Consider the following 105,885-nt stretch of genomic DNA (forward strand, 5'->3'; position numbering starts at 1 on the left):
GCGTTAGCCTGTCCTTAAGGTGGGGCTGGCCAATTCGGCCGCCAACAACCCACCGGATTGCTGACACGATGCCTGTTTCGCGGCGCGCTCTTTCCTGTCGTCTGGCGGCGCTCGCCGCGGTGCTGGCCTTTGGCCTCTCGGCCTGCGCTCAGACGGAAACCGTCGTCTCGCCGTTCTCGGAACCGACGCGCGCCGACGCCTCGGCGATCGGCAAGGAGCCGGAACTGCTCGTCGTCACGACCCGCAAGGCGATCGGCCCGCGCCAGCCCTTCTTCGGCTCGGATCGCGGCGCACTGACCTTTGCCGAGGCACGCCTCTCGCCGCCCGGCGACGGGATTTCCGGGCGCGTCTCCTCCGCCGTCAGCGGGGACTGGGCGGTGCTGGGCATCGACAGCCAGACCTCGGCCGATGCGGGCCGTGCCTTTGCACAGGCGGCGACCGGGCGCGACGTGCTGCTCTATGTCCACGGCTTCAACGAGACCTTCGAATCGGCGGCACGCAGCGCCGGCCAGCTCTCGCATTCGCTGGAATTCCAGGGTCGTACCGCGATCTTCACCTGGCCCTCGGGCGGCAAGCTCTTCGACTATGCCTATGACCGCGAGAGCGCGCTGTGGTCGCGCGACGGCTTCGTTCGGGCGCTGCAGGCGCTCGTGGCCAATCCCACCGTCGGCCGCATCCATATCGTCGCCCATTCCATGGGCACATTCCTGACGCTGGAAGGCCTGCGCGAGCTGCGCGATTCGGCCGATGTCTATGCCCGGATCGGATCGGTCGTGCTGGCCTCGCCCGACATCGATATCGACGCCTTCGAGCAGACCGTCGGCAAGCTCGGCCCGCTGGCCCGCCGCATGACGCTGATCATCGATCCCGGCGACAGGGCGCTGGCGATCTCCTCGCGCATCGCTGGCGGCGTCGCGCGCGCCGGTGCGGCCGACCGGTCACGGCTCGAGGCGCTGGGCGTGCGTGTGGCCGATACGCAAGGTCGGGGCTGGAGCATGCTGCGGCATGATCTCTTCCTGTCGGACAGCGAGGTCACGCAGGTGGTGCGCCGGGCGATGGATCGCGGCAAGGGCGCCTGACATCGTTGGCCCGAAATGGGTGGTGGCGCGGATAGCGGACCCGCGACTTGCCGTGCCGTAGGGTCAGCCATAGTGTCGCTGGATGTGGCCTCGCATCATCCTCGCCCTCGGCGTTGTCATTATCGTACTCGCCCTCGCGACCTGGTACCTCCTGAGCGGCTTCGGATGCGAGATGAATACCTCGGGATGCAAGACCGTCAGGCTCGACTGGTCCCGGGATGCCCTCAGTATCTTCATGCCGATGCTCGGCGTCGGTGCGTTGCTGGTCGTCCTCGGCCTGAGGAAGATGCGTTAGACCGGTTGCCGTCCGTCAGAGCGGCGGCAGGCCGATGCGCCTCTTGACGGTGGCCAGGGCGAAGTTGGATTCCACCGACTGGATGCATTTCAGCCGCGTCATCTTCTGCTTCAGGAAGCGCTCATAGCCCTCGATGCCGTCGGTCAGCACACGCAGATGGTAGTCCTGCGAGCCCGTCATCAGGTAGCATTCGGTGACTTCGTGCCAGCCTTCGACGGCCCTTTCGAACTCGGCGATATTCTCCTGCGTCTGCTGCGACAGCCTGACCGCCACGAAGACGCTGAAGGGCAGGCCGTAGGCCTTTGGATCGACGATCGCCGAATAGCCCTGGATCACGCCGGTGTCCTCAAGGCGCTTCAGCCGGCGCAGGCAGGGCGTCGGCGACAGGCCGATCCGCTGCGACAGATCCTGGTTGGTGATGCGGCCATCCTCCTGCAGCAGCGAGAGCATTCGGCGATCGGTCGCGTCGAGCATGAAATGCTCCATCGTGAGAGAATGGTGGCAGGAAGATGCGGATGAGACTGTCACCGCATCGATGATCGGTCAAGCAATGCCAGTCCGATTGGCTTATCCTTGGCGCAACGCGGCGGCAGGCCCTGTACACCTGCGCCGCGAGCGGAAACCGAGGAGGCGGCCATGAGCGACGACAGCTACCACAAGGATCGGATCGCCAATCGCAGGCTCCATCCCGAGACCCTGATGATGGGCTTCGGCTATTCGCCTGCGATGTCGGAAGGCTCGCTGAAGCCGCCGATCTTCCTGACCTCCACCTTCGTCTTCGCCAACGCACAGCAGGGCAAGGATTTCTTCGATTTCACCTCCGGCCGGCGCCAGCCCAAGCCCGGCGAGAAGCCCGGCCTGGTCTATTCGCGCTTCAACCATCCCAATATGGAAATCCTCGAGGATCGCCTGGCGATCTGGGACGAGGCGGAGAAATGCGCCGTCTTCGCCAGCGGCATGGCGGCCATCGCCACGACCTGCTTCGCCTTCCTGCGGCCAGGCGACACGATCATCCACTCCCGCCCGCTCTATGGCGGCACCGAGACCTTGCTGAAAAACCAGATGGGCGCCTTCGGCGTGACGCCCTTCGGTTTCACCGACGGTCTCGACATCGCCCAGATGCGTGAGACCGCGAAGGCCGCAGCCGCCAAGGGGCGCGTCGGCATGATCCTGGTCGAGACGCCGGCGAACCCCACCAACGGGCTGGTCGATCTCGCAGCCTGCAAGATGATCGCCGACGAGCTGGAAGCCTCGCAGGGCCATCGCCCGCCGGTCGTCGTCGACAACACTATGCTCGGCCCGAAATACCAGAAGCCGCTGAAGCAGGGCGCCGACCTCTCGCTGCTCTCGCTAACCAAATATGTCGGTGGCCACAGCGACCTCGTCGGCGGCTCGATCAGCGGCTCGGAAGCGCTGGTGCGGCAGGTCAAGAGCTGGCGCGGATCGCTCGGCACGCAGCTCGACCCCAACTCCTGCTGGATGCTGATGCGCTCGCTGGAGACGCTCGATATCCGCATGAGCCGCGCCAACGAGAATGCCCGGCTGGTCGCGGACTATCTCTCCGCCCATCCGAAGGTCGCCAAGGTGCATTATCTGGGCGATCTCAGGGACGGCGACCCGCGCAAGGCGGTGTTCGACCGGCAATGCACCGCCGCCGGCTCGACCTTCGCCTTCGACGTGGTCGGCGGCGAGAAGGAGGCTTTCGCCTTGCTCGACAATCTCCAGATCATGAAGCTCGCGGTCTCGCTCGGCGGCACCGAGACGCTGGTCTCGCACCCCGCCGCGATGACGCATTCCGGTGTCGCGCGCGAACTGCGCGAGGAGATCGGCCTGACAGACGCGCTGATCCGCATCTCTGTCGGCATCGAGAACATCGAGGATTTGATCTCGGACCTGGCGCAGGCGCTGGAAGCTGTGTGAGGGCCAGCGCGCGTCAAGCTCGGGCGAAGACCCGAGCATCTCCCGCAAGCTTATCCTGTACCAGATTCTCGGGTCTGCGCTTCGCTACGCCCGAGAATGACGGGACGGGTCAAACCCCAATCCGCCCCCAGCCGGGCAGCTTCAGCGCCGGGCTGCGCAGGTCGAAGCCCGCGACCAGCCCCAGCAGGTTGACCTCGACGCCCTCGACCCAGCCGATCGTGACGCCGGCGAGCCCATAGAGCGAGGCCTGCACGCCGGTGCGGCTCGGCGTCAGGCCAGCGAACAGACCATCCTCGCGAAAATCCTTGCCGATCGCGGTCGGCGGCAGCGCCCGCGCGAGTTCCGGCACCTCGGCCATGACATGCTGGACGAAGCTGTTGGAGTTGGGGCCCGGCCAGGCCTGGTAGCTGCCGGGCGTCACATAGGCGTAACTCTGCACCGCCGCGCGGATGCGCGGGATCAGTGCTGCCGCCGCCTCGCCGCGGATCTCGGTGACGAGTTCCGGCAGGTTGCCGTACCACCGGCCGTCCGCCTCGCGATGGTTGACGCGCACCGGGGTACCCCAGCCGACCACGTCGAAGCGGGTATAGGCGCTGGCGCCGGCCTCCTTCACCACCACCCAGGAGTGATGCGCGAAGACGCCGCGCCAGCGGCCGACACGGGCGGCGAAGACATGGACTGTCGCCTCGGGCTCGATCGAAGCCGCCGGTAGCAGCTTGGCGCTCGACCAATCGGCGCGCCGCCAGTCATCCGCCATGCCTCGCGTCGACCACCAGGCCGCATGCGTCAGCAGGGGGACGATGAACAGCAGCAGGAAGAGCAGGGGGACGAGGCGGGCGGCGCGCATGGCAATGGATATGTGGCAGCCCTATTGCATCGCAAGGTCCGGGGGCGGGCGACCGGATCACAACGGCTTGAGGCCCGCCGCCAAGCTGCTAGCTTCGCTGCCGTCTGGCTTAGGGGAATCGATTGATCATGACCATGCGCGGCTGGCTGAAGAGGGTGGTATCGGGCGCGGCGCTGGGGTTCTCGCTTCTGGCTGCGGGTGCCGCCGGAGCCCAGACCAAGGAACTGCGCATCTACAACTGGTCGGATTATGTCGACCCCGAGGTGCTCGACGCCTTCAAGAAGGAAACCGGGATCACCGTCGTCTACGACACCTTCGACCAGATGGAGACGGTCGAGACCAAGCTGCTCGCCGGCAAGACCGGCTACGACCTGATCGTGGTCACTGCCTCGTTCCTACCGCGCCATATCCCGCTCGGGCTCTACACCCCGATCGACGCCGCCAAGGTGCCCAACCTCAAGAACACCTGGCCCGAGATCCAGGGACGGCTGGCCAAATACGATCCCGGCAACAAATTCGCCGTGAACTACATGTGGGGCACCACCGGCATCGGCTACAACGTCGCCAAGGTCCGGGAGCGGCTCGGGCCCGATGCGGTCATCGACAGCTGGAAAATCCTATTCGAGCCCGACCAGTTGAAGAAGCTCTCGAACTGCGGCGTGCATGTGCTGGATGCCGTCGAGGAGATGTTTCCCGCCGCCCTGCGCTATCTCGGACTCAACCCGGATTCGAAGGCCGAGGCCGATCTGAACAAGGCCGGCGAGCTCTTGCGCAAGATCCGCCCGCATATCCAGAAATTCCATTCGTCGGAATACATCAACGCGCTCGCCAACGGCGATATCTGCCTTGCCGTCGGCTATTCCGGCGATGTGCTGCAGGCGAGGAAGCGCGCCGAAGAGGCCAAGAACAAGGTCGAGATCGCCTATGCGATCCCCAAGGAGGGCGCGCTGATGTGGTTCGATTCCTTCGTGATCCCGAAGGACGCCGGCAATCCCGACGCCGCGCTCAAGTTCATCGACTTCGTCAACCGCCCGGCTATGGCGGCGAAGAATTCGGATTTTATCCAGTACGCCAACGGCAATCTCGCCTCGCAGCCGCTGCTGTCGGCCGCGGTGCGCGGCAATCCCGGCATCTACCCGCCCGAGGCCGTGATGGGCCGGCTCTACACGATCACGCCCTACGACCAGAAGTCGCAAAGACTGGTCAACCGGCTCTGGACCCGGGTGAAGACGGGCAAGTGACAGGGGCAGGACTGGGCCGATCAGGAGAGGGCACGGCGACGATGCGCAAGGCATCGCCTGGCAGCCTGCGCCGCGCCTTCCAGCCATGGAACGACCCGGCTGCGAAACCGCTCATCGAGTTCCGCCACGTCACAAAGCGCTTCGGCGGCGTCACGGCCGTCGCCGAAGTCTCGCTCTCACTCTACCCGCGCGAGTTCTTCGCGCTGCTTGGCCCCTCCGGCTGCGGCAAGACCACGCTGATGCGGATGCTGGCGGGGTTCGAGACGCCCGATGCCGGGCAAATCCTGCTTGGCGGCACCGACATCACCGAAATGCCGCCGCATCTGCGGCCGGTCAACATGATGTTCCAGTCCTACGCGCTGTTCCCCCATCTCAGCGTCGCCGACAACATCGCCTATGGGCTGAAGCGCGAGAGGCTGCCTCGTGCCGAGATCGCGCAGCGGGTCGCGGAGATGCTGGCGCTGGTCAAGCTCGACGGCCTGGGCAAGCGCAGGCCCGACCAGCTTTCCGGCGGCCAGCGCCAGCGCGTCGCGCTCGCCCGTGCGCTCGCCAAGCGCCCCAAGCTGCTGCTGCTCGACGAGCCGATGGCGGCGCTCGACCGCAAGCTGCGCGAGGCGACGCAGTTCGAGCTGATGGATCTGCAGAGCGAACTCGGCACCACCTTCATGGTCGTGACCCATGACCAGGACGAGGCCATGACCATGGCCGACCGCATGGCGGTGATGGATCATGGCAGGCTGGTCCAGATCGGCCCGCCCGACGTGATCTACGAAGCACCGGTCAACGCCTACGTCGCCAGCTTCGTCGGCGACATCAATGTGCTGGAGGGCCATGTCGTCGCGGTCGAGGGCGATCTCGTCCGGGTCGAGACCGGGATCACCGGCATGGTCGAACTCGACGAGGAGGCGCCGGCGCTGGCGATCGGAGCTTCCGTGCTCGTCGGTCTGCGGCCGGAGAAGCTCGACCTCAGCCATGACGAGCCGCCGCAGCCCTTCAACAAGGTCGCGGGCGAGATCTGGGATATCGGCTATCTCGGCGACGTCACCATGGTCCAGGTCATGGTGGGAGGCGAGGGCGGCTGGCTGGTCAAGGTGGCGCTGACCAACCGCAGGCGCCGGGCCGCGCGCCCCTTCGCCTGGGAGGACAAGGTCTGGCTCTCCTGGGACGTCGAGGCCGGGTTGGTGCTGAAGCCGTGAGAGGCGCGAGGAACGCGACTTATCCCCTTCCCCCCGCTTGCGGTGGGGAAGGGTTAGGGATGGGGGGCCGCAAAGCCGGAACTCTATCCTCGGTCGTCGCACCGAGCGGCACTGCCCCCCACCCTGACCCTCCCCACCGCAAGCGGGGGGAGGGGATGCGCGTTGCAGTCGCGCCGAGCCTTTTCGGCCGCCGATCATGAGCGGAAGGTCTCACGCAGCCTCCCGTCTCGTCGTGGCCGCGCCTTATCTCTGGCTGCTGCTGTTCTTCCTCGCGCCCTTCGCGATCGTGCTGCGCATGGCGCTGTCGGACGCCGACACCGCGCTGCCGCCCTACGCACCGCATTTCGAGGGTTTCGCGACGCTCCGGGAGTTCCTCGGCAAACTCGATCTCGAGAATTTCCGCCTGCTTGCCGACGATGCGCTCTACTGGGACAGCTATCTCCAATCCCTGCGACTCGCTGGCCTGACGACGCTGATCGCGCTCGCGATCGGCTATCCGCTCGCCTATGCGATGGCCGCGGCCCCCCGGCATTGGCGGCCTGTCCTGCTGGTGCTCGTGGTGCTGCCGTTCTGGACCTCGTTCCTGATCCGGGTCTACGCCTGGATCGGCATCCTGCGCCCCGACGGCCTGCTTGACATCGTGCTCGGCGGCCTCGGCCTGACCGACGAGCCGCTGCGGCTTTTGAACACGGAAGCCGCGGTGCTGATCGGCATGGTCTATTCCTATCTGCCCTTCATGGTGCTGCCGCTTTATGCGATGCTGGAGAAGCTCGACCGCAGCCTGCTGGAGGCCGCAGCCGATCTCGGCGCGACGCCGGTGACGGCTTTTCTGACCGTGACGCTGCCGCTGTCGCTGCCGGGCATTCTGGCCGGCGCGGCGCTCGTCTTCATCCCCTCGGTCGGCGAGTTCGTCATCCCCGATCTGCTCGGCGGGCCTGATACCGTGATGATCGGCAAGGTCCTCTGGAACGAGTTCTTCTCGAACCGCGACTGGCCGCTGGCGTCTGCCGTGGCGATCGTGCTCCTGGTCGTGCTCGTCCTGCCGCTGGCGCTGCTGCAGCGGGCAAGGCAGGGCAGGGAGGCACAGCCATGAGGCGGCTCGGCCCCGGCCTCATCCTCGCTCTGGTCGCGGGATTCGCCTTCCTCTATCTGCCGATCCTGGCGCTCGTCGCCTATTCCTTCAATGCCTCGCGGCTGGTCACGGTCTGGGGCGGGTTCTCGACGCATTGGTACGGCGCCTTGCTGTCGAACCAGCCCTTGCTCGACGCCGCCTGGCTGAGCATCCGGCTCGCCTTCGTCTCGGCGACGCTGGCGACGGCGCTGGGCACGATGGCGGCGTTGGCGCTCGCCCGGCATGGCCGGTTTCGCGGCCGCATGCTGTTCTCCGGCATGGTCTTGGCGCCGCTGGTGATGCCGGAGGTGATCACGGGCCTGTCGCTGCTGCTGCTGTTCGTCGCCGTCGATGTCGAGCGCGGCTTCTGGACGGTGACGATCGCCCACGCGACCTTCGGCCTCGGCTTCGCCTGCATCGTCGTGCAGGCGCGGCTTGCCGGCTTCGACAGCTCGCTCGAGGAAGCGGCCCGCGATCTCGGCGCGACCCCGTTGGTGACATTCGCGACGGTGACGCTGCCGTTGATCTGGCCGGCGGTCGCCGCCGCCTGGATGCTCGCCTTCACGCTCTCGCTCGACGATCTCGTCATCGCCAGCTTCACCACCGGGCCGGGCGCGACCACCTTGCCGATGCGGCTCTATTCCGCGATCAGGCTCGGTGTATCCCCGGAGATCAACGCCGCCTGCACATTGATGATCGGCGCTGTCGCACTGGCCGTGATCGCAGCCTCGCTGCTGCTGAAGCGGCGGCAGGCTGTGGGCGGCTAAACGGCGGGTGAACGCTGGCCTCAAGCGCCGTTCAGACGCGATCTGCGAATGTCCGTGTCAGGCAAGGGGATGTCCCGGGCCACCAGACAGGACGAGGACCATGTTCCGCAAGTTCGCCGCGACCAGACTAGCCAGCCTTGCCATCGGTGCAGCGGCCCTGGCCGCCGCCAGCGTGATGACCGTCAGCCCTGCCGCGGCCTTCGGCGAGGGCTACGGGCCGCGCTACGACACGCCGGCCTATGGCTGGCGCCCGGCGCCGCCGGCGGTTCACGGCTATTGGGGCCGCCGCCGCTGGCAGCACTACAATGACGGCTATGGCGTCCGGCCGCCCCCGCCGCGCTACGGCTATGGTTACGGCTGGCGCTAGTGTCGCGCAGCGACGACCGTGATCATGGGACAGGCGCGGCCCGCCGGCCGCGCCTGTCTGCTATTCGGCAGCCGTGCGCTGGACGTATCCGAGCCGGCTGTTGAGGTCTTCCAGCAGCTTTTCTGCGGCGTCGGCGATGACAGTGCCCGGCGGGAAGATCGCCGAGGCTCCGGCCTGATAGAGCGCGTCGAAATCCTGGGGCGGAATCACGCCGCCGACGACGATCATGATGTCGGGTCGTCCTGCGGCGGCCAGCGCCGCCTTGAGCTCCGGCACCAGCGTCAGATGGCCCGCCGCGAGCGACGAGACGCCGATGATGTGGACGTCGTTCTCGACGCCCTGGCGCGCGGCCTCCTCGGGCGTGGCGAAGAGCGGCCCGATATCGACGTCGAAGCCGAGATCCGCGAAGGCCGAGGCGATGACCTTCTGCCCGCGATCATGCCCGTCCTGCCCCATTTTGGCGACGAGGATGCGCGGGCGGCGGCCATCGGCCTCCTCGAACGCCTGCGTCATCATCTGCACGCGCGTGACCGCAGGATTCATGGTGCCGACCTCCCGCTTGTAGACCCCCGAGATCGACTTGATCTCGGCCCGGTGGCGCCCGAACACCTGCTCCATCGCCAGTGAGATTTCGCCGACGGTCGCCTTGGCCCGCGCCGCCTTCACGGCGAGGTCGAGCAGATTGGCCTCGCCCTTCGCGCCTTCGGTCAGGGCTGTCAGCGCCGCCTGGACATCGGCTTCGTTGCGCTCGGCCTTGAGCCTCCGCAGCTTTTCGAGCTGCTGGGTCCGCACCGAGGCGTTGTCGACCTTGAGGACGTCGATCGAGGCCTCGTTGTCGGGCTTGAACATGTTGACGCCGATGATCGCCTGCTGGCCACCATCGATGCGCGCCTGCGTCTTGGCGGCGGCCTCCTCGATGCGAAGTTTCGGGATGCCGGCTTCGATCGCCTTGGCCATGCCGCCCAGCGCCTCGACCTCGGTGATGTGGCCCCAAGCCTTCGTCGCCAGTTCCGCCGTCAGCCGCTCGACATAGTAGGAGCCGCCCCAGGGATCGATGATGCGGCTTGTGCCGCTCTCCTGCTGCAGCACGATCTGAGTGTTGCGGGCGATGCGGGCGGAGAAATCGGTCGGCAGCGCCAGCGCCTCGTCGAGCGCATTGGTGTGCAGTGACTGGGTATGGCCTTGCGTCGCCGCCATCGCCTCGATCATCGTGCGCGGCACATTGTTGAACACGTCCTGCGCCGTCAGCGACCAGCCGCTCGTCTGGCAATGGGTGCGAAGCGGGAAGGATTTCTCGTTGGTCGCGCCGAAATCCTTGACGAGCTTGGCCCAGATCAGCCGTCCGGCCCTGAGCTTCGCCACCTCCATGAAGAAGTTCATGCCGATCGCCCAGAAGAAGGACAGGCGCGGCGCGAAGGCATCGACGCCGAGCCCCGCCCGCTGGCCGGCGCGGATGTATTCGACGCCGTCGGCCAGCGTATAGGCGAGCTCGAGGTCCTGCGTCGCACCGGCTTCCTGCATGTGGTAGCCGGAGATCGAGATCGAGTTGAACTTCGGCATGTTGGCCGAGGTGTAGGAGAAGATGTCGCCGATGATCCGCATCGAGGGGGCTGGCGGATAGATATAGGTGTTGCGGACCATGAACTCCTTGAGGATGTCGTTCTGGACGGTCCCCGAAAGCTTGGCCGCCGGAACGCCCTGTTCCTCCGCCGCGACGATATAGAGCGCCAGAACGGGGAGCACCGCACCGTTCATCGTCATCGAGACGCTCATCTGGTCGAGCGGGATGCCGGAGAACAGCGTGCGCATGTCGTAGATCGAGTCGATCGCGACACCGGCCATGCCGACATCGCCGCCAACGCGCGGATGGTCGGAATCATAGCCGCGATGCGTCGCCAGATCGAAGGCGACGGAGAGGCCCTTCTGCCCGGCGGCGAGGTTACGTCGATAGAAGGCGTTGGAATCCTCGGCCGTGGAGAAACCGGCATATTGCCGGATCGTCCAGGGCTGGTTGACATACATCGTCGGGTAGGGCCCGCGCAGATAGGGCGCGATGCCCGGCAGTGTATCGACGAAAGGCAGGCCGTCGCGATCGTCAGCCGTGTAGAGCGGCTTGACCGGGATGCCCTCGGGCGTCAGCCATTCCTCGCCGACCGGCAGCATGGCCGGGGAGGGCATCCGGCCTTCGAAGCCGAGCTTTGTGAAATCCGGGATGGCTGTCATGGCTGTCTCCCGCCCGTTCGATCCCACCAGTGGTGGAAATGATGCACCGGTCCGTGGCCATGGCCAACCGGAACCTCGTCGGCCGCGGCGATGGCCGCGGTAATATAGGTCTTGGCGTGGCCGACAGCCTCCGGCAGGGCCAGCCCCTTCGCCAGTCCGGATGCGATGGCCGAGGACAGCGTGCAGCCCGTGCCATGGGTGTTGCGCGTCGCGATCCGCGGGGCGTCAAAACGGTGGCGGGCGCCGCCGGCGAGCAGGAGCAGGTCGCTGCTGGTCTCGCCGCTTCCATGCCCGCCCTTGATCAGCACATTGGCGGCGCCGAGCGCTGCAAGCCTGTCGGCCTGTTCGTCGATGGCGGCTTCTGTCTCGGCGACGCTGCTGCCGAGGAGGGCTGCCGCCTCCGGCAGGTTGGGCGTGCTCAATGTCGCCAGCGGGAGGATGTGGCGCCGGATTGCATCGACCGCGTCGTTTTCAAGCAGGCGTGCGCCCGATGCCGCGATCATGACGGGGTCGAGCACGATGTTGCGCGCCTTGTGCCGCCTGAGCCCGGCGGCGACCGTCTCGATCAGCTCCGCCGTCGCGAGCATGCCGATCTTGACGGCGGCGACGTCGAGATCCTCGAAGACGGCGTCGATCTGCTTGGAGACGAAATCGGCCGGCACGGCGTGGATGGCGCTCACGCCCTTCGTGTTCTGCGCCGTCAGCGCCACGATGACGCTGGCGCCATAGACCTGATGGGCCGCGAAGGTCTTCAGGTCGGCCTGGATGCCGGCGCCGCCGCTGGAATCCGAGCCGGCGATGGTCAGGGCGATGGGATGGGGTCCGCTCACTCGGCTGCTTCCAATGTGATCCGAAGCTTCGTGCCGGTCGCCTTGGCATAGCGCTCCAGCGTTCGGGTCGAAGGCTTGCCGCGGCCGCTTTCGAGCCTGGCGATGACCGACTGCGTCGTGCCCATGCGCTGGGCGAGTTCTTCCTGGGTGAGGCCCGCCCGTGTCCGTGCGCGGGTCAGCGAGGTCAGAAGGGCAAACTCCTCCTCCAGCGCGTCATATTCGCGCTTGAAATCGGGATCCTTCATCTGCGCGAGGCCCCATTCGCGAACGCTTTTCATCAAACCTCCTTGGCGCGCATTCGCGCTATGCGAAGTTCCTTGGGTGGAGTCTTCTCTGTCTTCTTGACGAAAACGCGGACGATCACGACCCGCTTTCCCGTTGCCGTGACATAGATGGCGCGAGCGATTCCATCTCTGCCGGTCAGGCGCAATTCCCAGAGCTTGTCGCCCAGCGGCTTAACCCAGCCGTAAGGCAGAACATCCAAACCCTCATCCTCGATGATTTCGGCATAGCGAAACAGCTTGGCGCGGATGTCGTCTGACAGGGCATCGGCTTCGGCTTTGACGACAGCGTTCAGGAATTCGAAGCTCCAACCGGACGTCGTCGACATAGCAAAAAAGCGTTAATCAGACAAGGCTTGCGAAGCGATCGCGAGCGCCTTGCCGAGAACCGCAACCGAATCGCAGCCCGTGAAGATAAATTCCCCGACCCCCGCCTTGCTGAGCTCCACTTCCAGTTCGCCTGGCCGGCCGGCGAGCCAGACCGTCGCTCCGGCCGCCGTCAGCGCCTGAGCTGAGGCCACGCCCTCGGCAGCGTAGCCGGCGTCCGAGCCGCACAGGCAGGCGAGCCGCGCGCCCGAGGCCCTGAAGGCCGCAACCAGCGCGGCGGCGATGTCGGTGACGCCGTCCTTTGCAAACCCCTCGCCGCTGGGCGCCGAGAGCCCGCCAGCCTCGAACAGATTGCGGGCGAAGCCGGCCCGCGCGGCGAAGTCCGCGATCGGCCCCAGCGTCGCCAGAAAGACCATGGGTCGCTCGGCTGCGGCGTCCGCCCTGTCACGCAGGGCCTCGAACGGCTCGGCCAGCCTCTGCGACGGCAGGGCCTGGGCGCGCAGGCCGTCCTCCGGAGCGCTCAGGGCCATGTCGCGCCCTGCGCCCTTGGCCAGCCGGTCGATCAGGTCGCCCTGATCCTGCTCGGAGGCCTTGCCGGGAGCGGTCTCGGATTTCGCCCGCGCGACTGGCGCGACAGGGAGAACCGAGACGGCCGCCTCCCTCAGATTGGGGAACTCGCTCGTGCCGGTGATCGGCTCGCGGCGCGTGGCGATGGCCTTGGCGCGCACGTCGCGCTGTTTGGCGAGGTCGGCTTGCAGCGTGCCACCGGCCAGCGCCGCGACGATGCCCGGGAGGCCGTTGCCGGCCTGGCGCTCCAGTCCTTGCAACTCGGTCCAGGCCTGTTCGCACAGCGCCTGCGTCAGCGCCTCGAAGCCGCCGGCTCCCGCTGCCGGATCGGCGACGCGCCAGAGATTGGCCTCCTCCAGCAGGACGAGTTGGGTGTTGCGCGCGATGCGCCGCGCGAAGACATCCGGCAGCCCCAGCGCAGCGGTGAAGGGTTGCACGGCCACGCTATCTGCTCCGCCGACGCCGGCCGCGAAGGTCGCGATCGTGCCGCGCAGCAGATTCACCCAAGGGTCGCGCCGGGTCAGCGAGCGCCACGCCGTCTCGGCATGCAGCACCATCGGCGTCGGTGTCAGGCCGCAGGCTTCCTGCACGCGCGCCCAGAGCAGGCGCGCCGCCCGGAACTTGGCGATGGTCAGGAATTCGTCGGTGTCTGCGACCAGGACGAAGGAGATCGCGTCGCGCGCCTCCGCGAGCGAAAAGCCTTCCGCTTCCAGCGCGCGCAGATAGGCGATGGCCGTTGCCAGCATCGCGCCGAGCTCCAGCGCCTCGCTGGCGCCCGCCTCGTGCCAGGGCCGGGCGTCGGCGGTGATGAAGGGCCCCGCGAATCCGCGAGCCTTCAAGGCGCGGATGGTCTGCGTCAGCCTGCGGCCGATCTCGGGCCAGGGCGCCGCGAGGCTACCCGTGCTGGCGAGCTGCCCGACCGGGTCGAGTCCGAAGTCGATCGCGGTCGTGTCGGGTGCGATGGTGCGCCGTTCGACGAGAGCCGCCAGCATCAGCGCGTTGACACGGCCATGCGGAGCGGGATCGAGCCGCAGACGGATCAGGTCGAGCATGACGCCGTCGAGGCTGGCATCGAGTGCCGCGACATCATCGGCAACAAGGCCGTAGCCGCGTGCCGCGGGGGCGCCGGCAAAGGCGAGCGTCAGTGAGTCCGCGCCGCCTTCCAGATCGGCCAGCGCGAGCCTTTGCGCCTCGCCGGGTTCGGGATGGTCGAGGCGAGCGGCGACATGCCAGCGGCCGGTCTCGCCGCGCAAAGGTCGCAGCGCGGGAGATGCGCTGTCGTAGAGCGGCTCGATCCGGATGCCGTCTGCCGTGCGGCCGACCAGCCGCTTCTCGAAATCGGCGCCTTTGAGCACCTTGTCGACCGCCGCACGCCAAGTCTCACGCGAGGGCGCCGGAAAGGCATCCATGAAGGGCAGGTCGTCGGGGAGGTCGGATGCAGGGGCCGAGTTCATGCGCGCCGGTCCTCGTCTTTACGCATCTGTGCGGTCGCGAGGTGGTGATTGCCATGGGCGACGACGCATCGCCATTCCTACTTCGTCGCAAGGCGCCTGCGCAAACCCGCGCCGACGGGCGCAGGGGCAGGCAAACGACAACGCCGCCTCGCGGCGGCGTTGGACGCTCTCGATGGCGCTTTGGATCAGACGAACTGGCCGAGCCCCGGAATGGCGCCGACGATGGCGCCCATCGCATCCTCGCCCGCCTTCTCGCGACCGACCGCGAACATCTCCTTGGAGACCGACTGGATTTGGCCCATCGACAGGCCCGCGCCCATCAACTGGCCGCCCAGCGCCATCACGCCGCCGCCGCCGCCCATCAGGCCGCCGACCATGCCCATCAGCCCACCCTTGGCGCCGCCTTCGGCCGTCGCGAGTTCCTGCGCGCCCGGCAGCGCCGCCATCAGCTCGCCGATCTCGGCCGCCGGTCCTTCCTTCTGCAGGAAGGCGAGGATGATGCCGATCGCCTTGCGGGCGAGCTCTTCGTTGAGGCCCGAGGCCGCGATCACGCGGGAGATCAGTTCATCCATGGTCTTCGTCCTGTCGTTGGGTGTGGCGCGAGATAGTTCACATATCAACGTTTCGATCAAGTCGGCAGAGCAGCCTGCGATCGCACTTCCGCCAGCGGGCGCGTTTCGCTACACCCTTGCCCTGACGTTTCGATAACGCAACAGGCGGGGCCATGGCTGAAGACGGCGCGATTCTGATCGGCAAGAGCTGGAAAGCCGAAAACCTCCTGCTCAAGCTCGCCAACCGCCACGGCCTCGTCACCGGCGCGACCGGAACCGGCAAGACCGTGACCCTGCAGGTGATGGCGGAAGGCTTTGCGAGGGCCGGCGTTCCTGTCTTCGCCGCCGACATCAAGGGCGATCTGTCGGGCATCGCCGCGCCCGGCGATTCCAAGCCGCCCTTCGTCAAGCGCGCGCAGGAGATTGGCATCCCCTACGAGGCGGACCAGTTCACCACCGTGTTCTGGGACGTGTTCGGCGAGCAGGGCCACCCGGTCCGCGCCACCATCTCCGAGATGGGGCCGCTCCTGCTGGCGCGCCTGCTCGATCTCAACGAGACGCAGGAAGGCGTGCTCAACATCGCCTTCCACATCGCCGACGAGCAGAAACTGCTGCTGCTCGACCTCAAGGATCTGCGCGCGATTCTGGCCCACATCGCCGAGAACGCCAAGGACCTGACCACCAAATACGGCAACGTCACCTCGCAGACGGTCGGCACGATCCAGCGCGCGCTGCTGGTGCTGGAAAACCAGAAGGGCGACATGTTCTTCGGCGAGCCGGCGCTGGAAATCTCCGATCTGATGCGGACGGACCGCTACGGTCGCGGCATCGTCAACATCATGGCCGCCGACAAGCTGATGGCGAATCCACGGCTGTATTCGACCTTCCTGCTCTGGCTGCTCTCGGAGCTGTTCGAGCAGCTTCCCGAGGTCGGCGATCTCGACAAGCCCAAGCTCGTCTTCTTCTTCGACGAGGCGCATCTTCTGTTCAACGGCGCGCCCAAGGCGCTGCTGACGGCGGTCGAGCAGGTGGTGCGCCTGATCCGCTCCAAGGGCGTCGGCGTCTATTTCGTCACGCAGAACCCGCTCGATATCCCTGACACCGTGCTGGCCCAGCTCGGCAACCGCGTCCAGCACGCACTGCGCGCCTTCACGCCGCGCGACCAGAAGGCGGTTAAGGCCGCAGCCGAAACCTTCCGCCAGAACCCCAAGATCAACACATCTGAAGCGATCATGCAGCTCGCCGTCGGCGAGGCGCTGACCTCGACGCTCGAGGGCAAGGGCACGCCCACCATCGTCGAGCGCACGCTGATCGCGCCGCCGATGGCGCAGGTCGGCCCCTGCTCGGTCCAGATCCGCCAGCAGGCGCTCAGCGAGTCCGGCTTCAAGGGCAAGTACGACACCATGATCGACCGCGAGTCGGCCTATGAGGAGCTGATGAGCCGCAAAAACCTGGCTCCGGAAGGCGAGCCGGTCGAGGCCTCGACGACGGGTGGCGGCGGCATCCTCGACACGATCGGCGGCTGGCTCGGCGGCGGCGCGCCGCAGCAGCGCCCCAAGACCGGCCCCGGCAGCCGGGGCGGTGCCCTGCCGCAGAGCATGGCCGAGAAGGTGCTGACCTCGGCCGCCCGCTCGGCCGCGACCACGATCGGCCGCCAGGTCGGCAGCGCGATCCTGCGCGGCGTGCTCGGGAGCATGATGGGCGGGAAGCGGTAGCGCCTGTCATTCCGGGTTCTTCGCTGACGCGAAGCCCCGGAAAGACAGGTTCACGACGGCCATGAACCAATCCTGCTGACGCAGCCCCCAAGGCTTGGCATGATGGCGCCACCTGAATCGGCTCCCGTCTCACCGTGAGCCCAGCCTAGCCGAGTGCCATGTCCAAGCTCCCCGCGATCCTCTCCCGCCTCGATGCCGATCTCGACGCCTCGCTGGCGCGGCTGTCCTCCTGGCTCGAAATCCCCTCGATCTCGACCGATTCGGCTTACGCCGCCGACAGCCGCCGCGCAGCGGAGTGGCTGGCGAAGGATCTGGAATCGCTCGGCTTCACCGCCGGCCTGCGCGAGACGCCCGGCCATCCGATCGTGCTCGCCCATCGGCCTAAGCCCGGCGCGCCGCATGTGCTGTTCTACGGCCACTATGACGTCCAGCCGGTCGATCCGCTGGAGCTTTGGGACACCAAGCCCTTCGAGCCGGTGATCAAGGAGATCGAGCCCGGCCGCAAGGTCATCGTCGCGCGCGGCGCCTGCGACGACAAGGGCCAGGTCATGACCTTCGTCGAGGCGCTGCGGGCGACGATCGCCGAGACCGGCGACCTGCCGATCGGTGTCACCGTCATGGTCGAGGGCGAGGAGGAATCGGGCTCGGTCAACCTGCCGGCCTTCGTGCGGGAGAATGCCGAGGAGCTTAAGGCCGATTTCGCGCTGGTCTGCGACACCGGCATGTGGGACCGCCACACCCCGGCGATCACCGCCTCGCTGCGCGGCATGGTCTATCAGGAGGTGACGATCACCTGCGCCGACCGCGACCTGCATTCCGGCCTGTTCGGCGGCGCCGCCGCCAACCCCGTCCATGTTCTCGCGAAGATCGTGGCCGCGCTGCATGACGAGACCGGGCGCATCACGCTGCCCGGTTTCTATGACGGCATCGAGGAGCCGACCAACCAGCAGAAGGCGGACTGGGCCGATCTCAACCTCACCGAGGACGAGTTCCTGGGCCAGATCGGCCTGAAGCACTCGGTCGGCGAGACCGGCCGCATGCTGATCGAGCAGATCCAGTCGCGCCCGACCTGCGACGTCAACGGCATCTGGGGCGGCTATACCGGGGAGGGCACCAAGACGGTGATCGCCGGCAAAGCCTCGGCAAAGGTTTCCTTCCGCCTCGTCGGAAAGCAGGATCCCGAGACCATCGCCGCCGCCTTCCAGGCCTTCGTGCGCGAGCGGCTGCCTGCCGATGTCAGCGCTAAATTCGTCGCCCATGGCGCCTCGCCCGCCGTCGCCGTGCCCGTCGAGTCGCCGGCCCTGCGCAAGGCGCAAGCGGCGCTGACCGAGGAATGGGGCCGCAAGGCCGTGACCATCGGCTCGGGCGGCTCGATTCCCGTCGTCGGCGACTTCAAGCGCCTGCTCGGCATCGACACGCTGCTCGTCGGCTTCGGCCTCGATGACGACCGCGTGCATTCGCCCAACGAGAAATACGACCTCTCCTCCTTCCACAAGGGCCAGCGCTCCTGGGCACGCATCCTGCAGGCGCTGGCGACGGAAGGGGCTTGAGCCGATGAAATCCGTCTGTGTGTTCTGCGGGTCCAACCCCGGCAATGATCCCGTTTATGCCGAAGGCGCGCGCGCCATGGGCGCCGAGATCGCACGGCGCGGCATGGTGCTGGTCTATGGCGGCGGCGCGGTCGGGCTGATGGGCATCGTCGCCGATGCCGCGCTGGCGGCCGGCGGCGAGGTCCATGGCGTCATCCCCCGCGCGCTGCGCGAAAAGGAGGTCGGCCATCACCATTTGACCCGGCTCGAGATCGTCGAGACCATGCATATCCGCAAGGCCCGCATGGCCGAGCTGTCGGAGGGCTTCATCGCCATGCCCGGCGGCATCGGCACCTTCGAGGAGCTGTTCGAGATCTGGACCTGGGGCCAGCTCGGCATCCACGACAAGCCGCTCGCCTTCCTCAACGTCGCCGGCTTCTACGATCCCTTGGCGACCTTCCTCGACAACACGGTGGAGGCCGGCTTCCTGAAGCAGACCCACCGCGCCATGACGATCACCGACACTGAGCCGGCGACGCTGCTCGATCGAATGGAGCAGTATGTGCCGGCGGTGACGTATAAATGGGTCGAGAAGGAGGAGGTGTAGAGAGAGCTTTGTGCTGCATGATCTGATGATTTGATGTTAAATGTCACGCGATGTCGCGGTGAGGCTAAAGAATGGCCCAGAGTTTGAGGCGGACTGACTGCCAGGCGGTTGCGTCGGCGAAATGCGATGACGCCGTCCTCTTGCTCGCCAACAAGCGCTATTCCAACGCATACTATCTGGCTGGGTACGCCATTGAGATCGCCTTGAAGGCTTGCATCGCAAGGCAGATTTCTGCGGAGGCAATTCCAGATAAGAATTTTATCCTGGATACCTTCAAGCACGATTTTCGTACTCTGGTTGGCGTTGCTGGCTTATCAAGGGTTCTCAAAGAGGCGCAGCAGGCCGATCCCGATTTTGCTGCGAACTGGGCTCTTGTATCGGAGTGGAAGCCGGATGTGCGCTACGAACTGGTGGACCCCGTTTCTGCTCAGTATATTGTACAGGCGATCACCGACCCCAATTCGGGAGTCCTAAAATGGATAAAAGCCTACTGGTAAAGAGTGGCCATGCACTGGTCGACCTATTGGAAGCCAATGGCGTTCGTCCTTCCGCTGCCATGTGGGTTAGGGGAGCCGACATCGATGCTTGGCGACTCTGGATCGTTCCTCCTGAAAATTTCCAGGATAAGCGAGATTTCTACCGCCGTGTTTCAGAAATTGTTTCCAATAATCCAGATCGGTTTCAAGGTTTTGATGCAAGTTATGTGGAAATGGTCTCGTCTGGCCACCCGGCAGTATCGGCACTGCGTCGGATGTTCCGTGTGGAAGGGCAAGGTGACGTTTCAATACAAAGCAATATGCTGAACGGATTTTATCTGCCCGACGGGATAATCTTGCGAATGGATTTTGAGCAAGTTAAGAGGGTCGGTTGACGGTCGTAGGAAATTAGTCCTTGACAGCGTCACGATGATCCGCTAGACATCAGGAACGCTCACGAAGTGTGACTGACACGAAGCCGCCGCGCTGTAGCGCGAACTTTCAGATGGCAATAAGCGAACAATCAAATGGCAACAAAGCTGGATTCTGCGCTTTGCTATTCCCAGGTCTCGGGAGGCTCCGGAGGTAGCTGGAGCGCGCGTCCAAAAGCCTTGATCGCGTTCTCTCGGTCTGCCCGGATCATCATCTCTGCAAGCTGCTCGATTGCGTCGCCGCTGAGCTCCACCCGAACGTCTGTCACGCCGCCGCCTTTAGACGGCATCTTGAACGTCATCAGGACATACCCTGGCTTCTCGCCAATCGGGCCGTGGAAATCGAGCTTTCGACCGTACGGATCGGATGACCATGCTTTGGCCGTCTCACCCGCGCGCATGACTCTAATTGGCATCCTGTCTCTCCCTCTCCCGAGCTGGCCCCAGCCTCGCTGTCGATTTAGATGCATCATTGCCTGAGGGCCGACCCGCCAATTGGTCACGGGGCTTCAGGCAAAGGTTCCAGAAGTCGCATGAAGCTGGCTTGCAGCTCCTCGATCGGCTCCAGCGCCTTTGTCACTTTGCGATACGCCCGGTTCATGATCTTCGGAGCCTCGGCATGGTCGGTGGCATGGATCATGTGGAACATCACGGTGCCCTTAGACCCCCGATCGTAGATCGGCCACGCGTAAGCAAAGCGATATCCCAGCTCCTGTTTGAACCGCTCGGACATCATCTGCGCTCGGTTCGCGCTGTTCATACCTTGGAGTGTCCGCCAGTCTGAGCGGCCCCACCACTTCAAGATCCGCCCCTGCCCAGCCTCTGTTGAGCTAGAAGCCAGCGACCGGTCTAGCCAGCCCGAGGCCAGAAAATAGAATATCTCGATCTTGTTTTCGGTCTTTTTTGCCGCGATCTTTTGGACGGTCGCCCAATCGCATTCGAAAGCGCGTTGATCGAGCAGGCAGAAAGTTGCCACCTTTGGTTTGATGCGCTCGGAGGCGAGGATCAGATCAACTCGTTCGTTGAAGTCGCCTTGGACCACTTCAACTCGTCGGTGACGACTGCGGTGGTCGGCGGCCAACGCCTCAAGCGCTTCGCAGCCCACCTTGCTGAGGTCGCACAACCAAAAGTCCCGCAGGAAGGCTGGCTTCGATTCCAAAACGAGCTTCGCGGCCCAGCTATCGGCGACGTCAGGCTCCTGGGGCGCTGAGAATCCATCGATATAGGCGCCGTGGCGCGTGATCAGCACGAAATAGTAGAGATACCGATGAATCAGCCTGGCCTTGTTTTCCGTCCAAACCGGCTGGCGAAGCGAGGCGAACACAAGGCTTTTGCCCAGAGCCTTCGGCAGATCAGGGAAAAGCTCTTCCTGCGTCATCGCACGATCTGGATGCGATGGCTGATGCGAGTCAACAACCCTAGGCTGCTACGCTTACTTTTGGGCGAGGTTGCGGAAAACGCCTGTGAATTGCCCCATCGAGAAGGCCCCCGCCCTTCCCATGAGGGTCAGCGATTTTTGCCTCAGCGAGCGGTATCCCTGATTCGCAGACCAGTGGGTTGTTCCCGTACGTGCCCCATTGCTTGAAAAAGTGGGCGACACCGCCTGCAGCGCAGTCAGCATCAATCTGACGAATCCAGTCAGCTTCGACGATCCGTGCGCCGTTACCACTTTCCCCGCCGGATATAAGCCAATCAGGTTGGACTGGGGCATCGACGATCCGCAGAGGGCCGATCGCCGGTTCGTAGGAGATGAACCGCACACTGGCAGGGATTGCGCTGAGGTGTTTCCAGCGCTGGTCGAAGCGCACTTGATCTTCAGCTGTCAGGCCCAACCACACGTTCGAATAACCGTCCTTCCAATCGGACGGCAGCATTTTTTTGACGTTTTGGGGCCGCTTCGTGAGCAGAAGCCAGTCGAGACTGGGGGTCGCGGCAATGAGCGCGAACAGATCGCTTCTCCAGCCCGGCTCGGCCTGGTTGTCGAACACATCAGCAAGGGATGCGCAGAACACCCGCTGACGTCTGCCTTTTAACTTATAGAAGGCCGTCGCGTTGGCCTCCCACACAGCCGGCACCTTCCAGTATTGAGCGGTCGTCCGCTTGCGCGGATTATTGCCCCACTTCACATGGCCCGAGCGCTTCGACCACGATTCAGCGTAGCAATGATCGCAGCCAGGACTGACGTTTGTGCAACCTGTCCACGGGTTAAAGGTGTGATCGGTCCACTCGATCGCAGAGTTTTCAGCCATCACCGCGCTCCAGTTTGTTGGACATTGATCCAATGACATGAATAATCCGTCAAATCGGCGGGCATATGATGACCTCCCTCACGCGCTTCGTGTGCTCTGCACCGCCCGCCTGATAGCTCAGCTCGACAGCCTCGATCGTGGCCCAGTCGAAGAGCTTGTGCACCTCCGGCACGTCGTTCAGCGACAGGATGAAGCGGCCTTGAAGGCCTCTTAAACAGGCGTTCAGGCGCTCGAAGTCAGCTCGGACGAACAGGTCGCGACCATAGTAGTGCTCCGTGCCCCAATAGGGCGGGTCGAGGTAGAACAGCGTCGTCGGCCGGTCCCAGCGCTGGATGAATGCTTCCCAGCCCAGGCAGTCGATCCAGACGCCAGCGAGGCGCTCGTGAACGGCTTCCAGCGTCGGAACGAGGCGGGTGATGTCGAAGCGCGCCGGCGAGTGCGTGTCGATGCCGAAGCTGCGGCTAGCGACCTTGCCGCCGAAAGACAGGCGCTGGAGATAGAGGAAGCGGGCCGAGCGCTCCAGGTCGGTCAGCGTCGCGGGATCCTGAGCGGCCAGGCGGGCGAACTCGGCCCGGCTGGTCACCTGCCATTTCAGCATGTCCAGGAAGGCCTGGTAGTGGCGCTGGAGCACGCGAAAGAAGGTGGCGACGTCTTGCGAGGCATCGTTGATCGCCTCGACCTTTGGCCTGGCCGGCCGGCGCAGGAAGACGCCGCCCATGCCGACGAAGGGCTCGGCGTAGAGTTCATGGTCGATCGCACCGATGCGGGCGATGATGGTGCGGGCGAGCTGCTTCTTGCCGCCGACATAGCCGGCGACCGGGTTAACCGGGATCACGGAATCCATTTGTGCTGCAGTCCAGAATCGTCGCCCAGTCAGGCGCGGCCTCGGCCGCCGTGATGGGCGATGTGATTCTGCTCTCGTCGGGCGGCTCTCCCTGCCAAGTTTGGGCCGCCGGAGCCTTCGGGCTCCCCTGTCACGTCACCAGTCGTTTCAAAGCCCAAGCGCAGTCAGCTTCGACTGAACGGTGGTTTTGACGATCTCGTAGCCCGCGTCGTTGAGATGCACCGCATCCGAGCGATTGGCCGCCGCGATCGTCCCGTTAGGCTCTGTCGCGAGTGCAGCGAACAGGTCGATGGCGTTGGGAAAGGCTGCCTTGATCGCGACATTGGCGGCCAGGATCGCCGTGTGGTTGGCGCTTCCCGAGACCTCGGCCGAGGACGGCGTAATCGTGCCTGGCAGGTAAGACGCCCCCGGCGCCAGGTTGGCGACGGCGCGCGCGTGCTGGGCCATGACCGTGGCCGTCAGGTCGGCCACGACACCGACGTCGTTTCGCCCGATCCAACCGATGACAATGCCGTTGCGGCCCATCACGCGGTCGGCCAGCATTCGCTCGACGATCTGCAGCGACGTCTGCCCCCCGATCCCGAAGTTGCTTACGCCGCGGCCCGCCAGCGCCTGCCTCAGCCGGCTGGGCCAGCCGCCTGCGGGCGTCGTCGAGCCGGAGCCTGCAGTCAGGCTGTCGCCCCAGCACGAGATCGCGTTCAGCGGCAGCAGCGCGGCGGGCCCGCCCGGCATGCTGCGCTGGGTCAGGCAGAGGCCAACGAGTCGGCAGATGTCCCCGTTCACCGGCTTGGCCTGGACGCGGATCGTCGCCTGGGCCGTGAGATCGACCACGGATGCGGCCGCCTGTGCCGCGTGGCTGGAAAACGGCGCCCCTTGGCCGGCTGCCGGCGATACAACGTCGTTGAAATTGACAGCATAGGCGAGCAGCGACTTGCCGTCGTTCGAGACCCAGGCGGGGAGCTTGATGCTGGTGGAGCCGATGGCGGCGACAGGGAAGGATTGGCCGATCGTCACGCCGTTGATGGTGATCTGGATCGAGCGTCCGGCGATGGCGGGTGCCAAAAACTCGATCAGGAGGTCGAGCTCAAGCGCCGCGCCTGGCCGGAAGACTCCCGCTGGCAGCACCGCAGGACGCATCAGATCGAAGAAGGTGGCATTGGCCGCTGGGCCGTACACCGGCGCTCCGGGGCCGCACGCCAGCAGAACGTTCGGAACACCGCCCTGCGCCTTCACATAAGCCGCGACCTGGGCCGCCGTCGGCCGGGTTGGCAGGCCGGCCCGGCGCAGCTCGAAGGTGTCGCTGTCCACCACCGGCTCGGGCTCGACCGGCGTTCCTCCCGGCTGCCCGGTGGCGGTGATGGTGCCCTGCGACAGCTCATAGCCCGCCTGCTCGGGCGTCAGCTCGATCTGCGTCTGGCCAGGCAGCCGCTTGAACCCGGCGACATAGCGCCCGGCCTTGTTCGTGATGTCGTAGATCTCGACCGCCATGGACTATTTCTCCTTTTTCTTCCCGGAAGAGCCGTCTTCCTTGGCTTTGATCTCGACCTTGGTCATGAAGCCGTTCTCGTCGAAGGTGTGCTCGACCGCGTCGGCGCGATGCGTGCCGGCGATCCCGTCGCGGAACGACGGACCGGCGATGACGTCGGCCTCGGCCTGGGCGTCGGGCCGGCCCAGCGCCAGGCTGAAATGCCCGGAGCTGGTGTTGCGGGTCAGCCGCTTGGCCTCGGCTTGCGCCTTGGCCTTGGCCAGCTCCTGAGTGGGGAGAGGATCGCGGACGGTGAAGTCCGGGCCTTTGAGCCCGGTCTCGGCCTCTTCCGTCTTCCGCTTGCCGGTTTTCTGGTCGATCCAGGAGGCTTTGGCCTTGCCGTATTGGGAGCGGCCCTCAGGCGCGATCTCCCAGTCCTCGCAATCGCTTTTCTCGATCTTGATCGGCGGCAGCGCCTTGCCCGCGGCCGATTTACCGGAGCCGCGCTTGGTGACGACGAGCTTGTCGCCCATCGGCTTGACGACGGCGTCGTGCTCGTCGGCGAGCGTGGTCAGGAAGTCGATCTCGCTGGAATCGACGCGGGCGCGATACGGGATCTTGATCTTGCCCAGCTCGGCGTCGACGACGGCCGTCATGCCGTTGCGCTTGGCGATCGCGTCGGCGATCTCCTTGACCGTCTTCTCCTCGAAATGCTCCCGGCCCTTGCCCTTGAGCTTCGATTTGAGGTCGGCAGCGCTCGCCTGGATCGTGATGAACTCGCCGGCCGACGTGCTGCCCTTCAGCGTGGGCTGCTGCATCTCATAGGTGCCGATGAGGACAATGCCGGTCTCCTTCCAGCCCATCCAAACCTCGATCGTCGCCTTCTCCGGCGGCAGCTCGATCGCGTTGTCGGCGTCGTCCAGCTCGATCGTGAGTTGGTCCGAGGTCTGGCCGCCTTCGTCGCGAATCGTCGCCTTGATCAGTCGGCCGTAGAAGCCGGCCGCGACCTCCCGGCCGTTGACCTCGACGGAGATCCGGGGCGTGAAGCCGAGCTGGGGCGTTTCGAGATCGAACGGCATCAGCTCCACAGCCTCACGCTGTTGCGGCGGATGGGCTGGCGGGCCTGCGGTTCGGGCAGGATCACGGTGGTGCCGATCGGCAGGATGGTGCCGAGCGCGGCGAGGCCCGGATTGAGGACGAGCGTCTGCTCGACCAGGCTGCCGTCCTGACGGCCGAAGGCGCGCCAGACCAGGAGGTCGAGCGTCATTTCGTCCTGGACCACCTGAACCGCCGCCATCAGAGCAGCCCTCCGAAGGCGCTGTCGCCGCCGAAGGGGGCGAGCTTGACCGTGAAGGCGACCTTCCGGCCGATGCCGCTGAAATCGATATGCTCGTGGGTGGCGCCGACCTCCAGGATGACGACGGTGCCGAAGATGGAGGCGCCGAAGCCCCCAGTGGCCGCGCCGAGCAGCTCGACCGGCTCGCCGGCCCTCTGCGTCACCTTCAAAGCGAGGTATTCGGCATGGCCGCCCCACTCCTGGTCGAAATACAGTCCCTCGATCTCGAACTCGTCCTCGCCCAGGCCGGTGAACTGGCGGGCAGGCCCGATGCCGAAACGCGCGGCCGCAGGCCAGTTGACCTTGGTCTTTTCGGTGATCTTCTGAAGCGAAAGCGGCAGCGAGGCGAAGATGTGCGGGCCGATCGCCAGGATGGGAACGCCTGCCATCACTCGACCCCGTCGTGAAGCGCGCCGGACAGCGGCCAGGACTTGCCCCCGGACGCGATGCCTGCAGCAGCCGCGGCCCGCGCCTGGGCGGCAACGTCGCGGGCTGCAGCGACCGCCTGGGCGCCGCCGGCGCGGATGCCCGTCGCCAGCGACGCCATCAGCGCGCTGCCCGCGGCCGACATATCCGCGCCGTCGAAGGCACCGGTGATGCCGCTGCGGATCCCGGTCGCCGCCGCCTCGGCCGAGGCTCCGCCGGTGCGCAGCCCCTGCGCCAGGCTCTCGGCGATCGTGATGCCCGCGCCGCCGAGATCGATATCGCCCGCGCCGATGACGCTCTTGGCCCAATCCTTCACCGACAGGCCAAACGACGCGCCGCCGGGCCCAGCTCCACGCGGCCCCGCCGATGCCGGCGCCCCGCCGGGACCGAAGCCGAAGCGGCTGGCTGCCGTGAGGTTCGGTGCGATGCGATTGCGGAGCTGCTCGTCGGCCTGGTTGCGGCGGCGCGTATAGGGTTCGGCATCGGCGCCATAGCCCAGCCGATCGTCACGATTGCGGGAGGTCCGGCGCAGTTCATCCAGGGTGGCGAGACGCGACTCGAGCTGGAGCACGCGCTCGCGCAGGGCGACGACGTCGCTTCGGTCGGGACGGCCGCGCTCGTCCTGGTCGGCCGGCCGGCGCGCGTCGAGCGGCGAAGCGCGCTTGTCGAACGGGCTGGTGGGGATGTCGGCCAGCTGCTTGCGCAGGCTGGCCAGGCGCTGGGTTTTCTTCCGGTCGCCGAAGCCGTCCGGCGCCAGCTTCAACTGGGTTTCAAGCGTCTCGATCTGGCGTTGCAACTGGCGGCGCAGCAGCTGGGCGCGCTCCGATAGCGCGGCGGGCGTATCGGCGCCGTCCATGCGCGCGGCGGTCTCCTGGTAGTCCTTCCGGGCAGAGATCGCGTTGCCTTGGCCTGTCACACGCGCCGCCATCTCGCGGTCGTTGGCGAGCTTGGCGCGCTCCTCGGGCGTCAGCGGCAGGCCGGCAGAGACCTTTTCGGCCAGGCTGGCTTCGGCCTTCTTGTCGGCAGCGCGCTTCTCCAGCGCGTCCATGCCGGCGATAATCTTCTCGATGCCCTCGTTGATCGCCGGCAGCGCCCAGCGGCCGAGACGATCGCCGACTTCGGAGGCCTGCGCGGACAACCTCTTCAAATGGTTGTCCGTCGTCGCGAGCTGAATGTTGAGGTTGTTCTGGGCCGAGCCCTTCCACTTCTTCGGGTCGTTGACGATGTCGAGGTTCTTGCGGATCTCCGGCAGCGCCTGGCCGGTACGGGCGACTTCGTCCCACCACTGCTCGCCGAAAATTTTAATCGCGGCCTTCGCCTTGTCGGCGTTCTTTTCGAGACGCTCCAGCACGTCGATCATCGTCGCCGTGGCATTGGTCTTCATGCCCTTCTCGACACCCTTGGCCGAGAGACCGAGCATCTTCAGGCCTTCCGCGACGCGCTTCGGCTTTTCGGTCGCGGTGCGCAGGGTGGCGGAGAATGCTGCAAACCCGCGCGAGGCGATTTCGGGCGCGATGGCGACGTTGTTCATCGCGGTCAGGAAGGCGAGCGATGCATCGAATTCAACGCCTGCTGACTTAGCCGCAGCGCCAGCGCGCTGGAACATCTCGACGACGTCCATTTCTTTTGCGGCGCCAGCATCCGATAGCGCATTCACCTTGTCTGCGAAGTCTTCGAGCTGCGGATTGGTCCACTGCGTCGCGGCCCGGATCTTGGCAAGAGCACTGCCGGTCTTGTCGGCCGTCGCGTCCCAAGCGGTCGCGGCCGCGAGGTTGATCCGAACGAACTCCGGCATGTCCTTCAGAGTTACGCCGCCGGCGCCGGCCTCCGCCACCAGCGAGGCCACTTCCTCGAAAGCCCGGCCATAGGCGATTGCCCATTTCGAGACCGCCTGTTCCATCTTCGCGAACTCGGCGGGATCGTCCATCCCGTCGACCTTTTTGCGGACCTCGGCCATGGCCTTCTCACGCGAGACCGACTGGCCGACTGTTCCGCGGGCGGCCAAACGCGCGCCCTGGATGCCGAGATAGCCGCCGACCAGTGAGCGCGTGCCGGCGAAGAGGGACGTTCCGCCGCCCCCTTCCGTCTCAGCGTTCTTTCGCGCGTTGCGTGCCTGGGCCTGCAGGCGGGCTGCGGCCTTGCCCTCGGCCGTACCGAGCTGGGCGATCTCCCTCCGCGCCTTCGCGGCACGCGACGCGACCGTGTCGAGATCGCGCCCGAGCTTCGCTGCCCCGGAATTCCTGCCCAGGGCGGTCGAGGCAGTCGAAGTCTCTTTGATGTTGCGCGTGGCGGCCTTGGAGTTGCTCGACAGGTTCAGGAAGTCGCGGCTGAGTTTCTGGCCGCCGGATGCCCTGTCGAGATCCTTCGCCGCATCCTTGACCCCCTTCAGGTCGCGCTGCGCCTGCCGCGCGCCACCCTTGGTGTTCGCGATCAGGTCGAGGATCATTTTGACGCGCATGTTCACGCGGGGCGGCTCCTACGCGCCGGCGAGGGTCGAGACCTCGCCATGCCAGAAAACGATTCTGCCGAGGTGCCAGGCCAGCACCTCCGGCAAAGGTGTCCCGGTGCCTCGCGCAACCTCGATCGCGAGCAGCGGGATCGAGCCGAGCGCGGTGCGCTGGATCAGGCGGGTTCGTCCTCCGCCGGCTCCCGATCGGGATGGCCGGACGGCAAGAAAGGGCTGCTGGCTTCGGCCACCCGCTCCGCATCGTCGATCCACAGCGCGGCGAGCACGGCCGGGTGGACGCCGCAGATGCGCGCCCGCAGCCGCTTGGGCAGCGTGTCCTCGTCCGGATCTTCTTCGAGCAGCCCGGCGAGATCCGCACCGGTCGGACGCCGCAAGGTCAGGGCCGCGACGATCTCGCCGTCGACCGTGAGCGGGAACTCCAGCGGCACGGTCCTGACCCAATCCTCCGGGCCGGCCGGCTCGATCACGGGCCCCTTCCGCATGGTCGGCGCGGCCGCCGTTGCCGTCTCGAAACCCGGATAGGGCTTTACCGGCGTCAGGTCGGGCTGGCTCATGAGGAGAGCCCGATCATGTTGGCGATGCGCTGCTGCTGGCCCTCGGAGTCGACCCAGCCGCCCAGCTCGATGTTGAAGCGGGCGATCTCCGCCGTGCCGATCGTCAAAAGATAAGACGAGATCGACTTGATCTCGTATTGCGTGCCGGTGAGCGAACCGCCCTCGATGTCGTCGGTTTCGACGTTCAGCCGGCCGTACATGGTCGCGACGACCTGGGTCTCCCGATCGGCAGCCGAGGTGGCGTATTCGTTGACCAGGGCGCCGAGCACCGTGAACTTGCGCCTTGCACCGAACGGTGTCCGAAACAGCGTCAGCACCTCGGGCTGCATGCCCTTCATGTCGAACCCGGCCATGCAGGGCTCGCGCGTCGTCGCAACCTCGATCGAGCCGTTGTTCGCGGCTGGAGAGAACTCGTCGTATTTCTCGCGCTGCATCGGCAGCTTGATCTTGGACAGCGCCAGATGGCCGTTGAGCGTCTGGCCGTTGGCATCTTCGGCCAGCATGTTCGCGCCGCGAACCACGAGAAAGGGGATACGGGCCATGGCTGTCTCCAGGAGGGCGGGCGGGACCGGCTTCGGGCAGGGAAAACGTCAGGCGACGTTGCGATCGAGCGACTGCAGGATGCCGTTGGCGAGGTCGGCGTAGTAGGTGAGGTTGCGGCGGGCGCCGAACTGCAGATCCTGCAGCGGCGCGGCTGGCTCGCGGTCGTATTCGACGCGCAGGATGCCGGTTGCCAGCTCCTCGTTGCCGTTGAGCGAGCGGTCGAACCAGGCGCGGCCGCCGAGGATGGCGCCCTTGGCCTTCAGGCTGTCGAGGAAGCTCTCCAGCGACTGGATGACGGCGACGGCGAGCGGCACCGACAGATTGCGGTCCATCGCCCAGTAGAAGGCGTTGATCACCGCCTCGTCGATCGTATCGATGGTCCGCACGACATTGACGAAGCGGTCCAGCGGATCCTCGGCGCAGGTTTCATTGCCCCACAGGATCGAGCCGTTGCGCACGGTCGCGATGCGGATCTCGTTGAGGTAGTTCGCCTCGCTGTCGGGCTCGCCGGTGTAGTAGGTGATCGGCCGCGACGGGCCGAGGATGCCGCCAATCGCCTGGTTGGACGGCGACTCGTAGGGGCCGCCGATCTCGCGATCGCGCTTGACGAACAGCCCGGCGATGCGGCCCGAGCCCGGCTGTGTGATGACAGAGGCGCCGGAAAAGACGCGACAGGACGGGTGGAAGAGATAGGCCCGCTTGTCGTTGGGAAAGTCGTCGCGATAGGTCTCGGCCGCTTCTTTCGAGGCATCGGGCGTGTCGCCGATCTTGATGGCGCGCAGGCGGTTGCAGATGCCGTCGAGCTCCGCCATCACCGGGTTCTTGGCGTTGCTGATGCGCTGGCTGGTGTAGCCGGGCGCGATCATCAGCCGGGCGGGCTTTGAAGCCTCCTTGAAGGCGTGGACGCCGGAGTTGTTGGCGCCCGAGCCGACCATGTTGGCGATGGTCTGCTCCAGCTTCGTCTGCGGCACGGTCGAGACGCCTTCGGCGACGCGCACCACCTGGATCTCGGCGGTGACATCCTGGTCGTCGATCGCGTCGAAGATGGCGTCGACATTGCCCCCAGTGCCCAGGGCGGCGCGCGCGGCCGTGTCGTTGCTGAAGATGGTCGTGACGGTGTCGAGCGGGAAAATGTCGGGGTCGGCCGCCGGCGCGACCGCCACGGCGCCGACCGTGGAGTATTCGCCGACCGAGATCGGGCGGGTGGTCTGGCCGGCCTGGAAGACGCGCGTGCCGTGGAAATATTCAGCGGTGGCCATGGATGCGCTCCGGATCCCGACAATGTGGCGCGCCGGTTGACAGCGCGAAGGTCGGGGCCGAAGCTAGGGTTCGAAGCAGAGCAAAAGGCCCCGGACGCGCGTCCGGGGCCTTTGTCGTTGGGCTTTAGGCCGGCGCGAAGGCGGCGTCGATCTCGGCGTAACTGGTGATGGCGCCGGCCTCGATGTCGGCCTTGATGCCGGCGAAGGTGGCGAAGGTCGCGTTCACATGCGCCTCGACCGCGTTGCTGATCGCGATCATGCCGGCGGCATTGAGCGGATAGGTCTGCCCGTCCGAGCCGTGCCAGACGGTCTCCCAGCCTGCATCGGCCGTTGCCGCGACGCGGGCGCCCATGATCATGATCTTGCTGCGGTCGTCGGTCGCGACCGGAACGCTGCCGATGACGATGCCACCGACCTCGCGTTGCCAGCGCGTATCCGCAGCATAGGCGATCAGAGCGGCGGCGCCGATAACGGCCGGATCATGCGCAGCCACGACAGCCTCGATCGCGGCGCGCTGCGGCGGCGTCAGGTCGTCGCCATAGGTGACGCCCTCTGCCGACCAGGCGAAGGGCAGGCCCATCAGCCCGGCCGCCTGGATCTCTGCCGCAAAATTCGGCCCAATGACGATATCGGTCATGATCAACCCCTGATGACGGCGACGGCAGCGCCGGAGAACGTGCCGGTGCCACCGGCGCCGACCGTGCCCATCGGCGTGATGTAATGGAGCCCTTCGGAGAGGGTGTTGGCGCTGAAACCGGAGGTGAAAGAGCTCTGACCGCCGGTGCCGGCGTAGGAGCCGCCCGAAATGCCCTGGAAGACACCGTCGACGCCGACGCCCAACGAGACCGAGAAGCCAGTCGTGTTGTTGTAGCCCTGGCCCGCGACCTTCATGTCGACGGCTTCATCCGCCCAGGTCAGGAAGTAGATGCGCGAGGGGCCGTGCAGCTCGACATACCCGACGGAGGAGGTCGTGGAGAATGGCGTCGTCGCCCCAAGCAGGTCGATGCTGCGTCGATTGAACCAGGAGATAACGCCGCGGAACGCGGCACTGTTCGCGAATTGCGAGCTGGCATTGGTCGCGACCATGCCGACCAGCGTCTTGTCGGCGTGGCCCGCAATGACCTCGACGCCGATGTTTCCAGCGGTAGTGTCGCGGGTGTGCCCGGTCGCCTTCGTCCAGAATTCGAGCGCCCCGGCCAAGCCCAGTGCGACCAGATATTCGGTGTTCGCCGCCAGGTTCTGGGCAGCGACGCCGTTGACTGTCACTGCGGTGTTGGCGGCGGCGACGCCGGCGGCCGGCAGCGCGACCGCCTTGCCGGCGACGCGGACGATGTCGCCGCCTTCAAGATAGAGCCGGATTTCCGTCGCACCGACATAGCGCAGCTGGCATTGGCCGTGGGCGCGCTGCGCGACCTTCATCGTCGCGGGGGACATCGCCGCCCCCGCCTCAGAGCCGCCGATCGCCTCTGTCTCCGTTGCCATTCGGATGACGCCCATGGCGGCATCGGAAGCCGCCGCCGAAACCCAGCCGCCGGCCGTGCGCCGCAGATAGCGGGCGGTAGCGCCTTCCGCCTGGCTGTTGTCGACGACGAGGTGCCCGGTCGGCACGGTCGACAACGCCCAGACGCCGACCCACTGGGCCAGGCGATGGGCGAAGCCGGCCCAGGCGCCGGTCGGCGCCGTGCCGATGACATAGGTGGCGCCGGCGGCAGGAGCGCCCGGCGGGGCGTTGAGCACCCCGTCGACCACCATGAAGAACGGCCGCACCTGGCGCCCGACCGCGATCTGCGCCTGGGGGTCGATCACGACCGTGATGGCCGAGGGATTGGCGACGGCGAGCTTGAAGCGGAAGGTCGCGATCGAGGCCTGGCCGGTGCTGGGAGGCGGCTTGTAGCCGTTGCTCATCTGCGCCACGCCGATCAGCGTGCCGGCGGCGCTGTAGATCCCTGCCTCGGCGACGTTGAAGCCGTGCGAGGGCCGGGCCGATCCATCCGGCGTGTCGGCAGGGATGATCGCGTCGATGACGATGGCGCCGGCGACCACGGCGACGCTGGCGATCGCCGCCCGGTAGCGCTCGTTGACCAGCGCGACCTGCGCTTCGTTGGGAAGATAGGGCACGCCGCCGGCATCGCCGAAGGCGACATGGCTGAGGACTAGGTCGGCGCCGCCGGCGAGATCGGCCGCGATCGCCGCCTGGCCGGCGGTGGTGATGAGCAAGCCCGTGGTCATGCGTATGCCTCGATCGTGGTCAGGGTTTCTTCGAGAAGGCCGGCACCGATCCGCATGAGCCCGTCGATCTCCTCGCCGGGATAGGCGTAGGGCTCGATCGTGGTCAGGCTCTCGTCCAGGACGCCGCCGCCGATGACGATGAAGCCGACCGTCAGCTCGCCGGCACCGAAGGCCACCGCGCGCGTCTTCGGTTTCGAGGCCAGGACGAGCGGCCGGATCGCGCGCAGCACGCGCGGAATGTCGTCGAGCGTGGTCTCGACATGGATGCGCGCCGTGCCGCGGCGTGCCCGCGGGATGGCGTCGAACCATTCCGTCAGCTCGAAGGGGCGGCCCGCCAAGGCGAGCGCCGAAAGCACGGCGCGGACGCTGCCCTTGATGCGGTGGTAATAAGGGCTGTCGGCGATCGCCTGGCGCTTGACGGGTTCGGCCCAGGCATCGTCCCAGACGTCGACCGACAGCGCCCAGGCGAGCCAGGGCAGCAGCGCCGCCGGGCAACGCCAGGCATCCCAGATCGTCTCGATCGCGCTCGGGTCGATCGCCTCGAGGAAGCGAGAGGTCGCGGCGAGATCGCGCAGGAAGGCAGGCGCGTTGTCCGGCAGAAGGTGCGGCTGTTCGCTCACGACCAGTTCCCCGAGACGATCTCGTGCTCGATGGTGACGGTGCCGATCAGCGGAACCTTGAACAGATGTGCGGTCACCTCGTCGGGCAGCGGCTCGAAGTCGAAGGAGCCGACGCCGGCGAGTGCCTCGTCCGTGTAGTCCTCATGCGCCTGGTTGATGTCGTCGGCCGGCTCGGGCACCTCGACTTCCATGACGTTCGGATCGGCGCCGAAGGCCGCGGCCGCGACCGTGGCGTTGCGGATCCGGCGGCCGATCAACCAGACCGGCCCGGTCTCGCCGTCGCCGATCCAGCGCAGCCGGCCCGAGCAGTAGTTCAACACGCGCTGGCGGGCGGCGGCCTTGACGATCTCAGGCGAGGAGCCTTCGCGCAGGCGCAGGATGACCGTCATGTCGAAGGGCAGGACAGTCGCGATCTCGACCGTGACCAGGTCGCCCATCGGGCGGATATCGACCCTGCTCAGCGCCTGGCGCACCGTCGCGATCAGCAGGGCCTCGTCGGCGCCTGGGCGCGCATAGAGGACGACGCGGATGCGCGGCGCCAGCGTGACGCCCTCGTCCTCGGAATAGGCTGCGACATCGAGCACGTCGCCCGAGGCCGAGAGCGCCCAGAACAGATAGGCCCCGACCGGACCGGCCGTCGACCAGCTCTCGGGCGCGATCGCGAGGCGATGCCGATAGGTCTCGTCATCCTCCAGAACCGCCGGCACGGTCTCAGTCGCCGGCGTGATCACCCGGCGGGGCGTTCGGTAATAGGTGATGCCGATATGGTCGAGCGCCCGGCCGAGTGCGCCGGCAAGCGTCAACGCGCGAATGCGGTCGTTGACATGGCCGCGCAGCAGCAGCTCACGCCCGGCGCCGACTTGGAGGTTGATCGCCGATGGCTCGGATTCGAGCAGCAACGTATCCGCCGCCGGCAGGCTCGGATTGAGCAGGCGCCGGGCTTCCCACCTCGTGGTGAAGTCGGCGCGATCGCGTGCCAGATAGCTTTCGAAGTCGAGGGCCTCGACGACGTCGGAGATCGGATAAAGCGACAGGTCGATCGGGGTGAAGCGGCTCATGCGACCACCTTCAGACCGTAGCCGTTGTCATTGGCGGCGAGCACCGCGCTGCGCTGTTCGCTGACCGAATAGTCGCCGAGATGTCCGGCCGGGAAGAACACGCCGGCGATCTCGAAGGCGAAGATGCCGTCGCCTCCGGCTTGCGTCAGCTTGATCGACTGCAGGCGAAAGCCCGGCTCCCAGCGCTTCAGGGCGGCGGCGATCGCGACATAGATCTGCATGATCCGCTGCGGCGTCGCATTGCGGTCCTGCAGATCGAGGGCGGCCGAGCCGAAGGCCCGGCGCATCAGGCGCGTGCCGATGCGGGTCGTCAGAATGATCGCGATCGACTGGACGCAATGGTCCCAGCCGGTCAGCAACCGTCCCGTCTGCGCATCCATGCCCGCGCGCATCGGCTTAAGGACCCTTGGTCTTTTTGGCCGGCTTGGCGGGAGGCGCCAGCGGCGCCTGCTCGGCCGGCTCGTCCGCCAGCTCGATCGAGCCGGACAACAGCTCGTATTTCGCCTCGTCCTCGGTCAGCCGCAGGACATGGCCGACGATCGGCACGAGGTTGCCGTCCTCGTCCCGCGTCGCCGGCACCTTGACGCCGGCGACGAAGAACCCGGCCATGTTTGTCACGCGGTAGGGCTTCTTTTCGGTGCTCATGTTCGCTCCTTCAAGCGCTGTTGAAACGGGGTTCAATCGACCACCTGGACCCAGTCGCGGCCGGTGGTGGCATGGCCGCAGGAGGCGGCGTGGCCGGCCCTGCAGACGGGAATGCCGTTGATGGTGAGCCAGGCGCTGCCTTGCGCCATGACCGGCGTCGGCGAATGCGGCGGCGGCCCATGCGGCTCGACGGGATCGCCCAGGACGACCACGAGGGCGCCGGCGACGGTGACGAAGCCCTGGCCGCCGGCGATCTGGGCGCCGCCGGCCGCATCGAGCCCTTTGACCGCGATCCCCGGCATCAGCCCTGCACCAATCGGATCGCTGCGGCCTTCAGCTCGATCGCCCCAGCCGTGATGGTGAAGCTGGAGCCGCCGACGCTGCCCTTGATCTCGCCGTCCTTGATCGAGAACGTGGCATTGCCGACCGAGGTCACGTCGCCATCGGCCTCCGAGGCGCCGGGCGAAGGATGATCCCCGACCGGCCCGGCCGACATCACCCGCGAATGCTGTCCGATCTCGCCGCCCGGGTTGAGGACGATGACGGATTCGCCGGTGCCGATCTTGGTGAACTTGGAGACGCCGGAGCCATTCTTGCCGGAGGCGGATGCCTGAGACAGGTAGGGCGAGCTGAAGGGCTCGCCGGCGGCGCCGGCATCGTCGAAGCGGACTTTCGTCTTCGCGCCCTGATTCTGCTCTGCCGTGCCCAGCATCAGCAGCGTCGCCATACGGCGCTCCAGCGCAGCCAGTCGCTTGCGGACATCGCGCTCGCCGCTCATGGCGTCACCGGCGGAACAGAGCCGACCGGCGGCAGGACGGGGTCATTGCCGTTGATCGCGAGCTGGTCGGGCTGGGCCTCGTCGGAGGTGCCGATTACCGAGCGGATCGCGGCGCGTGCCGTCTTCACCTGGAGCAGGCGCCATTTCACCTCCTGCAGGGCGATGGCGATTCCATTGGCATTCGACTGCTCGGACAGCGCGACGAGCTGGTCGCCCAGCTCGGCGGCCTGGAGCTGGCCGAGGCCGACATAAGGGTCGCGCATCAGCACGTCGGTGCAGATATCGAGAAGCTGAAGCGCGGCCATGTCGGCCGAGGAGAACTCGGGATTGGCGCGCCCGGAGCGGGCGGCCACCACGACGATCGCGACTGAGACGTCCAGGTCGCGGTTGCCGTCGATGCCGGGCACCGGCTTGGCGCGCATCAGGCAGACGCGGGCGGTCGGAGCCCGCGTCGAATCCTTCAGCAGATCGGCCAGGTCGAACCGATCCAGCTCGGCCTTGACCTCGGTGAACACCCGCTGGTCGGCATCGTCGCGTTCGGCGCGGAACGCCGCGCTCGCGGCGATGAGGAGATCGGCCAGCCGGCTCATCCGAACAACCTCCGGATGTAGAGGACGGCCGCCTGGATCAGCTCGGCGCGATCATCGCCGGAGAGGCCGATATACGGCCGCGCCGGCATGGTGACGCTCTTGACGACCGCAAAATTGACGAAGCCCCCGGACTGCCACCAGAACTTCAGGGCGCTGCCATTCTTGGGCTTGATGACGCCGCCATATTGATGGATCGCCGCATAGTGCAGACCCGACCCCACGACGATCTGGTTGCCACTGACGGCATAGTCGATCGAGCGGGCTAGTGCGCCGCTACGGTGGAGGATCGGTGTGCGCCCTTCGAAATTGGGCTTCCAAGCCGATCCGTCAGGCGCGGGTCCGCCGCCGAACACGCGCTCGCGTGCCGATTCTCGAATGAGCCGCGCCATGCCCTCCAGCAGCGTGTCGAACTGAGCGCCAGCCAGCCGCGCGAGAGCGGCCTCGATCCCGTCCAGGCCGGAGATATCGACCCTGACTTCGAGCGTGCTCACAGGATATCCCCGCTCCAGCGCCTGGCTTCAGCCGAGAAGAACGCGCCGCTGCCCGAGCTGGTCTCGCCGCCCGCGCCGGAGCCGGGCACGGGCTGCAGCTCGACGATCTCTGCGAGCCCAGTGGCGACGTCCTTCAGGAATTTGAGCCGCAGGTTCGCCCGCTTCTCGATCTCCTCGGACATCCGGTCGGCGGCCGGCGCGAGCTGCCAGCAGGCGATGTCGATCGCGCACTGCTTCAGGATCGGCGGGACGGCGACCGCGATCGGCAAGACGTAGCGCTTGCGCAGATAGGGATCGATCATCGCCTGGGCCGAGATGATCGCGTTGCCGACCGCGACGTCCATATCGACGTCGGCCGGCACCAACGTCTCCAGGTGCCGCGCGCCGTAGATCGCCTCGATGTCTGCGCGGGTCGCGTAGGTCATGATCAGTCGATCGCGACGCGGGCCGGCCGGAAGATCGAACGATTGACCGCCATGAAGCCCTGTTCGATCGAGGAGCGCCCAAGCGCGAGCCAGCGCTTATCGACGTCCTCGCGCTCGGCAAGCTCGTCCAGGACGCGCAGCACCGCCTCCTCGACCCGCTTGCAGGCGTTGACACGAGCGACCGCGCCCTCGGACTGCGGCTGATAACCGGCGACGGGCAGTCCCGAATGGGTCGTCATGGCTTCCTCCCAACTGAAAAAACGACGGGCATCGCACCCGCCAGGGCGGTCTTGCCCGCCTGCACCCGGATCCGCCGGGACGATCGAACTGTGTGGGCGGCGAACTGGGTCCTACGGTCGAACCGTCCCCATCGGGTGCTGGAGGCCTCGCGAGCCGTGCCAGACCGCCCTGGGCCAGACCGGCCCTAGGTATTCCGTCAGGCGTTCTGCTCGGCCTGCGTCTTGGCGTAGGCCTCGCCGGCCGCTTTGATCTCGTCGTCGCCCGGCACGAAGCCGAGGGCGGCGGCGAGCCGCTTGCGCGCCTCGGCGCGAAGCAAGCCAGCATTCGTGAAATCGCCGACCGCGAGCGACGGAACGAGGGCGAGGATGGCCGCGGCGCGTTCCGCCTCGGAGGCCTCGGGGGCATCCTCGACGGCGTCGGGCTCGATCGCACCGAGCAAAGCGAGCGACAGCGCCGCATCCGTGTCGAGCTTCGCCAGGCCGCCGGGCGCGACGATGCCGCCGGCATCCTGCACGTTCCAGATCGCGCGGTAGAGCTTCATGGGAGACCTCCTGTGCTGACCAGAGCCCCGGCACGGACCGGGGCTCGACGTCAGGACAGCGATCAGGTCAGCGTGATCAGGCAGCCGGCGCGCTTGGCCACGACGAGCTCCTTCAGGCTCTCGCCGGCGCGCACCATCTCGCCGCCGGTCAGGCCCATATCGACCTTGCGGGTGCCGGCGACGCGGCTGCCATAGACCGCCGTCATGCCGAAGGTGATGCCGCCGGCCTCGGGTGTGACCGTGCGGTCAATGAACTGGCCGCTGATCGTCTGCCCCCAAGTGCGCGCCAAACTCGGCGCCAGGCCCGGCCGGGAGATGTTGACGCGGCCGGAGCCGACCAGGATGCGGTTGACTTCGAATGCGTCGGCCACTTCCTGACGGGTCAGGCGCCCAGCTGCCGTGGTTGTGCCCTTCACCGCCTGGACGACTTTGGGATGCTTGCGGAAGGCGCGCCAGGCGGGGTGGCCGAAGGTGAGCTGGTTGGGGCGCATCCAACAGGCGTCGAGGAGGGCGTCGACCGCCTCGAAGGGATCGGCGGCCGCGTCGAAAAAGGCGGCGACGGTCGCCGCCAGCTTCTGCTCGGCATCGTAGAGCGCCGCGTTAGTGACGACGTTGGCGACGCGGATCTCGCGATCAAGCATGACGATGTTGGTCGCCATCTCGGTCGCGCGGTTGCGCGGATTGTAGCCTGCGGCCTCTGCGATCGCGATCGAGGGATTGTCGAGCGGGATGTCGATCCCGAAGTCGGCAACGCCGGCGCTATTCTTGGTGCCGGACAGCTCGACCTGGTTAGGCGCCGAACGCGGGCCGACGCGGGTGTCGGGCACGCCGAACATCTCGACCTCCGGATACTCGATCCAGTCGAAATTGCGGCCACCCACCGGCACGCGGGGCAGCACGTCGTCGGCGATCATGACGACGTCGGGATTGCGATACGCGATGGCGATCGCCGTCATCGACGGGTTCGCCTCGAACTGCTGGTTGTCGAGCTTCGCCATGTGGGCCTCGCGTCAGAAAAGGGTCGGGTTGATGGATCAGGCGTTCGCGGCGTTGCTCAGCGCGGCCTGGAGGATGCGGACGGGCACGATCTCGCCAAGCGCCGTGGCCGGCCCGAGCGCGAGGCCGATGGTGTGGACCGTGGCCGTCGCCGCCGGAGCGGCCGCCACGACGCGCCCCTCGGCATCGACAGTGAGCCTGGCGCCCTGGGCGAAGGCCGCCCCGGCTTCGACCGGCTGCACGTCGCCGAGATAAACGTCGATGCGCTCTCCGGCACCGGCCGTGCCGATGACACCGGAAACCCCGATCAGCGGCTTGGCCGAAGCCGAGACGGCCGTTTCGACCTGCCCCTCGGCCGCTGCGAAGGCGACGACGCGGCGGGGCTTGATGGCGCCCGCGGAGGTGAAATTCTTCACTAGCCCGAATTCATTGCGGTTCACTTCGCGGCTCCCTGGACATGAGCGACCGCGTCGGCGGCGCTGACGGTGATGCCCTTCGCCAGCTGCTCGTCCATGTAGGAGCGGGCCTTGGCGCCGAGCGCGACGGCATCGCAGGACGCGCCGCCCGGCGCGGCCCGGATGGCAGGATCCTCGCCGGCCCTGAGCACGACGGGCATGGCGTCGATTGCGGCCTTGGTGTCGTCGAAGTTGCCCTTGGCGAGAGCAAGGTACTGTTCGCGCGCGGCCGGAGCGACCTTGCCGCCCTTGATCGCGTCATCGACCAGCGTCGAACACTTGACCGCCTGCGCCGCGTCCTCGCCGGCCTTCAGCGTCGCCTGGGCGGCGGCGAGCGCGACGAGCGTCTCGTCGTGCTGTGCCTTGGGCACGAACTTCGTGGGGTCGCCCGCCTTCAGCGTGGCGATCGCGCTGGCCGCCTCGGTGGCCGTCGCCGTCTCGGGAAGCCCCAGCAGGGCAAGGATTTCTTTGTTCATGGGTCTTTCCTGCGTTGAGGCGGAAGCCACGGCCGGCATGCCGAGCGCGGGCGAGGTGACGAGCGCCGCACCCTTGAGCAGGCGGGCCGTCTTGCCGTCGGCCTGCAGCCAGAGCGTCGGCGAGATGTAGCGATAGGCGCGGGCCGCGAGCGCCGTAACGGCGTCAGCAAGCCACTCGATCCTGCCGAAGGTGCCCTCGGGGCGCGCCTGCAGTTCGGCGATCCAGCCCCGCGCCGGCCGGGCGCCGAGCGTCAGGGTGAATTCGCTCTCATGCTCGAAATCGATCGGGAGATTGAGGCCGCCGGCAACGAAGGCTGCGACGAGCGTCTCGGGGTTGAAGGAGAAGACGCGGCCGTCGCGCGCCGTGACCTCGCCGCGCGGCGTCAGTTGCACCCAGTCGGGCGGCGTCGGTGCGGCTCCGGCCTGGCCGGCCGCCATGACGACCTCGAACACCATCGGCCCGGCCTGAAGGCCGGTGGGCAGTGCGTCGCAGAGGGCGAGACGAGATCCGAACATGGCCCGACCATGCCGGACGCCTCAAACACAAAGGCCCCGGACGCGCGTCCGGGGCCGGTTGTTGGCATTGAAGCAAGCTTGACCTATATTCGCCCGGCGGTCGAGCCATGGACCACCGGCCCTGTGCCGAGGAGGAGTGCCACCCTCCCGACCGCTACTTCCCTTCCTCGCGTTTCATCAGGGCGGCCAGCAGCCGATCGCGGCCGCGATGCACGCTGTTGACGAAGATTTCGCCCGTCTCGCTCGCCTTCAGGATGACGCGCCAGGCGATGCCGTCGATCCGCTTCCACAGCGCGAGCTTCGATCCCGGCACGACCGCATCGGGTTCGTCCAGGATGTCCTGCAGCCTGGGCCAGAACCCGGCCGAGACCTCTGGGTGCTGCGCCTGGATCTTCGCGGCGTCGGCGACCGACAGCGTGGCGACCCGGCTGGTCGTGCCGAGCTGGCCGGCGAGCTGCGGATTGATCACGGCGGCCGGCCAGCGCAGGCGCCCGGCAGCCGCCTGCTCTGGCGCCAGGCGCTTCTGGTAATCGAAGCCCGCCCCGTTCTCGGTGACATAGGTGAAGACGGGATCGGCGCGCATCTGCTTCACCGCCTGGCGCCTCGCCTCGCTGCCCATCGCATCGAGGCGCTCGACGAGACGGGTGCTCGCCATCTGCTCGCGGGCGCGGCCGGGATTGTGATCCCAGCCCGGATCGATGCCGGCCGGCACCAGGCGCGTCTCGCCGGTCGCGCCGTTCGTCCAGGGGCGCGCATTGAATGGCGGGCGCACGGTGGCGGCGCCCTCGCGCGGCGCGGCCCGCGACCGGACCCGGCATTTGCAGCGCCAGCCATTGGGCGGGTAGTGCGTCGACCACCAGCTGTCGGAGGACAGCAGCGTGGTGCCGACCCATGACAGGTGCAGCGGCCGCTTCCGCTCCGAGGTCGAGGTCAGATATTCGAGGAAGGGCAGTACGTCCTTGACGCGCTGGATCCGCTCCCAGTCGCCGGCGGCCTGCGCCGAGCGGATATTGGCGTCGTAGATCAGGTCGAGGCGGCGTAAGGATCCGAGCTGCACCTTGGCGATCTCGCCGGTGCGCGGATCCGCGACCTCCTTGCGGCCCCACCATCCCTTCGCCTTCAGGATCGGGACCAGCTCGTCGCGGAACTGCTCGAAGGGCACGCGATCGACGACGCCTGCGCGTGCCGCCTTGCGGATGTCATCGAGCACGTCGAAGCCAGCCGTGCGCGCCACGGTGAACTGCAGCGCATGCTCGCGCGGCGCGACCTCGTCCCACCGAAAGGACGGCTTGCTCGGACGCCGGTCGAAATAGTCGACGACCTCGCGCGGCGCCGTCTTGAAAAGCTCCTCGACCGCCATTCAGCCCGAGCCCCACAGAAGCCCCAGGACGGCAGCAAGCCTGCCGCCGCCCCCGTGGCCCGGAAAAAAAGCTCTCGGGGATTTTAGCCGTTTGAATACCGCTTCAACGGACGACATGGCGCCGTCACTCCAGCCCCGCATCGCCCAGGCCCTTGCCGATCATGCCGAGCTTGGCCAGGCGGCGCGCCAGGCGCGCCACAGGGAGATCCGGGGCGATGCGCTCCAGCGCCGCCTGGAAGCCCTCATAGCTTGTCGCCTGGTCGGCCGCCGCACGGATCGCGGCGACGGTCGGCGTCATGTCGGGCCGCCAGGACTCCAGCGCCTCGGCGACCAGCTCGTCGACCTCGTCCATCTCGGCGTTGGGATCGTCCGCCGCCAGCATCGCGGGGCCACAAGCCGGGCAGATGCGCGGATCGATCCGATAGGCCGAGGCCTTCTCGACCGGCGTGACCTGGGCGGGCTTCGGCTGCGGGCCACCGGCGTCGGGCGTCCTGAGCAACTTGGCCCCTGCCGCCGGCTCCTTCAAACCGAGCTGGTCGTAGATCTGGCTCGCCTCGACCTCGAGTCCGCGATCGACGAACTTTCCGACCGCATCCGACCAGACCTGCAGATCCTTTCGCTCGGGGATCGGAAAATGCAGGTTCGGATAAGCCTTCTGCGGCCCGAAGTTCAGGTCGACCACGGGACGGATCAGCTGATCCATAAGGGTCAGCGCGAGATCGCGGGCATCCGACTTCTTGATGTCGGCGCGGACCTTGTCGAGCACCTCCTCGCCGGCCTTGGACGAACCGACGCCATCGCCAGGCTTGCCGATGACGAGTTTCGAGAGCTGCTCGTCCAGGAAGCGGACGTTGCCCTCGAAGGGCTTGTCGGAGAAGCCCTTGGCCTCGACGAGATCGATGGTCATGCCGACCGGCACGATCGCCGCCGCATCGCGGCCGAGGCTGCGCACCGCCTGCAGCAGCACGGCGCGATCGTCGGCCGAGGAGCCGGGGCCGTATTTTCCCAGCCGCATCGGCATGCCGTAGATCTCGAGGAATTGCGCCCAGTCGCGCATCGAGAACGATTTGAACATGAACGACCAGGCTGCGACACGGGCGAGCCCGTTTCGGGCCGGCAGACCCATCTTCAGCAGCGGGACATGGGTCAGGTATTTGAGCGGCTCCAGCGGCACACCATCGGCGACGCCCTGCACGCGCAGCCTGAACTGGGTGCGCGTCGCCAGGTCGAACTGGAAGAGCCGGGGATCGCGCCAGACATAGCGCCTTGGCACCCAGCCTGAGCTCAAGTCCCAGATGATCTCGACATTCGAGTAGCCCTTCGAGAGGCCGTCGACGAGCATGTCGGGCAAAGTCTTGAACGCAGGCGTCTCGACGATGGCGTTGCGGAGGAAGTCGGCGATCTCGACATCGCGGGCGCTCTCGCTCGCAGGGTCGACCTGGGCGTTCAGCGAGGTGACCGCGTTCTTCCGCGTCTCCAGCACATAGCGATAGTGCGGCTCGCGCTCTTCGATCTCCTCGGCGAGCGTCAGGAAGTTGAACATGTCGCCGGTGCCGGCCTCGCGCAGGGTGCGCGCGAGGCGGCCCGGCTGCAGCCCTGTCGCCACCGTCTCCTCGAACGGATGCTGGATGCCGGTGACGCTCGGCACCGCGCGCTCCTGCGCGAGCAGCGTGCGGTCGATCGGGCGGCCGAACTGGTCGAGGATCTTGGGAGCCATCGCTTACCTCACCAGAGACCGTCGCTGCGCGACGGCATCATCACGTCATGGGCATCCTGGACCGGCCGGATGCCGCCACGACGGGCGTCCTCCGGGCTCGGACGTGCGCTCTGGTAGCCGTAGGCCTCGACGGTCATCCGGGTCGCGGAATAGGCGAGCGCCAGCCCGACCGCATAGTCGCCATGACGCTTCTCGCCGGTTGCAGAGGTGGTGCGCAGGCTTGGGATTTGGGCGACACCACGGATGATCCTGACCAGGCGGAGATCGCCGACATGATCGGCGTCCGCCGGCAGGCTGATGTTGTCTTGTTCGAAGGCGTCCTTCAGCGGCGGCATCTCGGTGCGATACCACTCGGTCGACAGCTTCACCTCGACGAAGGACGGGCCGAACGTCAGCATGGCGCTCTCGGCCATCTGCGCGCCCAGCCCCGTCGCGTCGGTGCATCCTCCGATCAGGCGCGGCAACCTTTTCAGCATCGCGTCGCGGATCTGCTCCTGATGGACGAAGGGAACGCGGTGCAGCTCGACGACGAAGGGAACGATACGGCGCAGGGTGCGCCCGATCTGCATGGGCACCATGACCGATGCGTCGCGATGACGGGCGACGTCGTGACCGAAGGCGCTCATCAATGCCGGATCGACCGTCTCCTCCATGACCGGCATCAGCACGTCGTCGATCCATGCCTGGATCTCGGAATTGCGGAAAGGCTCGGGTCGGAAGACGAAGGCGGCGGGCAATGACAGGCGCAGCACATGCTTGCGTCCGGGCAGCGGTTGCACCATGCGCGCCTCGATCAAGGCGCTCGTCAGCCAGGCGCCGGAGCCCTGCGACGGGATGCAATACAGCTCCTCGTCCGCCGCATCGCGATAATCGCGGATCAGCTTCTCGCGCCAGTCGGCCTCTTTCTCCGCAGTCCATTCGCCATGCTTGTGGGCGTTGATCAGGCACATGCGCTCGAACAGGCCGTCGCGCAGCGCGTCGTCCAGGTCGAACCGCACGAGGCCATAGGCAGCGCGGCCGGCGCGGATATCGGTGATGACCTGGTTGAAGGCGTTGTCCGCGCCGTTATGCGTCGAGATCACCAGCACCTTGCCGCCCCACATCAGGAACGCCATCGCGGCCTTGAGCAGCTCGGGCAGGTTGTCGACGAAGGCGGCCTCGTCGAGGATCGCGAAGCCCTGGCGGCCGCGAAGCGAGCGCGGCTTCGACGACAGCGCAACGATCGAGAAGCCCGAAGCGAAGTCGATCTTAAGCGCCTTGATTCCCGCGTCGGACCCGTCGTCGAACAGGGTCTCGCCGATGCCGCTGCAGACATGCTCCAGCAGCTGCGCCCAGTTGGCGGCGGCGTCGATGAACTCCTTCGCCATATCGTGGCTGGTGCCCATGTAGAGCGTGTCCATGCCGCCGCTGCTGCGGGCCGCGGCCGAGCGCAGCACGGCGTCGGCGGCCGCGCCCCAGGTGGCGCCGGTGCGCCGGGACTTCTCGACGAAGACGACGTCGTATTGTTCGCAGGCGATGGCGATCGCGCGCTGGTAGCCGAGCAGCGGCGCGGCCTGGCGCCAGTCGGCCGGGGTGGCGCGTCCCTGCTCGGTTCGGATCTCCAGCCATTCGTCCCGGCCCGGCCGGGCGGCGATATCGGTCGCGGCGGCGCTCAGCGCCATCGCCGCACTGAGGCCACCCGCGATGCCCTTGCGGATGGCTTTCCCGGCTGCCTTCAGGATCTCGGCGTCAGCCATCGCGCTGACCAAACAGCATCGCCTTGAAGGCCTGTTGAAGCTCCGGCGTCAGCGCGCCCGATCCGCCATGCTTGACGACGGCGGCCTCGGCCTCCTTCAGCGCGGCCGCGCGGGCCTTGTCCGCCGCCCGCTTCTCGATCGTGATGGTGCGCGCAACATCGTCCTTCGAGGCCTTGCCGAGATGGTCCATGGCCTTCGACAGCAGCATGATCTGCATCGGGTCGAGCGCGATCGGCTCGCCATCCTCCGGGTTCATCATGTCGAACAGGGCCTGATGCATCAGCTCGATGTTGAGCCTCGTGACCTTGTCCGGCTCGGATTCCCCGAGCTTCCTGACGACGACTTCCGCCACGGTACGCGACCGTCGCAACTTATCGGCCACCGCCTCGGCACGTTGCAGATGCTTGTGTAGCCCCGCCCGCGACGGCAGCGACGCCGCGGCGATATCGAGCTCGCCCAGCTTCGCCATGATCTCGTCCAGCGTACGGCCCTGGTCACGAAGGCGCCCGACGAGGTCGCGCACGTCCGGGCCGAGGCGATCGATCTTGGAAGGGCGCTTGGCCATCGTCAGAACTTCGGCGAGGGCTGGTCGACGATCGGGTGCGGCCGGCCATTGGCGACATCGAGGCCGAGCCGCGTCAGCGTCGCGAAAACGAGCGTCTTGCCGTTGTGGGGCTCCTCCTCGCGCCTGACGAGGCCATGCTGCTCCAGCATGACGATGTCGGCGGCGATCGTGTCGTCATAGACCGCGTGCCGCATGCGGCTCACGGCCTTGGTCAGCATCGATGCCGACAGGGAGTAATTCGTGGCCGGCACCTCGGACAGCAGGCGCAGGATGACCAGGCGGCGATCCTTGGCAAAATCTTCGGTCAGCGAGCTCATGTCGCCTTCTCCAGCATGTGCTTGAGGATCAGCCCCAGTGTGTGGTCGATCTTGGTCACCGTCTTTTCGACGCCAATGATCTTCTCGACGGAGGTCGCGACCTCCTTCTCGACGCGTCCGATCCGATCGCCCAGCGCCTGGACCTCCTGTCGGTTCGGCAGGCGCTCCAGATCGCCCTCGATCTTGGCGACGCGCGTCTCGATGCGATGCTCGTTGGCGACCACGCGATCCGACAGGGTGGCGATCGACGCCTGCAGCAGCTTGGTCTGTTCGTCATGCTGCTGCTTCGTCGGGAACTGGCTGCGCAGGAACAGCATGCCGACGCCAGCGGCGAAGGCGAGCGGCAGCGAGGCGATCCACCAGATGTCCTTGATGACCCCGATCACAGAAGACCAATCGAACATCACGGCATCGCTCCATCGATGGCGGCGACGGCTGCGGCGCGGCGGCTCTCGCACTGGCGCAGGGCCGAGCGGTCGCGGAGCCACTCGGCAGTGGCTTCGGACTCGGTCGCATCGCGGTCAGGCAACGCCACCGGCTCGGCGCAACGCTGGCGCGCGATCGCGGGCACCGCCGGGCGGAGGAACTCCGTCTTCACGGTCGGGGGCTCAGCGGGCGCCGTTGAGCAGCCGGACGCGATCGCGCCCGATGCCAACACGATCGCCATGGGGAAGCTCCGCATTCCGGCCCTCCAGATCCTTCAACTTGGTTTCAAAGTCGGCGGCCGCATCGCGAAGCTTCGCGTCGGCGGCCATCGCGGCGAGCGCCTGGTCGGCGCGGGCCTTCTCGACGAGTGCGTTCGAGGTCGCGATCTCGGCGCGCCAAAGGGCGTCGCGCTCGGCCCTGGCCGTGGCCGCGGCGCGCAGCTCCATGGCGTCGATCGCGGCCATGCCCTGCCAGAAGCCGAGGCCGGCAAGAGCCAGCAGGACCAGGACGGCGACGACGCCGGCGATGACGCGCCAGTTGCGCAGGGCGAAGGCGGCCAGCATCAAAGGCCCTCCCGGCAGAGTTCGAACTCGCCGATGCGGGCGGCGTCACCGTTCTCGCGCCGCTTCACGAGCCCGATCATCACCCTGCCGGCGGCCCGATTGAACGCCGTGGCAGCCTTGCAGCTTTCGGCATAGCGCCCGGCCATCCCGAGGCGCGCGGCCGTTGAGCGGCAGGCCGCGCCGGTGCCGATATTGTAGGAGAGCGAGTTCATCATGGCGCGCCAGCTCAAAGGCGCGCGCTCGAAATTCGTGATGCAGCCGACGAGCTGCTTGCGGAATTGCACCATGCGGCGCGACAGGCGCGCATCGCAGCCGGCCGGCGTCTCGACCAGGCCCGGCTTCACGCCGAAGGTATCGCCGTCGCAGATCGTCCAGGGCACGCCGCCCGTCGCCGGGTCAGGGTAGGCGCGAAGCTCCCGGCCTTCCCAGGGCGAGACGAGATAGGTGGCCGCGAGGGCCACATCATCCGGCACGCGATCGCCGCTCGACATCACCACCAGGCCGCCGCCGGCGGCCGCGAGGGCGACAATCGAGGCGATGGCCGCCTTTGCGCGCCTACTCGCCATCGCCGCCTCCCGAGACGCTCTCCTGCGCGACCAGGCGCGCGACGAAGGCCCCGGCCGTGGCGACGAAGGACAGCCCGGCGAAGACGCCCTTGGGCACCGGCAGCAGGCCGTCGAGCAGCGGCAGCGCGATCTCGGCGCCCGAAAGCAGGCCGGCGAGGATGATCAGGCGGATCGACCAGGCGTGCTTCAGCACGCGCTTCCAGTTCGCGACGAGGGTCCAGCGCTTCATGATCAGGAGCCCACATGCGCGGAGGGCCAAACCGACATGACCGGTTGCGCCGTCACCGGCGTCCCGGTGCAGGACGCCAAGATGGTGATGCAGGCAGCAGCGACGATGCGGATCATGCGGCGGCTCCGGGGGAAGCGGGCGCGCGCACGTGCCCTAGGTTCTCCCGGCAGATGACCCTGACATGCGTCCGGATATGACCCGGACGCGCGTCCGGTCAGAGTAGCTTGAACTGGCTGCTGTTGTGGTGCCGCTGCTTGGAGCGGAAACGCCGGGCCGAGCGGTTCGTCACGCCTGCGGCTTTCGCCATCTGGTTCGCCGACGCGCCGCTGGATTGCGCCTCGGCCAGGGCGCGCGCGACCCGCCGACGTTCGGCAAGGTAGCTGCCCTTGGGACCAAAGGGAATATCGAGCTTCTGGCGATATCGACCCGAGCAGAAATGGTCGCTTATGGTTTGCGCCTTCTGCTGGCCGACCGCTTTGACCAGCCAGTTGTCGGGCCGCAACCGCGACACGACGAAGACCTCTTGCCCACCCTTGGCCTCGGCTATCGCCAGCGCGGCATCGATGCCCGCGACCTCGGCGATCTCGGCCAGCAACGCCGGCAGCTCGGGCCAGCTCGCCTTGCTCATCGGCGCCGGCGCCTCCGGCCCTGGACCATGTCGGCATCGAGCACGGTGATCAGCGCATCGTCCTTGACGACGTAGCGCAGGCCATCGGCCACGATGACATAGTCGGCTATGCCGGCGCGCTGCGCGCCCAGCCGCGCCCGCTCCAGCGAATGCGCCAGGGTCAGCCGCAGAGCCTCGATCTCGGCTGCACCGGAACGGTCGAGGAAGCGCACGAGCGCATGATCGGTGACCTTCAGCATCAGCGGGTTTCCTTCATGCGGCGCTGCCAGGCCTTGAGCTGCTCGATCGCCTCGCGCGCGGCCTCGGGCTTCAGGAACTCGGGCGCAGAGACCTCGAAGCGGCGCTTCACCCAGGCGCGCAGCGCGTCGCGATCGAGCGGGCCGGAATGGAGCGCACCCCAGAGCGCGTATATCTTGCGGGTATCGGCGCGCTCAGCTGGCGCCCGCTTCGATTCCTTCGCCACCCAGCCGAGCTGCTTGAACTCGGCGATGACGGCCGCGGCCGCCTTGTCGCTGAGATCCTTCGCGCTCTCGACCTTGCCGACGCGCAGCAGGAGGGCGCGGTACTCCGCTTCCTCGAGGCGAAGTTCCTTCTTGGCGATGTGGATCTTGGCGAGCATGGCGGGGTGGCTCATCGGCTGGCCCTCGCGATCCCTGCGAGCAGCTCGATGCGTCGCCGCGTAAGCCGCTTCAATTCGCCTTCAACGATGGTTGAACGGCGCGGCGCGATGCTGGCGATGACGCCCTTCAGGCGCTCCCGCTCCTCATCCACACGGCGCAGATCCTCCCGCGCCAGCAGCGCCATCAGCGGGGCGGTATCGGAGGGAGCGCGACGGGGCGAGAGGAAGCGGGCCATGGTCACGCCCCCGTCTCGAACAGCGGGGCGGCGACGGGCGCGCCGAAGCGCATGGCGTCGTCGGGCTTCGTCAGCGCCTGGCGCTGGCCGGGCGGGATCCAGAGCGGCGCCCGCGGCTCCGCACCGTGCTTCCAGCAAACCCAGCAGTAATCGGTCGCGGTCGAACCCTCGGGCTCCCAGCGGCCGCGATGCATCGGCACGCGCTCGACATAGTAAGCGATGACGAAGGGCGGGAATTCCCGGAACAGCTCGTAGCGCTCGATCGTGTGCAGCCACTGCGTCCGGACGAGGAGCGCGACGCCGCGATAGGCGAAGCGCAGCGCCTGGCGCGCGAAGGCGACAGCCTGGTTGAAGGGCGGGTTCGTAGCGATCAAGTCGGCGACGTTCTGGGCATCGACCGACTGCATCGCAAGAAAATCGGCGACGCGGCCATAGCCGTAAGGATGGATGTCAGAGGCCAGAACCGTGCGGAAAGTCTCCCTAAGCGGCTTGGCCATGTGGCCCTCGCCGCAGGCTGGCTCCCAGACGATGTCAGTCCGCAGTATGCCCAGCTCCGGCGCGACATGCCGCACGAAGGCGCGCGTCGCCCAGGGCGGCGTCGGGAAGAAGTCAAGCGAGTCCAGCGGCTCGGAGCGCTGGGCCATGACGGCAGGCGAGAACGCGAAGCTGTGCTGGCTCACTGCTGCACCTCGCGCGCCACGAAGTCCTCGACGGCGCGCCGCACCAGCTCGGCCCGGCTGCAGCCCATGCGTTCCTGGAGGCGGGAAAGCCCCGCTTCGGCCTTGGCACTGAACTCGCCGGCGAGCGCCAGGCCACGGGCAAGATGGGGCATGCGGCGCAGATGGCCGCGCTCGACCAGCGCATCGACCAGCCGGGCGACGGTGCTCTTCGAGGCGACGCCGAGCTGCAGGCAGATCTCGTCATAGGTCGGGGGCACGCCCGACTGCGCCAGGCGCTCGCGGATGACGCGGAGGCAGTCGGCCTGGCGCTGCGTCAGGCCCATCATGGCGCGGGCTCCCCTGATGCAGCGGCAAGCTGGGCCTGCGCCCATTCCAGCGCGGCCTGGCGCAGCTCGGCGGGGAGCTTCAGGAAGGCGCGGATCTCGGCGGCGTTCTTGCCCAGCGTCTCCAGCGATCGAACCGCGGTTTCGAGCCGTGCCAGCCCATGCTCGGCGATCGCCGGCGGCCGCAGCTCGCGGATCTTCGCGCCGGTCATCAGGCTGCGCTGCCGCACCACGGCGAAGCGCACCTCTTCGATCTGCTGGACGATCGGGATGGTGGGGGCGGTCACGGGCGCGGCTCCCAGCTGATCAGCACACCTTCGAAGACGAGATCTGGATCGGATGCCTGTGGGTGCGCCGCCTGCCAGAAGGCCTGCATGTCGGCCCAGTGAAGGAAGCCGTCGCCGCGCGCGAACTTGTCCAGCATCGTGTCGGTGCCGAAATCCTCGCCCGTGCCGGTGAAACACACATAGCCACGAGCGATCCAGAGCCGCACCGGCCTCACCGCCGTGCAGACCTGGTCGGCGATGATCTTGCGGCAGTGCTTCGTCCGCATTCCCTGGTAGAGCTGCAGCAGCTCGCCCGGCCGGGCATGGCGCTTGCGCGGGACGCGGATCGTCTGGCGCTTGACGATGCCGGTGGCCGGATGGCCGCTGGCGATCGGCTCGGCGAAGCGCTTGTTGAAGGAATAGGCGACCATCAGCGTGCGCCTTCGAACAAATCGGGCGCCTTGCCCAAGTCGGTCGAATTGATATCCCTGTGAGGGATGATCCTAGGGAAAGCGGTATGAGCCAGGAACGACTCGACATTCAGGAAGCAGCCGAGGCAGCCTTTGTCGGCCTGACTTATGGTTTGGCAGGGCTTGCGATGCAGGTCTTCAAACTCAGCAATACCGTGCCGATCGAAGACGACGACATCCGCCGTTTGCTGAAGCGTCTCGCGCCTTTTGCCTCCGGACATGTAATCGACGGCGCCTTCATGGCTGTTAAGGCCGCGCTCGACGAAGTCGTCGTGCTGGAGAAAAAGGTCGGCGGCAGCCATTAGCTGTGTCATCCGAAGATCTCCGTCAGCTCGGGTTGGGTTTCGGGGTCGGGCGCGCGGCGCTGGATGGTGAAGTCCTGCGGCGGCGCGGAGGCGAGCGGGGTGCGCTCGTAGACGACCAGGCGGTGGCCGAGGCAGTAGCTGGTCGGCCAGGAAACGACGGCGCCGCAGACGCGGCGACCGTCGAAGGCGTCGCGCTTGTCGCCGGCCGCTTCGCAGACGAGCCAGCGGCACTGCCCGGCAAGGGCGCGGGAGAGGAGGATGCTCACGGGCGCCTCTCCTCGATCAGCGTGCAGTCGGCGGCCGGGACGGCGAAGATCAGGCCGTCATCGGTGCGGATGCGCAGGTGGCTTTCGGAGCTGGCGCGCACGACGCGGGCGGTGAAGCGCAGCTCGCCCTGCTCGTGGTCGAAGGTCTCGACCTGGACGAGCGCTTCGCGCGGGAAGTCGGCCGGCGACCGCGCCTGGCGGTCGAAGGCGTCCATGACGAGGCGGGCGTAAGGATCGCGCGCCTCGGTCGGCTTGAGCGTGCGGAGGGCCATGTCAGGCAGCCTCCGCGAGCGCGCTGGCGAGCTGGCGGAGCAGTGTGCGACCGCCTTCGTCCAGGTTCTGGCAGAAGAACGTCATCTCGTGCTCGGAGAGGAGGTATGCGTTCGGCTCCCGCACGCTCGCGACCTCGTTGATGAGGTCGGCGAAGTCGCTGCCGGCGCCGGCCAGCTCGACGGCGATAATAGCCGTCTCGATATCGACCATGAGGGTGCTTGCCATGGCGCCCTCACGCGGCCGCGAGGTCGATGGCGACGGTCGACCAGGAAGCCTGCGGATCGGGGCGCATCCGGAAGCGCAGATAGGCCTTGGTACCGGTGACGTGGATCGAGTCGCGGATGGCGCCCATGGCGCGCTGCCAGCGCTCGTCCTCGACCTCCATGGCGAGCAGCGAGAAGATCTCGCCGCGGTTGATCTGGCCTTCCTTCTCGACGCTGAAAACGCGGTTCACCAGCGCCCGCAGCGCCTCGTGGCTGTCGGCGCCCCATTCGACCAGGCATTCGTCGACCAGCTTCTTGGCGACCTGCAGCTCGGCGCCGAAGGTCAGGATGTCGGCGATCTTGACCTCGATGCGCATGGTGTCGTCGAAGGTCGAGAAGGTGACGTTTCCCTTCTCGCCGCCCTGCTTGGCGCCATAGTGCTGCTCCAGCAGCGTCTGGAAGCTGTTGAGATCGGCGAAGGTGTGGCCCTTGAAGCGGGCGACCTGGGCGGAGAGATCCAGCGCGAAGCGGAAGACCTTGCGGACCATCTCGTCTTCGAGCAGCCGCTGCGGCTTGATCATCCCGAGCGGGATCAGCCGGCCCTTGGAATCGCGCAGGTGCTTGTGGCCGCCGGCCTCGACGATGCCGGCATGGGCGGCGGCGGCTTCGGCGACGACGTCGTCGGCCATGACGACGAGCCCTGCCGCGATCATCGGCGCCTGCGCCACCGCGATCCAGCCGGCACGATCATCCTGGCCCAGATCGGTCCAATCCACATCCGACTGGCCGATGAAGTCATTGACCTCCTGTGCGGCTTCGTAGGCGGCGCGGCCGAGGAAGTCGGGCGATACGTTGGGAATGGTGGTCTCAGGCTGCATGTTCGATCTCCTGGGCGGGTTCGGATGGGTCGGGTTCGGTTGGATCGTCGCCCAGCACGGCCAACGCGACCTGGCAGAGGGCGATGATCTCGTGGCTGGAAACCCGCACGGATTCGCGGGCGGGATGGGCCAGGACGCGGCGTGCGGTGGCGAGCGGGTCGATGGTCTGGGCGAGGCGGATCAGGCCGTTGCGGTCGATGGCGAGCAGCGCGCCGAGCATCGTGTCGGTATCGAGCCGGAAGAGCGGCTCGGCCGCGCGCATCTCGTCGGCGCGGCGCTCCAGATAGAGGATCGAGGTGTGGTCGCGATTGCCAAGGATCCGGCCAAGGACGCCGCTGCTGACCGCGACCATCTTGCTGGCGAGCCAGACGACCGCGATGCGGGCGCGCGATGTCTCGGCATCCCGGCGACCCGACAGGATATCGAGCCGGTCGACGCCGGTGACGGCCGAGACCGCGGCGATGATGATGTCGACGGTGACGTGGCGCTCGCTCATGACGACGCTCCCGGCACGACGGGCGCCCGCACCGCGAGGTCGCGCAGCGCGTGTTCGAGATGGAGCAGGAAGCGGCCGTCTCGGCCGGTATCGCGCGGCAAGGTGCGCTGCCGGCGGACCTGGCCAGCGAGATGGCGCAGGTCCATGTCGAGGCCGAAGCCGGTCGAGCTTTCGAAGCCGGCGAGGATGGCATCGGCCTGCTCGTCAAGCGTCGGCCCATTGAGGGCGCGACGGATGCCGGGGCTGGCCGCGATCTGGCGCTGCTGGTCGAGGAGCCAGCTCATGCCGCGTCTCCACCTTCGCCCTGGCAGTCTTCGCTCCGGACATCCTGGCGCGAGATCGCGGGACGCGGCACCATCGGGAAGGTGAAGACATTGCTGTTGCCGATCGCCGCGGAGAGCCGCGCCAGACCGCGATCGCCGCGGGCCAAATCCTCCAGGTCGAGCAAGGTTTGCAGCGACCGCTGATCGCGCTTCAAAACCTCTTGAAGCGAAGGCGAGGCCTGGGCGCTCGCGACCATGTCGAGGTCGCGGGCGATCGCCTCGAGCTCTTCGGCCTGGGCAGCGCAGGCCTCCAGTTCGTCAGCCTTCTCGGCCATGACGTTGAGCGAGACGTACAGCTCGCGGCAGGCGTCGACCGAGGGGCGCTGATGCGCACCGACATATTTGCGCATCAGGTCGCGCAGCTCGCGCAGATCGGCGGAGAGGGGCTTGGGCTGCATGGCTCAGCGCTCCCCGCGAAGGTTGCGCTCATGCTCGATCAGCTCGTCGCGCTCGAAGGCGGCAAAGCCGAACAGCCCGACCAGGCCGAGCAGCACGCCGCCGACCAGGAAGAAGGCGTAGACCTCGTCGTTGACGACGAACTGGCGCATGGCGCCGGCGGCGAACGGGCCGAGGATGGCCATCGCGGCGAAGATCAGTTTGAAGCCGGAGGAGATCATCAGGCGGATTCCTTCTTGCGGTTATGGGGGCAGCTACTGCAGGCGCGGAAAAGCCGCGCGCGCGCCGGATTGGCGGCCGAAAATGGTTTGCGCTGGTGATCGAGGCAGTCGTTCTTGGCGATGGCGCCGAGCACCGGGCACTCGACCTCCTCACCCAGCAGGGCGCCGCGGATGCGGATGAACACCGCCTCGATGTCGCCGGGATACTTCCGCGCGAGCATGTGGGAGACGACGCCACCGCTGTAGCCGACGCGCTCGGCGACAGCCTTGCCCGAGGTCGCCCGGCAGGCCTCGGCCAGGGCGCGGACCTCGCGCGGCATGTCCTCGCCCCACGCTGCGATCGCCTTCGCCAGTGGGTCGGTGAAGGTGGCCGCGCGGCCGCTTGCAGGTCCGCGCTTCATGCGGCCCTCCGCGAACTGTTAGGGTTAACGAAGTCCCCCAAATTGAGATCGAACACCGACCCATCGGAGAAGCTGACGGGCGCCCTGGGGCCGGTATCGCGGGCGGGCTTCAGGCGGGTGAGCGTTGCCGTCACCTGAACGATGCCGACCTTCGCCAGCGCGCGGCTGTAGTTGCGCACCGCGTTCAAGGTCATCTCGCATTCGTCCGTGGCGGCGGCCTCGACCAGATCCTGATCGGTCCAGCTCCGCAGCTTGCGCATCGCGGTCCAGATCTGGCGCTGCTGCTGCGCGCCGCGGCCGTTGGTCATGCGGTTGCGCGGCGGCGGCAGTTGGCTGATCACCGCGACGGCGAGACGCTGCGGGCCGGCCGGCTTGAGCACCATTTCACGCTGGAGCCAGCCCACCCACTCGGCGATCGGCGGATAGGCCGCGCCGGGGGTGAGGTTGGCGATCGTGGCGACGCTGAAGGCTTTGTATTCGGCCGTCAGCACGCACATGGCGTGCCAGGCAGCCTCGCGGGCTTCGTCTGAGAGGCGGGTCGCGCTGGCCATCACGCGGCCCTCAGGCCGGCGCGACGGGTCGGCTCGCCGGTGTAAATCCGGCCGGTGTAGCTGCCGATGTCGAGCGAGGTGAGACCCGAGGTCATCGCGAACTCGCCCATCTCCGCCAGCGTGGTGGAAATCCGGCGCGCCACGCCCTTGCACTGGTGGCGGACATGGTCGAGCAGGGCATCGTCGATGCGCAGCTGAGGCGCATAGACCATCGCCAGCTTGCGAGCGTCCTCGATGTCGCAGGCCTGCGCGGGCTGCCAGTCGAGCACGCGGTTGTGCATGCGCTCGACCCGCATCAGCTTGGTCGGCAGCTGCTCTTCGCCGATCAGCAGGATCGGGGCCTGGCTGTAATCGTGCAGCTCGCGGATCAGCTCGATCCAACCCTTGTCGACAGCCTTGTCGGCCTCGTCGATCACGAGCGGGCGGTCGATGTGCTCGCCGAGCTGCTCGATCACCTGCTCGGTCATGTCGGCGACCGTGCCGCGCGGCTTGACCGTGCCCAGCTCGCGCAGGACGTGTTCGAGGAACTTCCGGCGCGTCCAGCTGTCCCCGATGGAGACCATGGGCGCATTGCAGCGGTTGCAGACGTAGATGCCGGCCTTCGTCTTGCCGTAGCCCGAGGGGCCATGGAAGACGCCGAAGCCGGGCAGATCCACGGTTCGCGCCTGGAGCCGGTTGACGAGCGTCATCAGCGCCGTCACATTCTTCAGCGGAGCGAACCGGGCCTTTGCTGGTTGGTTCATGTCGATCCTCAATCTCTGGTTTCGTTCCAATCGGCCCGCCGTTTGCCCCGGCGGGCCGCCTGCATTCGGGGCGCTCAACGCAACGCCGCCTCTCCGAAATCGTCCGCGATCGCCCGATGGGCGCGGTATTCAGCCGATGTCTGGTAGCCGCCGAGCCAGACGGCCTCTTGCGTCTCCAGAGCCACTCCGTCCGCGATCCGCTGCTCCAGCTCCTGGGCGCGCCGAAAGCGCTGGTGTGCCGTCTCGGTGGTGCGCAGGGGCGTGATGACCGTGGGAGCCGCGTCGGGCGACCAGCCGGCGGCCATGTCGGCTTCGATCTCGGCATGGAGACCCGCAGCCTGCGGACTGAGCGGCTGAGGCGTCGGCGCACCGCCCCGGCGGATCGCCGCGATCTCCAGCCCGGCGTCGAGCGCCGGCGTCGAATGGATCTCCGAGCGCGGCGGGAAGGCGACGAGGTTGCCGACGCGCTCCTCGGCGAGTTGGCGCCGCAGGTCCAGCACGGTGCGCTCGGTCACCGCCTTCCGGCTCTCGCGCACGTCCTTCATTCTCTCGTCGGTCACGCTCTTTTGCCGGGCGCGGGTCTCGGCCACCAGGGCGGCGCGATCGACGCCCGAGCGCTCGACGTTGAAGCCGCGGGCCAGGAGGTTGTCGCCCTGCTCGTCGAAGAGCCAGACGAGGCCGGCATCGTGCGGATCGAGCCGAACGAAGACGCGATCGCCGACCACGAGTCCCGGAGCGAGATAGTGGAAACCGCCGATGCGAACGCCGTTCTTGCCGACAGTGCGGATGCCTTCTGCGTCCGGGGCCGGCATCAGCAGCGAGGCGAGTGCGTCGGCGTCGACCGTCCGGATCGGGCGGGTCGAGCTGGCGGCGCGGGCGAAGGGCGTGATCTCGCCGATGCCGCCATGTTTGCGATGCGCGTACTGCCTCTCGGCCCAGGCGTCGCACTCGGCCTGCAGCTCCGCCCCGGTCAGCGTGACGGGAAACGCCTCGCGCTCGCTCTGGCCCAGGCGCTCGGAGAAGCCTTTGCGGGACCGGATGCGCTGGCGCTGGGCGACATTGTGGCCGATGAACCCTGGCAGGGTCCGCGAGCAGTCGGTCTGGAAGGTGCGGATATGCCGCTCGACGAACCCCTTCTGCCAGGGCGAGAAGGCGTCCGACCGGATCGCCTCGATGTCCAGCTTGGCGAAGAGGCGCACGGTGGCGCGGGCGATGAAGTCCGAGCCGTTGTCGGTTTTCACCGCGTCGGGCACGCCCCAGGCGAGGATCGCCTTGCGCATCAGCATCTGCACCGCCTCGCTGCGCGGCGTCTTCGAGACGTAGAGCATCAGCCGGCGCGACCAGATGTCGATGCAGACATAGATCGAGTGGCGGCCGTCGCTGCAGAGCGCATCGACCGGCGAGGCGTCGATCTGCCAGAGCGCGTTGAGGTGCGGCGCGCGATGGGCATGGGAGCCGGAAACCCGCATGCGCGACCGGTAGGCGTCGGGATCGGTCATCTGCAGGAGCCCGGCGGCATAGTCCTGCTTCCAGGCCTTGAAGCGCTGTTCGAAGGCCCGCTGGCCCGGGAGCTTCAGCCCGGCCGCTGCGAGCTGGGCACCGAACTTCGCCTCGACCGCCTCGTGGATCTGCCGGGCGGTGTAGAGGTCGTTGAAGGAATGCACGGCGAGCGCGAAATGCTTGATCTCGCCGTCGAAGGCGGCATCCAGCACGCCCTGGCCACGCCGGCCGGCGCCCTTGTCGACGGCCAGGCGCGCCGTCTCGCCCTCGCGGGCAGCCGACATCCAGCGCAGCAGCGTGCGGTTCGAGAGCCGGCCGACGACGGCGGCGGCCCAGGCGGGGATCTCGACGCGGCCGAGATTGTAGAGATCGACGAAGGTGGCGACCGCGACGGTCTGTTTCAGACCCGATGTCCGGATGAAGCCCTTGAGCGCGCCGAGCACGGCGAGCCTGGCGTCGAGTTGCAGCGTGGCGGCGCGGCTCTCGCCTGCCGCCGGTTCGGGCGCCGCCTGGATCGCCTCGGCTGCGTCCGACTGCGGCGCCTCGACGCCGCGATAGGCGACGCGGGCGGCGATCGGCAGCAGGTTGATGTGATACTCGACGCCTCCACCGCGCCCGGCGCGCGGCCGGCAAAGGCCCGTAAACCGCGCCCAGTTCTCACGCTCGGCCATCGCGACGACGTTCTTTCGCGTCGTCGGCAGGCCCGGCAGCGCGAGATCGGCGAGTTCGGAAGAGGTCAGCCACATTTTCATGAGGCGTCGCCTTCGCTAAAGCCGCGCAGCGCTATAAAGCGACTGCGGCTCCAGTCTTCGCTCGGAAGATCAGCCCTCTTGACGTCGAGGAGTATGATCGCAGCAAGGCCCGCCAGATCCGTTTCGAGCAACTGGATCAGCGCCTGATACTGCTGTCGCGTTAGACCTGGAGCCGCGAACTGCTCGACCACGGTCGTGACGGCGCGGCTGTAGTTGCTCACGGCAAGAAGAAGATCGAGAGGGTGGGCCTTCATGCCTCGCCTCCCTCAACCGAGCGGCGGGCTTGGAAGCCGGCGATGATTTTGCCGATATTGCTCGATCGGAAATCCTCTTCGGTCGCGTTGCCGCCGGTTTTGCGGAAAATGCGGTCGCTTTCCTCTTCGATAGAGCGAAGACCTGCTTCGGTGATGCCCGCGCTGCGAAGCAGGTTGTCGACGTCGGCGCGCTGCTGGAGAACCTCCTGAAGCAGCGCACCCAGCTCCGCGTCGACGTCTTGCCCCGCCCTTACAGCATCAGAAAGTCTGATGCGGCGGGCCTTGAACTCTTCGGCTCTGGCCGCAATCGCCCGACAAGTATCGCGCAGTTCGCTCATGCCGCACCTGCGGACACGAGACGCGCGGCGGGGCCGGCTGGGGGGATAGCTACCCCGCCGCGCGCTCCTCCTCCATGATGGGAGATGCGACTCGACCCACCGGAGGAAGCTGGAATGACGAAACCTGTATGGGTAGCGGCGGTTGCCGCGCGGCAGATGTCTCCCGGCACGGTCGAGATGACCGCGAAAGGCCTGGATGGGCGCAGCGTCGTTCTCATGCTGCCGGCGGCTGGCATCGAGGACATCATCGAGCCCCTCCGCGCAGCTGCGGCGTCGCCGGCTCGAACGCTGGCATCTGCCGTGTTGCCACCCGCTCTGCGCAAATCCGCGAGAGCCGAAGCGGAAGCATTTCCTCCCCGATCAGGATCGTTCCGGGTGCTGATGCACGCGGAGGAGCCGCTTCTGTTTCTGTCGGTGTGCGACCGGGACGGCCGCTGGGCGGAGATCCCGCTGGATCCCGAGAGCACCCGCCTGCTGATCGGTCATCTTTCGACCGGCCTGCTTCGAACGGAGCCGGGCTCGCCGCCACAATGAAGGTCCGCTTTGTCCGGGTGCGTTTCATGCCGCACCGCCCTTCTTGGCGCGGGCCGGCTTGGCGCCCGCCTCGGCGGCCGTGACCTTGGCCTGGACCATGGCGAGCGCGTCGCGCAGCTGGCCGGGCGTCAGCCGCGCCAGCAGGGCCTCCAGCTTGACCAGCGGCCGATCCTCCTCGCGCACCGCGCCGCCCTCCGGCACGAGGCCGGCGCTGACGCGGGCCTTGGCGAGGTTGAGCTTCGGCTGCTCCGAGACGGCCTGGGCCACCGCGAGCTGCTGCTCGGCGGGAAGCGCGGCGAGAGCCTGCAACTGCGCTTGGTTGTCGGCGAGCTTGGTGCCCCGGATGAGGGCGACGACCTCGGGGGAGAGCGCGGGGGGAGTTCGCGCGCCCGCCGCACCGAACGCTCAGCTAGACCGGTGCGCCGAGCAGCTTCCTTGTTGAAGCCCGACCAGTTGGCCAAGTTGGCCAACTGATTTTTCTCGCGCCATTTCTTCGATCTGCGGTCGCCACCGTTGCGGGCGTCGGCGTTCTCGGCCTCGAAAATGTCGGCGAGCTTGCCGACGAAGATCGTGCGGTCGAGCGCGTCGAGCTCGTTGCGGATCAAATTGGCGTGGATCTCGTGCTTGGCCCGCTCGGCTGGCGTCAGGTCGCGGATCACGGCCTTGACGGTCGAGCGCCCCAGCAGCTTGTGCGCTTCGAGCCGATGCTCGCCGTCGACCAGGACGTAGCGGTTGCCCGCGCCGGGCGTCGAGGCCACGGCGATGGCCTGGTGCAGATAGCTCTCGGAAATCGAGGCTGCGATCATCGCGACCTTGTCGCGATCGACCAGCCGAAGCCTGTCGGCGACGTCGATGGCCGCGATTTCGATCTCGATCTCGTGCTCGGGCAGCGCTGGGCCGCTCGACAGGCTGAGGACGTCGCGCATCAGGCGGCCCTCGATGCGTTGATCAAACCTGTGCGCCTGCCGTCCTGGTCATAGAACTGAGGCCAGATCTTCTGGCGCGGCACGCCCAAAGCCTCAGAAATGAGGTCATGAACCTTCGGCGACGGACGCTCCATTCCACCATACAGCGTGAAGCGGCTCATCTTCGCCGTTTCCGCCAGCTTGGCCGCGTTCGTTCCGCGCTCCCGAAGCGCAAAGATGATTGCCTGTTTGGTCCAGTTCGTCGCCATAAAGAGCCCCATCTCGCAATGCCGGATCTGACGTGTTAACCACACGAGTGGACGGCACTTGTGATGTTATCGTCGGATATGAGAGGTCGTGTCAACGCAAATCTGACGATCTAGAAAATGGCTCGCTAAATTGACGATTGAACGCGCAGATCTGGCCGGCAGAATCGACGAGGCGGTTAAAAAGCGCTTCGGTACGAGGGAGGCTTCTGCGCCCGTCATCGGGTTCCCGCTGCCCTCCCTGGACCGATATTGCCGCGGTGAATCGGACGTTCCGGCGACGCGCCTTGCCCAGATTGCTCAGGCATGCGGGGTCACAACGGACTTCCTCGTTTTTGGGGTCGATCTTTCTTCAAAAATGACGATGAATCAGTCTCAGCAGATCGAGCGCGATGATGGCGTCGCATCGATTCCGCTACTCGACGTCATCGCCTCTGCTGGGCCGGGCATCGAGAATCCTTTTCCTCTCGAAATCGACCACTTGCCGTTCCCGAAACGTTGGCTCGAAGATCTCGGGGTGCCTCAGAGCGCGGCGCGCTTTCTGGGCGCTCGCGGTGACAGCATGGAGCCAACAATCCTCGACGGCGCGATCTGCTTGGCCGATATTCGATTTCAGGTGCCCCGGATCGACGGCGTCTATGCGCTGATCGATGGCGCTGACGTGCGGATCAAGCGCATCGCGCGCGGGTGGGAAGGCAAAATCGTGCTGATCAGCGACAATGAGCGCTATTCGTCCGAGACGCTCGCCGCTCCTGATGCTGAAGCGCTGAGAATCGCGGGTAAAATAGTCTGGGCAGGAGGCAAGATATGAGACGAGGAATACTGTTTTCGCTGGTTTTCATCACGGTCGCGGCAGCTTCGCCTTCATTCGCGCAATCAGCTCGCCCCTCTCAACGCGATGCACTTGGCTGTGCTGATAAGGGCTTGCAGGAACGCATCGCGAAGATCGCAAATTCTGGCGACCAAGAGGCATTTAGGAAACTTGCTGGAGCTAGCGTCCAATCTGGCAAGTGTCAGATCATCGAAAAGGGCACGGCCCTGTTTTTGGACGATACGGCCGTGTGGTCCGGCCTCGCTTGCTTCCGGCCGGTTGGCCAAGTTTCGTGCCTTTGGGCGGCAAGCGACTTAACCCGCTGATAGGCGGCGGCCTGTGGCCGCCGCCTAGAGCTTCAAGCCACCTTAAAATTCGCTTCGCTGAGACCCCAGCAATCAGGCGCGATGTCGGTCTCGTCGACGAGGTTATCGACCTCGGGAGAAACCTGACCATGGCGGGCGATGACGATGGCGTCGTCCCAATCGCCGGTCTTCGGATCTCCGGTGCGCCGGAATGCGACGACGCCGGCCCTCAGCGGCTTGTAACGGTCGACCAGGCTGCGCGCATGCGCCTCGTCGCGCGCCTCCATCGGATCCTCGGCGTTGATCTTGCCCTTGCCTCCTTTGACGGCCCGGAAGGTCTGGACGACGAAATAGGTTCTCTGCTTGACGGTCTCTTTCTCAAGGCGGGTCTTACTCATGACGACGCTCTCCTGTTTGCCCTGATCTCACGCGCCAGGGCTGACTCTAGGAAAGCTCACAAATGAGAACGGAACAAGAACGCGATTGACGGACTCTGTCAGGGGTGAATAGCGGGGACAACTGCCTGGTTTCGCGCGACCGCAAACTTGGGCATGCTGAGGCGCGCAGACGCGGGAGACCCCTATGGACGCCGATGCAGACCATCTCTCCCGCCAGGCGCTCCGCGAGCAGGCCGCCATCCGAGCGGCGGCTCGAGCCTTTCACGAGGCTGCCCGCGAGAAGCACCAGTTCACCTGGGAGACGGCATCGCCAGCCTGGCGGGCAGAGGTGAAGGCCTTTGTCCGCCCGCTCATCGTCGCCGGACTCGCTGCCGCGGATCAGTTCGACGCGGCGACCGAGCGGGCTTTGAAGGCCGATTCAGCGTAACAGTTAACGCGGATGGACTTTGAAGCCCGAATGGGCCTACGCGTCTGAAAATACTTCGTTTTTCGGAAGTGTTACGGCGAGGTGCGGCACTCAGGAAAAACGTAACAGTTCGGGCGCGCCTGCTGACGGGATTTCAACGACTTAGCGGCATGCCCGATTTCTGGCTTTCCAGCTTTCGGGATTCCCGGCCGCTTTTCCAGCGAACAATCAAATGGCAATAGAGCCCCGGACTGCTCCAGCGCCAACCCGCCTTAAGCCGCTGTTTTCACGGCTCTTATCCACCGGCGTCCAGCGTAATCCAGGATAATCCAGCCTGCCTGCCCCGTTGCCATATGATTGTTCGTTTCACACGCGCTCATCCGCCGGCGGCTTTGTCATGTCCGGCCGGCGAGGTTTTCCCATGTCCGATGACGACGATGACGCGCCGGCGCTGCCGGCCGCGAAGCGCAGGGCTTTGCCGCCCAGCCGGAAGGCCGTGGTGGCGAAGCTCTGGCGCGCCGCGAAACGCCAGCTCGACGCGCATGAGGCGCGGCTCGAGGAGCTGCCGAAGGGGGCGGGGGCGAGCGAGGCCGACGCCAAGGCGCTGGCGGTGCTCGCCCGCACCGTCCGCGAACTCGTGGCGATGGAAGCGACGCCGGCCGGCCGGGAGGACACGTCCAGCAATGATCTCTTGCCTGCCGATGGACTGCGCCACGTCGCCGAACTCCGAAAGGAGCTTGCACGACGTCTTGATACGCTTGCCGATCGAGAGCTGGGCCAGGCTGATCCCCCAGATCATCCCTGATCTGGATGCTGACACTCTGGCGGCCCTCGGCGAGTGCTGGACGCTGTTCGGTCGGCTCGATCAAAAGCTCGGTGAACCGCCGCACAAGCCGGTCTGGCTCGTTCTCGGCGGTCGCGGCGCCGGCAAGACCCGGACCGGCGCCGAATGGGTCAAGGGCATGGCGCTCGGCCATCCGCCCTATGCCTCGAACCCGACCGAACGCATCGCCCTCGTCGGCGAGACGCAAGGGCAGGTCCGCGACGTCATGATCGAGGGCGTCTCGGGGCTGCTCGCCATCCATAACCGGTGGGAGCGGCCGAGCTGGTATCCCTCGCGGCGGCGGCTGGAATGGCCCAATGGCGCCATCGCCCAGGCCTTCTCGGCGGAAGATCCGGAAGGGCTGCGCGGCCCGCAATTCGGTGCCGCCTGGTCCGACGAACTGGCGAAATGGCCGAATCTTCAGGAGTGCTGGGACATGCTGCAATTCGGGCTTCGCCTGGGCGATCGGCCGCGCCAGATCGCCACCACGACGCCGCGTCCGGTGCCGCTGATCAAGCGCCTGCTGGCGGACGACCACGTCGCCGTCAGCCGGGCGGCCACGAGCGCCAACCGCTTGCACCTCGCCGCCGACTTCATCCGCAGCGTGACGCAGACCTATGGCGGCACGCGGCTCGGCCGGCAGGAACTCGACGGCGAACTGGTCGAGGAAAGCGCGGATGCGCTCTGGACGCGGGCGATGATCGAGGATTGCCGCGAGCCGGCGGCGCCAGCCATGGCGAGGATCGTGGTGGCGGTCGATCCGCCGGCCTCGTCCTCGCAGCGGGCCGATTCCTGCGGGTTGGTCGTGGCCGGCATCGACCGGGACGGCCTCGGCCATGTCCTGGAGGACGGCACGATCTCCGGCGCCAGGCCGCATGAATGGGCGGCGAAGGCCGTCGCGCTCTATCAGCGCTTCGAGGCCGATGCGCTCGTCGTCGAGGTCAACCAGGGCGGCGAGATGGCGACCTCGGTCATCCGCGAGGTCGATGCTGATGTGCCGGTGACGGCGGTGCGGGCGACGCGCGGCAAATATCTGAGGGCCGAGCCGGTCGCGGCGCTCTATGCGCAGGGGCGGGTGCGCCATGCCGGCGCCTTTCCGGCGCTCGAGGACGAGATGTGCGAATTTAACCGAACCTGAAATCAGGCAAGGAAATCAGCTTCTTACGGTTTCCAGCACTGAGGCGAGAAGCCATGAACATGTGCAGAACAAAGTGGCTTCCTGTAAAACGGGATTGTCGCCACTTTCCGCGCTTGGAGCTGCCGCGACGGCCACCTACAGCGAGATCAACGCTGCGTCGTCGCCTGAGCAGCTCGACGGCATCGCCGCCAGGCTGTGGCAGCGTTATGGTGCCGGCGAGATCGCCGACCATGAAGCTGAGTTCCTGACGGCAGCGATTGAGGGCCGCCGTCCCGCTTCAGGCGCGAGAGCGAAGGCTGCTGGCGCGTGCCTGGCCCCGGCTCGCCTGAGCGCACGGATCGGCAGTCGCTTCGTCTCACGCCAGCGCCCCCGTTCTCCCGACCGGCAAGCCTCCCGAGATCGCCGCCGGCGGCTTGGGGGATCAAGCGCGCTGCCGGACACGCTGCGCCATCACTACACAGAGGGGCAGCGCGCCGTCCTCTGTATCGTCGCTGGCGAGGTGAAGCATCACGGAGCCTGTGATCTGCCGATCGACAAGATTGCCGCACTCGCGGGTGTCTGCCGGACGACAGTGCAGAGCGCGTTGCATGAGGCGCGACTGCTAGGTCACGTCAAGATCACGGCACGCCCGATCGCCGGCAGGAAGAACCTTCCGAACATCGTCGAGATCGTCTCGCCGGAATGGCGCACGTGGATCAAGCGCGGTCCATCAGCCCATCGCCCGATAGGGTCCAAACCTGTGAATTTGGAGAGCCCCACGAAGAGCCAAGGTATCAAGATGAGTCAGGTCGAGCGCAATCGAAGCCGCTCGAAGGGCTTGGCGAGAGGAGGAGGTGGGCAATCCGCAGCCCATGCGATGGGCGAGGTGCGTCATGGCTGAATGGCCCTACAATACCAGCACCTGGCAGAAGCTCAGGAAGGCGAAGCTGTCGCAATCTCCCATCTGCTACGCATGCGAGCTGCGCGGGCATGTGGAGACAGCCGTCGCAGTCGATCACGTCATATCCATGAAGGCTGGCGGTGATCCGTTCCCGACGCTCGAAGGACTGATGAGCCTTTGCGAGCGCTGCCACAATGAGAAGACGAGCGCGGTCGATCAACCCGGCCGCGCATCGACCGGCCGCAGGTTCAAGGGCTTCGACGTGAACGGAAACCCGATTGATCCGGGCGATGAGTGGCATGGGGTGGGGGTGCCTCAGATCACGGCAACGGTTTCAGGCTAGGACCGTTGATGCAGTCACGAAGATACTTAGTTTCAGATACTTAGCAGAACCGAGGCAGGGCAGATGGCACTCAGAGGAGTAGGAGCGAACCCGCTTTCGGGCCGGGGTAAGCTCGAACGCCGCGAAGTTTTGCCATGGTCGGTGCCGGGCCTGAGCCGTCCCGAGCGCGTCATCGCCTTCTGCGAAGATTTGCCGATCACGGCCGGCAAGCTGGCCGGCACGACGATGCAGCTTCGCGAATGGCAGCGGACCTTCATCCATGCCGTCTATACCGAGGACGCGGCTGGCGGCCGGCCGGTCCGCACGGCGGTGCTGTCGATGGGCCGCAAGAACGGCAAGACGCAGCTCGCGGCGGCGCTGGCGCTTTGCCATCTGCTGGGGCCGGAAGCCGAGCCTCGAGGCGAGGTCTATTCCTGCGCGCTCACTCGCGACCAGGCGGCGAAGCTCTATGCCGAGATGGTCGCCATGCTCCAGTGCCATCCCGAGCTTGACGACCGCTGCAACGTCATCCGGTTCACGAAGCAAATCGAGGTGCTGTCGGGCGAGGGCGCCGGCTCGATCTATCTGGCGCTGTCGGCCGACGCCGGCAGCAAGCTGGGCCTGTCGCCGTCCTTCGTCGTCTATGACGAATTGGGCAGCGCGCCGAACCGGGCGCTTTTCGACGCGATGGATACCGCGACGGGCGCTCGCGACAACCCGCTGATGATGGTCATCTCGACGCAGGCGGCGGCCGACCATGCCGTTCTATCGGAGCTGATCGACTATGGCTTGAAGGTCCATGCCGGCGACATCGTCGATCTGAGCTTTCACCTGACGCTGTTCGCCGCGCCGCAGGAGGCCGATCCGTGGCATCCCGACACCTGGCGGCTCGCCAACCCCGCGATCGGCGACTTCCGCTCGCTTGAGGACGTGCAGCGCCAGGCGTCACAGGCGCGGCTCGTGCCTTCGAAGGAAGCCGCTTTCCGCAACCTGATCCTCAATCAGCGCGTCTCTGCCGTCTCGCGCTTTATCCACAAGGCCGAATGGGACGCAAATGCTGGCGCGATCGATTTGGGCCGACTTGACGGCCGCGAGTGCTATGCCGGCCTCGACCTGGGCGCGACGCGCGACCTCACGGCCTTCGTCATGGTGTTTCCGGATGACAAGGGTCGCTTCGACGTGCTGTCGCGCTTCTTCATGCCGGAAGCCAACATCGAGGAGCGCTCGAACGAGGACCGCGTACCCTATGACCTTTGGGCCAAGCAGGGCCTCATCACGCTGATCCCCGGCGCGACGATCGATCCCGGCTTTGTGGCTGAGGCGATTTCCAGCGCATCCGTCCGATACCAGATCAATGCGGTCGCATATGACCGCTGGCGCATCGAAGACCTGCGGCGCGAGCTGGGCTTGTTCGGAGCGCCAGTGCCACTCACGCCCTTCGGGCAAGGCTTCAAGGATTTCTCGCCGGCCGTGGACATGTTGGAGCGCTGCGTCGCCGAGAAGCAGCTCCGGCACGGCGGCAATCCCGTCCTCAACATGTGCGCGGCGAATGCAGTGGTGACGCGCGATCCGGCCGGCGGCCGCAAGCTCGACAAGTCGAAGGCTGCGGGCCGGATCGACGGCCTGGTGGCGCTGGCGATGGCGCTCAGCATCTCGAAACGCCATGAACCCGAGGCGCTGCCTGCATGCCTCGCGGAACTAATCGCTTGAGCCATGCAAAATCTTAGGGTGACATGGTGTCACCCTAAGATTCAGCGCAGCCGGGCCGGGACCCCATCCTGTCCAGTACAATACTTGTATAAAGCCTTGAATGAGGCCTCTATATCGTCAAGCTCGCGGGTTGCGTAATCGGTAAATCCGTCACGGAAATCTTCATCTTCAGCATACTCGATAAAGCCATTTCTAACGTGCTTAAGTGTCGCGATCTCATCGACGGCTGGTTCAAGAGCTTTGTAGAGATCACTATCGAGCGTTGCGACCTCAAGCATAAAGCGAGCATCGAATTTATCTACGACATCAGCAATGGCGCCTCCCGAACGCTGTGATTTGCGATCGTCGCCTTTATCCCAGCTTTCGTATCGAAGCCCTCCAGAGCTTGCAGTATAGACCTTCACATATGTACGAATTCCCTCATCGACATTACGAAATGCACTGAGAGCATGCCTGAAAGAGCGAATTGCGCCCTGCAATAGTTCGAGCTCACGCCCGATGAAGTGCTTTATCGCAGCTTTCTTCCGTCGGTCTGCGCTACGCCTTCTTCGAGATTCCAGTCCTTCCCTCGCGGCAAAAACGATGAGAGCAACAACCGCTGTTGCGGGAAGCAGTACGCCAATACCTTGAAAGGTTTGGAAGGCAGCCGTGGCATATTCAAGCATTCAGATGGCCCTCAACCGCACGCCGGGGCCGCCGCCGTTCTGCGGGATGAACTCGACGCCGGCAGCCTCCAGAGCTACGCGGATCGCATCAACTGTGCGCTCCCGTAGTTCCTCACCACGTTCGAGGCGCGCGATCGTGTCAGGGGATACCTTGGCCTGCTCAGCAAGTTCGCGGACCCCAATCCCCAGGGCGGCGCGCGCCATCTTGCATTGAACCGCGAGCATATCGGAACCCTGTTACGATTTCGTTTGACATACCAGAAATTTGACGGTTATCGTATCCATGTTACGAAAACCGCACAAGGAAATTCCGATGTTGAACACCGCTGTTCGCACGGCTGGCGGAGCTATGCCCGCTGCCAAGAAAACTTCGACGATCTTCTGGCCCGACGACATGCCCGAGGTCTACGGCATGATCTGCGATGGCGATTGCCTTTCGCCTGAGATCACGCACGGCACAACACTTGTCTTCGACCGCGACGAGCCGGTGCAGGCTGGAGATTTCGTGGCGCTGTTCTGGAAGCCGGAGCACGTCCGCGACGGTGAGCACCAGGTCGCGGTCAAGCGCCTCGTCATCGGTCCTCCGCCGTGGGGGCGGTTCGGCGAAGCGGTCGGCGGCGAACTCGCGCCGATGATCGTCGTCGAGATGCTGAACCCGCCCCGGCAGTTCGCTGTCCGGTGCGACATGCTGCTTGGGCTGCACAAATGCAAAGGGCCGATGCGCTGAAACGTGAGGCTGGGAATAGATAGGCGTATCGTGCCGATGAACTTGACCTCGACCATTTATCGGTCTATGACACCGATGAACGGTCGGGGTTTTGGCATGGCACTTTTGAGCGAACTGGTAGCCACGTGTGAGGCGCAGCGGCTTGATACTGCCGCGACGCTCACCGTTTTTGCGCGGCGCTTGCGTGAGGCCGGCAGGGTGTCGAAAGCGGGGCGTGGTCGCGGCGCTGCCCATATGACCTTTCTCGACGCCGCGCGCTTCCTCATAGCCTGCGCCGCGACGGATCACCCCGAACAGGCCGCAGATGCGGAGTATCAGTTCAGCAACGCCGTGTTCTCGCATGGGCTGGACGGGACATCGTTCCATCTCGATGCGACGATTGCGCCAACTCTCGATATCGGCCTGGCCCGGCTGCTGGGGGCGATTGCTGACGGAACAATCGATGAAGCGCATCACGCAAAAGGATCGCCCTTCGCTCCGATGCTTTCCTTGCTTGTTTTCAGAGGCGGCGTGAACGCGAATATTCGCGTCCAGGGAAGCGAATACCATTTCAGCCATCCCACGCTTTCGGCGGTTGTCTCCGCTCCAGACTATTTGTCTCAAAAGCCACTTTCCGAAGCTTACGAGCGCGAGACCTATCGGTTTCGGAACGGCAAGAATCTCATTGCGGAGCTGAACGCGACGCTGCTGAGGGCGGTCGCGAATCTCATCGCCGGCAATGCCCGTGAACCTGCTTCCCCGTCGTGATGACGGCATGTCCCCGCGTCGGCAGCGCTGGCCCGATGGACCCCTAAGCCCCGTCGCGATGACGGCAACCCCCACGGAAGGACCGAACCATGCGTGACCTGATTTCCAACCTCGGCGCGAAGATCGCCATCCCTGCGGCGTCATACGACGCCGACAACACCCCGCCCGCGATCGACCTTCGCGGCTTCGACAGCGCCGCTTTCCTGATCCATGTGGGCGTCGGCGGCATCACCTTCACCGGCACGAACAAGGTCGAATTCAAGCTGACCCACGCCGATTCGGAAGCCGGCGCCTACACCGCTGTGACGGCAGCCGACGTGCAGGGCGTCGCCAGCGTCGGCGCGGGCGGCATCGTCAAGACGCTGAACGCGGCCCATGCCAGCCCGAGCCTCACCAAGGTCGGCTATGTCGGCGGCAAACCTTTCGCGAAGCTGCTGGCCGATTTCTCCGGCACGCATGGCGCGGCGACGCCGATCGGCGTGACCGTCGCCCTGGCCCATCCCCGCAACGCGCCGGTGGCCTGATCCCGAAACCAGATTGAACGCCGCGACGGCAGTCCAGTCCCTTAGAAGGAACCTGATCGATGAATCTGAACGACCTCAAAGAGAAGCGCGCCGGCAAGATCGCGGAGCTGCGCGCCATCAACGACAAGGCGATGAAGGCCAACCGCGATCTCGACGATGGTGAGCGCGCGTCCTTCGAAGCGGCAGAGAATGAAACCCGCACGCTCGAGGATCAGATCGGCCGCGCTGAAAAGCTCGCTGCCTATGAACGCCTCGAGGCGCGCGGCGAGCCGATCGACGGTGGCGAGATGCGCCGTGAGCTGCGCAGCTACTCGCTGTCGGCCGCGATCAATGGCGCGCTCACCGGCCGGCTGACCGGCCGCGAAGCCGAGGTGCATCAGGAGCTGTCGAAGGGTCGCGAGCAGCGTACCGGCAACGGCATTCATCTTGCCGTTCCGACCGAAATCCTCCTGGGCGAAACGCGCTCCCAGACGGTCGGCAGCGATCCTGCAGGCGGATACACCGTCGCCACCAATGTCGCGGCGGTGGCCGATCGCTTCCGTCCGGCGCTCAAGGTGCAGGCGATGGGGGCGACCGTGATGCCGAACCTCACCGGCTTCCTCGACCTGCCAAACCTGGCATCTTCGGGCACGGCGACATGGGTGCCCGAAAACGGCAATGCCACCCGCAGCGCCGCTGGCTTCGAAAAGGTCAGCATGGGGCCGAAGACGATCACGGGCGAATATCGCCTGTCGCGTCGCCTGATGCTCCAGTCGGGCGCGGCCATCGAAGACCTGCTCCGCCGTGACCTGGGCTTCGTCCTCGCTCAGGGACTCGACCTGGCCGCGATCAATGGCAGCGGCCAGAACGCCGAACCGCGCGGCATCCTGCAAACGCCCGGCGTTGAGAACATCGGAGAGGTTCCCATGACCGCCTCCGGCGTCATCGATTACACATCCGACCTCATCGCAGCGCTGGAACTCGATGATGTCAGCGGGACCGGCGCGTTCCTCACGAACCCGACAGTCATGAAGCTTGTTCGCAAGCTGAAGGACGCCGATGGCCATGTGATGCCGCTCGCCGAGCTATTCCATGCCCAGCGCGTGGAAGTCTCGACGCAGGTTCCCAGCACGATCGGGGCGGGCGGCAACAAGTCGGCGCTGATCTATGGTCAGTGGGGCGAACTGGTGATCGGCTACTGGTCGGCGGTCGATATTTTGCTGAACCCCTACCATCCCGACGTGGCTTCGAACGGTGGTGCGCTCCTGCATGCCTTCCTCGATGCCGACGTGGCCGTGCGCCACACGGAAGCGTTCGCGTTTGCGGAGTTCTGAACGATGATCGACCTTGCCGCCGCGAAATCACACTGCCGCGTCGATCACGACGAAGACGACGCGGCGATCACGGCCATGATCGCGGCGGCAAGCGGTCATTTCGAAAGCGTCGGCGTCGATATGTCGGCGGCGCCACTACCTGCCGCCGTGACCCATGCCGTCCTGATGCTGGTAGCGCATTTCTACCAGCATCGGGAGGCTGTCTCGCACACGCAGACGGCCGCGACTCAGATCGGCGTCGATCGCCTGATCCAGCCCTATCGCGAGGTAAGCCTATGAAACCGGAACGCCGCGCGCTCACGGTTGAAATCCGCGCCAAGGGCCGCAGGCTCGAAGGCTATGCCGCGACGTTCGGCAACCCGGCTGAAATCGGCGGGCGCTTCGTCGAGACGATCGCGCGCGGGGCCTTCGCCGCAACGCTCAGCAGCCGGGGCGATATTCTTGCCCTGGTGGATCACGATCCCGGCCGCGTCCTCGCCCGCACCCGTTCCGGCACGCTCCGGCTGTCTGAGGACAGCAAGGGGCTGGCCTTCGCGCTCGACGTGCCTGACACCTCGCATGGCCGCGACGTGCTTGCCCTGGCCGAGCGTGGCGACCTTGGTGGCATGTCGTTCGGCTTCACCGCGATCGACGAGCATCGCGATGGCGATCGGCGCGAACTGCGCGCCGTCGAGCTTCATGAAATCTCCGTCGTGCTGGCCTGGCCTGCCTATGACGGCACGATCATCCAAGCGCGCTCGCTCGAAACGGGCGCGCCGTTCCGGCTCTATGCCGAACGCACGCTCAAGCTTCTGGAGCTGTCCCGATGAGCTTTCTTGATCGCATCCTGGGGCGCGAGAAGCGCGCTGAGGCCCGCATCAGATCGGATGATCCGTTCATTGGTGAATGGTTCGGCCTGCAAGGCGGCGTCGGCGCACATGTCGATCCGCAGCGAGCCAGCGGCCTCGCTACGGCCGGCGCATGCATTTCGATCATCAGCCAGGCGCTCGCCGCCGTGCCGCTCAACGTCTATCGCCGCACTGGCAATGGCGGGCGCGATCGGGCGACCGATCATCCCCTCTATGGCGTTCTGCACGACATGCCGAACCCGGTGATGACGGCATTCGAGGCTCGCGAAACGATGCTCGCAAGCCTGCTGATGACCGGCAACGCCTATGCCGCGATCGATTGGAACGCGCGCGGACAAGTGACGGCGCTTCATCCGCTCGATCCCGGCCGCGTCGCTGTCGAGCGTCTGGAGAGCGGGCGTCTGCGCTATCGCGTGACCGATCGCGGCGGCCGGGTGCGTGTTTATGTCCAGGACGAAATCCTTCACCTCCGCTACCGCCTGGCGCGTGACGGGGTGATGGGGTTGTCCCCGATCCAGCTCGCCCGCGAGACGTTCAACCTGGCGCTCACGCAACAGGAGACGGCGGCGGGCCTGGCCGCAAAGGGCAACCGCCCTTCCGGCGCTTTGGTGTTCCCCAACATGCTCGGTCCTGCCGGCAAGGACGACGCCCTGACGAAACTCGGGGCGAAGATTTCGGCGAACAGCGTCACCTCGAACGTGCTTGTCCTGGATGGCGGCGCGGAGTGGAAATCCTTCTCCATGACGGCGAAAGATGCCGAATTCCTGGAAAGCCGCAAGCTCACCAATCTCGATATCTGCCGGATCTGGAGCGTGCCGCCAACGGCTGTTGGGATTCTTGACCACGGCACCTATTCAAACGTCGAGATGGAAAGCCGCGCGCTCGTCGTTCGCTGTCTGGCGCCCATGGCGCGGCGCGTCGAGCAGGCCATGAATATTGCGCTGCTGCCTGCCGGAAGCCGGCGAGCGCTCTTTGTCGAGCATGACCTTGCCGGCTTGCTGCGGGGCGACATGAAAGCGCGATATGAGAGCTATCGGATCGGCCGCGAGTGGGGCTGGCTAAGCCCCAACGAAATCCGCGGCTGGGAGAACATGCCGGAGATCGAGGGCGGCGAGGAATACCTGTCGCCGCTTAACATGGTCCCACTCGACGAACGCGGCAGCGATGCCGGCGGCGACGGTGCGGCATGACCACGGCGGGCGACCTTGATCGGCGGATCGTCATCGAGCGCTTCGTTGTGGTCGGCGATGACGGCTATGGCAATGAAATCACCGAATGGCGTGAGCTGGCCAGCATTGCTGCCTCACGCCTCGACGTATCGGATACCGAGCGCGTGGCGTTCGGTCGCCTCGTCTCGACGCGGGTGAGCCGCTTCGTCATCCGCGCTGCCGGGCCTCAGGCGAGCGTCAACGCCGTGGATCGGCTCGCCCATGATGGCCTGACCTGGGAAATCATCGGCGTCAAAGAGGCCAAGGATGGCCGAAACCGCTTCCTCGAAATCACGGCAGCGGCGGGAGGATAAGGATCGTGGCCGCGCAACCTCTCAGCTCAGAGCGTCCGCCGTCATATGTGTCGTGCAGCACGCTCGCGCGCGAGCTGGATGCCTCTGAATCGACGGTGCATGAGATGGTGCGTCGGGGCGTCCTGCCGCAGCCTGTGAAGCTATCCACCGGATGCGTGCGGTGGTGTTGGGCCGACGTGCAGCGCGCGCTCGGATCGCTTTCGGCGGGCCGTGCATCGCCGGCTGCCAACGATCCCTTCCTAGCGGGGGCTCGCAATGCCACGTCAGCGTAGCCGTGCGGCTGTCACGCTGCCCAAGGGCGTCCATCGCGTCGTCTCGCGCGGCCGGGAGTATTTCTATTTCCAGCCCGGGCGCGGCACCGACCATGCCGGCGAGCGCATCCCGCTTCCGAACGATCCGCACGCTCCCGAGTTTTGGAACGCCATCAGGCAGGCGCAAGGCATGATGGGAGCGGTGCCGGTCGATACGATCGGGGCGGTGCTGGACGGATATCTTGAGTTCATCAAGTCCTCAGGGCAGATCACTGCCGGGACGATCGACCAGTATCAGCGCTCGCTCAAGCTTGCTCGCACGGCCTGGGGGAACCTGCCGGCTAAGGGGCTGCGGCCTGTCCATGTGCAAGCCGTCATGGATGGCCTGGCAGCTACTCCCGGCAAGGCAAATAACTTCCTAAGCGCGATGCGGGCGCTTTCGACCTGGGCAAGGGTTCGTGACCACATCGACCACAGCCTGACGGAAGGTGTGAAGCCCTACGGCAAGGAATCGGGGCACAAGCCCTGGACGCCTGAGCAGATCGAGGCGGCACTGCAGCATCTCACCGGCATGATCCGCCGGGGCGTGATCCTCTACATGTATACGGGGATGCGGGGCAGCGACGCTGTCCGGCTCGGTTGGACCGATGTTGACGATGGCGGGTTCGCGCTCACCACTTTGAAGCGAAAGCGGGACGTGTGGTGCCCCATAGTGCCCGAGTTGGCAGCGGAAATGGCCTCTTGGGAGAAGCGGCCCGGTCCGTTCCTCTACCAGCAAGGCGGCCGGGCTGATGGACACCGCTTCACGCGCAAGATGTTCTCGACGCATTTCGCCGAGGCGCGCGACAAGGTGCCGGCCCTGAAAGGCGTAACTCTGCACGGGCTGCGCTGCACCGCCGTAATCCGGCTGCGTCGCGCCGGCCTATCGACCGGGCAGATCGGCGACATCGTCGGCATGTCGCTGCCGATGATCGAACGCTATTGCCGGTTTGCCGATCGCAAAACCAGCGGTCAGGCCGCTTTGCTCACGCTCAGGCGAACGAGCGAAGAACAGAACTGTAAAACACCTCAAAACAGTAAAACCTAAAGCCAACAATTCCAAAGCGTTAGGGCCACGAAGATGGAATGTGCGATTTCGGGCCGGGGGGCCTGAGTTCCGGCCGCTCGCCCGACCGGCTCGACGCGCTGGTCTGGGCGCTGACCCATCTGATGCTCGGTCCGAAGGGCCGGCCGCGGGTGAGGGGGATTTAGCAGCCAGGGCCGTCATTCTCGGGCGAAGCGAAGCGCAGACCCGAGAATCTCAGGACGAGAAGACACTGGTTTCCGAGATGGTCGGGTCAAGCCCGACCATGACGCTGCACCACAAGCTTCAACAGCGAGACCTTCATGTTCAATTTCCTTCGCAACCTGCGCGGTTCCGCCGCGCCGGAACGCAAGCGCTCGCGCGTCGGGCCGCTGATCGCGCTGCATGAGGCCGGTCGCCCGGTCTGGACGCCGCGCGATTACGCGGCGCTGGCCCGCGAGGGCTATGAGCGCAACCCGGTCGTGCATCGCTGCGTCCGGCTGATCGCGGAAGCCGCCGCGCAGACTCCGCTCATCGCCAAGGTCGGTGCGCGCGAGAGGCCGGAGCACCCGGCACTCGCCCTGATCGACCGGCCCAATCCGCGCCAGGGCGGCATCGCCTTCCGCGAGATGCTGTTCGGCCATCTGCTGGTCGCCGGCAACGCCTATGTCGAGGCGGCGAGCACCGGAGCTGAGCCGCGCGAGCTCTACGCGCTGCGGCCCGACCGGATGAGGATCGTGCCCGGCCGCGATGGCTGGCCCGAAGCCTATGACTACACGGTCGGCGGCGAGACCATCCGCTTCCGGCAGGACGAAGGCGCGGTGCCGCCGATCCTGCATTTGACCCTGTTCCATCCCGTCGACGACCATTACGGCCTGTCGCCGATCGAGGCGGCGGCCTGCTCGCTCGACATCCACAACGCCGCCAGCAATTGGCACAAGGCGCTGCTCGACAACGCGGCGCGGCCCTCGGGCGCGCTGGTCTATGACGGCCCGGACGGGGCGAGCCTGAGCGACGCCCAGTTCGAGCGGCTGAAGGCCGAGCTGGAAGAGAGCTTCCAGGGCGCCCGCAACGCCGGCCGGCCGCTCCTGCTCGAAGGCGGGCTCGACTGGAAACCGCTGTCGCTGACGCCGGCCGAACTCGATTTCGTCGCGGCCAAGGGCGTGGCGGCGCGCGAGATCGCGCTCGCCTTCGGCGTGCCGCCGCTGCTGCTCGGCCTGCCGGGCGACAACACCCACGCCAATTTCGCCGAGGCCAACCGCGCCTTTTGGCGCCAGACCGCGATCCCGCTGGTCCGGCGCACGGCGCAGTCGCTGGCGCAATGGCTCGGGCCGGCCTTTGGCGACGACCTCACGCTCGAACCCGATCTCGATGCCATCGAGGCGCTGGCCGAGGAGCGCGAGTCGCTCTGGCGCCGACTCTCGGCCGCGACCTTCCTGAGCGAGGACGAGAAGCGCGAGGCGGTCGGCTACGGTCGGGTGCCGACGGGCGGAGGAACACCATGAACCTGCTCGAACAGATCGTCACCGCCTTCGTCGGGCGCGCCGATGTCGGCCATCTCGGCCTGCTGCTCTGGGCCGCGACGGCATCAGCCGCCGCCTGGTTCGTGATGCGCGAACTTTCCGCCGCCAACCGGCGCTTCGACGAGTTCGTCCGCGAACTCAACCGCTTCAACGCCCGCCATGAAGGGGACCAGCCATGACACGCGTCAGCGAGAAGAAGCCGTCGCCGCCGCCATCCTCCGGTACGGGGCGGTCGCAGCCGCAGAAGCCGGCGCGCTTGCCTGCGAATACCGAGACCTTTGGTCGTTTCCTGCGCAACCTGGCCCGGCTGGAAGGAGGGGCCGGCCGGCTCGGCAAGGCCGGGCACCACAACAATGGGGAGGGCGGGCGATGAGGCGTCCGTTCCCGGCCGGCCCCTTTGCCTGCGAAGCCAAGTTCCTGGCGCTGCCCCCGGCGCGGATCAGGCCAGACGGCCTGTTCGAGGGCTATGCCAGCCTGTTCGGCATCGCCGATCTCGGCAAGGACGTGGTCGAACGCGGCGCCTTCCGCGACAGCCTCACCAGGCGCGGGCCGGCCGGCGTCAAGCTGCTCTGGCAGCATGATCCGGCCGAGCCGATCGGCCGCTGGATCGCGCTCACCGAGGATTCGCGGGGACTTTTCGTCAGGGGCCAGCTTTCGCTCGCCGTGGCGCGCGCTCGCGAAATCCACGCGCTGATGCGGGAGGGCGCGATCGACGGCCTCTCGATCGGTTTCCGCTCCGAAAAGGCCCGCACCGAGCCGCGCAGCGGCCTGCGCCGGCTCGAGCGGATCGACCTCTGGGAAATCTCGATCGTCACCTTCCCGATGCTGCCGCAGGCGCGCGTCTCCGCCGTCAAGGCGCTGCGCGCCGCGCAGGCCGTGACCCAGGCCGCTTTCACCCACGCCGACTTCGCCTGATTCCCAACCGTTCCACCCGAGGAGAGACCATGACCACTGCCAACCACGCTCCCGAAAGCAAGGCGGCCGGCGCCGATCTGTCGCTGGCCTTCGACGACCTGCGCTACACGCTGGAGAGCTACCGCGTCAGCAATGACGAGCGCCTGGCTGAGATAGAGACCCGCCGCGGCATCGATCCGCTGACCGAGGAGAAGATGGCGCGGATGGATACCGCGCTCGACGACGCCATGCGCCGCATCGACCGTCTGACGCTCGACCGCAGCCGCCCGGCGCTCGGCCGCGACGAGCCGCGAGATCCCGTGGTCGCCGAGCACAAGGCTGCTTTCGCGGCCTATGTCCGCAGCGGCGAGGCGGGCGGGCTGAAGCGGCTGGAGGGCAAGGCGCTCTCGGCCGGTTCCGGTCCCGATGGCGGCTATCTCGCGCCCTCGACCGTCGAGAGCGAGATCCTGCGGCGCCTCGCCAGCGTCTCGCCGATCCGCTCGATCGCGACGGTGCGGACGATCTCGTCGGGCACCTACAAGAAGGCATTCTCGACCACCGGCCCGGCCTCCGGCTGGGTCGCGGAAGCAGCCGCTCGCCCGCAGACCGGCACGCCTGCGCTGGCCGAGCTCTCCTTCCCGGCGATGGAGCTCTATGCCATGCCGGCGGCGACGCAGACCCTGCTCGACGACGCGATCGTCAATATCGACCAGTGGATCGCCGAAGAGGTCGAGAGTGCGTTTGCCGAACAGGAGGGCGCCGCCTTCGTCATCGGCGACGGCATCGACAAGCCCAAGGGCTTTCTGGCCTATCCGACGGTGGCCGAGGCGAGCTGGAGCTGGGGCAATATCGGCGTGCTCAACACCGGCGTCGCTGGCAGTTTCGCGGCATCCAACCCTTCCGACATCCTGGTCGATCTCGTCTATGCGCTGAAGGCCGGCTATCGCCAGAACGCCTCCTTCGTGATGAACCGCAAGACGCAAGCCACCGTCCGCAAGTTCAAGGACTCGACGGGCCAGTATCTCTGGCAGCCGCCGAGCTCGGTCGGCGCGCCGGCGACGCTGCTCGGCTTCCCGCTGGTCGAGGCGGAGGACATGCCCAACATCGCCAACAACGCGGTCTCGCTCGCCTTCGGCGATTTCCGGCGCGGCTATCTCGTGGTCGACCGGGCGGGCGTGCGCATCCTGCGCGATCCCTACTCCGCCAAGCCCTATGTGCTGTTCTACACGACCAAGCGCGTCGGCGGCGGCGTGCAGGACTTCGCGGCGATCAAGGGGCTGAAGTTCGCGGTCTGAGCGAACTCGGCCGGCGATGCGGCGGGATGGGGCATCGTGCCCCGTCCTCAGCGTGCGAACCACCAGCTGTAGCCCGCGGCCGGTGCGCGAATCGCATCCTGCCGCTGCTGGGTATCCAATGCGAGCAGACGGGCCGCGGCCTCGGTAATCCAGCTGCGGTGCTCGCTGATGGGCGTGATCGCGGTGAATCCGCCGCAAATGCTGCGAATACGCGAACTCAACGGGCCGCTCGACCAGCTGACGATGCCGACGAGGTCTCGCGAATGTGAATCTCCGCGCAGCACGGGGCCACCTGAATCACCACGGCAGGCGCCGGCGCCCGGGCTTTCGCCCTTGGCGTCGGCATCGACCGCGACCTTGACGGTGTTTTGCGTGGTGTAGTTGCCGGCATTGACCAGGCGGGTCTCGCGCAGGCGTCGCGCCGTCGACTTGTTGGTCTCGATCGAGAGGCCGAAGCCCGCCATGGTCACGCTCTCGCCCTGCCAGAGCCCGCCGCCCAGCGTCACCGGCTCGATGTCTGCAGGCAGCGGCGCGGCCAGGCGCAGCATGGCGAGATCGGCGCCGGGCTGGGTGCGCGGCGTCGTGCCGGGCACGAAGGTCGGATGCGGCAGCACCGCGACGACGGCATGGCGTCGGGCGCGGAAACGCGGGTCCAGGCTGACCACGCTGACCGCGCCGCCGCCCATCAGGCAGTGAGCCGCCGTCAGGACGAGTTCCGGCGCGATGACGGCGCCCGAGCAGAGCTCGCCGCGGCTGGTTTCGACCCGCAGCGTCGAGGCCCGTGCCCCGCGCACGTCGCGCGAGGTCGTGCCGCCGACGACGGCCAAGGCCGGCGAAGCGATCGCGACGAGCGCGGTGGCGAGAACGAAGGCAGATGCACGCGATGTCATGAGCAGGACCAGATGGACGAACCGTTTCAATCTATGGGTTGGCGCGCCGCAGTCCAGCCTTTCCGTCAGCGGCCTTGTGTCCAGGAGGCGCTCTGGCCCCATCGCGACAGCGTGCCGTCGATCCAGCTGCGCTGCGGCGCGACCAGCACGCCCTGGCTCAGAAGGCCGCAGCTCTTGCCCGCAGGGCCGGTCGACCAGCTCGTGACGGCGACGATCGCGCCATCGGCTGATGTCATCGGGCCGCCGGAATCGCCCTGGCAGGCGCCTGGGCCGGGGCGCTTGCCGGCGCCTCCCGCATCCGTCGCCCAGAGCAGGATCCGTCCGGGGCCGTAGGGCTCGATGGCGACCAGATCGGCCGAGCGATAGAGCCCGGTGCTGCGCGCCTCGCCTTCGCGCGCCACGCCATAGCCGGCCAGCGCAACGGCTGCTCCGGCGCGCGGCGCGGGACCATCGACCAGCGCGGCCGGGACGAAACGTGACGGCAGCGCCTCGCCAAGCCGGATCAGCGCGAGATCGATCGAGCGCTGCCGCGCCGCGACGGCGTTGGCCCTGAATTCGGGATGGACCGCGACGGAGGCCGGCGCGATCAGCACCGGCTCGCCGCCGCCATCCTTCCAGTGGATGCGCAGCTCCGTGCCGCCTGCGGCGCAATGAGCGGCGGTCAGGATCGTCCGCGCCGACAGGACGATGCCGGTGCAGACGCCGCCGCGCGCATTCAGGACCATCAGCGTCGAGCCGGCGCCAGGCCCGCCCTCGCGGCCGCCGACGACGGAGCTGGCCGGGCTCGCGGCCAGTGCAAGGCCGCAAGCGAACGCGGCCAAGGCGATCAAACGTCCGACGCGCATCGGCGCTCCTCCTGAAGGGAGCGCTGGATACCGCGTCACCCCTCGGAATTGAACCCTGAATCGGAGCGATGATGACACCGCTTGCCCTGACCCCGCCGGCGCAGGAGCCGGTCTCGCTCCCGGAAGCCAGGATGTTCCTGCGCCTCGACCAGACGGACGAGGACGAACTGCTGGGCACCCTGATCACGGCCGCGCGCCTCATGGTTGAGGCGGCGTCAGGCCGTTGCCTGGTCGATCAGGCCTGGCGCATCGTCATCGACCGCTGGCCCGACAGTGGCGAGATCCGCCTGCCGCTCTCGCCGCTCAGTGCGATCACCGCCGCGCGCGTCTATGACGTGCTGGGCGCGGCGCAGGACGTCGCCCCCGGCGCCTTGCAGCTCGACACGGCCGCCGATCCGCCGCTGGTGCGGATCGTGGCGGAGGTGCCCGAGATTGGCCGATCCCGTAGCGCGATCGAGATCGACGTCGTCGCCGGCTTCGGCGCAACGGCCGCCGCCGTACCGGCGCTGCTGCGGCAGGCGGTGCTGCGGCTGGCCACGCGCTGGTTCGAGCGGCGCGGCGATGTCGTCGGCCGCGATGCGCAGGCACTGCCGCCCGAGATCATGGCGCTGATCGCGCCGTTTCGCCGCGCGAGGCTTTGAGCCATGGCGGAACAGCGAGGCGAGGGCGCGACGATCGGCGCGCTGCGGCGTCGGCTCGTGCTCGAGGCAGCCGTGACGGCGCCCGACGGGCTCGGCGGGACGACGCAGACCTATGACACGGTGGCCGCGCTCTGGGCGCAGGTCGAATTTCTGTCGGGCCGCGAGCATTGGCGCCGGGGCAGGCCGGAACAGGCCGCCACCCATCGCGTCACCATGCGCTGGCGCCCCCATGTCGATGCAGGCCAACGCCTGCGCGACGGCGAGCGCATCTTCGACATCCGCGCGGTCGCCGATCCCGATGGCAGCCGGCGACGGCTGGTCTGCCTGGTGCAGGAGATCACGCCATGAGCGACGCAATCCCCGCATTGCGTGCCGCGATCCAGGCGCGGCTCGAATCCGACGCTGGCCTCACGGCACTGCTCGGCGCCGGCCGCATCCATGACGAGGCGCCGCGCGCCGCGCGCGGCGTCTATGTCGTCCATGGCGATATCGAGGCGCGCGACTGGTCGACCGGCAGCGACAGCGGCTGCGAACAGGATCTCGGCCTCACCGTCTGGGCTGCCGAAAGCAGCTCGTCGCGTCAGGCGCTGGAGGCGGCGGCACTCGTCGTCGGGGCGCTGAACGAGGCGCCGCTGACGCCGGCCGGGCACGCCTTGATCAACCTGCGCTGGCAATCGAGCCGGCTGGCGCGCGACCCAGCGACCGGGCTCGCCTTCGTGGCGATCCGCTTCCGCGCCGTGACCGAGACGCTCTGATTCCCTGAACACTGACAAGGAGACGCCGGATGTCGGCACAAAAAGGCAAGGACCTGCTGCTCAAGGCAGCGGATGCGGATGGGGCCTTCGTCACGGTCGCAGGCCTCCGCGCCCGCCAGATCGCCTTCAACGCGGAAACGGTGGACGTGACCCATTCCGAATCGGCCGGTCGCTGGCGCGAATTGCTCGCCGGTGCGGGCATGCGGCGCGCCGCGATCAGCGGCGCCGGCATCTTCAAGGACGAGGCGTCGGACGCGCTGGTGCGCCAGATCTTCTTCGATGGGGCGATCCGCGACTGGCAGGTGATCGTGCCCGATTTCGGCACCGTCACCGGCGCGTTCCAGCTGTCGAGCCTGGAATATCGCGGCGACCATGCCGGCGAGGTCACCTTCGACCTCTCGCTGGAATCGGCCGGCCAGCTCGCCTTCACACCGCTTTGAGGAGCCGGTCATGATCAACCGCTACCGGGGCGAGACCGCCCTGATGGTCGAGGGCGAGCCGCGGCCGATGCGCCTGACGCTGGGCGCTCTAGCCGAGCTCGAGCACGCCTTCTCCGTCGACAGCCTCCCCGCCCTGGGTGAGCGCTTCGCCGGAGGGCGGCTCTCGGCGCGCGACGTGACGCGCATCCTGACGGCGGGCCTGCGTGGCGCCGGCGGCAGGGTCAGCGAGGACGAGGTCGCGGCGCTGGCCTTCGATGGCGGCCTGAACGGGGCGATCAAGGCGGCGATCGGGCTGCTCGACGCAACCTTCGGCGATCCGGCCGAGGCCTCGGCTGCGGAGGCCGGGGACGTCAGCCGCCCTCCGCAGCCGCCGGCGACCTGAGTCAGCCGGCGGCGCCAACGCCCTTTCCCTGGCGCGAGGTCATGGCCTTCGGACTCGGCCGGCTCGGCTGGCCGCCGGACGCCTTCTGGGCCGCGACGCCGCGCGAGATCGGCGCCGCGCTGCGGGCTCACCAGCGGGCCGATGCCGACGCCGCGCCAGGTCGGGAGGCGCTTCACGCGCTGATGGCCGCCCATCCCGACGCCTGACGCAGGCGTCCCACGATCCCAGAATGCGAGGTTCGCCATGCCTGAAGACGACGTCGTCCTGTCCTCCCGCTTGTCCGACATGCGGGCGCTCGGATCGCTGACGCAAAGCCTCAGCAAATCCGCCGACAGCTTCGGCAAGTCGATCACCAACGCCTTCGCCAAGGGCATCATCGAGGGCAAGCGCTTCGAGGACGTATTGCGCAGCGTCGGCCGCTCGATCACCGAGACGCTGCTGAAATCGGCGCTGAAGCCGCTTCAGACCGGGCTGTCGAGCCTGCTCGGCACCGGGCTGAAGAGCCTGACGGGCTTATTCACAGGCGGCCTGGGCGGCTTCGGTGGCGGCGGCGGTGTGCCGGTGATGCCTTTCGCCGAGGGTGGCGTCATCGCTTCGCCCGCCTTCTTCCCAATGGGACGAGGTCTCGGCCTGATGGGCGAGCGCGGCGCGGAGGCGATCCTGCCGCTGTCGCGCGGTGCCGACGGCCGGCTGGGCGTGCGCGCCTCGGGGCAGCAGGAGCGCCGGGCGCTCAGCGTCGTCGTTCAGGTCTCCACGCCCGATGCCGACAGCTTCCGCCGCTCGGAGGCGCAGGTCTCCGCCGCGATCGCACGGGCCGTGGCCCGCGGCAGCCGCGCCCTGTGAGAGGCCAAACGCGATGACCGATTTCCACGAGATCCGCTTCCCGACCGACATCGCGCGCGGTGCGCGCGGTGGGCCGGAGCGGCTGACCCAGATCGTCACGTTGGCGTCGGGGCGCGAGGTCCGCAACAGCCGCTGGGCCCATTCGCGCCGACGCTACGATGCCGGCGTCGGCATCCGCACGCTCGATGCGCTGGCGGCCGTCGTCGCCTTCTTCGAGGAGCGGCGCGGCCGACTCTACGGCTTCCGCTGGCGCGATCGGCTCGACTGGAAGAGCGGCCCGCCATCCCAGGCGCATGCTGCGACGGACCAGGTCATCGGCACCGGCAACGGCGTGACCGCGACCTTCCAGCTCTGCAAGCACTACGGCACGGGCATCGCGACCTATCGCCGGCCGATCACCAAGCCCCTGCCGGGCGAGGTGCTGGTCGCGGTCGATGGCGCCGCCGTCGACCCCGCGCATGTCGCCTCCGACGCCACGACCGGGATCGTCACTTTCGCCGCCGGGCATCCGCCGGGGCCGGGCGCCGTGGTGAGCGCCGGCTTCCTCTTCGACGTGCCGGTGCGCTTCGACATCGACGCGATCGAGGTCGATCTGTCGGCGTTCGAGGCCGGCGAAATCCCCCGCATCCCGATCGTCGAGATCATGCCGTGAGGTCTTTCCCATGCGCGACATCCCATCCGCACTCGCCGCCCATCTTGAGGAGGGCGCGACCACGCTGTGCCGTTGCTGGAGCCTGACCCGCCGCGACGGCGTCGTGCTCGGCTTCACCGACCATGACGGGCCTCTGTCCTTCGACGGCATCACGTTTGCGGCGACGACCGGGCTCGAGGCGGCCGAGACGACGGCCGAGCTTGGCTTCGCCATCGGCGGCGGGGAGGTCTCGGGCGCCTTCGCGGCGATTGGCCTGAACGAAGCCGATCTGGCGCGCGGGCTCTACGACGATGCCCGTATCGCGATCTGGCTGGTGAACTGGGCCGACATCGCCCAGCGCCTGCTGCTGGAAACCGGCTTCGTCGGCGAGATCAGGCGCGGCGATCTCGGCTTCACCGCCGAGGTGAGGGGGCTCGCCAAGGCCTTCGACGAGGAGCGCGGCCGGCTCTACATGCGCTCCTGCGCAGCCGATCTCGGCGATGCCCGCTGTGGCGTGACGCTCGTGGCGGTTACGGCCAGCGTCGCGACCAGCGATGGCCGCCTCGGGCTGACGGCCCCTGCTCTCGCGGCTTTCGCCGACGGGCATTTCACCGGCGGGCGCCTCGTCTTCACCGGCGGCGGCAATGTCGGCTTCTCGACCGAGGTGAAGCGGCATGGTGCTGCTGGCGGCCTCGTCGCGCTCCAGCTCTGGCAGGCGCCGCCGGCACCCATCGCGCCTGGCGATGCCTTCACCGTCTCGCCCGGCTGCGACAAGAGCTTCGCCACCTGCCAGGCGAAATTCGGAAATAGCATCAACTTCAGGGGCTTCCCGCACATCCCCGGTAACGACTTCATCATCGGCGGCGTCAGGCCGGGCGACGGCGCGCTCGATGGCGGGAGCCTGTTCCGATGACCGCTCCCGTTTCGCGGGCCGATATCGTCGAGGCCGCCCGGTTCTGGCTCGGCACGCCCTATCATCACCAGGCCTCGCTGCGCGGCGTCGGCTGCGACTGCCTCGGGCTGGTGCGCGGCGTCTGGCGCGATCTCTACGGCCCGGAGCCTGAAACCCCGCCGCCCTATTCGCAGAGTTGGGCCGAAAGTCTCGGGCCGGAAGGTCTTGGCGCCGAAACGCTCGCTGCGGCGGCCTTGCGTCATCTGCAGCCGGTGGCGCGTGGCGCCGAGCGTCCCGGCGACGTGCTGCTGTTCCGCTGGCGATCGCATTTGCCGGCCAAGCACTGCGCCATCCTCAGCGAACCCGACCGCATCGTGCATGCCCATGACGGCGCGCAGGTCAGCGAGGTCGCGTTCTCCTCGTGGTGGCGGCGGCATCTCAGCCACGCCTTTTCCTTTCCTGGAGTGACCGACTGATGGCCACGCTTCTTCTGCAGGTCGCCGGCAGCGCGCTCGGCACGGCGCTGGGCGGCCCGATCGGCGCCGTCATCGGCCAGGCCATCGGCGGCATCGCCGGCGCGCGGATCGACCAGTCGCTGCTCGGCGGCTCGGGAGGCACGCGCAGGGTCGAGGGGCCGCGCCTCACTGAAATCGATGGTCTCGCATCGAGCGAGGGCGCCGCGATTCCGCGCGTCTATGGTCGTTCCCGCATCGGCGGACAGTTGATCTGGGCGACGCGCTTCGAGGAGGAGATCAAGGTCTCGGTGACCCGCACCAAGAGCGGCGGCAAGGGCAGCCCGAAGCAGAAAACGGTCGAGACCACCTACAGCTACTACGCCAATCTCGCCATCGGCCTGTGCGAGGGGCGCATCGCCTTCGTCCGCCGCATCTGGGTCGATGGCCGCGAACTCGACGTTACCACCGTCACCATGCGCGTCCATGACGGCGATGAGGGGCAGGAGGCCGACCCGCTCATTGCCGCCAAGGAGGGCGGCGCGGCGCCGGCCTATCGTGGCCTCGCCTATGTCGTGTTCGAGCGCTTTCCGCTTGGCGATTACGGCAATCGCGTGCCGCAATTCGCCTTCGAAGTCGTGCGCGCCGTCGAGGGCCTCGGCGGCATGATCCGCGCCGTGACCCTGATCCCGGGCGCCAGCGAGTTCGTCTACGAGATGCGTGCGGTCAGCCATGAGCCGGAGCCGGGCGTGACCGAGAGCCTGAGCCGCCACCAGCTCTATGGCGGTTCGGACGTGGATACCGCGCTTGGCCACCTCATCGCGCTCTGCCCGAACCTGCGGCGCGTCTCGCTCGTCGTCTCCTGGTTCGGCGACGATCTCCGGGCCGGCGACTGCAAGCTGTCGCCGCGCGTCGAGATCGCCCACAAGCCGACCACGGGCGCGGAATGGGCCGTTGCCGGGTTGGATCGTTCGACCGCACGCGTCGTCAGCGAGGTCGGCGGCAAGCCGGCCTTCGGCGGGACGCCCTCGGATGCAAGCGTGATCAGGTTGATCCGTCGCCTGCGCGACGATTACGGTCTCGAGGTCGTGCTCTATCCCTTCGTGATGATGGACATCCCGGCCGGCAACGCGCTGCCCGATCCGGCGAGCGGCGGCGCAGGTCAGCCGCAATATCCCTGGCGCGGCCGCATCACCTGCACTCCGGCGCCGGGCAGCCCCGGTAGCGTCGATGGTACGGCGGGCGCGCAGGCGCAGGTCGCGGCCTTCCTCGGCTCGGTCTCCGCCGCCGACATGTCGGCGGGTGGCGAGCAGATCGCCCGCGCCAGCCCCGATGAATGGAGCTACAGCCGCTTCGTCATGCACTATGCGATGCTGGCTCAGGCGGCAGGGGGCGTTGATGGATTCGTGCTCGGTTCGGAACTGCTCGGCCTGACGCGGGTGCGCGGCATGGCCGGCTATCCGATGGTGGACGGGCTCGTCGGCCTCGCAGCCGAGGTCGCGACGCTGCTGCCTGCCGCCACGCTGACCTATGCCGCCGATTGGACCGAATACGGCGCCCATGTTCGCAACGGCGGGCAGGACGTGACCTTCCCGCTCGACCCGCTCTGGGCCTCGCCGGCCATCGGCGCGATCGGCATCGATTTCTACCCGCCGCTGTCGGACTGGCGCGACACCAGCGATCATACCGACACGGCCATCGCCAGCGGGCCGAGCGATCTGGCCTATCTCCGCGCCCGCCTGAACTCCGGCGAGGCGCATGACTGGTACTATGCCGATGCCGCCGGCCGCCTCGCCCAGACGCGCCTGCCGATCGCGGATGGCGCCCATGGCAAGCCCTGGATCTTCCGCCAGAAGGATCTCGTCGGCTGGTGGAGCAATCCGCATGTCGAGCGCCTCAGTGGCGCGGAGACCGTCGCGACAAGCTTCGTGCCCGGCGCCAAGCCGATCTGGCTCACCGAGATCGGGATTCCCGCCGTCGACAAGGGGGCCAATGCCCCCAACGTCTTCCCCGACGCGAAGTCGGCCGAGAGCGGCTATCCGCATTTCTCCAGCGGCGCGCGCGACGATCTCGTCCAGGCGCGCGGGTTGGAGGCGATCATCTCCGGCTTCGATCCGGCGCGCGAGGGCTTCGAGGCCAGTCGCAACCCGGTGCATCCGGTCACAGGTATCCGCATGATCGACCCGGCCAACATCGTCGTCTGGAGCTATGACGCGCGGCCATTCCCCGCCTTTCCCGATCTCGGGGGCATCTGGGCTGATGGCGCCAGCTACGACACCGGCCATTGGCTCAATGGACGCATCGAGGGCACGCCGGTCGATCGCCTGCTGCGCCGCATCCTGGCCGATTTCGGCTTGCCGGCAGCTGACGAGACCGCAGTCGACAGCTTCCTCGACGGCTATGTGCTGGATCGTCCGATGTCCGCGCGCCAAGCGATCGAGCCGCTTGCGCAGGCCTTCGGCTTCGACGCGACGATGAGCGCCGGGCGCCTGCGCTTCCATGGCCGGGCCGGCACGGTGGCGCGGGGCCTCGCCGATGACGACCTGGTCCGCGATGGCGATGGCCGCCCCTACGAGCTGCGGCGCGCCCAGGAGAGCGAGCTGCCGCTCGAACTGCGCCTCGCCTTCAGCGACGCCGAGGGGGACTATCGCGCCAGCGCCGCTCGCTCGCGCCGGCTGGCGGGGGCCGCCCGTCGCGAGGTCGCCGTCGAGACGGCAATCGTCACGAGGCCGGCCGAGGGCCAGCGCCTCGCCGACCAGCGCCTGCAGGAGGAATGGGCCGGTCGCGAGACACTGGAGATCGAACTCTCGCCGCGCTGCCTCGCCCTCGAACCGGGCGATGTCGTCACCGTTCCGGTCGATGGACAGGAGCGCCTCTTCCGCCTGACCCGGATCAGCGACGGCCCAAGCCGGAAGGCGAGCGCGCGGGCCGTCGAGCCGGCGATCTATCGCAGCAGCGGCGTGCCCAGCCTGCCGCGCCCACCGCGAACCGCGCCGGCGCTGCCTGGTCGCCCGCTGGTCATACCCCTCGCTCTGCCGATCGTGCGGACGCAACCGCCGCCGCTTCTCTCGCTGGCAGCCTTTGCTTCGCCCTGGCCGGGCGCGCTCGCGGTCTGGCAAGCCGACGGTGCCGGCCAGTTCGAGCTGCTGCGGCTGATCGAGGCGCCCGCCATCGTCGGCGAGACTGTGAGCGCGCTGGCGCCGGGGCCGCTCTGGCGCAGCGATGGTCGCGCCGTGCTCGATGTCCGCCTGCGCGGCGGCGTGCTCGCCTCGGTCACGCCTGAAGCCGCGCTCGCCGGAGCCAATGCGCTGGCGCTTCTCGACGCGGCCGGCGAGGTCGAGATCGTGACGGCCTCGACCGTCGAGCTGATCGGCCCGCAGCGTTTCCGGCTGTCTGGGCTGGTGCGCGGCCTCGCGGGGTCGGAGGCCGCAGCCACTCGCAGCCTGCCGGGCGGCTCGCGAATCGTGGTTCTCGACGGGGCGGCTGTGACCTTGACCGACGACCTTGCCGATCTCGGGCAGGAGCGGCGCTACCGCATCGGTCCGATCCAGCGCGATGTCGGCGACCCGTCCATGGTGGATCTCACGGCCGCTGCGAGCGTGGCGGCGCTGCTGCCGCTGGCGCCGGTGAGGCCCTGGGCGCGCCGGATCGACGGTGCGATCGCGATCGGCTGGATCAGGCGCACGCGCATCGATGGCGATTCCTGGGAGCTTGCCGAGGTGCCGCTCGGCGAAGAGGCGGAACTCTACGAAATCGCGATCCTGGACGGCGACACCGAACGGCGGCGGATCAGGACGACGGCCCCGGCCTGGACCTATCCGGCGGCGCTCGAGATCGCCGACTTCGGCGGGATGCAGCCCGAGATCGAAATCGTGATCGCACAACTCAGTGTTGTAGTCGGGCGCGGCCATGAATGGCGTGGACGCGTCCCCGTGCGCTGACTTAGTCTCGCGCTACGCAGCATTCATGGCGCGTTCACGCGTGCGGGATTAGTCCATGTCGATGATGCCCGTCGAAACCATCTTTGCTATGACGCTTCTGGCGACGCCGCTGCCGATCGTCCATATCGACAGTCAGGAGCCGATGTCCTGCCTGTCGGCCGACGAGACCCGCGACGCCGTCGCCGAGGGGCGCGTCATCCAGCCGGCTCAGGCCTCCCGCCATGCGAGACAGGCTGCGCCGGGCGAGGTCGTGCGCATCCGGCTTTGCCGGCAGGGCGATGACTATGTCTATGTGGTGACGACGTTGAAGCGCGACGGGCGAGTCGCCCGCGTGACGCTTGAAGGACAGTCGGGCAAGGTCGGGACGATTCGCTGACCGACATCCGCCGACCTACCGCCAACAGGAGCTGACCCACCGTGAGACTGCTCGTCGTCGAGGACGACAAGGACCTCAACCGCCAGATCGTCACCGCGCTTGAGAATGCCGGCTATGCCGTCGACAAGGCTTTCGACGGCGAGGAGGGGCTGTATCTGGGCGAGACCGAGCCCTATGACGCGGTGATCCTCGATCTCGGCTTGCCGAAGGTCGATGGTGTCTCCGTGCTGCAGGGCTGGCGGCGCGCCGGCAAGATCATGCCCGTGCTGATCCTGACCGCGCGCGACCGCTGGAGCGACAAGGTCGCGGGCTTCGACGCCGGCGCCGACGACTACGTCACCAAGCCGTTCCATGTCGAGGAGCTGTTGGCGCGCGTGCGGGCGCTTTTGCGTCGCGCCGCCGGTCACGCCACCTCCGAACTCGTCTGCGGTCCCGTCAGGCTCGACACGCGGGCGAGCCGCGTCGTCGTCGATGGCAATCCGATCAAGCTGACTTCGCATGAATACCGGCTGCTGGCCTATCTGATGCATCATCAGGGCCGCGTGGTCTCGCGCACCGAGCTCGTCGAGCATCTCTACGATCAGGATTTCGACCGCGATTCCAACACGATCGAGGTCTTCGTCGGCCGTCTGCGCAAGAAGCTCGGCGTCGAGGTCATCGAGACCGTGCGCGGCCTGGGTTACATCGCCGCTGCACCCGAAAAGGTCTGATTCCGGCAGATGCCGTTCCGGTCGCATCGCTATTCGCTCGGCGCGCGGCTGTTCCTCTCGGCGGCGATCTGCTGCGCCCTGGTGCTGCTCCTGGCCGGATTCGGCCTGACGACGTTCTATCGCCGCTCGGCCGAGCGAGGCTTCGACGAGCGCCTCAGCGTTTATGTCAAAGAGCTGATCGCCGACCTCGCCGCCCCGCCCGAGACGGAGCGCCAGGCGATCGGCGATCTCGGCGAGCCGCGCTTCGACCTGCCGCTCTCGGGCTGGTACTGGCAGATCATCCGGCTCGACGGCGAGCGGCCGACCATCCGGGCATCGCGCTCCCTCGTCGGCGGGCAACTGCCCAAGCTTCTCGACCAGCCGATCGCGCCCAATGCACGGGGCCTGCGCGAAAGCTACATTTCCGGCCCCGACGACCGCTCGCTACGCATCCTCGAACGCGAGATCGATGTCGGCGAGGATGGCCGATTCACGGTCGCCGTCGCCGCCCCCTCGGATGAGATCGACGCCGATATCCGCGACTTCCGGCTGGCGCTGACCATGACCTTCGTCCTGCTGGGACTGGCCTTGGTCGCCTCCACCATCGCCCAGGTTCGTTTCGGCCTGCGTCCTCTCGTGCGCCTGGGCGCCGCCGTCGGCATGGTGCGTACCGGCGAGAAGCCGCGCATCATCGGCCAGTATCCTCCCGATCTCGCTCCCCTGGCCGGCGAACTCAACCAGCTCATCGACGCCAATCACGAGATCCTCGACCGCGCCCGCACCCAGGTCGGCAATCTCGCCCACGCCCTCAAGACGCCGCTTAGCGTGATGCTGAACGAGGCCGAGGCCGATGGCGGCGAGGGGCAACTGCCCCAGACGGTGAAGAGCCAGGCTGCGATCATGCGCGATCAGGTCCAGTACTATCTCGACCGCGCCCGTGCGGCGGCGCTCTCGGGCGCGCTCGGCGGCGTCACCGAGGTGGCGCCCGCGCTCGATGCCCTGATCCGCACCTTCACCAAGATCTCTCAGGGCAGGGGCATCGCTGGCAGCCACAGTGTCCCGGCGCGCGTCCGGTTCCGCGGCGAGAAGCAGGATTTCGAGGAAATGCTGGGCAACCTGCTCGACAACGCCTTCAAATGGGCAAAGGCGACCGTCGAGGTTTCGCTGGCGGCCCCGGAAGAAGGCAAGCCCGGCCAGATCGTCCTGCTGATCGACGATGACGGGCCAGGCCTGCCGGAGGAGGCCTTGGCCGATGTCCTGAAGCGCGGCCGGCGGCTCGACGAGGCGACGCCTGGCTCGGGGCTGGGCCTAGCGATCGTGGTCGATCTCGCCAAGCTTTACGGCGGAGAGCTGTCCTTGCAGCGTTCGCCGTTGGGTGGCCTGCGAGCCTGCCTCGTCCTGCCCTCCGTCTGAGCCATGTGCCCGCGTGACCCTTTGTCGCCATCTTCGGACATGAAGCCGGACCCGTCTTTGGCTAAGACCTCTCCATGCTGATCTGGATTATCTTCGCGGTCATGACGGGGGCGGCGATCTTCGCCCTGCTCTGGCCGCTCAGCCATGGCCGCGTCGCCGCCCTGGCCGATGCGTCCGATGCGACGAGCCTCTACCGGGCCCAGCTCGGCGAGATCGACCGTGATCTGGCGCGCCGGCTGATCGGGCCTGGCGAGGCAGAGGCTGCACGCGCCGAGGCGGCTCGGCGCCTGTTGCGTGCCTCCGGCGATGAAACCGACCCGGCCGGCGAGACTGAATCCTCGTTGCGCCGCCGCCGCGCCACCTCCGCCCTGGCTCTCTCCTGCGTGCCGCTGCTGGCGCTGCTGGTCTATGGTGCCTATGGCTCGCCGGGAAACCCGGACCAGCCTTTGTCGGCGCGGTTGCAGGCCGATCCGTCGCGTCAGGATTTCGCGCTGGCGTTGTCGCGGATCGAGACTCACCTCGCCAACAACCCCTCGGACGCCAAGGGCTGGTCGGTGATCGCGCCGGTCTATCTGCGTCAGGGTCGCTATGACGATGCGGCCAACGCGTTTGCTGCCGCGATCCGGCATGGCGAGCCGAATTCCGAGGCGCTGGCGGGCCTGGGCGAGGCACGCACGCTGGCGGCCGGCGGCGTCGTCACGGCTTCGGCCCGCGAGAGCTTCGCCGAAGCCGTCAAGCTCGACCAAGAGAATGCCCGCGCCCGCTTCTTCCTCGCCATTGGCAAGGAGCAGGACGGGGATGCGCCGGCTGCGATCACGGCTCTGCGGGACCTGCTCGGCACCGCCGCACCCGATGCGCCCTGGAGTGCGGCCGTGCGCCAGCGCCTCGAGCGGCTCGAAGCGGAAACCGCAGGCAGCGCGATCACCTCACTGGCCCCCGCCGACCGTCAGGCCGCGATCCGCACCATGGTCGACGGGTTGGCGCAGCGCCTGAAGGCCGGCGGTGGCACGCTTCCGGAATGGACGCGGCTGATCCGCTCGCAGGTCGTCCTCGGGGACAGGACCGCCGCCATGGACGCTCTGGCCATGGCGCGCGAGCGCCTCACGGATGCGGCCGCGCTCGCGGAACTCGATGCGCTTGCGGTCGAACTCTCGCTGAAGGAGACGGCGCCATGACCGCAGCCGAGCAGCCCCGCGCCATGGCCCCGAAACGACGGCTGACCCGAAAACAGCGGCGGCTCGTGCTGATCGGCGCCGCGGGTACCGTGCTCTGCCTTGCGGCAGGCCTCGTGCTGTTCGCGCTGCGCGACACGATCGTGTTCTTCTACGGGCCGACGGAGATCGCCGAGAAGGGCGTCGCGCCGGGAACCCGCATGCGCCTCGGCGGGCTGGTCGAGAAGGACTCCGTCGTGCGCGGACCCGGGCAGCGTGTCGTCTTCTCGATCACCGACAGCCGCACCGCGATCAAGGTCAGCTATGACGGGCTGCTGCCCGACCTTTTCCGCGAGGGGCAGGGCGTCGTCACCGAGGGCGTGTTCCAGGGGGCAGGGCAGTTCCGTGCCGATTCCGTCCTGGCCAAGCATGACGAGACCTATATGCCGCGCGAGGTCGCCGACACGCTGAAGAAGCAGGGGCATTGGCAGCCCGACGCCGGGACGTCGGCACCGCAGGCTGCGCCGACGCCTCAGGTCACACAGTGAGGCGCGCATGATCGTCGAGATCGGCCATTTCGCGCTGGCGCTCGCGCTTGGCGTCGCCGTCGTGCAGGCGCTTGTGCCGCTCTGGGGCGTCGCGCGTCAGGACAGGGCGCTGGCCGGCGTCGGCTCCGCTGCGGCGATCACCTGCTTCCTGCTGGTCGCGCTGTCCTTCTGCGCGCTCGTCATCTCCTATGTGCGCTCCGATTTCTCGGTCGAGAACGTCGTCGCCAACTCGCATTCGACGCAGCCGCTGATCTACAAATTGACCTCCGTCTGGGGCAACCATGAGGGCTCGATGCTGCTCTGGGTGCTGATCCTGACGCTGTTCGGCGCTCTGGTGGCGATGTCGCGGCGCTCCCTGCCGGTCAGGCTGCGGGCGGGGACGCTGGCCGCGCAGGGCATGGTGGCGGTCGCCTTCCTCGCCTTTACCCTGCTGACCTCGAACCCGTTCCGCCGGCTGGTTCCGGCCCCGCCCGACGGGCAGGATCTCAACCCGATCCTGCAGGATCTCGGCCTCGCGATCCATCCGCCGCTGCTCTATGTCGGCTATGTCGGCTTCTCCATCACCTATGCCTTCGCGGTCGCAGCCCTGATCGACGGCCGCATCGATGCGGTCTGGGCCCGCGCCGTGCGGCCCTGGACGCTGCTGGCCTGGGTCTTCCTGACACTGGGCATCGCGATGGGCTCCTACTGGGCCTATTACGAACTCGGCTGGGGCGGCTGGTGGTTCTGGGATCCGGTCGAGAACGCCTCGCTGATGCCCTGGCTCGCCGGCACGGCGCTGATCCATTCCACCGTGGTGATGGAGAAGCGCGACGCGCTGAAGGTCTGGACCATCCTGCTGGCGATCCTGACCTTCTCGCTGTCGCTGCTCGGCACATTCATCGTCCGCTCCGGCGTGCTGACCTCGGTGCATTCCTTCGCCAGCGACCCGTCGCGGGGTCTCTTCATCCTCGGCATCCTCGTCTTCTTCGTCGGCGGCTCGCTGGCGCTCTTCGCCTGGCGCGCGCCGCTGCTCCGGCAGGGCGGCCTGTTCGCGCCGGTCTCGCGGGAAGGCGCGCTCGTCGTCAACAATGTCTTCATCGCCACCGCCTGCGCCACCGTCTTCATCGGCACGCTCTATCCGCTCGTGCTGGAGATGCTCACCGGAGACAAGATCTCGGTCGGTCCGCCCTTCTTCAACGCGACTTTCGTGCCGGTGCTGGTGCCGCTGCTGCTGGTCCTGCCGCTGGGCCAATCGCTCGCCTGGAAGCGCGGCGATCTGCTCGGCGCGGCGCAGCGCAACCTCGCCGCGTTCGGGCTCGCGATCCTGGTCGCCCTGGTCATGATCGCCTGGTCCTGGGGCGGTCCGGTTCTGGCGCCGCTGGGCATCGGACTGGGCGTCTTCCTGGTCGCGGGCGCGGCCTTCGATCTCGGCGAGCGCATCGTCACGCGCGCCAGCGGCTGGTCGGCGATGCTGTCGCGGGCGAAAGGCCTGCCGCGCTCGGCCTGGGGCACCGCGCTCGCCCATGCCGGCGTCGGCCTGAGTGTCATCGGCATCGCGGCTGCCGCCTGGAGCACGGAGGCGATCGGCGTGCTCAAGCCGGGCGAGCGGATGACCAGCGGTCGCTACACGATCGTGCTGGAATCGGTCTTGCCGCGCAGCGGGCCGAATTTCCGCGCCGAGGTCGCGCGCTTCCAGCTCTTCTCCGGAAACCGCGAGCTTCAGCCGCTTGAGGCCGCCAAGCGCGTCTACACGGCCCGCTCGATGCCGACGACAGAGGCCGGCATCCGCACCGACGGGCTGAGCCAAGCCTATGTCGCGCTAGGCGAGCCGCAGGGCAATGGCGCCATCGCGGTCCGGCTCTATGACAAGCCGCTGATCCTGCTGATTTGGATTGGCGCCATCGTCATGGCCTTCGGCGGCGCGCTCTCTCTGACAGACCGGCGCTTCCGCCTGGCGGCGCCAAAGCGGGCGATCGCGCGCCCCGCCGCCATACAGCCGGCGGAGTGAACGCGATGCGCCCCGCCTCCATGCGCCGGCTTGTCCTCGCCGTCATGCTGGGCCTCGCCACGGCGGGGCCCGCCGTGGCGGTGCAGCCGGGCGAGATCCTTCCCGATCCAGCGATGGAGCAGCGGGCGCGGGCGATCTCGTCGGAACTGCGCTGCCTGGTTTGCCAGAACCAGTCGATCGACGATTCCGATGCGCCGCTCGCCAAGGATTTGCGCGTGCTCGTGCGCGAACGGCTGGTCGCCGGCGACAGCGACAGCGCGGTGCGCGATTTCGTCGTGGCGCGCTATGGCGACTTCGTGCTGCTGCGGCCGCCGCTCGACGTCAGGACGGCGCTGCTTTGGGGCGCGCCCTTCCTGATCCTGCTGGCAGCGCTGGGCTTCCTGTGGCGGCGGGGCAGGGCGATGGCCGCACCCGCTAGCGCGGCGCCGCTGTCCGAGGATGAACGTCGCCGGGTCGAGCGCCTGCTCGGCGACGAAGCTCCCTGAGCCGCCTCGACCCCGGCAGATGCAAATCGTTACCTTACAAAAACGTCATCTTCGGGCGAAACCGGCGTAACGCGCCGTCCGTCATGGTCCTCGTCACGAGCAGGGAAGGCCCTGCCGCAGATTTCGAGGTTCCGTCATGACGACCAACACAACCCCTTCACGCTCCATCCTGAAGCGCGGCGCCCTCCTTGCCGGCGCGGCCACCCTCGGCATCGGCCTCGCCGCCGGCCTCGCCGATGGCGCCCTGAAACTCGACCATCCCGCCTTCGCCCAGCCGATCCAGCTTTCCGGCGTTCAACCCCAGCTGCCCTCCTTCGCCGACATGGTCGAGAAGGTGAAGCCCGCCGTCGTCTCCGTGCGCGTCAAGCTCAAGGGCGATGGCGAGAGCGCCGATGACGATCAGGGCAGCCTCGACGACCTGCCGCCCGGCCTGCGACGCTTCTTCGAGCAGCAGCAGGGTCCGCGCGCCGCGCGTCCCGACCGGCCGAAGGCGCAGCAGGCCATGGCTCAGGGTTCGGGCTTCTTCATCAGCCAGGACGGCTATGTGGTGACCAACAACCACGTCGTCGAGAAGGCCTCGACCGTCCAGCTCGTCACCGACGACGGCAAGACCCTCGATGCCAAGGTGATCGGCACCGACCCGCGCACCGATCTGGCCCTGCTGAAGGTCAAGGACGGCAGCAATTTCCCCTTCGTCCAGCTCGCGCCCGGCAAGCCGCGCATCGGCGACTGGGTGCTGGCAGTCGGAAACCCCTTCGGCCTGGGTGGCACGGTTACGGCGGGCATCGTCTCGGCCCAGGGCCGCGACATCGGTTCGGGACCCTATGACGACTTCCTGCAGATCGACGCGGCCGTGAATCGCGGCAATTCCGGCGGCCCGACCTTCAACCAGAAGGGCGAAGTCGTGGGCGTCAACACCGCGATCTTCTCGCCCTCGGGCGGCAATGTCGGCATCGCCTTTGCGGTTCCCGCCTCGACAGTCGAGCAGGTCGTCGCAGCCCTCAAGAAGGACGGCAAGGTCTCGCGCGGCTTCATCGGCGTGCAGATCCAGCCGGTCACCGGCGAGATCGCCACGGCGGTCGGCCTGAAGGAGGAGCACGGCGCGCTCGTCGCGGCGGCCGAGAAGGACGGTCCTGCCGCCAAGGCCGGCATCCGGCGCGGCGACACGATCCTCGCGGTCGACGGCGAGTCGGTGAAGGACGCCAAGGACCTCTCGCGCAAGATCGCCAAATATGCGCCGGGCTCCAAGGCCAAGATCACGGTCTGGCGCGACGGCAAGCAGCGCGACATCACCTTCGAGGTCGGCAAGCAGCCTTCGGCCTGAGTTCGGGCACGCTGAACATGCTGCCGACCGCCCGGTCGGCAGCATCAAAGGCAAGGCGCGTGTTCTTCCGGCAGCCTGTCGCCCCCCGCCGGGAGACCAGCCTTCACCGCGGCAGGCCGGATGCGTATCGTCCGGTCTGCCGTTTTGCGTTTTGCAGGCTTTTGTGGACTAGGGTTGGGTCATGAGACTCCTGATCGTCGAAGATGATGCCGAGGCCGCGGCCTATCTGACCAAGGCGTTCCGCGAGGCCGGCCATGTCGCCGACCATGCCGGCGACGGGCTCGAGGGCTACGCCATGGCCGAGGGCGGCGGCTACGACGTGCTCGTGGTCGACCGCATGCTGCCCCGCCTCGACGGCCTTTCGCTGATCCGCTCGCTGCGCGAGCAGAAGGACGCGACGCCGGCGCTGATCCTGTCGGCGCTGGCGCAGGTCGATGACCGCGTGAAGGGCCTGCGCGCAGGCGGCGACGACTATCTGCCCAAGCCCTACGCCTTTTCCGAGCTTCTCGCCCGCGTCGAGGTCCTCGCCCGCCGCCGTGGCGCGCCTGCGTCCGAACCGACGACCTATCGCGTCGGCGATCTCGACCTCGACCGTCTGGCCCACCGTGTCACGCGCGGTGGGACCGAAATCCTGCTGCAGCCACGCGAATTCCGCCTGCTCGAATATCTGATGAAGCATGCCGGCCAGGTGGTGACGCGCACCATGCTGCTGGAGAACGTCTGGGATTATCATTTCGACCCCCAGACCAATGTCATCGACGTGCATGTCAGCCGCCTGCGCGCCAAGGTCGACAAGGGCTTCGAGCATCCGATGATCCACACCATCCGCGGCGCGGGATACATGGTCCGTGACACAGCTCGCTGATCGCCAGGGCGGGGCCGCCGTCGTCCCGTCGCGGCAGAAGCAGCGCCTGTTGCCGAACCTGTTCCGCACGACGGCGTTCAAGCTCACGGCGGTCTATCTCGTCGTCTTCGCGCTCTTCGCCGGGGTGTTGCTCGGCTATGTCGCCTGGAACGCCAGGCGCCTGCTCGACGACCAGATCCGCTCGACCATCGACGCCGAGATCCAGGGCCTGGCCGAGCAGCAGCGCCTCGGCGGCATCAGGCGGCTCGTCAACGTCATCGAGCGCCGCTCGGGCGCGCCGGGCGCCTCGCTTTATCTCGTGACCACGCCGGTGGGCGAGCGCATCGCCGGCAATGTCGAGGCGCTGCCGCCGGGCACGCTCGACCGCCCGGGCGAGGCGGAGATCGAATATGCCCGCTCCAGCGAAACCGTAGACCGGCCGAGCCGCGCCATCGTGCGGATCTTCATGCTGCCCAACGGCTTCCGCCTGCTGGTCGGCCGTGATGTCGAGGAGCGCGAGCGGCTCGGCATCGTCATACGGCGCGCGGCGGGCTGGTCGCTGCTGCTGGTCTTCGTGCTCGGCTGTTTTGCGAGCTGGTTCGTGGCGCGGCGCGTGCTCAAGCGCATCGACGACATGACCGGCACGGCCCAGTCGATCATGGATGGCGACCTCAAGGGCCGGCTCGCGATCTCGGGGACCGGCGACGAACTCGACCGGCTGGCGCTCAACCTCAACGCGATGCTGGACCGGATCGGCGAGCTGATGGCCGGCATGCAGCAGGTCTCCGACAATATCGCCCATGACCTGAAGACGCCGCTGACGCGCCTGCGCAACCGGGCCGAGGAGGCGCTGCGCACGGCGACCTCGCCCGACGAGCTGCGCACCGCGCTCGACGGCTCGATCGACGAGGCCGACAATCTGATCCGCGTTTTCAACGCGCTGCTGATGATCGCGAGGCTCGAAACCGGCCGAATTCAGGACAGCATGGACGTGCTGGACCTCTCCGAGATCGTGTCGGGCATGGCCGAGCTCTACGAGCCGCTGGCCGAGGAGGCCGGGCTGTCGCTGGTGACCGATGTCGCGCCCGGCCTGCGGGTTTCAGGCAACCGGGAACTCATTGGGCAGGCACTGGCGAACCTGATCGACAATGCGTTGAAATATGGCCAGCCGGCGGAGGGCGGACAGGCGCTTGTCACAGTCGCCGCGAGACAGACCGATGGCGAGATTCTGCTTTCGGTCGCCGATCATGGCCCCGGTATCCCCGAGGGGGATCGCGGCCGCGTTCTCGACCGTTTCGTGCGGCTCGATGCCAGCCGCAGCAAGCCCGGCTTTGGCCTGGGCCTCTCCCTTGCCGCTGGCGTCGTCAGGCTCCATGGGGGGCAGCTGCGGCTGGAGGACAATGCGCCTGGCCTGCGCGTCGTCATCGCGCTTCCGATCGGTGAGGCGGGTGCGATCGGGTCCGGTCCCGTCGAAGCCGAGCCTGTGGACACAGCCTCGCCCGCACCGCTTTCTGCCTCGACAGGATCGGCAAACCCTGTTGGCTTGCCATCCCTCTGAGGGGATGCGGGATGACCGAGCGGCTCTGTGACAGGCTGATGGCAGCGCCGGTTCTGCCAGTGCGCGCCCGCATCGAGACGCTGCTGGCGCGCGAACTGTTCGATCGCCTCCATGACCAGGCGGCGACGGACGCGCTGAAGGCTCATCTGGGCGATCATCCGCGCTCGGCCGCACTGGTCGCGGGCGTCCTCGCCCATGCGCCCTTCCTCACGCAGATCATGCGCCAGGATCCTGTCGGCCTGCTCGCCTGCCTGACCAGCGCGCCCGAAGCGCATCGCGACGCTCTCCTGGCCGATATCGCCGAGCGCGGCACGGCTGCAACCGAAGCGCCTGAGCTGATGCGCCTGCTGCGTCGCTTCCGCCGGGCGATGGCGTTGTTGATCGCGCTCGCCGATATCGGCGGCGTCTGGGACGTCGAAACGGTGACGGCAGCCCTGACCGCGATGGCCGACATGGCGGTCAGGCTCGCAAGCGACCATGTCCTCCGGCAGGCGGCCGATCTCGGCCGTATCCGCCTGGCAAATCCGGCCGTGCCCGGCGAGGGCTCCGGACTCGTCGTGCTGGCGCTCGGCAAGCATGGCGCAGGCGAGCTGAATTACTCCTCCGACATCGACATCGTCGTCTTCTTCGATCCGGAGGTGGCGGAGGCCGCCGGTGTCGCCGAGCCGTCGAGCTTCTTTGTCCGGCTGACCCAACAGATCGCCCGCATCATCCAGGAGCGCACGCCCGACGGCTACGTCTTCCGCGTCGATCTGCGCCTGAGGCCGGACCCCGCCTCGACCCATGTCGCGGTCGCCTTGCCCTCGGCCTATTCCTATTACGAGACCGTCGGCCAGAACTGGGAACGCGCGGCGATGATCAAGGCGCGGCCCGTCGCGGGCGACATCGCGCTCGGCCGACGCTTCATCGCCGATCTCGCGCCGTTCATCTGGCGCAAATACTTCGATTTCGCGGCGATCGCCGACATCCACGCGATGAAGCGCCAGATCCAGACCGTGAAGGGCCAGGAGTCGATCGCGGTTGCCGGGCACAATGTGAAGCTCGGCCGGGGCGGCATCCGCGAGATCGAGTTCTTCGTGCAGACGCAGCAGCTCGTTTTCGGCGGCCGGCGGCCGGCGCTGCGCGGCCCCCGGACGCTGGAGATGCTGGGGGAACTGACGAAGGAGGCCTGGATCACGCCGCAGGCGCGCGATCAATTGGCGGAGACCTATCGGTGGCTGCGGACCATCGAGCACCGCCTGCAGATGCGCCATGACGAACAGACCCAGACGCTGCCGAAGCAGGCCGCCGATCTGGAAGCCTTCGCACGCTTCTGCGGCTACCGCTCGACGGCAGCCTTCGGCAAGGCCCTGACGTTCCACGCCAAGCGCGTCGAGGGCCATTACGCCTTGCTGTTCGAGGAGGGGCCGAGCCTGGCGAGCGAAGCCGGGACGCTCAGCTTCACCGGGAACGAACTCGACCCCGATACGCTGGAGACGCTGCAGAAGCTCGGCTTCCGCACGCCGAAGATCGCAGCTGAGACCGTGCGCGGCTGGCATTTCGGCCGCCGCTCGGCGGTCACCAGCGCGCGCGCCCGCGAGGTTCTGACGGAGCTGACGCCGGCCTTGCTCGTCGCGCTCGGCCGCACCGCCGATCCCGACGGCGCGCTCGCCCATCTCGACAACGCCTTCGTGCGCATGCCGGCGGCCGTCGAACTCCTGACCCTGCTGCGCTCGCAGGATGCGCTGCTGACGTTGTTCGCCGAGATCCTCGGCAGCGCGCCGCGCCTGGCCAAGGTCGCGGAGCTGCACCCCCATGTCCTCGATGGTGTCATAGACCCCGCCTTCGGCCAGGCCGTGCTCGATTGCGATGCGCTGACGCGGCGCATCCGCGGCGTCGTCGGCTCGCCGCCGCCCAGCGTCGAGGACGGGCTCGATCGGCTGCGCGATGCGGCGCGGCAGGAGAATTTCCTGGTCGGCGCGCGGCTCCTCTCCGGCGTCTATTCCGCCCAAGCTGCCGCCCAGGCCTATTGCGCCGTCGCCGAGGCCTGCCTGCGCGTCGCCTTCGCCGACACGCGCGACGCCTTCGCGGCCGACCATGGCGTCGTCGAGGGTGCGCAGAGCGTCGTGCTCGGCCTCGGCCGGCTCGGCGCAGGCGAGCTCACGCCGTCCTCCGATCTCGACCTGGTCCTGCTCTACGACCGGCCCGAGGATGCCGAGCCCAGCAAGGGTGGCAAGCCGCTCGATCCCGTGACATGGCATGTCCGCTTCACCCAGCGCCTCGTCGCGGCGCTGACGGTGCCGACGCGGCGCGGCACGCTCTACCAGGTCGACATGCGGCTGCGGCCTTCCGGCGGCAAGAGCCCGGCCGCGACCCAATTCGCCGGCTTCGAGGCCTACCATGCCGGCGAGGCCGAGATCTGGGAGGAGATGGCGCTGACGCGGGCTCGCGTCGTGGCGGGCGATGCGGAGCTGGCAGCGCGCGCCGAAGCCTCGATCCGGGCGATCCTCACCCGCCGCCGCAAGCCGGCGAAGGTCGCAGCCGCCGTCGCCGAAATGCGCGCGCTGATCGCCAGGGAGAAGGGCGAGAAGAATGCCTGGGATCTCAAGCTCGCGCTTGGCGGCCTGACTGATCTCGATTTCCTCGCCCAGTTCCTGGTGCTCGCCTATTCCTGCGATCATCCCGGCTTGCTGGCGCGCGACACGGCGTCGATTTTCGCCGCTGCCCGAGAGGCCGGCTTGCTGGCGGGCGCGGATGCAGCGGCACTGGAGCATGCCGCCCGGTTGATCGGCGATGTCCAGCTCTGGCAGCGTTTCACGGTGGAAGAGGCCTTCGATCCCGCCGCGGTGCCGGTCCGCGTCCTCAACCGGATCGCGACGGCGCTTGGGCGGCCCGATACCAAGGTGCTCAGGGCGGAAATCGACGAGATTCGCGCCGGTGTGCGCGCCATTTTCACCCGTGTCCTGGCGGCAGCGCGAGCGAATTAGCCGTCATTCTCGGGCGGAGCGAAGCGCAGACCCGAGAATCGCGGGCCGGATGAGGCATCGGAGGTTTCTGGTCATGAGATGCCCGGGTCAAGCCCGAGCATGACGCGAGCTTTGCTTATGCGGCCTTGGCGGTGATGCGGCTGGCGCTCTCGAGCGGCAGGTGGACCATGACGATGGTGCCGGCGCCGATCGCGGAGCGCAGGCGCAGCGATCCGCCATGCAGCTCGGTCAGCGAGCGCGCGATGGCCAGGCCCAGCCCCGAGCCCTTGTAGCTGCGGGTCAGGTCGCCCTCGACCTGCTCGAAGGGCCGTCCGATGCGCTCGATCTTGTCGCGGGGGATGCCGATGCCGGTATCCTCGACGAAGATGTTCAGCGCGCCGGGCACCTGGCGGACGCGGATGGCGATCTGCCCGTCATCCGGCGTGAACTTGACCGCGTTGTCGAGCAGGTTGCCGATGATCTGGTAGAGCGCATGCGGGTCGGCTTCGAGATGCGCGTCGCGCGTGCCCTCGACGGTGAGCGCGAGGCGCTTGCGGTCGATCTCGTCCTGCGATTTGCGGACCGCCTCGTCGATCACGAGCGTCAGCGCGATGTCGGACTTCTCCAGATGCAGCTTGCCGGATTCGATGCGCGACATGTTGAGGATGTCGTCGATGATCCCCAGCAGATAGCCGCCGCTGGAGCGGATATCGCGGACATAATCGGTATACTTCTCGCCGAGCGGCCCGAACATGCCGTTCTCCATGATCTCGGAGAAGCCGATGATGGCGTTCAGCGGCGTGCGCAGCTCATGGCTCATATTGGCCAGGAATTCCGATTTGGCGCGGTTGGCGCTTTCGGCGGCTGCCTTCTGCTCGAGATAGCGCTCGGCCATGTCGGCGAGCTGCTGTGCCTGCGCTTCCAGCTTCTGGCGCGAGGCCTTGAGGTCGGTGACATGCATCAGGAGCTGGTGCTCGGACTGGGTCAGCCGCTCTTCCTGCTGCTTCAGCTTGGTGATGTCGGTGCCGACCGAGACCGAGCCGCCGTCCTTGGTGCGCCGGCCGTTGATCTGGAGCCAGCGGCCGTCGGACAGGCGCGCCTCATAGGACGAGGCGCCGTCGATGCTGTGCAGTGCGCGCATCGATTTGCGGTCGATGTTGGGCTGCGCGCTCAGCTGCATGATCTGGTCATGGGTTGCGCCGCCTTGCGCCATATCGGCGGTGAGCTGGTGCAGCTGCTGGTATTTGGCGTTGCAGAGCACGAGGCGGTTGTCCGCGTCCCAGAGTACGAAGGCTTCGGAGATCGCCTCGACGGCGTCGCGCAGGCGGCTGTCGGCGGTCGCGGTGCGCTCGGCCATGCGGCGCTGCTCGGAGATGTCGACGACGATGCCGACGAGATGCTGCGAACGGGTGCGACGGTCGGTGACGAGCTCGGCGCGGGCCTTCAGCCAGATCCAGTTGCCGGCGCTGTCGCGGACGCGGAACTCCTGGTCGAGATGGGTCGCCTCGCCACGGCTGATCGCATCGGCGAAAGCGTAGAGATCGACGTCGTCGCGATGGATGAAGCCGCTGACCTCGCCGAAGGACATGTACTGGCCGGTGCGGTCATAGCCGAGCATCGCGTACATCGAGTCCGACCAGTAGATGCGCCCGCGCGCCAGGTCCCAGTCCCAGAGGCCGCAATGGCCGCGGTTGAGCGCCGTATCGATGCGCTCGCGCACGCAGTCGCAATCCTCGTCGGCGGCGCGGGCCCGCTGCGATTGCAGCACGAAGCCTGCCGTGATCGCGGTGAGCGCGACGCCGGCCAGAGCGAAGAGCAAGGCGAGGCCGCCGCGGCGCTGCTGCCAGGTCGAGAGCACCCGCGAAACCGGCTGCATGACGGCGACCTGGCCGAGGGGGGCGGCGAGGTTCCTGACGGCGGCAAAGACCTCCATGCCGCCGGGCAGCGTGATCCGCATCACGCCGGCGCGATCGCCGAAAACCGTCAATGGCTGGGTCTGACCGAGGAAATCGACCAGCGTCCGCTGCGTTTGTCCGATCACCGGCTCGCTTGCGATGAGATGCCCGTCTTCGCTGCTCACATGGACGATGCGGCCCTGGGCCGCGAGATGGCGGGAGGCCAGCGCAGCGAGCACGGTGGAGGGCACCGCCCCCGTGCGGGTTCCATTGTCGAGATCCCGCGCCAGCAGGGCGGAAACCAGATCGATCTCACCGGCAGCGTCGAGCAGGGCATCTTCGCGCATGGCCGTCGTCTGCATCGCCGCGCCCGCCGCGAGGAGGACGATGAACAGTGCGACGATGCCGGGGATGACGGTTCTGAATGCCGGCTCGAGGCTCTCGAACCGCTGATAAAGCGGATGTGT

135 protein-coding genes and 1 pseudogene (1 of these 136 cut by a window edge) are annotated in these 105,885 nt (G+C 67.2%); 58 read left to right on the forward strand and 78 right to left on the reverse strand.

The features are described from left to right. The first annotated feature begins 68 nt into the window (after positions 1-68). A complete protein-coding gene (locus AE618_RS11875) occupies positions 69-1,079 on the forward strand; it encodes an alpha/beta hydrolase (RefSeq protein ID WP_054209277.1) in 1,011 nt (336 codons plus the stop codon). Positions 1,080-1,389: 310 nt separating this feature from the next. Here the strand turns inward: AE618_RS11875 and AE618_RS11885 are convergent, their stop codons facing one another. Then, entirely contained in the window at positions 1,390-1,848 is a 459-nt protein-coding gene (locus tag AE618_RS11885) for an Lrp/AsnC family transcriptional regulator (protein WP_248310841.1), read from the reverse strand. 162 nt (positions 1,849-2,010) lie between these two features. On the opposite strand from AE618_RS11885, the gene AE618_RS11890 reads away from it, so the two are divergent. After that, positions 2,011-3,294: a cystathionine gamma-synthase family protein gene (locus AE618_RS11890; RefSeq protein ID WP_054209280.1), complete on the forward strand. Its 1,284-nt coding sequence runs from the start codon at positions 2,011-2,013 to the stop codon at positions 3,292-3,294. Positions 3,295-3,403: 109 nt separating this feature from the next. Here AE618_RS11890 and AE618_RS11895 read toward each other — a convergent pair whose 3' ends face one another. Then, positions 3,404-4,141: a DUF3750 domain-containing protein gene (locus AE618_RS11895; protein ID WP_054209281.1), complete on the reverse strand. Its 738-nt coding sequence runs from the start codon at positions 4,139-4,141 to the stop codon at positions 3,404-3,406. Positions 4,142-4,269: 128 nt separating this feature from the next. Between AE618_RS11895 and AE618_RS11900 the strand changes: the two genes are divergently transcribed. From AE618_RS11900 to AE618_RS11920, 5 genes are all read left to right on the forward strand, one after another. Continuing rightward, on the forward strand, positions 4,270-5,382 hold the full coding sequence (locus tag AE618_RS11900) for a polyamine ABC transporter substrate-binding protein (RefSeq protein WP_211200652.1): 1,113 nt from the start codon (positions 4,270-4,272) through the stop codon (positions 5,380-5,382). A 41-nt stretch (positions 5,383-5,423) separates the two neighbouring features. Beyond that, a complete protein-coding gene (locus AE618_RS11905; protein WP_054209283.1) occupies positions 5,424-6,578 on the forward strand; it encodes an ABC transporter ATP-binding protein in 1,155 nt (384 codons plus the stop codon). Positions 6,579-6,774: 196 nt separating this feature from the next. Then, complete coding sequence (locus AE618_RS11910) at positions 6,775-7,671, forward strand: ABC transporter permease (protein WP_054209284.1); 897 nt, start codon at positions 6,775-6,777, stop codon at positions 7,669-7,671. Then, positions 7,668-8,456, forward strand: coding sequence for an ABC transporter permease (locus tag AE618_RS11915; RefSeq protein WP_054209285.1), 789 nt, complete (start codon positions 7,668-7,670; stop codon positions 8,454-8,456). The genes AE618_RS11910 and AE618_RS11915 overlap by 4 nt, the downstream gene beginning before the upstream one ends. A 100-nt stretch (positions 8,457-8,556) precedes the next feature. Next, positions 8,557-8,823, forward strand: a complete 267-nt coding sequence (locus tag AE618_RS11920) for a hypothetical protein (protein WP_054209286.1) — start codon at positions 8,557-8,559, stop codon at positions 8,821-8,823. Between the two features lie 60 nt (positions 8,824-8,883). Here AE618_RS11920 and scpA read toward each other — a convergent pair whose 3' ends face one another. The 6 genes from scpA to AE618_RS11950 all read right to left on the reverse strand — a co-directional run bounded on the left by scpA (position 8,884) and on the right by AE618_RS11950 (position 15,077). Beyond that, on the reverse strand, positions 8,884-11,046 hold the full coding sequence (gene scpA, locus AE618_RS11925) for a methylmalonyl-CoA mutase (protein WP_054209287.1): 2,163 nt from the start codon (positions 11,044-11,046) through the stop codon (positions 8,884-8,886). Beyond that, entirely contained in the window at positions 11,043-11,876 is an 834-nt protein-coding gene (gene thiD / locus AE618_RS11930) for a bifunctional hydroxymethylpyrimidine kinase/phosphomethylpyrimidine kinase (RefSeq protein WP_054209288.1), read from the reverse strand. Before thiD ends, scpA begins: the two co-directional genes overlap by 4 nt. After that, entirely contained in the window at positions 11,873-12,154 is a 282-nt protein-coding gene (locus AE618_RS11935; RefSeq protein WP_054209289.1) for a helix-turn-helix domain-containing protein, read from the reverse strand. The genes thiD and AE618_RS11935 overlap by 4 nt, the downstream gene beginning before the upstream one ends. Further along, on the reverse strand, positions 12,154-12,486 hold the full coding sequence (locus AE618_RS11940; protein ID WP_054209290.1) for a type II toxin-antitoxin system RelE/ParE family toxin: 333 nt from the start codon (positions 12,484-12,486) through the stop codon (positions 12,154-12,156). Before AE618_RS11940 ends, AE618_RS11935 begins: the two co-directional genes overlap by 1 nt. 12 nt (positions 12,487-12,498) lie before the next feature. Beyond that, complete coding sequence (locus AE618_RS11945) at positions 12,499-14,505, reverse strand: methylmalonyl-CoA mutase subunit beta (RefSeq protein WP_054209291.1); 2,007 nt, start codon at positions 14,503-14,505, stop codon at positions 12,499-12,501. 185 nt (positions 14,506-14,690) lie between these two features. After that, positions 14,691-15,077, reverse strand: coding sequence for a hypothetical protein (locus AE618_RS11950; RefSeq protein WP_054209292.1), 387 nt, complete (start codon positions 15,075-15,077; stop codon positions 14,691-14,693). Between the two features lie 152 nt (positions 15,078-15,229). On the opposite strand from AE618_RS11950, the gene AE618_RS11955 reads away from it, so the two are divergent. The 5 genes from AE618_RS11955 (at position 15,230) to AE618_RS11975 (ending at position 19,778) form a co-directional block, all read left to right on the forward strand. Next, positions 15,230-16,771 carry a helicase HerA-like domain-containing protein gene (locus AE618_RS11955; protein ID WP_054209293.1) on the forward strand — a complete coding sequence of 514 codons (1,542 nt, stop codon included), beginning with the start codon at positions 15,230-15,232 and terminating at the stop codon, positions 16,769-16,771. Positions 16,772-16,929: 158 nt separating this feature from the next. Continuing rightward, complete coding sequence (locus tag AE618_RS11960) at positions 16,930-18,321, forward strand: dipeptidase (protein ID WP_054209294.1); 1,392 nt, start codon at positions 16,930-16,932, stop codon at positions 18,319-18,321. Positions 18,322-18,325: 4 nt separating this feature from the next. Then, positions 18,326-18,907, forward strand: coding sequence for a TIGR00730 family Rossman fold protein (locus AE618_RS11965; protein WP_054209295.1), 582 nt, complete (start codon positions 18,326-18,328; stop codon positions 18,905-18,907). Positions 18,908-18,978: 71 nt separating this feature from the next. Next, positions 18,979-19,404 carry a hypothetical protein gene (locus AE618_RS11970; RefSeq protein WP_054209296.1) on the forward strand — a complete coding sequence of 142 codons (426 nt, stop codon included), beginning with the start codon at positions 18,979-18,981 and terminating at the stop codon, positions 19,402-19,404. Beyond that, complete coding sequence (locus AE618_RS11975; protein ID WP_156330230.1) at positions 19,383-19,778, forward strand: hypothetical protein; 396 nt, start codon at positions 19,383-19,385, stop codon at positions 19,776-19,778. The genes AE618_RS11970 and AE618_RS11975 overlap by 22 nt, the downstream gene beginning before the upstream one ends. Positions 19,779-19,939: 161 nt before the next feature. Here the strand turns inward: AE618_RS11975 and AE618_RS11980 are convergent, their stop codons facing one another. From AE618_RS11980 to AE618_RS12205, 46 genes are all read right to left on the reverse strand, one after another. Then, the gene (locus tag AE618_RS11980; RefSeq protein ID WP_156330231.1) at positions 19,940-20,230 is read right to left on the reverse strand and encodes a hypothetical protein; all 291 of its coding nucleotides are present in this window, start codon (positions 20,228-20,230) and stop codon (positions 19,940-19,942) included. 83 nt (positions 20,231-20,313) lie between these two features. After that, positions 20,314-21,192, reverse strand: a complete 879-nt coding sequence (gene tcmP / locus AE618_RS11985) for a three-Cys-motif partner protein TcmP (protein WP_054209299.1) — start codon at positions 21,190-21,192, stop codon at positions 20,314-20,316. Positions 21,193-21,232: 40 nt separating this feature from the next. Beyond that, positions 21,233-22,063, reverse strand: coding sequence for a DUF5131 family protein (locus tag AE618_RS11990; protein WP_082365207.1), 831 nt, complete (start codon positions 22,061-22,063; stop codon positions 21,233-21,235). A 49-nt stretch (positions 22,064-22,112) separates the two neighbouring features. Continuing rightward, positions 22,113-22,907, reverse strand: coding sequence for a DNA adenine methylase (locus AE618_RS11995; protein WP_054209301.1), 795 nt, complete (start codon positions 22,905-22,907; stop codon positions 22,113-22,115). Positions 22,908-23,054: 147 nt separating this feature from the next. Then, positions 23,055-24,395, reverse strand: coding sequence for an SGNH/GDSL hydrolase family protein (locus AE618_RS12000; RefSeq protein ID WP_054209302.1), 1,341 nt, complete (start codon positions 24,393-24,395; stop codon positions 23,055-23,057). Between the two features lie 3 nt (positions 24,396-24,398). Then, entirely contained in the window at positions 24,399-25,451 is a 1,053-nt protein-coding gene (locus AE618_RS12005; protein WP_054209303.1) for a phage late control D family protein, read from the reverse strand. Next, on the reverse strand, positions 25,451-25,669 hold the full coding sequence (locus tag AE618_RS12010; protein ID WP_054209304.1) for a tail protein X: 219 nt from the start codon (positions 25,667-25,669) through the stop codon (positions 25,451-25,453). The genes AE618_RS12005 and AE618_RS12010 overlap by 1 nt, the downstream gene beginning before the upstream one ends. Then, positions 25,669-26,097 carry a phage tail protein gene (locus AE618_RS12015; RefSeq protein WP_054209305.1) on the reverse strand — a complete coding sequence of 143 codons (429 nt, stop codon included), beginning with the start codon at positions 26,095-26,097 and terminating at the stop codon, positions 25,669-25,671. The genes AE618_RS12010 and AE618_RS12015 overlap by 1 nt, the downstream gene beginning before the upstream one ends. Then, complete coding sequence (locus AE618_RS12020) at positions 26,097-28,592, reverse strand: phage tail tape measure protein (protein ID WP_054209306.1); 2,496 nt, start codon at positions 28,590-28,592, stop codon at positions 26,097-26,099. The genes AE618_RS12015 and AE618_RS12020 overlap by 1 nt, the downstream gene beginning before the upstream one ends. A 164-nt stretch (positions 28,593-28,756) precedes the next feature. Next, on the reverse strand, positions 28,757-29,155 hold the full coding sequence (locus AE618_RS12025; protein WP_054209307.1) for a phage tail assembly protein: 399 nt from the start codon (positions 29,153-29,155) through the stop codon (positions 28,757-28,759). Beyond that, positions 29,152-29,697 carry a phage major tail tube protein gene (locus AE618_RS12030; RefSeq protein ID WP_054209308.1) on the reverse strand — a complete coding sequence of 182 codons (546 nt, stop codon included), beginning with the start codon at positions 29,695-29,697 and terminating at the stop codon, positions 29,152-29,154. The genes AE618_RS12025 and AE618_RS12030 overlap by 4 nt, the downstream gene beginning before the upstream one ends. A 48-nt stretch (positions 29,698-29,745) precedes the next feature. Next, a complete protein-coding gene (locus tag AE618_RS12035; protein ID WP_054209309.1) occupies positions 29,746-30,957 on the reverse strand; it encodes a phage tail sheath family protein in 1,212 nt (403 codons plus the stop codon). Between the two features lie 124 nt (positions 30,958-31,081). Continuing rightward, a complete protein-coding gene (locus AE618_RS12040; RefSeq protein WP_054209310.1) occupies positions 31,082-31,594 on the reverse strand; it encodes a DUF4376 domain-containing protein in 513 nt (170 codons plus the stop codon). Between the two features lie 2 nt (positions 31,595-31,596). Then, positions 31,597-33,186, reverse strand: coding sequence for a phage tail protein (locus AE618_RS12045; protein ID WP_054209311.1), 1,590 nt, complete (start codon positions 33,184-33,186; stop codon positions 31,597-31,599). Next, positions 33,183-33,806, reverse strand: coding sequence for a phage tail protein I (locus AE618_RS12050; protein WP_054209312.1), 624 nt, complete (start codon positions 33,804-33,806; stop codon positions 33,183-33,185). Before AE618_RS12050 ends, AE618_RS12045 begins: the two co-directional genes overlap by 4 nt. Beyond that, positions 33,803-34,864 (reverse strand): baseplate assembly protein, encoded by a 1,062-nt coding sequence (locus AE618_RS12055; protein ID WP_054209313.1) that lies wholly within the window; start codon positions 34,862-34,864, stop codon positions 33,803-33,805. Before AE618_RS12055 ends, AE618_RS12050 begins: the two co-directional genes overlap by 4 nt. After that, positions 34,861-35,244, reverse strand: a complete 384-nt coding sequence (locus AE618_RS12060; RefSeq protein WP_248310842.1) for a GPW/gp25 family protein — start codon at positions 35,242-35,244, stop codon at positions 34,861-34,863. The genes AE618_RS12055 and AE618_RS12060 overlap by 4 nt, the downstream gene beginning before the upstream one ends. A gap of 16 nt (positions 35,245-35,260) precedes the next feature. Continuing rightward, positions 35,261-35,509 (reverse strand): hypothetical protein, encoded by a 249-nt coding sequence (locus AE618_RS12065; RefSeq protein ID WP_054209315.1) that lies wholly within the window; start codon positions 35,507-35,509, stop codon positions 35,261-35,263. Positions 35,510-35,541: 32 nt separating this feature from the next. Next, positions 35,542-35,811 carry a PAAR domain-containing protein gene (locus AE618_RS12070; protein WP_054209316.1) on the reverse strand — a complete coding sequence of 90 codons (270 nt, stop codon included), beginning with the start codon at positions 35,809-35,811 and terminating at the stop codon, positions 35,542-35,544. After that, positions 35,811-36,287, reverse strand: a complete 477-nt coding sequence (locus tag AE618_RS12075; protein ID WP_054209317.1) for a hypothetical protein — start codon at positions 36,285-36,287, stop codon at positions 35,811-35,813. The genes AE618_RS12070 and AE618_RS12075 overlap by 1 nt, the downstream gene beginning before the upstream one ends. Further along, a complete protein-coding gene (locus tag AE618_RS12080) occupies positions 36,284-36,877 on the reverse strand; it encodes a hypothetical protein (protein WP_054209318.1) in 594 nt (197 codons plus the stop codon). Before AE618_RS12080 ends, AE618_RS12075 begins: the two co-directional genes overlap by 4 nt. Next, positions 36,874-37,368: a phage virion morphogenesis protein gene (locus AE618_RS12085; RefSeq protein WP_054209319.1), complete on the reverse strand. Its 495-nt coding sequence runs from the start codon at positions 37,366-37,368 to the stop codon at positions 36,874-36,876. The genes AE618_RS12080 and AE618_RS12085 overlap by 4 nt, the downstream gene beginning before the upstream one ends. Further along, on the reverse strand, positions 37,365-37,793 hold the full coding sequence (locus AE618_RS12090; protein WP_054209320.1) for a DUF1320 domain-containing protein: 429 nt from the start codon (positions 37,791-37,793) through the stop codon (positions 37,365-37,367). The genes AE618_RS12085 and AE618_RS12090 overlap by 4 nt, the downstream gene beginning before the upstream one ends. A 2-nt stretch (positions 37,794-37,795) precedes the next feature. Then, positions 37,796-38,032, reverse strand: coding sequence for a DUF7681 family protein (locus tag AE618_RS12095; protein WP_054209321.1), 237 nt, complete (start codon positions 38,030-38,032; stop codon positions 37,796-37,798). A 197-nt stretch (positions 38,033-38,229) separates the two neighbouring features. Continuing rightward, positions 38,230-38,574, reverse strand: coding sequence for a hypothetical protein (locus tag AE618_RS12100; protein WP_054209322.1), 345 nt, complete (start codon positions 38,572-38,574; stop codon positions 38,230-38,232). 62 nt (positions 38,575-38,636) lie between these two features. Next, positions 38,637-39,572, reverse strand: coding sequence for a hypothetical protein (locus AE618_RS12105; RefSeq protein WP_054209323.1), 936 nt, complete (start codon positions 39,570-39,572; stop codon positions 38,637-38,639). 36 nt (positions 39,573-39,608) lie between these two features. Further along, the gene (locus AE618_RS12110) at positions 39,609-40,010 is read right to left on the reverse strand and encodes a capsid cement protein (RefSeq protein ID WP_082365210.1); all 402 of its coding nucleotides are present in this window, start codon (positions 40,008-40,010) and stop codon (positions 39,609-39,611) included. Then, positions 40,007-41,017 carry a phage protease gene (locus AE618_RS12115; protein ID WP_054209325.1) on the reverse strand — a complete coding sequence of 337 codons (1,011 nt, stop codon included), beginning with the start codon at positions 41,015-41,017 and terminating at the stop codon, positions 40,007-40,009. Before AE618_RS12115 ends, AE618_RS12110 begins: the two co-directional genes overlap by 4 nt. Positions 41,018-41,171: 154 nt before the next feature. Continuing rightward, positions 41,172-42,377, reverse strand: a complete 1,206-nt coding sequence (locus tag AE618_RS12120) for a phage head morphogenesis protein (protein WP_054209326.1) — start codon at positions 42,375-42,377, stop codon at positions 41,172-41,174. Positions 42,378-42,501: 124 nt separating this feature from the next. Next, positions 42,502-44,094, reverse strand: a complete 1,593-nt coding sequence (locus tag AE618_RS12125; RefSeq protein ID WP_054209327.1) for a DUF935 domain-containing protein — start codon at positions 44,092-44,094, stop codon at positions 42,502-42,504. Positions 44,095-44,102: 8 nt separating this feature from the next. Then, positions 44,103-45,830 carry a terminase large subunit domain-containing protein gene (locus AE618_RS12130; RefSeq protein ID WP_054209328.1) on the reverse strand — a complete coding sequence of 576 codons (1,728 nt, stop codon included), beginning with the start codon at positions 45,828-45,830 and terminating at the stop codon, positions 44,103-44,105. Then, the gene (locus tag AE618_RS12135; protein ID WP_054209329.1) at positions 45,823-46,395 is read right to left on the reverse strand and encodes a phage protein Gp27 family protein; all 573 of its coding nucleotides are present in this window, start codon (positions 46,393-46,395) and stop codon (positions 45,823-45,825) included. Before AE618_RS12135 ends, AE618_RS12130 begins: the two co-directional genes overlap by 8 nt. 2 nt (positions 46,396-46,397) lie before the next feature. Continuing rightward, a complete protein-coding gene (locus AE618_RS12140; RefSeq protein ID WP_054209330.1) occupies positions 46,398-46,712 on the reverse strand; it encodes a hypothetical protein in 315 nt (104 codons plus the stop codon). Continuing rightward, complete coding sequence (locus tag AE618_RS12145) at positions 46,709-47,116, reverse strand: hypothetical protein (protein ID WP_054209331.1); 408 nt, start codon at positions 47,114-47,116, stop codon at positions 46,709-46,711. Before AE618_RS12145 ends, AE618_RS12140 begins: the two co-directional genes overlap by 4 nt. Further along, positions 47,116-47,310 (reverse strand): hypothetical protein, encoded by a 195-nt coding sequence (locus AE618_RS12150; protein WP_248310843.1) that lies wholly within the window; start codon positions 47,308-47,310, stop codon positions 47,116-47,118. Before AE618_RS12150 ends, AE618_RS12145 begins: the two co-directional genes overlap by 1 nt. A gap of 10 nt (positions 47,311-47,320) precedes the next feature. Further along, positions 47,321-47,701, reverse strand: a complete 381-nt coding sequence (locus tag AE618_RS12155) for a hypothetical protein (RefSeq protein WP_054209333.1) — start codon at positions 47,699-47,701, stop codon at positions 47,321-47,323. Then, entirely contained in the window at positions 47,701-48,267 is a 567-nt protein-coding gene (locus tag AE618_RS12160; protein WP_054209334.1) for a lysozyme, read from the reverse strand. Before AE618_RS12160 ends, AE618_RS12155 begins: the two co-directional genes overlap by 1 nt. Next, positions 48,257-48,496, reverse strand: a complete 240-nt coding sequence (locus tag AE618_RS12165) for a hypothetical protein (protein ID WP_054209335.1) — start codon at positions 48,494-48,496, stop codon at positions 48,257-48,259. The genes AE618_RS12160 and AE618_RS12165 overlap by 11 nt, the downstream gene beginning before the upstream one ends. Before the next feature lie 214 nt (positions 48,497-48,710). Beyond that, complete coding sequence (locus tag AE618_RS12170; RefSeq protein WP_054209336.1) at positions 48,711-49,124, reverse strand: hypothetical protein; 414 nt, start codon at positions 49,122-49,124, stop codon at positions 48,711-48,713. Further along, entirely contained in the window at positions 49,121-49,363 is a 243-nt protein-coding gene (locus tag AE618_RS12175) for a hypothetical protein (RefSeq protein WP_054209337.1), read from the reverse strand. Before AE618_RS12175 ends, AE618_RS12170 begins: the two co-directional genes overlap by 4 nt. Then, positions 49,363-49,758, reverse strand: a complete 396-nt coding sequence (locus AE618_RS12180; protein WP_082365211.1) for a regulatory protein GemA — start codon at positions 49,756-49,758, stop codon at positions 49,363-49,365. The genes AE618_RS12175 and AE618_RS12180 overlap by 1 nt, the downstream gene beginning before the upstream one ends. Continuing rightward, positions 49,755-49,979, reverse strand: a complete 225-nt coding sequence (locus AE618_RS12185; protein WP_054209339.1) for a hypothetical protein — start codon at positions 49,977-49,979, stop codon at positions 49,755-49,757. The genes AE618_RS12180 and AE618_RS12185 overlap by 4 nt, the downstream gene beginning before the upstream one ends. Before the next feature lie 2 nt (positions 49,980-49,981). Continuing rightward, entirely contained in the window at positions 49,982-50,659 is a 678-nt protein-coding gene (locus AE618_RS12190; protein WP_248310844.1) for a hypothetical protein, read from the reverse strand. Next, positions 50,656-50,985 (reverse strand): LexA family protein, encoded by a 330-nt coding sequence (locus AE618_RS12195; protein ID WP_197280764.1) that lies wholly within the window; start codon positions 50,983-50,985, stop codon positions 50,656-50,658. Before AE618_RS12195 ends, AE618_RS12190 begins: the two co-directional genes overlap by 4 nt. Then, on the reverse strand, positions 50,982-51,269 hold the full coding sequence (locus AE618_RS12200) for a hypothetical protein (protein ID WP_054209341.1): 288 nt from the start codon (positions 51,267-51,269) through the stop codon (positions 50,982-50,984). Before AE618_RS12200 ends, AE618_RS12195 begins: the two co-directional genes overlap by 4 nt. Beyond that, a complete protein-coding gene (locus AE618_RS12205) occupies positions 51,266-51,679 on the reverse strand; it encodes a hypothetical protein (RefSeq protein WP_054209342.1) in 414 nt (137 codons plus the stop codon). The genes AE618_RS12200 and AE618_RS12205 overlap by 4 nt, the downstream gene beginning before the upstream one ends. A gap of 86 nt (positions 51,680-51,765) precedes the next feature. Between AE618_RS12205 and AE618_RS12210 the strand changes: the two genes are divergently transcribed. Then, on the forward strand, positions 51,766-52,023 hold the full coding sequence (locus tag AE618_RS12210) for a hypothetical protein (protein WP_054209343.1): 258 nt from the start codon (positions 51,766-51,768) through the stop codon (positions 52,021-52,023). Positions 52,024-52,028: 5 nt separating this feature from the next. On the opposite strand, the gene AE618_RS12215 is transcribed toward AE618_RS12210, so the two are convergent. The 14 genes from AE618_RS12215 to AE618_RS12280 form a co-directional block, all read right to left on the reverse strand. Then, positions 52,029-52,289 carry a hypothetical protein gene (locus AE618_RS12215; protein ID WP_054209344.1) on the reverse strand — a complete coding sequence of 87 codons (261 nt, stop codon included), beginning with the start codon at positions 52,287-52,289 and terminating at the stop codon, positions 52,029-52,031. Next, positions 52,286-52,561 (reverse strand): hypothetical protein, encoded by a 276-nt coding sequence (locus AE618_RS12220; protein ID WP_054209345.1) that lies wholly within the window; start codon positions 52,559-52,561, stop codon positions 52,286-52,288. The genes AE618_RS12215 and AE618_RS12220 overlap by 4 nt, the downstream gene beginning before the upstream one ends. Before the next feature lies 1 nt (position 52,562). Beyond that, the gene (locus AE618_RS12225; RefSeq protein ID WP_054209346.1) at positions 52,563-52,787 is read right to left on the reverse strand and encodes a hypothetical protein; all 225 of its coding nucleotides are present in this window, start codon (positions 52,785-52,787) and stop codon (positions 52,563-52,565) included. 7 nt (positions 52,788-52,794) lie between these two features. Continuing rightward, on the reverse strand, positions 52,795-53,643 hold the full coding sequence (locus AE618_RS12230; protein ID WP_248310845.1) for a DUF3164 family protein: 849 nt from the start codon (positions 53,641-53,643) through the stop codon (positions 52,795-52,797). Then, positions 53,633-54,139, reverse strand: coding sequence for a helix-turn-helix domain-containing protein (locus AE618_RS12235; protein ID WP_054209347.1), 507 nt, complete (start codon positions 54,137-54,139; stop codon positions 53,633-53,635). The genes AE618_RS12230 and AE618_RS12235 overlap by 11 nt, the downstream gene beginning before the upstream one ends. Then, the gene (locus AE618_RS12240) at positions 54,136-54,423 is read right to left on the reverse strand and encodes a hypothetical protein (RefSeq protein WP_054209348.1); all 288 of its coding nucleotides are present in this window, start codon (positions 54,421-54,423) and stop codon (positions 54,136-54,138) included. The genes AE618_RS12235 and AE618_RS12240 overlap by 4 nt, the downstream gene beginning before the upstream one ends. Next, on the reverse strand, positions 54,420-54,860 hold the full coding sequence (locus AE618_RS12245; protein WP_054209349.1) for a hypothetical protein: 441 nt from the start codon (positions 54,858-54,860) through the stop codon (positions 54,420-54,422). Before AE618_RS12245 ends, AE618_RS12240 begins: the two co-directional genes overlap by 4 nt. 3 nt (positions 54,861-54,863) lie before the next feature. Beyond that, positions 54,864-55,079, reverse strand: a complete 216-nt coding sequence (locus AE618_RS12250; protein WP_054209350.1) for a hypothetical protein — start codon at positions 55,077-55,079, stop codon at positions 54,864-54,866. After that, positions 55,079-55,480, reverse strand: a complete 402-nt coding sequence (locus tag AE618_RS12255) for a hypothetical protein (protein WP_054209351.1) — start codon at positions 55,478-55,480, stop codon at positions 55,079-55,081. Before AE618_RS12255 ends, AE618_RS12250 begins: the two co-directional genes overlap by 1 nt. After that, positions 55,477-56,031, reverse strand: a complete 555-nt coding sequence (locus tag AE618_RS12260) for a hypothetical protein (protein ID WP_054209352.1) — start codon at positions 56,029-56,031, stop codon at positions 55,477-55,479. The genes AE618_RS12255 and AE618_RS12260 overlap by 4 nt, the downstream gene beginning before the upstream one ends. Next, positions 56,031-56,774, reverse strand: a complete 744-nt coding sequence (locus AE618_RS12265; RefSeq protein ID WP_054209551.1) for an AAA family ATPase — start codon at positions 56,772-56,774, stop codon at positions 56,031-56,033. The genes AE618_RS12260 and AE618_RS12265 overlap by 1 nt, the downstream gene beginning before the upstream one ends. Positions 56,775-56,848: 74 nt before the next feature. Further along, positions 56,849-59,026: a Mu transposase C-terminal domain-containing protein gene (locus AE618_RS12270; protein ID WP_082365213.1), complete on the reverse strand. Its 2,178-nt coding sequence runs from the start codon at positions 59,024-59,026 to the stop codon at positions 56,849-56,851. Beyond that, positions 59,023-59,280 (reverse strand): hypothetical protein, encoded by a 258-nt coding sequence (locus AE618_RS12275; protein ID WP_054209354.1) that lies wholly within the window; start codon positions 59,278-59,280, stop codon positions 59,023-59,025. The genes AE618_RS12270 and AE618_RS12275 overlap by 4 nt, the downstream gene beginning before the upstream one ends. Next, positions 59,277-59,618, reverse strand: coding sequence for a hypothetical protein (locus AE618_RS12280; RefSeq protein ID WP_054209355.1), 342 nt, complete (start codon positions 59,616-59,618; stop codon positions 59,277-59,279). Before AE618_RS12280 ends, AE618_RS12275 begins: the two co-directional genes overlap by 4 nt. A gap of 84 nt (positions 59,619-59,702) precedes the next feature. On the opposite strand from AE618_RS12280, the gene AE618_RS12285 reads away from it, so the two are divergent. Then, the gene (locus AE618_RS12285) at positions 59,703-60,152 is read left to right on the forward strand and encodes a hypothetical protein (protein WP_156330234.1); all 450 of its coding nucleotides are present in this window, start codon (positions 59,703-59,705) and stop codon (positions 60,150-60,152) included. 24 nt (positions 60,153-60,176) lie between these two features. Here the strand turns inward: AE618_RS12285 and AE618_RS28475 are convergent, their stop codons facing one another. Genes AE618_RS28475 through AE618_RS12295 form a run of 3 tightly spaced genes read right to left on the reverse strand, consistent with a single transcriptional unit; the run spans position 60,177 to position 61,326 of the window. Next, complete coding sequence (locus AE618_RS28475; protein WP_197280765.1) at positions 60,177-60,335, reverse strand: hypothetical protein; 159 nt, start codon at positions 60,333-60,335, stop codon at positions 60,177-60,179. Then, positions 60,281-61,078, reverse strand: coding sequence for a ParB/RepB/Spo0J family partition protein (locus AE618_RS12290; protein WP_054209357.1), 798 nt, complete (start codon positions 61,076-61,078; stop codon positions 60,281-60,283). Before AE618_RS12290 ends, AE618_RS28475 begins: the two co-directional genes overlap by 55 nt. Next, a complete protein-coding gene (locus tag AE618_RS12295) occupies positions 61,078-61,326 on the reverse strand; it encodes a helix-turn-helix domain-containing protein (RefSeq protein WP_054209358.1) in 249 nt (82 codons plus the stop codon). The genes AE618_RS12290 and AE618_RS12295 overlap by 1 nt, the downstream gene beginning before the upstream one ends. A 130-nt stretch (positions 61,327-61,456) precedes the next feature. On the opposite strand from AE618_RS12295, the gene AE618_RS12300 reads away from it, so the two are divergent. Further along, positions 61,457-62,134 carry a S24 family peptidase gene (locus AE618_RS12300; protein ID WP_156330235.1) on the forward strand — a complete coding sequence of 226 codons (678 nt, stop codon included), beginning with the start codon at positions 61,457-61,459 and terminating at the stop codon, positions 62,132-62,134. A gap of 358 nt (positions 62,135-62,492) precedes the next feature. Here the strand turns inward: AE618_RS12300 and AE618_RS12305 are convergent, their stop codons facing one another. Continuing rightward, positions 62,493-62,837 (reverse strand): hypothetical protein, encoded by a 345-nt coding sequence (locus AE618_RS12305; RefSeq protein ID WP_054209360.1) that lies wholly within the window; start codon positions 62,835-62,837, stop codon positions 62,493-62,495. A gap of 184 nt (positions 62,838-63,021) precedes the next feature. On the opposite strand from AE618_RS12305, the gene AE618_RS12310 reads away from it, so the two are divergent. From AE618_RS12310 to AE618_RS12330, 6 genes are all read left to right on the forward strand, one after another. After that, positions 63,022-63,264 carry a hypothetical protein gene (locus tag AE618_RS12310; RefSeq protein WP_054209361.1) on the forward strand — a complete coding sequence of 81 codons (243 nt, stop codon included), beginning with the start codon at positions 63,022-63,024 and terminating at the stop codon, positions 63,262-63,264. A gap of 400 nt (positions 63,265-63,664) precedes the next feature. Further along, complete coding sequence (locus tag AE618_RS27960; protein ID WP_054209362.1) at positions 63,665-64,048, forward strand: hypothetical protein; 384 nt, start codon at positions 63,665-63,667, stop codon at positions 64,046-64,048. Further along, positions 63,993-65,204: a DNA-packaging protein gene (locus tag AE618_RS12320; RefSeq protein ID WP_432704499.1), complete on the forward strand. Its 1,212-nt coding sequence runs from the start codon at positions 63,993-63,995 to the stop codon at positions 65,202-65,204. Before AE618_RS27960 ends, AE618_RS12320 begins: the two co-directional genes overlap by 56 nt. Beyond that, positions 65,149-66,084 carry a hypothetical protein gene (locus AE618_RS27965; RefSeq protein WP_156330236.1) on the forward strand — a complete coding sequence of 312 codons (936 nt, stop codon included), beginning with the start codon at positions 65,149-65,151 and terminating at the stop codon, positions 66,082-66,084. The genes AE618_RS12320 and AE618_RS27965 overlap by 56 nt, the downstream gene beginning before the upstream one ends. Beyond that, on the forward strand, positions 66,077-66,427 hold the full coding sequence (locus AE618_RS12325) for an HNH endonuclease (protein WP_082365216.1): 351 nt from the start codon (positions 66,077-66,079) through the stop codon (positions 66,425-66,427). Before AE618_RS27965 ends, AE618_RS12325 begins: the two co-directional genes overlap by 8 nt. Before the next feature lie 63 nt (positions 66,428-66,490). After that, on the forward strand, positions 66,491-68,116 hold the full coding sequence (locus tag AE618_RS12330) for a terminase large subunit (RefSeq protein ID WP_054209364.1): 1,626 nt from the start codon (positions 66,491-66,493) through the stop codon (positions 68,114-68,116). Positions 68,117-68,157: 41 nt separating this feature from the next. Here the strand turns inward: AE618_RS12330 and AE618_RS27970 are convergent, their stop codons facing one another. Next, the gene (locus tag AE618_RS27970; protein ID WP_156330237.1) at positions 68,158-68,781 is read right to left on the reverse strand and encodes a hypothetical protein; all 624 of its coding nucleotides are present in this window, start codon (positions 68,779-68,781) and stop codon (positions 68,158-68,160) included. Continuing rightward, complete coding sequence (locus tag AE618_RS12340) at positions 68,782-69,006, reverse strand: helix-turn-helix domain-containing protein (RefSeq protein ID WP_248310846.1); 225 nt, start codon at positions 69,004-69,006, stop codon at positions 68,782-68,784. It abuts the gene before it with no gap. 40 nt (positions 69,007-69,046) lie between these two features. On the opposite strand from AE618_RS12340, the gene AE618_RS12345 reads away from it, so the two are divergent. The 6 genes from AE618_RS12345 (at position 69,047) to AE618_RS12370 (ending at position 72,901) form a co-directional block, all read left to right on the forward strand. Beyond that, positions 69,047-69,508 (forward strand): S24 family peptidase, encoded by a 462-nt coding sequence (locus AE618_RS12345; protein ID WP_156330238.1) that lies wholly within the window; start codon positions 69,047-69,049, stop codon positions 69,506-69,508. 36 nt (positions 69,509-69,544) lie between these two features. Beyond that, positions 69,545-70,255, forward strand: a complete 711-nt coding sequence (locus tag AE618_RS12350; protein ID WP_156330239.1) for a hypothetical protein — start codon at positions 69,545-69,547, stop codon at positions 70,253-70,255. Positions 70,256-70,344: 89 nt separating this feature from the next. Next, a complete protein-coding gene (locus AE618_RS12355) occupies positions 70,345-70,779 on the forward strand; it encodes a hypothetical protein (RefSeq protein ID WP_054209368.1) in 435 nt (144 codons plus the stop codon). A gap of 59 nt (positions 70,780-70,838) precedes the next feature. Then, a complete protein-coding gene (locus AE618_RS12360; protein WP_054209369.1) occupies positions 70,839-72,092 on the forward strand; it encodes a phage major capsid protein in 1,254 nt (417 codons plus the stop codon). Between the two features lie 3 nt (positions 72,093-72,095). Next, positions 72,096-72,371, forward strand: coding sequence for a head-tail connector protein (locus tag AE618_RS12365; protein ID WP_054209370.1), 276 nt, complete (start codon positions 72,096-72,098; stop codon positions 72,369-72,371). Continuing rightward, entirely contained in the window at positions 72,368-72,901 is a 534-nt protein-coding gene (locus tag AE618_RS12370; RefSeq protein ID WP_054209371.1) for an HK97 family phage prohead protease, read from the forward strand. The genes AE618_RS12365 and AE618_RS12370 overlap by 4 nt, the downstream gene beginning before the upstream one ends. On the opposite strand, the gene AE618_RS28800 is transcribed toward AE618_RS12370, so the two are convergent. Next, positions 72,859-73,167 carry a hypothetical protein gene (locus AE618_RS28800; RefSeq protein WP_248310862.1) on the reverse strand — a complete coding sequence of 103 codons (309 nt, stop codon included), beginning with the start codon at positions 73,165-73,167 and terminating at the stop codon, positions 72,859-72,861. The genes AE618_RS12370 and AE618_RS28800 overlap by 43 nt on opposite strands. On the opposite strand from AE618_RS28800, the gene AE618_RS12375 reads away from it, so the two are divergent. The 9 genes and pseudogenes from AE618_RS12375 to AE618_RS12415 all read left to right on the forward strand — a co-directional run bounded on the left by AE618_RS12375 (position 73,066) and on the right by AE618_RS12415 (position 79,488). After that, positions 73,066-74,130: a phage portal protein gene (locus AE618_RS12375; RefSeq protein ID WP_248310857.1), complete on the forward strand. Its 1,065-nt coding sequence runs from the start codon at positions 73,066-73,068 to the stop codon at positions 74,128-74,130. The two genes, AE618_RS28800 and AE618_RS12375, sit on opposite strands and share 102 nt — an antisense overlap. After that, positions 74,127-74,462 (forward strand): phage head closure protein, encoded by a 336-nt coding sequence (locus AE618_RS12380; protein WP_054209373.1) that lies wholly within the window; start codon positions 74,127-74,129, stop codon positions 74,460-74,462. The genes AE618_RS12375 and AE618_RS12380 overlap by 4 nt, the downstream gene beginning before the upstream one ends. A 255-nt stretch (positions 74,463-74,717) precedes the next feature. Then, positions 74,718-75,800, forward strand: a complete 1,083-nt coding sequence (locus AE618_RS12385) for a tyrosine-type recombinase/integrase (RefSeq protein ID WP_156330240.1) — start codon at positions 74,718-74,720, stop codon at positions 75,798-75,800. 29 nt (positions 75,801-75,829) lie between these two features. Next, positions 75,830-75,964, forward strand: a pseudogene (locus AE618_RS27975) (ATP-binding protein); the annotation flags it as partial. Between the two features lie 135 nt (positions 75,965-76,099). Beyond that, entirely contained in the window at positions 76,100-77,281 is a 1,182-nt protein-coding gene (locus tag AE618_RS12395) for a phage portal protein (protein WP_054209374.1), read from the forward strand. Beyond that, positions 77,278-77,478, forward strand: a complete 201-nt coding sequence (locus AE618_RS12400; protein ID WP_054209375.1) for a hypothetical protein — start codon at positions 77,278-77,280, stop codon at positions 77,476-77,478. Before AE618_RS12395 ends, AE618_RS12400 begins: the two co-directional genes overlap by 4 nt. Then, positions 77,475-77,672, forward strand: coding sequence for a hypothetical protein (locus tag AE618_RS12405; protein ID WP_054209376.1), 198 nt, complete (start codon positions 77,475-77,477; stop codon positions 77,670-77,672). Before AE618_RS12400 ends, AE618_RS12405 begins: the two co-directional genes overlap by 4 nt. Beyond that, entirely contained in the window at positions 77,669-78,214 is a 546-nt protein-coding gene (locus AE618_RS12410) for an HK97 family phage prohead protease (RefSeq protein WP_054209377.1), read from the forward strand. Before AE618_RS12405 ends, AE618_RS12410 begins: the two co-directional genes overlap by 4 nt. 29 nt (positions 78,215-78,243) lie before the next feature. Continuing rightward, positions 78,244-79,488, forward strand: a complete 1,245-nt coding sequence (locus tag AE618_RS12415; protein WP_054209378.1) for a phage major capsid protein — start codon at positions 78,244-78,246, stop codon at positions 79,486-79,488. A gap of 47 nt (positions 79,489-79,535) precedes the next feature. Here the strand turns inward: AE618_RS12415 and AE618_RS12420 are convergent, their stop codons facing one another. Together AE618_RS12420 and AE618_RS12425 are read right to left on the reverse strand one after the other, a co-directional pair. Further along, positions 79,536-80,378 carry a S1 family peptidase gene (locus AE618_RS12420; RefSeq protein ID WP_054209554.1) on the reverse strand — a complete coding sequence of 281 codons (843 nt, stop codon included), beginning with the start codon at positions 80,376-80,378 and terminating at the stop codon, positions 79,536-79,538. 65 nt (positions 80,379-80,443) lie between these two features. Continuing rightward, positions 80,444-81,223, reverse strand: a complete 780-nt coding sequence (locus tag AE618_RS12425) for a S1 family peptidase (protein WP_054209379.1) — start codon at positions 81,221-81,223, stop codon at positions 80,444-80,446. Between the two features lie 68 nt (positions 81,224-81,291). Between AE618_RS12425 and AE618_RS12430 the strand changes: the two genes are divergently transcribed. From AE618_RS12430 to AE618_RS12530, 22 genes are all read left to right on the forward strand, one after another. After that, positions 81,292-81,864, forward strand: coding sequence for a head-tail connector protein (locus AE618_RS12430; protein ID WP_054209380.1), 573 nt, complete (start codon positions 81,292-81,294; stop codon positions 81,862-81,864). Positions 81,865-81,867: 3 nt separating this feature from the next. Continuing rightward, positions 81,868-82,212: a phage head closure protein gene (locus tag AE618_RS12435; RefSeq protein ID WP_054209381.1), complete on the forward strand. Its 345-nt coding sequence runs from the start codon at positions 81,868-81,870 to the stop codon at positions 82,210-82,212. After that, positions 82,209-82,619 (forward strand): DUF3168 domain-containing protein, encoded by a 411-nt coding sequence (locus AE618_RS12440; protein ID WP_054209382.1) that lies wholly within the window; start codon positions 82,209-82,211, stop codon positions 82,617-82,619. The genes AE618_RS12435 and AE618_RS12440 overlap by 4 nt, the downstream gene beginning before the upstream one ends. A gap of 29 nt (positions 82,620-82,648) precedes the next feature. Then, positions 82,649-83,059 (forward strand): phage major tail protein, TP901-1 family, encoded by a 411-nt coding sequence (locus AE618_RS12445; protein ID WP_054209383.1) that lies wholly within the window; start codon positions 82,649-82,651, stop codon positions 83,057-83,059. A gap of 10 nt (positions 83,060-83,069) precedes the next feature. Then, positions 83,070-83,441 (forward strand): gene transfer agent family protein, encoded by a 372-nt coding sequence (locus AE618_RS12450; RefSeq protein WP_054209384.1) that lies wholly within the window; start codon positions 83,070-83,072, stop codon positions 83,439-83,441. Further along, positions 83,438-83,647 carry a phage tail assembly chaperone gene (locus tag AE618_RS27340; protein ID WP_432704500.1) on the forward strand — a complete coding sequence of 70 codons (210 nt, stop codon included), beginning with the start codon at positions 83,438-83,440 and terminating at the stop codon, positions 83,645-83,647. The genes AE618_RS12450 and AE618_RS27340 overlap by 4 nt, the downstream gene beginning before the upstream one ends. A 37-nt stretch (positions 83,648-83,684) precedes the next feature. Then, the gene (locus tag AE618_RS12455; RefSeq protein ID WP_082365219.1) at positions 83,685-84,284 is read left to right on the forward strand and encodes a phage tail tape measure protein; all 600 of its coding nucleotides are present in this window, start codon (positions 83,685-83,687) and stop codon (positions 84,282-84,284) included. Positions 84,285-84,297: 13 nt separating this feature from the next. After that, a complete protein-coding gene (locus tag AE618_RS12460; RefSeq protein WP_054209385.1) occupies positions 84,298-84,936 on the forward strand; it encodes a DUF2460 domain-containing protein in 639 nt (212 codons plus the stop codon). 10 nt (positions 84,937-84,946) lie between these two features. Then, positions 84,947-85,828, forward strand: a complete 882-nt coding sequence (locus AE618_RS12465) for a DUF2163 domain-containing protein (protein ID WP_054209386.1) — start codon at positions 84,947-84,949, stop codon at positions 85,826-85,828. Beyond that, complete coding sequence (locus tag AE618_RS12470; protein WP_054209387.1) at positions 85,825-86,283, forward strand: NlpC/P60 family protein; 459 nt, start codon at positions 85,825-85,827, stop codon at positions 86,281-86,283. The genes AE618_RS12465 and AE618_RS12470 overlap by 4 nt, the downstream gene beginning before the upstream one ends. Next, positions 86,283-90,200, forward strand: a complete 3,918-nt coding sequence (locus tag AE618_RS12475) for a baseplate multidomain protein megatron (protein WP_054209388.1) — start codon at positions 86,283-86,285, stop codon at positions 90,198-90,200. Before AE618_RS12470 ends, AE618_RS12475 begins: the two co-directional genes overlap by 1 nt. A gap of 55 nt (positions 90,201-90,255) precedes the next feature. Beyond that, positions 90,256-90,576 (forward strand): PepSY domain-containing protein, encoded by a 321-nt coding sequence (locus tag AE618_RS12480; protein WP_054209389.1) that lies wholly within the window; start codon positions 90,256-90,258, stop codon positions 90,574-90,576. A 41-nt stretch (positions 90,577-90,617) separates the two neighbouring features. Continuing rightward, the gene (locus AE618_RS12485) at positions 90,618-91,286 is read left to right on the forward strand and encodes a response regulator transcription factor (protein WP_054209390.1); all 669 of its coding nucleotides are present in this window, start codon (positions 90,618-90,620) and stop codon (positions 91,284-91,286) included. 9 nt (positions 91,287-91,295) lie between these two features. Beyond that, positions 91,296-92,678: an ATP-binding protein gene (locus AE618_RS12490; RefSeq protein WP_054209391.1), complete on the forward strand. Its 1,383-nt coding sequence runs from the start codon at positions 91,296-91,298 to the stop codon at positions 92,676-92,678. Between the two features lie 74 nt (positions 92,679-92,752). Then, positions 92,753-93,853, forward strand: a complete 1,101-nt coding sequence (ccmI, locus tag AE618_RS12495; protein WP_054209392.1) for a c-type cytochrome biogenesis protein CcmI — start codon at positions 92,753-92,755, stop codon at positions 93,851-93,853. A 41-nt stretch (positions 93,854-93,894) separates the two neighbouring features. Further along, positions 93,895-94,377, forward strand: a complete 483-nt coding sequence (ccmE, locus tag AE618_RS12500) for a cytochrome c maturation protein CcmE (RefSeq protein ID WP_054209556.1) — start codon at positions 93,895-93,897, stop codon at positions 94,375-94,377. A 7-nt stretch (positions 94,378-94,384) separates the two neighbouring features. Next, a complete protein-coding gene (locus AE618_RS12505) occupies positions 94,385-96,367 on the forward strand; it encodes a heme lyase CcmF/NrfE family subunit (RefSeq protein WP_054209393.1) in 1,983 nt (660 codons plus the stop codon). Positions 96,368-96,387: 20 nt separating this feature from the next. After that, complete coding sequence (locus AE618_RS12510; RefSeq protein WP_054209557.1) at positions 96,388-96,852, forward strand: cytochrome c-type biogenesis protein; 465 nt, start codon at positions 96,388-96,390, stop codon at positions 96,850-96,852. A 136-nt stretch (positions 96,853-96,988) separates the two neighbouring features. After that, positions 96,989-98,176, forward strand: coding sequence for a trypsin-like peptidase domain-containing protein (locus AE618_RS12515; protein ID WP_054209394.1), 1,188 nt, complete (start codon positions 96,989-96,991; stop codon positions 98,174-98,176). Positions 98,177-98,357: 181 nt separating this feature from the next. Further along, positions 98,358-99,041, forward strand: a complete 684-nt coding sequence (locus tag AE618_RS12520) for a response regulator transcription factor (RefSeq protein ID WP_054209395.1) — start codon at positions 98,358-98,360, stop codon at positions 99,039-99,041. Between the two features lie 49 nt (positions 99,042-99,090). After that, positions 99,091-100,578, forward strand: coding sequence for a HAMP domain-containing sensor histidine kinase (locus AE618_RS12525; protein WP_248310858.1), 1,488 nt, complete (start codon positions 99,091-99,093; stop codon positions 100,576-100,578). An 11-nt stretch (positions 100,579-100,589) separates the two neighbouring features. Beyond that, positions 100,590-103,544: a bifunctional [glutamine synthetase] adenylyltransferase/[glutamine synthetase]-adenylyl-L-tyrosine phosphorylase gene (locus AE618_RS12530; RefSeq protein ID WP_054209396.1), complete on the forward strand. Its 2,955-nt coding sequence runs from the start codon at positions 100,590-100,592 to the stop codon at positions 103,542-103,544. A gap of 115 nt (positions 103,545-103,659) precedes the next feature. On the opposite strand, the gene AE618_RS12535 is transcribed toward AE618_RS12530, so the two are convergent. Beyond that, a protein-coding gene (locus AE618_RS12535; RefSeq protein ID WP_054209397.1) for a PAS domain-containing sensor histidine kinase crosses the window boundary here: on the reverse strand, positions 103,660-105,885 show its 3' portion. Its footprint extends 69 nt past the window's final position; only the last 2,226 of its 2,295 coding nucleotides appear in the window; its start codon lies off the right edge, out of view — the gene reads right to left on this strand; the stop codon is at positions 103,660-103,662.

It is taken from the genome of Allobosea vaviloviae (assembly GCF_001298265.1).
Classification (GTDB): domain Bacteria; phylum Pseudomonadota; class Alphaproteobacteria; order Rhizobiales; family Beijerinckiaceae; genus Allobosea; species Allobosea vaviloviae_B.

Coding starts and splice junctions, on each gene's coding strand:
- AE618_RS12440 (WP_054209382.1), top strand. CDS start 82,209: ATGAGCGACGCAATCCCCGCATTGCGTGCCGCGATCCAGGCGCGGCTC.
- AE618_RS12135 (WP_054209329.1), bottom strand. CDS start 46,395: ATGGCCAAGCGCCCTTCCAAGATCGATCGCCTCGGCCCGGACGTGCGC.
- AE618_RS12030 (WP_054209308.1), bottom strand. CDS start 29,697: ATGGCCCGTATCCCCTTTCTCGTGGTTCGCGGCGCGAACATGCTGGCC.
- AE618_RS12425 (WP_054209379.1), bottom strand. CDS start 81,223: ATGCGCGTCGGACGTTTGATCGCCTTGGCCGCGTTCGCTTGCGGCCTT.
- AE618_RS12405 (WP_054209376.1), top strand. CDS start 77,475: ATGACACGCGTCAGCGAGAAGAAGCCGTCGCCGCCGCCATCCTCCGGT.
- AE618_RS12070 (WP_054209316.1), bottom strand. CDS start 35,811: ATGCCGGGGATCGCGGTCAAAGGGCTCGATGCGGCCGGCGGCGCCCAG.
- AE618_RS12255 (WP_054209351.1), bottom strand. CDS start 55,480: ATGAAGCGCGGACCTGCAAGCGGCCGCGCGGCCACCTTCACCGACCCA.
- AE618_RS12280 (WP_054209355.1), bottom strand. CDS start 59,618: ATGAGCGAACTGCGCGATACTTGTCGGGCGATTGCGGCCAGAGCCGAA.
- AE618_RS11935 (WP_054209289.1), bottom strand. CDS start 12,154: ATGAAAAGCGTTCGCGAATGGGGCCTCGCGCAGATGAAGGATCCCGAT.
- AE618_RS12245 (WP_054209349.1), bottom strand. CDS start 54,860: ATGCAGCCCAAGCCCCTCTCCGCCGATCTGCGCGAGCTGCGCGACCTG.
- AE618_RS12340 (WP_248310846.1), bottom strand. CDS start 69,006: ATGCTCGCGGTTCAATGCAAGATGGCGCGCGCCGCCCTGGGGATTGGG.
- AE618_RS12310 (WP_054209361.1), top strand. CDS start 63,022: ATGGACGCCGATGCAGACCATCTCTCCCGCCAGGCGCTCCGCGAGCAG.
- AE618_RS11895 (WP_054209281.1), bottom strand. CDS start 4,141: ATGCGCGCCGCCCGCCTCGTCCCCCTGCTCTTCCTGCTGCTGTTCATC.
- AE618_RS12180 (WP_082365211.1), bottom strand. CDS start 49,758: ATGAGCCACCCCGCCATGCTCGCCAAGATCCACATCGCCAAGAAGGAA.
- AE618_RS12515 (WP_054209394.1), top strand. CDS start 96,989: ATGACGACCAACACAACCCCTTCACGCTCCATCCTGAAGCGCGGCGCC.
- AE618_RS12415 (WP_054209378.1), top strand. CDS start 78,244: ATGACCACTGCCAACCACGCTCCCGAAAGCAAGGCGGCCGGCGCCGAT.
- AE618_RS12475 (WP_054209388.1), top strand. CDS start 86,283: ATGGCCACGCTTCTTCTGCAGGTCGCCGGCAGCGCGCTCGGCACGGCG.
- AE618_RS12090 (WP_054209320.1), bottom strand. CDS start 37,793: ATGACCTACGCGACCCGCGCAGACATCGAGGCGATCTACGGCGCGCGG.
- AE618_RS11885 (WP_248310841.1), bottom strand. CDS start 1,848: ATGCTCGACGCGACCGATCGCCGAATGCTCTCGCTGCTGCAGGAGGAT.
- AE618_RS12420 (WP_054209554.1), bottom strand. CDS start 80,378: ATGACATCGCGTGCATCTGCCTTCGTTCTCGCCACCGCGCTCGTCGCG.
- AE618_RS12210 (WP_054209343.1), top strand. CDS start 51,766: ATGAGCCAGGAACGACTCGACATTCAGGAAGCAGCCGAGGCAGCCTTT.
- AE618_RS11980 (WP_156330231.1), bottom strand. CDS start 20,230: ATGCCAATTAGAGTCATGCGCGCGGGTGAGACGGCCAAAGCATGGTCA.
- AE618_RS11905 (WP_054209283.1), top strand. CDS start 5,424: ATGCGCAAGGCATCGCCTGGCAGCCTGCGCCGCGCCTTCCAGCCATGG.
- AE618_RS12095 (WP_054209321.1), bottom strand. CDS start 38,032: ATGACGACCCATTCGGGACTGCCCGTCGCCGGTTATCAGCCGCAGTCC.
- AE618_RS11890 (WP_054209280.1), top strand. CDS start 2,011: ATGAGCGACGACAGCTACCACAAGGATCGGATCGCCAATCGCAGGCTC.
- AE618_RS12130 (WP_054209328.1), bottom strand. CDS start 45,830: ATGGCTGACGCCGAGATCCTGAAGGCAGCCGGGAAAGCCATCCGCAAG.
- AE618_RS12080 (WP_054209318.1), bottom strand. CDS start 36,877: ATGAGCCGGCTGGCCGATCTCCTCATCGCCGCGAGCGCGGCGTTCCGC.
- AE618_RS11955 (WP_054209293.1), top strand. CDS start 15,230: ATGGCTGAAGACGGCGCGATTCTGATCGGCAAGAGCTGGAAAGCCGAA.
- AE618_RS12250 (WP_054209350.1), bottom strand. CDS start 55,079: ATGATCTCCTCCGGCTTCAAACTGATCTTCGCCGCGATGGCCATCCTC.
- AE618_RS12460 (WP_054209385.1), top strand. CDS start 84,298: ATGACCGATTTCCACGAGATCCGCTTCCCGACCGACATCGCGCGCGGT.
- AE618_RS12480 (WP_054209389.1), top strand. CDS start 90,256: ATGTCGATGATGCCCGTCGAAACCATCTTTGCTATGACGCTTCTGGCG.
- AE618_RS11900 (WP_211200652.1), top strand. CDS start 4,270: ATGACCATGCGCGGCTGGCTGAAGAGGGTGGTATCGGGCGCGGCGCTG.
- ccmI (WP_054209392.1), top strand. CDS start 92,753: ATGCTGATCTGGATTATCTTCGCGGTCATGACGGGGGCGGCGATCTTC.
- AE618_RS12430 (WP_054209380.1), top strand. CDS start 81,292: ATGATGACACCGCTTGCCCTGACCCCGCCGGCGCAGGAGCCGGTCTCG.
- AE618_RS11920 (WP_054209286.1), top strand. CDS start 8,557: ATGTTCCGCAAGTTCGCCGCGACCAGACTAGCCAGCCTTGCCATCGGT.
- AE618_RS12365 (WP_054209370.1), top strand. CDS start 72,096: ATGATCGACCTTGCCGCCGCGAAATCACACTGCCGCGTCGATCACGAC.
- AE618_RS11975 (WP_156330230.1), top strand. CDS start 19,383: ATGGATAAAAGCCTACTGGTAAAGAGTGGCCATGCACTGGTCGACCTA.
- AE618_RS12385 (WP_156330240.1), top strand. CDS start 74,718: ATGCCACGTCAGCGTAGCCGTGCGGCTGTCACGCTGCCCAAGGGCGTC.
- AE618_RS12225 (WP_054209346.1), bottom strand. CDS start 52,787: ATGGCAAGCACCCTCATGGTCGATATCGAGACGGCTATTATCGCCGTC.
- AE618_RS12520 (WP_054209395.1), top strand. CDS start 98,358: ATGAGACTCCTGATCGTCGAAGATGATGCCGAGGCCGCGGCCTATCTG.
- AE618_RS12490 (WP_054209391.1), top strand. CDS start 91,296: ATGCCGTTCCGGTCGCATCGCTATTCGCTCGGCGCGCGGCTGTTCCTC.
- AE618_RS12380 (WP_054209373.1), top strand. CDS start 74,127: ATGACCACGGCGGGCGACCTTGATCGGCGGATCGTCATCGAGCGCTTC.
- AE618_RS12295 (WP_054209358.1), bottom strand. CDS start 61,326: ATGGCGACGAACTGGACCAAACAGGCAATCATCTTTGCGCTTCGGGAG.
- AE618_RS12060 (WP_248310842.1), bottom strand. CDS start 35,244: ATGGATGCGCAGACGGGACGGTTGCTGACCGGCTGGGACCATTGCGTC.
- AE618_RS11995 (WP_054209301.1), bottom strand. CDS start 22,907: ATGGATTCCGTGATCCCGGTTAACCCGGTCGCCGGCTATGTCGGCGGC.
- AE618_RS12220 (WP_054209345.1), bottom strand. CDS start 52,561: ATGGCCCTCCGCACGCTCAAGCCGACCGAGGCGCGCGATCCTTACGCC.
- AE618_RS12445 (WP_054209383.1), top strand. CDS start 82,649: ATGTCGGCACAAAAAGGCAAGGACCTGCTGCTCAAGGCAGCGGATGCG.
- AE618_RS11965 (WP_054209295.1), top strand. CDS start 18,326: ATGAAATCCGTCTGTGTGTTCTGCGGGTCCAACCCCGGCAATGATCCC.
- AE618_RS12160 (WP_054209334.1), bottom strand. CDS start 48,267: ATGGCGAGTAGGCGCGCAAAGGCGGCCATCGCCTCGATTGTCGCCCTC.
- AE618_RS12165 (WP_054209335.1), bottom strand. CDS start 48,496: ATGAAGCGCTGGACCCTCGTCGCGAACTGGAAGCGCGTGCTGAAGCAC.
- AE618_RS12240 (WP_054209348.1), bottom strand. CDS start 54,423: ATGAGCTGGCTCCTCGACCAGCAGCGCCAGATCGCGGCCAGCCCCGGC.
- AE618_RS12465 (WP_054209386.1), top strand. CDS start 84,947: ATGCGCGACATCCCATCCGCACTCGCCGCCCATCTTGAGGAGGGCGCG.
- AE618_RS12505 (WP_054209393.1), top strand. CDS start 94,385: ATGATCGTCGAGATCGGCCATTTCGCGCTGGCGCTCGCGCTTGGCGTC.
- AE618_RS12140 (WP_054209330.1), bottom strand. CDS start 46,712: ATGAGCTCGCTGACCGAAGATTTTGCCAAGGATCGCCGCCTGGTCATC.
- AE618_RS12470 (WP_054209387.1), top strand. CDS start 85,825: ATGACCGCTCCCGTTTCGCGGGCCGATATCGTCGAGGCCGCCCGGTTC.
- tcmP (WP_054209299.1), bottom strand. CDS start 21,192: ATGACGCAGGAAGAGCTTTTCCCTGATCTGCCGAAGGCTCTGGGCAAA.
- AE618_RS11950 (WP_054209292.1), bottom strand. CDS start 15,077: ATGGATGAACTGATCTCCCGCGTGATCGCGGCCTCGGGCCTCAACGAA.
- AE618_RS12235 (WP_054209347.1), bottom strand. CDS start 54,139: ATGAGCGAGCGCCACGTCACCGTCGACATCATCATCGCCGCGGTCTCG.
- AE618_RS11960 (WP_054209294.1), top strand. CDS start 16,930: ATGTCCAAGCTCCCCGCGATCCTCTCCCGCCTCGATGCCGATCTCGAC.
- AE618_RS12125 (WP_054209327.1), bottom strand. CDS start 44,094: ATGGCTCCCAAGATCCTCGACCAGTTCGGCCGCCCGATCGACCGCACG.
- AE618_RS12530 (WP_054209396.1), top strand. CDS start 100,590: ATGACCGAGCGGCTCTGTGACAGGCTGATGGCAGCGCCGGTTCTGCCA.
- AE618_RS12005 (WP_054209303.1), bottom strand. CDS start 25,451: ATGCCGTTCGATCTCGAAACGCCCCAGCTCGGCTTCACGCCCCGGATC.
- AE618_RS12145 (WP_054209331.1), bottom strand. CDS start 47,116: ATGTTCGATTGGTCTTCTGTGATCGGGGTCATCAAGGACATCTGGTGG.
- AE618_RS12360 (WP_054209369.1), top strand. CDS start 70,839: ATGAATCTGAACGACCTCAAAGAGAAGCGCGCCGGCAAGATCGCGGAG.
- AE618_RS11915 (WP_054209285.1), top strand. CDS start 7,668: ATGAGGCGGCTCGGCCCCGGCCTCATCCTCGCTCTGGTCGCGGGATTC.
- AE618_RS12450 (WP_054209384.1), top strand. CDS start 83,070: ATGATCAACCGCTACCGGGGCGAGACCGCCCTGATGGTCGAGGGCGAG.
- AE618_RS12075 (WP_054209317.1), bottom strand. CDS start 36,287: ATGAGCGGCGAGCGCGATGTCCGCAAGCGACTGGCTGCGCTGGAGCGC.
- AE618_RS11940 (WP_054209290.1), bottom strand. CDS start 12,486: ATGTCGACGACGTCCGGTTGGAGCTTCGAATTCCTGAACGCTGTCGTC.
- AE618_RS12035 (WP_054209309.1), bottom strand. CDS start 30,957: ATGGCCACCGCTGAATATTTCCACGGCACGCGCGTCTTCCAGGCCGGC.
- AE618_RS12205 (WP_054209342.1), bottom strand. CDS start 51,679: ATGGTCGCCTATTCCTTCAACAAGCGCTTCGCCGAGCCGATCGCCAGC.
- AE618_RS12040 (WP_054209310.1), bottom strand. CDS start 31,594: ATGACCGATATCGTCATTGGGCCGAATTTTGCGGCAGAGATCCAGGCG.
- AE618_RS12400 (WP_054209375.1), top strand. CDS start 77,278: ATGAACCTGCTCGAACAGATCGTCACCGCCTTCGTCGGGCGCGCCGAT.
- AE618_RS12010 (WP_054209304.1), bottom strand. CDS start 25,669: ATGGCGGCGGTTCAGGTGGTCCAGGACGAAATGACGCTCGACCTCCTG.
- AE618_RS12510 (WP_054209557.1), top strand. CDS start 96,388: ATGCGCCGGCTTGTCCTCGCCGTCATGCTGGGCCTCGCCACGGCGGGG.
- AE618_RS27965 (WP_156330236.1), top strand. CDS start 65,149: ATGCCGGCGCCTTTCCGGCGCTCGAGGACGAGATGTGCGAATTTAACC.
- AE618_RS12185 (WP_054209339.1), bottom strand. CDS start 49,979: ATGGCCCGCTTCCTCTCGCCCCGTCGCGCTCCCTCCGATACCGCCCCG.
- AE618_RS12120 (WP_054209326.1), bottom strand. CDS start 42,377: ATGGCGGTCGAGGAGCTTTTCAAGACGGCGCCGCGCGAGGTCGTCGAC.
- AE618_RS12275 (WP_054209354.1), bottom strand. CDS start 59,280: ATGAAGGCCCACCCTCTCGATCTTCTTCTTGCCGTGAGCAACTACAGC.
- AE618_RS12175 (WP_054209337.1), bottom strand. CDS start 49,363: ATGCTGAAGGTCACCGATCATGCGCTCGTGCGCTTCCTCGACCGTTCC.
- AE618_RS11970 (WP_054209296.1), top strand. CDS start 18,979: ATGGCCCAGAGTTTGAGGCGGACTGACTGCCAGGCGGTTGCGTCGGCG.
- AE618_RS12045 (WP_054209311.1), bottom strand. CDS start 33,186: ATGACCACGGGCTTGCTCATCACCACCGCCGGCCAGGCGGCGATCGCG.
- AE618_RS12015 (WP_054209305.1), bottom strand. CDS start 26,097: ATGGCAGGCGTTCCCATCCTGGCGATCGGCCCGCACATCTTCGCCTCG.
- AE618_RS12170 (WP_054209336.1), bottom strand. CDS start 49,124: ATGAGCAAGGCGAGCTGGCCCGAGCTGCCGGCGTTGCTGGCCGAGATC.
- AE618_RS12055 (WP_054209313.1), bottom strand. CDS start 34,864: ATGAGCCGCTTCACCCCGATCGACCTGTCGCTTTATCCGATCTCCGAC.
- AE618_RS12285 (WP_156330234.1), top strand. CDS start 59,703: ATGCGACTCGACCCACCGGAGGAAGCTGGAATGACGAAACCTGTATGG.
- AE618_RS12435 (WP_054209381.1), top strand. CDS start 81,868: ATGGCGGAACAGCGAGGCGAGGGCGCGACGATCGGCGCGCTGCGGCGT.
- AE618_RS12350 (WP_156330239.1), top strand. CDS start 69,545: ATGAACTTGACCTCGACCATTTATCGGTCTATGACACCGATGAACGGT.
- AE618_RS11910 (WP_054209284.1), top strand. CDS start 6,775: ATGAGCGGAAGGTCTCACGCAGCCTCCCGTCTCGTCGTGGCCGCGCCT.
- AE618_RS12265 (WP_054209551.1), bottom strand. CDS start 56,774: ATGAACCAACCAGCAAAGGCCCGGTTCGCTCCGCTGAAGAATGTGACG.
- AE618_RS12325 (WP_082365216.1), top strand. CDS start 66,077: ATGGCTGAATGGCCCTACAATACCAGCACCTGGCAGAAGCTCAGGAAG.
- AE618_RS12100 (WP_054209322.1), bottom strand. CDS start 38,574: ATGAAGCTCTACCGCGCGATCTGGAACGTGCAGGATGCCGGCGGCATC.
- AE618_RS12355 (WP_054209368.1), top strand. CDS start 70,345: ATGCGTGACCTGATTTCCAACCTCGGCGCGAAGATCGCCATCCCTGCG.
- AE618_RS12455 (WP_082365219.1), top strand. CDS start 83,685: ATGCCTGAAGACGACGTCGTCCTGTCCTCCCGCTTGTCCGACATGCGG.
- AE618_RS12305 (WP_054209360.1), bottom strand. CDS start 62,837: ATGAGTAAGACCCGCCTTGAGAAAGAGACCGTCAAGCAGAGAACCTAT.
- AE618_RS27970 (WP_156330237.1), bottom strand. CDS start 68,781: ATGCTTGAATATGCCACGGCTGCCTTCCAAACCTTTCAAGGTATTGGC.
- AE618_RS12410 (WP_054209377.1), top strand. CDS start 77,669: ATGAGGCGTCCGTTCCCGGCCGGCCCCTTTGCCTGCGAAGCCAAGTTC.
- AE618_RS12155 (WP_054209333.1), bottom strand. CDS start 47,701: ATGCTGGCCGCCTTCGCCCTGCGCAACTGGCGCGTCATCGCCGGCGTC.
- AE618_RS12230 (WP_248310845.1), bottom strand. CDS start 53,643: ATGCAGCCTGAGACCACCATTCCCAACGTATCGCCCGACTTCCTCGGC.
- AE618_RS12000 (WP_054209302.1), bottom strand. CDS start 24,395: ATGGCGGTCGAGATCTACGACATCACGAACAAGGCCGGGCGCTATGTC.
- AE618_RS11945 (WP_054209291.1), bottom strand. CDS start 14,505: ATGAACTCGGCCCCTGCATCCGACCTCCCCGACGACCTGCCCTTCATG.
- AE618_RS12290 (WP_054209357.1), bottom strand. CDS start 61,078: ATGCGCGACGTCCTCAGCCTGTCGAGCGGCCCAGCGCTGCCCGAGCAC.
- AE618_RS12025 (WP_054209307.1), bottom strand. CDS start 29,155: ATGAGCCAGCCCGACCTGACGCCGGTAAAGCCCTATCCGGGTTTCGAG.
- AE618_RS12115 (WP_054209325.1), bottom strand. CDS start 41,017: ATGTTCGGATCTCGTCTCGCCCTCTGCGACGCACTGCCCACCGGCCTT.
- AE618_RS12270 (WP_082365213.1), bottom strand. CDS start 59,026: ATGAAAATGTGGCTGACCTCTTCCGAACTCGCCGATCTCGCGCTGCCG.
- AE618_RS27960 (WP_054209362.1), top strand. CDS start 63,665: ATGTCCGATGACGACGATGACGCGCCGGCGCTGCCGGCCGCGAAGCGC.
- AE618_RS12195 (WP_197280764.1), bottom strand. CDS start 50,985: ATGATGGGCCTGACGCAGCGCCAGGCCGACTGCCTCCGCGTCATCCGC.
- AE618_RS12330 (WP_054209364.1), top strand. CDS start 66,491: ATGGCACTCAGAGGAGTAGGAGCGAACCCGCTTTCGGGCCGGGGTAAG.
- AE618_RS12065 (WP_054209315.1), bottom strand. CDS start 35,509: ATGAGCACCGAAAAGAAGCCCTACCGCGTGACAAACATGGCCGGGTTC.
- AE618_RS12105 (WP_054209323.1), bottom strand. CDS start 39,572: ATGGCGAAGCTCGACAACCAGCAGTTCGAGGCGAACCCGTCGATGACG.
- scpA (WP_054209287.1), bottom strand. CDS start 11,046: ATGACAGCCATCCCGGATTTCACAAAGCTCGGCTTCGAAGGCCGGATG.
- AE618_RS12260 (WP_054209352.1), bottom strand. CDS start 56,031: ATGGCCAGCGCGACCCGCCTCTCAGACGAAGCCCGCGAGGCTGCCTGG.
- AE618_RS12370 (WP_054209371.1), top strand. CDS start 72,368: ATGAAACCGGAACGCCGCGCGCTCACGGTTGAAATCCGCGCCAAGGGC.
- AE618_RS12395 (WP_054209374.1), top strand. CDS start 76,100: ATGTTCAATTTCCTTCGCAACCTGCGCGGTTCCGCCGCGCCGGAACGC.
- AE618_RS11875 (WP_054209277.1), top strand. CDS start 69: ATGCCTGTTTCGCGGCGCGCTCTTTCCTGTCGTCTGGCGGCGCTCGCC.
- AE618_RS12020 (WP_054209306.1), bottom strand. CDS start 28,592: ATGCGCGTCAAAATGATCCTCGACCTGATCGCGAACACCAAGGGTGGC.
- AE618_RS11990 (WP_082365207.1), bottom strand. CDS start 22,063: ATGGCTGAAAACTCTGCGATCGAGTGGACCGATCACACCTTTAACCCG.